The following is a 94,305-nucleotide window of genomic DNA, read 5'->3' on the forward strand; positions in this document are numbered from 1 at the left end:
GCATATCAAGGTCCTGGTGCATGGAGATGTCGCGGCCCCCCCCCCCCCGCCGCCCGCGAAGCCGAGACTATTTTACGATGGAATAGTCGACCCCGTACCATTTCTTGGACAGCGTGCCGAGCGTGCCGTCCGCCTTCATCGCTTTGACGGCGTCGGCGATCTTGGCCGAGAACTGGGGATCACCATGTTCGATGGCGACAGCCAGCGGCTCGTAAAACACCGGCTCGCCTATCTGCTTTATCGGATAGCCGGCCTTCACCGCATCGACGATACTGGGTTGCGATGAGACCACCGCATCAAGCCGAACGCCATCGCCGATCCGCAGGTCATCGAAAGCAGTGGTGGAGTTCTCGTAGGAGTGCACCTCCTTGGGATTGAGCTTGTATTCGAAGGGCGGCGCACCGGCCGCGTCCAGCGTCAGATCCTTCTTGGCATAGGCTTCGAAAGTCGATGTCGTCGTTGCGCCGACGACTTTGCCGTCGAGGTCGCTCAAAGATTTGGCTTTGCTGTCCTTGTGAACGGCAACGGCGGCTGGCGTGTAGTAATAGACCGCGGGGAAATCGAAGATCTCAGCGCGCTTCTTGGTCGGCGTCATCGAGCCGACATGCATGTCCCAGCGGCCGACCCAGTTGCCGGCGGTGATGATGTCCCAGCCCGGTGTCACGAACTCGACCTTGACGCCGATGCGCTTGCCGATTTCCTTGGCAACGTCGACATCGAAGCCGTCCAGCTCGTTATTGGCGTTGAGGAAGGACTGCGGCGCCCAGTTGGCATCGGTGGCGACCTTGAGAGTGCCGGCCGCCACGACCCGGTCCAGCACCGCGCCAGCATAGGCTGGGAGCGACGCCAATGTCAGGGCGAGCGAAGCCGCCAATGTCGTTAATTTCAGAGATGTTTTCATGTGTACCGTTCCCCTTGTTGTTGCTAATTTAGAGATGAGCCCGCTGTCGCCGTCTTCCGGCGAGGCAGAGGAGGTTTGTCGCGCCGATTGCTCGGAACGAAGGTAAGCCGACGGAGATTCCCCAAACCGTTGTCATGGCGTGTCGGCCTTTGTTTCGTCGCGCATCGATCGCGCGACCCGAAAGGCCTCGACGCCGGCCGGAATGCCGCAATAGACCGCGATCTGGATCAACGCCGCCCGCAACTCGTCGTCGCTCAGGCCATTGCGCATCGCACCACGGAAATGCAAGCCGAATTCATGCATCCGCCCCAGGGCGGCAAGCATGCCGAGATTGAGCAGGCTGCGCTGCTTGAGGTCGAGCGCTTCATCGGTCCAACATGTGCCCCAGCAATACTCGTTCAGGATGTCCTGGAAGGGCCGAGAAAAGTCGTCGGCGTTGCCGATTGCGCGATCGACATAGTCGTCGCCCAGCACTTTGCGGCGCACCGCCCCGCCGGCTTTCTGCAATTCGCTATCCATGGCTGGTCGCCCCTGCCCGTCGTGAGTGGTCACCCAAAAAATTCGCCATCAAGCCAGCAATCGGTTCGGGCGCTTCGACCAGGATCGAATGCCGCAATCCCGGCAGGATCTGCAGCCGCGAGCCGCGGATCTGCTCATGCATATGACGCGCCATGCGCGGATTGGATCCCTGGTCGTCCTCGCCCGTCACGATCAGGGTCGGCGACCTGATCTGGTCGAGAATGCCGCCGAAATCGGTCTCGGCCAGCACCCGGTAGGCGGCGGCGTAGCAGGCCGGATCGTTCTCGGCGTCGCGGCGGCGCAGTTGGGCAATCACATCCGGATTGCGCTCCTGAAATTCCTCGGTCAGCCAACGCGACAGCGACGCGGCATGGTGCGCGCTCGGCTGACTGGCGGTCAAAGCGGCGAGACGCCCTAGAACCGCCTGGCGTTCCTCCGGCGAGCGCCCGGCGACGGTCGACAGCAGCACGAGCCGGTCGAGTCGGTCGGCATGGGTCAGTGCCAGGCGCTGGGCGATCAGGCCGCCCAGCGAGAAGCCGGCAAGATGAAAGCGCGCAAAGCCAGCATGATCGGCCAGCGCCAGCGTATCGCCGACGAAGTCGTCGATCTCGTAGCGGCCCATGATGCGCGCCGACCGGCCGTGGCCACGCAGGTCAAAAGTCAGCACCGTGAACTGATCCGGCAGCCGGGCGACGACGCCGCTCCATGCCTCCAGATAGGAGCCGACGCCATGGATGCAGACAAGCTTGTGCGGCCCGTAGCCGTCGACACGATAATTGAGCGCGATATCGCCATGGACGAAAGAGCCGGCCGCCATTGCCGTCAATGCCCTACCACGACAGCCGTGGAGCGTTCCCGCGCGGCGAAGTGCGGCATGACCTCGTCGACGAACAGCCTGATGGTCTTCTTCTGCAGTTCGAACGGCAGGTTGAAGGTGAGCCCGAGGCAATACTGATCGACGCCGGCGGCTTCATAATCCTCGAGCTTCTCGATGATCTCGTCGGGCGTGCCGAACATCAGGTTCTTGCGGATGCTCTCGGGATTATAATTGTCCTTGCCCTTGACGCTTTCGTAGGGGACGGCTTCGGGGAAACCGTTCTTCACCGTGCCGATGTTCTGGAACAGGTTTTCGAAGGCGCGCCCGTAGTCGATGGCGTGACGAACGGCGATTTCCCAGTCCTGCGCGCGATCGTAAATGCAAGTGCGGCGCTGCATCATCAGGCGTGGACGCGGCACCTCCGGATGATCGGCGACCGCCTTGCGGAATTTTTCGCCAAGCACGGCGATTTCGGCGGCGGGCGCTGAAAGCGGCGTCGACAGGATGTTGGCACCGATGCCGACGGCCCAGTCGAATGTGCCGGGGTCACGCGCTGCTACCCAGATCGGCGGATGCGGCGTCTGCAATGGCTTGGGCACGCCGGCAGCGAGCGGAAATTTCCAGTAGTGGCCGTCATGCGCATAGTCCTGCGCCCACAGTTTCTTCACCGCCGGCACCAGCTCCTTCAGGTAGGCAACGCCCTCCTGCTGCTGCATGCCGCCGGCCATGCGGTCGAACTCATACTGATAGGAGCCGCGGGCGATGCCGAACTCCAGCCGGCCGCCGGTCAGATGATCGCAAAGCGCGGCTTCGCCAGCCAGTCGGATCGGACTCCAGTACGGCGCTACCAGCGTCGAGGTACCAAGCCTGATCTGTTGCGTGTGCTGCGCCAGCCAGGTCAGCGTCATCAGCGGATTGGGCGAGATGGTGCATTCGATGGTGTGATGCTCGGCGGTCCACAGCGTCTCGAAACCGCCCTCGTCGGCCATCTCTGCCAATTCGAGCAGATTGCTCTTCACCTTCGACATCGGCATGTCGGGCGAGAAGCGTTCCATGGTCAGCGACACTGCAAACTTCATTTTTCCTGTCCCGTACTTTGTGGCCGGCGTGGATGAGGCTCAGCGCAGACGAATGACGAACGGGTCCTGCATGGCCCCGGAATAATCGATCATGATGTTCTTCAGGCGCGAGAACTCCTCCATCACGTCGAGGCCGCCGCGGCGGCCATAACCGCTCGCCTTGAAGCCACCATTGGCCGACATGAAGGAAGAGGCGCGATAGGTGTTGATCCAGACGGTGCCAGCGTCGACATTGCGGGCAAAGCGCAGCGCGCGGTCGATATCCTTGGTCCAGATGCCGGACGACAGCCCGTAGCGCGTGTCATTGGCCAGCGCGGTCATCTCTTCTTCCGAAGAAAAGGGGATGACACCGACAACCGGGCCGAAGATCTCTTCCTGCATGAAATCCATGTCGTTGCGGGCGTCGACCATGACCGTCGGCTCGAAATACCAGCCTTCCGCGAGCTCGGCGGATTGCGGCCTGCGGCCACCGGCCGCGATCCTGGCCCCCTGGTGGACGCCCGAGGCGACGTAGCTTTCGACCTTGGCAAGCTGCGCCGACAGCGCCAGCGGTCCCATGTCGGTATCGTCGTTCAAGGGATGGCCGACCTTGACTCGCCTGGCGCGCTCGACCAGCGCATCGACGAACCGGTCGTAAACACTGGCCTCGACGAAGCAGCGCGATCCGGCAACACAGCTCTGGCCGGCGGCGGCGAAAATGCCTGACACGACGCCATTGACGGCATGGTCCATGTCGACATCGGCAAAGACGACATGGGGTGATTTCCCGCCGAGCTCCATCTGGCATGAAACCAGGTTGGCCGCCGCGTTGGCGGCGATGCGCCGGCCGGTGGCCGTGCTGCCGGTGAAGACGATCTTGGCGATGCCGGGATGGCGCGTCAGCGCATCGCCGGCACTGGCGCCGGTGCCGGTCACGACATTGACGACGCCGGCCGGGAAGCCTGCCTCAATGATCAATTCGGCCAGTGCCAGCGTCGAGGCGGTGGCATGCTCGGACGGCTTGATGACGACGGTGTTGCCGATGGCAAGGCAAGGCGCCAACGTGCCGGTGAGCAGCATCAGCGGCGAATTCCAGGGCGTGATCATGCCGACGACGCCAAGCGGCTCGCGCATGTTGAAGTTCAGCATATCGAGCTTGTTGACGGGGATGGTGTCACCCAGCAGCTTGTCGGCCATGCCCGCGAAATAGCTGTAGGAATCCGGCATGGCGCGCATTTGCGCCCGCATCTCCTTGATCAGCTTGCCATTGTCGCGGGTCTCGATCAGCGCCAACTCGTCGGCATGGTCGAGCACCAGCTGCGCCAGGCGATAGACGAGCTTGCCACGATCCGTCTGGGTCATCCGGCGCCATGCCGGATTGGCAAACGCCGCCCGCGCGGAGGCCACGGCGGCATCGACATCGGATGCGTCAGCCTCGGCCAGCTCATACCACGGCTTGGCAGTCGTCGGATCGTAGCTTGGAATGTACTGGCCGGCTTTCGGGGCGACGTAGCGGCCGCCGATGAAAAGCTGCTGGCGGGAGTTCTCGAGCGATTTGACTGACGTCTTCATGGCTTTTCCTGGTCAGTGTCCTGCGGGCTTTGCGCCCATGGCTGCGAGCCGCCATCGATGCGGGCGAGACGCCCGCCATCGCCCGAATCCATGTAGATGCTGAAGCGCTCGTCGTGCCGTTCGCGGCTGTAGCGGCGCAGCAGCGCGCGGATCTCACGCGCCGGAATGTCCTCGTAGGGAAGATCGGCGAGTGGAAAGAACTTGAACCCAGCAGGCACGGTAAAGGCGGCGGAAGCGCCGGAGAGGCGGGCGCGATAGATGAGATAGCCCGGGTCGCTGTCGGCGACGTCGAAGACCGAGTAAAGAAACGTCTCGTCTGGCAGCAGCGTCAGCGCATCGCCGCCCTCGAGCTTGAGCTCGTTTTCGGCCTTGCGGCTCTTAGCGCTGGGCAGCACCCAGCCGCCCTTGCCATCGGAGCGCAACAGGATGTTTCCGTCCGCTTCGATGAGGTAGCCGACGATCATCGAGTGCGAGGCAAGCCAGCCCGGCGGCAGCGGATCCTTCACCGAGGCATAGCGGCCCCGGCAAAAGCCGAGCGGCGCCGAGGGACTGGTGCCGAAAGCCTGCACGGCGCCGATCAGCACGACGTGATCGCCGGCGTCGACCCGGTTGTGCACGGTGCAGTCGAACCAGGTCAGGCATTCGTTGAGGATCGGCGCGCCGGTATGGACACGGTCATGGCTGACGGAGCCGAACTTGTCGTGTGCCTTCGAGGCAAAGACCGCCGAGACGTCGGTCTGTCCTTCATGCAGGAGGTTGACCGCGAAGGAATCGGACGCACTGAAGGCGGCATAGCTCGCCGCCGCCTTGCCGACGCAAACCAGAAGCAGCGGCGGATCGAGCGAGACGGATGTGAAGGAGTTGGCCGTCATGCCACGCGGCGTGCCATCGGCATCGCGTGTGGTGATGACCGTGACGCCGGTCACGAAGGTTCCGAACGCCCTTCTGAGCGCAATCGGATCTATCGTCGGCTGTGGGGTCGTCAGCATCTGGCCTCGTGTTCCCTCTTCGGATTGCACGGGACGTTAGCTGCTGACCTGCAGCCGTTCTTCCTCCTGTTGATAGGAACAGTCGGGAGAGACGCTGCTGTGTTTGCGAGCAAAGATGGCGGCTTAGCAACGTGAACGGCAGGGAACGTTCCCAGATTGGAAACGGCCTGCATGGCGGAGGCTAAAGTGATGCTATTTTTCGGCCGAAGCGCTGTTGTCGATGACCTCGCGCAAGCGGATGGCGAGCTCGAAAGCAAAGCGCCGCTCGGGCGTATCGAGATCGATGCCGAACAGTTCCTGGATGCGCGCCAGCCGGTACCGCAAGGTGGTCACATGCAGGCCCATGGCATCGGCGCAGGCCTGGCTGCGGCAGCCTTCGCGCAGATAGGAGAACAGCGTCTCCATATAGGGCGTGCCGTGCTGGCGATCATGGTCGGCGATGGCGCCGACACTGTCCTGCACGAAGCCGCGCACGTCCTCGACGGCGGCGGCGGCGACCAGCATCGGCAGCGGGCCGAAATCCTGGCTGGCAAAGACGCCGGTGCGGCCGAACGAACGGCCAATGCGGATCATGCGCCGGCAGCGATCCCATGCGGCGGGATAGTCCGCGAGTTTCGTGCAGAGACCGGACAGAACAACGAACGGTTCCTGGCCGAAATAGCGGCCCAGTTCTTCGGCGATCTTGCGCAGCAGCTTGGCGACACGCTCCTTGTCGTCGCCCAGTTCAGCCGGGATCAGGCAGACGAGGCCATTGTCGACGACGATGATGCCGGCCGCGACCGAGTTCTGCTGCAGCAGCCGGATCACCGCATGATGCGGATCGACAGACCGTCCACTGCCTTGCGCCGCTTCAGGCAGGTCGATGACGATCATCTGCTGCGGCGATGCCAGCCCGATGCCGAGCCGTTGCGCTCGCTGCATCACATCGGCGGCGTCGTGCCAACGATGCTCGACGACCTCCATGAACAAATCCGTCAGCGTGCGCGTCTCGAAACGGAAGCGGATGAAGCTGCGCATCATCTGGACGCTGAGCGCGAATTTGGCGCTGTCGAGCAGCAGCAAATCCAACTGGCTGAACGGCTCCTGCATGGTGAAAATGACCAGCGCGCCAACGGCCTCGGCATCGACGCTCAGCGGTTCGATCTTCGCGGTCAGGCGCAGGCGGCGCGTGCCGTCGTCGAGGAAGAACGTATGGGCTTCGCTCTGCGGCCGATCCACCGCGGACCGCGCAGCCTTCATGATCTGCCGATGCAGGCTGGTGTTGGCTGCAAGCTGCCAGGCCGCGTCGTCGAAATGCTTTTCGCTCGGTGAGCGGCTGGCGACGATCAGGTTGGCGGTGAAATCGACCACGACGACAGGATTGGGCACAAGCGCTGCGATCCTGCCGGCAAGCGAAGGCACCGAACTTTCCGCCAGGGCCTGCTGCAGAAGCGACGTGTGCGCCTGGAGGGCTTTCTGCAGCCGTTCCGCCGCACGCTTTTCCTCGCGCAATTTGTGCTGTTTCTCGACCGCGATCTCGCCCAGATGGACGATCATGCCGATGAAGGCGAGGTCATCGGTCGTGACCTCCATGATCTCGCGGGAGACGACGCTGAGCACCATTGGCCGCCCGGCCTCGTCGACGCAATTCATCGGCATCACCAGAACGCTGCGGTAGTCGCGTTCGAACGCCTCCTTGCGGTAGCCGGAGAATTCCTCCGAAGCCCGGGCATCCCTGATGTAGACCGGCTCGTTGCGTTGCAGGGCGATGATAGACGGGCTGGTGGCGAGTTCCCAGCGATCGGGCAGCGGGCGCTGGATCAAGGTTGGGTCATGGCGCACGATGACATAGGCATGGCCGTGCGGCGCATCGATGCTCATGATCGAGCCCATCGTCCACTTGGCGTGCCGGCAGGCGGCCAGCACCAGGTCGCGCAGCACGGTGCTCAAGTCACCGCCTGAATTGATCAGGCTGGCGGCGTCGCGCAACGACAGGATTTGCGACTGGTGGTTCACTGGTGCGATCTGTTTCTGCTGACCGATCTGATCCTGTCGGCACTTCGAGCGCCGATATAAGCAATTCGCGGCCATGTGAAGCTACACGTCTTCCGAGAGCGAGACATCCGGTTTTTCCTCCGAAGCAGAGGAAGACGCATGGCCGGCCACTCCCCTAGCCTGACCCGAATTCTGCTTGAGGAAAGGCCGTCGGAGCGAATGGAAATCAGGAAAATCTGCACCTTCATCGACGAGGTTCTGATCGAGGGCGGCAAGGCAGCTGACAAGCCGGTCACATCAATCGTCGTAGCCGCGGTGCTGAAGAACCCGTGGGCGGGGCGAGGCTTTGTCGAAAACCTCCGGCCCGAAATCATCGCGGTTGCGCCCAGGCTCGGCGCCGAGCTCACACAGCGCCTGATCGCCCTGATGCCGGCAGCCGAGATTGAATCCTACGGCAAGGCGGCCGCGGTTGGCCTCAACGGCGAGATCGAACATGCCTCGGCGCTGATCCACACGCTGCGCTTCGGCAATCTGTTCCGCGATGCCGTCGGCGGCACCACCTATCTCGAATTCTGCAACACCAGAAACGCCGCCGGGGCGCTGATGTCGCTGCCGATGATGCACAAGAGCGAGAACGGCAGGCGCTCGCATTTCATCACCGCGAATTTCCAGATCGCCGACGCGCCGGGCGCCGACGAGGTGCTGGTTGCCATCGGTGCGGCCAACGGCGGGCGGGTCCATGCACGGATTGCCGATCGCTTTCAGGACATGGCGGAGATGGGAGTGGAGAACGCCGCCTTGCGATGAGTCGTCGACGAAAAGCGGACGCTGATGGCTGCACCCGAAACTCGACCGATCGACCTGAAGTCCTCGATGTCATCCAGCGCGACGGTCGCATCACCAAGCTGGCGCTGGCCGAGCAGGTCGGCTGTCGCCGACGCCGTGCTGGATGCGGCTGCGCAGGCTGGAAAAGGCCGGCATCATCTCGGGTTATCGCGCAAGGATCGCCATGCGTGTCGTCTCGCCGGTCGCGACCGTACTGATGGAAGTGACGTCAGCCAACCACCGCCAGGCCGATTTCGACCGCTTCGAGCGTTATCCGCGACATTCCCGAGATCTTCGCCTGCTGGTCTGTCGGTGGTGGCGTCGACTATGTGCTGAAGGTGATGGCGCGCGACATCGACCCCTTTCAGCGGCCGGCCGATTAGCTTGCTGGAGCGCGAGATCGGCATCGACCGCTACTTCACCTACATCGTCATCAAGGCGGCGAAGGATGACATTGCGTTGCCGATAGCCGACCTGTTGCCGGCGACGTCGTAACGCCGGAGAGATCGTATGCCCGATCGGCGCAATTAGGCAATTAGAGAGACTCCATATCGGCGGTCGTCCAAACAGCCTCTCTGTCTGGCCAGCAAGGATAGTCTCCCCGCATCAGACCGAACCGGGAGGCTTCGACCATGTCCGCGCCTGGCGACTACCTTTCCGCCGAAGCGGCCCACGGATCAACGTCGTACTCGCGCCTAAGTGTCGATCTCGGCCAGTTCGGCATCGCTGGAATCGAGCACCTTCAGTGCCCCGACGCAGTCCTCGACCTGTTCCGGCTGGCTGGCGCCGATCAGCGCCGAAGTGACCCGGCCCTTGCGCAGCACCCAGGCCAGCGCCCGGTCACCATATGTCCCCATGACAACCCCAGCCCCTGATGACCGCGCCGCCATGCGACTCAGGTCTTGGTATAACGCCCAACTGTCCTGGCCTCTCCGCGCCTCCCGCAGGAGTGCCACGGCGGGGAAGACACACTAAGGCCGTGTTGGGAGGAAGAGGTGCCCGGACTGCGGAGGCCGCTCTTGGCCCCACCACTTCTGCGACTCTACGTGGCTCGTAGCGGCGGCACGCGTTTGCGCTTACTGCACTTTGTGGGACGCGTCATGCACCCCGGCTGCCCCAACTGAGATAAAGGCACTGCTTGTTGCGTCCGCGATTACCGCGTGGGCTGGAAGATCACCGCCGAGGGTTGAGTTGCGCAAGATGCCGCCTCCGGCCATCACAGATCCAATGCTTGCGGCAAGATGACGAGATCGCGGATGGTGACGTTCGGCGGACGAGTCAGCATGAACACCGCCGCCTCGGCAACATCCTCGGAACGAAGTCCCGAATGGTCTGCGACTTTCTTGTCGATCTCTGCTGGATCGTGAAAGCCCCAAAGTTCATTGAGCACCGTTCCAGGCGCGATCGAGCCAACACGGATGTTGTCCGGGATCAACTGGCGTCTGAGGCCATGCACGAAGGCGTTGATGGCATGCTTGGAAGCGCTGTAGACCGGCTCGAAATGCAGCGCCTGATGCGCCGAAATCGAGCTCGTCACCAATATGTCACCGCTTTTTCGCGCCTGCATGTGCGGCAGGGCGGCGCGAATGGCGCGAAACACAGAGTTCACATTGAGCATCAAAAGGCGGTCCCAGTCGTCCGGATCGCCGTCTGCCACCTGACCTGCGACGTAGACACCGGCATTGGCGAACAGCACGTCGATGCCGTCCAGCCGGCGAATGCTTTCCGCGACCAGGCGGTCGACCTCGGTGGGCTCTATCAAATCGGCCGCGATGACGATGGCGTTGCCGCCGAGCTCGGCCGCCAGCGCGCCGAGCTTTTCCTGCGAGCGGGCACTCAACACCACGCGCATGCCTTCGCGGGCGAATGCGCGCGCGGCCGCGCGGCCGATGCCCGAGCTCGCGCCGGTCACCAGGACTGATTTTCCCTGCAGCGATTGCACCAATTCTTCTCTCCTCGTGTATCATCAATACGCAAATAATGCCGGCGGCAAGATATGCCGCCGGCATGCCTTGGGAGGCTGCTATTTGTATTTCCGCGCCCAGTAGTCGGTCATGCTCTTGACGTTCGCGGGGGTCGCGATCGAACCTTTGGCAAGGCAGCCTTGCTTCGGACAACCCGGATCCTTGCCCTGTGCGATCAGCAGCAGCACCCGCACGGCCTCCTTGGCATGCGCGGCCGCGTCCCACGTCACCGCGACATCGATATAGCCATTCTCCATCGCGCCGACGGCGCTGGTCAGAAGGTCGTTCGAGGCGATCCACACATGCTTGGGATCACCCGTCGGATGCCATTTGTTGAACTTCTCGAGGGCTGCCTGGACCGCATCGATGGCCCAATCAGAAGCTGCCAGGATGCAGTTCGCCTCCGGGTGCGCGCGCAAGGCATCGGTGAGCCCGGACAGCACGATCTCCGGGTTCCACTCAGTTGGAACTCGCGCGACGATGTCGATGATGTCGCTGCTCTCGTCGAGCTTCTTGAATTCGTTGGTCCGGTTTATGGCATTGATGTCGGCGAGCGATCCCTGCAGCTCGACGCATTTGGCGTGGACCTTGTTTGCGTTGAGTATCTTCAGGAATTCCTCGCCCAGCACCTTTGCCTGGTCGGCGGAATCGCCACCCACATGGGCCGTTGGCTGCTCTCCGCTCGACGCACGGTCGAAGGTGACGAACGGCACGCCTGCTTCCTTGGCACGTCGAATCGAGGCTCCGATCGCAGCCGCATCGAGCGCGCGCGCAATCACGATGTCGACGCCGCTGTTCAACAGATCCTCGATGTTGGCGGCCTGGCGGCTGCTGTCGTTGTTCGCCATGTTGACGATCCACTCGACGTTGATCCCGGCCGCCGCGCCTTGGGTCTTGGCCTCGGCCTTCATGTAATCTTCCCAGGCCTGGTTGAGCGCGCTTTCGCGCGCATCCCAGGAAAGTCCGATCTTGACGTCCTTGGCTTCGGCAACGCCTGCACCTGCAAGAACTGCCAGCGCCAGCATAATGAAACGTTTCATTCTCTCCTCCTGTTGCTACTCATTGTGAGTTCTCCCTGCTCGTCACACGCTCTTGTGTTTTGTCTGACGGCGGAAACTTCCGCCGTCCTTGGCCTTCAGCGCATCCGCGTACATTGCGACAAAGATGACGACGCCCTCGACGAGCCGGTAGGAATACGGATTGGCGCCGACATGCTGGAGCCCGCTTCGGATCATCTGAAAGGTCAGCGAGCCTAGAATGACGGATGTAAGGATGTTTCCACGTCCGCCGAAAAGCGAAATGCCGCCGACCACGACCGCGGCGACCGCAGTGAACTCCATGCCCTCCCCGATCTTGGCGGTGCTGACGGCGACCTGCATGGTGTACATGACACCGGCCACAGCGGCGAGCAGCCCTGACAGAAGCAAGGCAGCGAAAGTGCGGCGCTCGACCGGAATGCCGATGCGTCGGGCGACGTCTTCGTCATTGCCCATGGCCGTGAGTTGGCGCCCGAACGGAGTGCAGCGGTGCAGGAGATGCACTGCCAGCAAAACGATGAGCGCAATCGCTGTGTCAACGAAGATCGGCCCGAGCATGGTGTTGCCGAGTGGCTTGATCGCGTTCGGCATCTCGATCAATCCGCCATCGGTCAGCGACAGGCCAAAGCCGCGGAAGGCGATCATCGTGCCGAGCGTGGCGATCAGCGGGTTCACCTTGAGACCGACAACGATCAGTCCATTGATCGCACCGAGCCCAAGCCCGGCGCCGATTGCGGCAACGAGACCGACAGCGAACGGCACGTTACCGTCGCGCATCAGCAGCGCGAAGATCGCCGAAGCGACATAGGCGATCGAGCCTACGGAGATGTCGAGCTTGCCGCTGATCACGACCAGCGCCATGCCCGACGCGACGATGATCATCGGCGCCACGACATGCAGGATGTCGATGAGGTTGGCGAGTCCGAAGAAGCTCGGCGCTGCCACCGAGAACGCGACGTAGACAAGCGCCAGCACGATGACGAAGCCGTAGCCGCGGGCGAATTGAAGGACGCCGCTCATGCCGCTGCCTGTCTTTCCGGCAGCCCCGAGACCGCTGCCAGCAATTCGCTCCCGCTTGCCGAGCCGGGCAGCTCGGCAATGATGCGACCACGCGCCATCACGAGGTAGCGGTCGCAGACACGGGTCAGCTCCTCGATTTCCGACGAGACCATGAGCACGGCGGTGCCGGCATCCGCGAGTTCGCTGACCAGTTTCAGGATCTCCGTCTTGGCGCCGACATCGAGGCCGCGAGTCGGCTCATCGAGCAGGAACAGTTTCGGCGCGGTGGCGAGCCAGCGCGCGAACACGACCTTTTGCTGGTTGCCGCCGGAAAGCGTCGCCGTCCGCTGATCCTCGCTCGTGACCTTGATGCCTAGCCGCCGGATCATTTCGGTCGCAATTCGTTTCTGCTCCCGGCGGATGATGAAACCCAGCCGCGCAATCATGTTCAGACTGGGCAGCACGATGTTGTCGCCAGCCGACAGCGGCAGCAGCAGGCCTTCGCCGCGGCGGTCCTCGGTGACGAAGCCGGCGCGCTGCTGCAATTGCTGCGGGTTGATCGCGATGAGGTCTCGACCCTCGCGCCAGCGGAGCGTGCCGCCATCGATCGGGTCCAGCCCGGCCAGCGCCCGCAGCAATTCGGTCCGCCCGGCGCCGAGCAGCCCCCAGAGACCGACGATCTCGCCGGCTCTGAGCGACAGGTTGATTTCTTCGAGCACACCCGCCCGCGTCAAGCCTTCGACCTCGAGCAGCGTTTCGGTGCGTTGCGGGCGGTTGGCCACCAGCGGCCGTTCATTCTCGGCCGTGTCCATCATATGATGCACGATCTCGCGTGGCATCACCTTGGAAATCGCGCCGGTGAAAACGGTGGCGCCGTTGCGCATCACCGAGACGCTGTCGCACACCGCAAAGATTTCATCGACGAAATGGGTGATGTAGATGATGGCGACGCCATCGGACTTCAGCGCACGCACGACGTCGAATAGCCGCTCACGCTCGCGCAGCGATAGCGACGATGTCGGCTCGTCGAAGATCAGGATCTTCGGATTGCGTCGCAACGCACGGGCGATTTCGACGAGTTGGCGGTCGCCGATGCTCAGTTCCGCCACTAGCTGGCGTGGATCGAGATCCGACCCGAGACGGGCCAGGATCTCCCCGGTGCGGCGCCGACATTCGGTAAAGTCGATCCGGCCGAACCGCAGCGGGAAGGCATCGATGAAAACATTCTCGGCGATCGGCATCGTCGGCAGCGAATTCAGTTCCTGATGCACGAAGGCGATGCCGTGCCGGATCGAGTCGATCGGCGACCTCAGCGCAATCGGCGCATCGCCGATCAGGATTTCGCCCTCGTCCATGGCGACCACGCCGCCAAGAACGTTCATCAGCGTGGATTTGCCGGCGCCGTTGGCACCCATCAGCGCCACCGCCTCTCCTGCGCGCACGTCGAGCTCGGCGCGGTTGAGCGCGACGACCCCGGGGAAGCGCTTGCTGACGCCGCGCAGCCTGAGGTAGGGCGCATCCACGTCAGCCTCCCCTCGCCCCGAAGCGGTCGAGCGCCACGAAGCCGACAATGATGGCGCCGCGGATCATCTGATTGACGTAGAGGCTGATCTCGGCAGCGTTGAGCGCATTGTTGAGCAACGTGATGAACAGCGCGCCCAACACCGCGCCCCAAACCCTGCCCGAACCGCCATAGATACTGATGCCGCCGATGACGCAGGCGCTGACGACATCGAGCACCATCGACGGGCTCGCCAGGTTGGACGAGGCCGAGGCGAGGCGCCCGGTCAGCATGATCGCCGCGATTCCCGCCATCAGCCCGGCTAGCACGTAGCTCAACGCAATGACCTTTGGTCCGGGGATGCGCGCCACGGTCGCAGCACGCGCATTGATGCCAACGGAGTAGAGCCAGCGACCATAGACGGTGCCGGACATCAGGACGATACCGAGGCCGGCAGTGGCGAACGCGATAATCACCGACAGTGGCAAACCAAAGTATCGAGCAAAGAACGGATCGACGAACACGTCCGGGACATCGGCGATGCTGATCGACCCGGTCAGCCACACGGCGGCGCCATTGGTCACCGTCATCATGGCCAGCGTCACGACGAACGGGATCATGCCCAGATAGCCGACCGCGATTCCATTGCAGGCGCCGATTACCATGGCTGACGCGACCATGATCAGCGGACCGCCAACGGCATCGCCGGTCGCCCGCATATACATGGCGCCGAGCACAGCACTGAGCGCTGCATTGAACGGCAGCGACAGGTCAATGCCACCGCCGATCATCACTGTCGACATACCAACCGCGAGCACGGCAAGCGTCGATGCCTGCACTAAAATGTTGACCAGATTGTTCAGCTTGAAGAACGTGGGCGCGTAGAGCCACAGCACCGCCAGCACCAACGCGCACAGCAACGAGGCTGCAACCGGGCGCATCGTCCAGGCGAACGACCTCACGCTGTGCGGATAGGCGGCGGCGGCGCTCATCTTGCCGACGCCTTTGCTACTGCGGTTCGGGGTACCGTCGAGCCACGTATGATCAGCTGGGCCGGCAGCCGGACGTGCTGCTCGCGCAAGGACGTGCCGGCAATCAGCGCCTGCAGCATGCGCCAGCCTGTTTCGGCGATTGCCCTGCTCGGCTGCGCCACGACGCTGATCCCTGGGCTGAGCAGTGTCAGCGCCTCGAAATCGTCCATCACCAGCAGCGCAATGTCGTCTGGAATATTCAACCCCATTGCCTGGATGGCCGGAATCGCACCTTTCGCGGCGATGTTGCTGGCCGCATAGATCGCCTGCGGCCGGTTCTTGCCTGCCAGGATCTTCAGCGAAGCCGCCTTGATCTCCTCAGGGTCGAGGCTGAGCTCGTAAGACTGGCAGAGCGACGCAGTCCCTGCCTCGCGCGCCGCTTCGAGGAAGCCCTCATGGCGCTGGTCTAGGATCCAGAAGCGGTGGCCGTGGCCGAAGAACGCAACATGCTTGTAGCCGGCCTCGAACAGATGGCGGCCGCCGAGATAGCCGGCCTGGAAATTGTCGACGGCGACCGACGGAAACGGGTTCTCGGCTTCAACACGATCGACCAACACGACCGGCACGCCGTAAGTTTCTAGTTCCGGGATCATCGGCTGGAAATCGAAGGACGGCACCATGATCAACCCGTCGATGCGCCGCGAGATCAGATTGTGGATTTGCCTTTGCGCCCGCTCCTGATCCTCGCTGGTGGTGAGGAACATGACGCCCTTGCGCTCGGCGATGCCGAGATGCTCGATCGACGAGACGATCTCGGAGAAAAAAGCGTTCTCGATGTTGGGGACCGCCACTGCGATCATGTCGGTCTGGTTGCTGCGCAGGCTGGCCGCGTTGGAGTTGCGGCGGTAGCCAAGCTTTGCCGCGGCCTCGTTGACCCGAAGGACATGCTCCTCTTTGACCGTCGACCGCCCGTTGAGCACGTTGGACACCGTCCCGAGTGACACGCGGGCAAGCTGGGCGATGTCCTGGACCGTAGGTTCACGCATCAAGACACTCAACTGAATGAAACGTTTCATCGAAGCTATGCCACGCCGCATAAGGTGTCAACCGGCGTTTTGGCCGTGCAGCCAGCAGCCGCGACTGGAGTTCGGCGACAATCGATCTGCACCTACCTTGGCGCACATCTCGGCCTACGTCGGGCGGCTGGGCCTTGCTCGCCGGCATGCCGACGCGCAGACCGGCGGCGCGCGCCGCTGCGTCGGCGGCCAGCACGAGCCGCCGGTTTCCCTGCCGGCCGATCATGACGATCGGGGTCTCAGCCGATGGCGCGGACTGGCCCTGTGCGCGCCGCAGGCGATCGGTCGGCCAAGCCGGAAAAAAGAGCGAGACGACCCTTGGCATCGCAGGCTTCCACTTCAAAATCGGCACTTTCTCCAGCCCGGACCCGGATCAACTCAAGCTGCCAGCGAGCGCGGCCGACGCCGGGGACCGGCAAGGGTTGGGAGGGAAGGGCGGTGACCCGCCAGCGGGTGACCGCGGCGGTCGGTTGTCCAAAATCGGTCGTTGGTTTGCCGCCGCCAGCGGCGGATGGCGATGCCGATGGCGCCCGAGGTTTCGGCGGCCAGCTGCAGGCGGCGGTCATGGAGAGACGGGCCAGTTCGGCGACGACGGCCCCTAAGCCGCCATGACGAAGCCCCTCCTCGAAGCAGGCAAGCACGGCGGCTTCATCACCGGCCTCGACATAGACGACGCGACCGGGCAGCAGGCCGGCTTGGGCGAGCGCGGGCGCAAGGAGATCTTGCCGGGTGCCGCCGCAGAGCACCTTGCCCTTGGCCCGCGCTGCAATGCCGGCGGCAAAAAGCGCCGCCGCCCCGTCAATCGCCCCATTCCGTCCACCCGCAACCTCATGCAGCGCCCCGAGCGCCAGCCCTCCCCCCGGTAGCACCTTGTCGATTGCCGGCACGCCGAAAGGAAGCGTTGCGCGGTTGCGCGTCGGCCCGCCTTCGAGGCGCGCGACTTGTTCGCGAAGCGCAGCGATAGCAAGGCTCGCGGCCGCCTGACCCTTGGACAAATCACTCTCAAACAGTCTTCCCAATGGATTTCGGGGCTGGTATGTTCCTTATTTGTTCTCGGCACTCGTGAGTCAATCCGACTCCTTGCGTCACTTCGAGAGTTGATCGCAGACTGCGCTCGATCGAGTTGGGTCTGACCAGTGTTCGGAGTGGGCGCAGTGAATGCGATAGGGGGCGATGATCGGGATTTGGAGGCGCCGACTGGCCCGGCCGGTTTGCGCAAGATCATTCACGTGGATATGGATGCGTTTTACGCTTCGGTCGAGCAGCGCGACAATCCGGAGCTCAGAGGCAAGCCGGTCGCGGTCGGTGGTTCGGCCGCTCGCGGCGTCGTAGCGGCGGCAAGCTACGAAGCGCGCGCCTTTGGCGTGCGGTCTGCACTGCCGTCTGTCACCGCCAAACGCCGCTGCCCCGAGTTGATCTTTGTCACACCCCGGTTCGACGTCTATCGGTCGGTCTCGGCACAGATCCACCAGATCTTCGCCGAGCATACGGACCTGATTGAGCCACTGTCGTTGGACGAGGCTTATCTCGACGTAACGCAAAACAAGCAGCACATCCCCTTTGCAACCGAAATAGCAACGCTGATCCGCGCGCGGATCAAGGACGTGACCGGGCTCAACGCCTCGGCGGGAATCTCCTATTGCAAATTCCTGGCTAAGATTGCGAGCGACCTCAACAAGCCCAACGGCCAGGCGATCATCACGCCGACGATGGGGCCTGACTTCGTGGCGAGGCTCAGCGTCCCGATCGCAGATCAGCTAGGACTGTTTTGATGCGATCCGGACTGAACTGGTCAGCTACTGAACCGCTTTGCGCATACGGTCCGTAAGCGTCTGCTCGACCTCGAAATACCCATGCCAGGCATCTGGCTCTTGAGCCAGCGCCGCAGCGGCAAAAACGTCAAAGGCATTGGCGCGTGTGAGCTTCGGCAACTCTTCCCAGGTTACGGGGACAGCGCAGGAGGCACCGGCCCGCGCACGGGTCGACCATGGGCAGATGGCCGTGGAGCCTTGTCCATTGCGCAGATAGTCCAGAAACATGCGGCCCTTGCGCTTGGCCTTGCTCATGTTGGCGACGAACCGCGAAGGGTCTGTGCGGGCCAGCAGTTCCGCGAAGTCTTGGCAGAAGCTTTTAACCTCCTCCCAGTCCGCTTCGGGAACGAGCGGAACGACGACATGCACGCCCTTGCCGCCGGACAGCAGCGGCCAGGATTGCAAACCAAGCGCTTCGAGTACGCCGCGAATGTCGAGCGCCGCCTGCTTGACGTCGCCGAAGCCCAGGCCCTCGTCGGGATCGATGTCGAAAATCATGCGGTGCGGCAGGTCAGGCTGCTGGCGCCGGCTGCCCCAGACGTGGAATTCGAGCACGTTCATTTGGACACCGGCGATCAACCCCGCCAAGTCGTCGACCCACAGGATGCGGCTTTCCTTGCCCGACATCTTCTCCACTTGGCCGTCATGGATCGCCTTGGGCATGCCGGGCAGTTTGTGCTTCTGGAAAAAGGTCTGCCGCAGGTCGCCGTCGGTGTCGCGCACCAGCGATAGCGGCCGATCCTGGATATGCGGCAACATCTTCTCGGCGACGGCGGCGTAGTATGCGGCGAGCGTCGCCTTCGTCACCTCTGTGCCTGGATACATAAGCTTATTGGGATGGGTCAGGGTCACGCCAACCGCACGGGCGATCTCCTTGCCCATAGCGGGATCGAGGTTGGCCGTCGCGGTGGTCACGACTGTCTTCGGCATTTCCATCACCACCTGGTCGGCTTGCTTGTCTTCGCGCATGCCTTCGAAGCTCGGATGGCGCAGGCTCCCGTCGGGCGTCACCTCGGAATATGTGACCTCGGCGACGAGTTCGGGCTTCACCCACCTGGCACGACGCGCGATGTCGCGCGGCACGGATACGAACGCAGGCTTGTCCAGAAGCCGCTTCTCCAACTGCGTGAGAATGGACCTGCGCATCGCTTCGGTGAACCCGGTGCCGACGCGACCGCGGTAAATCAGCTTGCCGTTCTCGTAGGTGCCAAGGATCAGCGAGGCCATGCCCCGGCCGGTGTCGCTTGGCCGGTAGCCTCCGACCACGAACTCCTGTCGTTTCGTGCACTTGATCTTCAGCCAGCTCGCGGTGCGGTCTCCGACATAGCGACCGTCCGCGCGCTTGGCGATAATGCCCTCATGGCCGCCGGCGCACATCGTATCGAAGACCTTCCTGCCATTGTCGGCTATGTGGCTGGAAAACTGCAGGCTGTCGTCCGGCTCCCTCTCGCCCAAAAGTTCCGCAAGCCGTTTCTTGCGCTCGAGCAGGGGCAGAGTGGAGAGGTCTTGGCCATTCAATTCCAGCAGGTCGAAGGCGTAGAATTTGAGGGGCATGCCCGCGGCAATGCCGGTTTTTAGCATTGAGAAGTTCGTGCGGCCCTGGCTATCGATGGCCACAATCTCGCCGTCGATTAGCGCCGAGCCCCTGGTCAGTGCCTGAAGCGGCGGCAGGATAACCTTGAACTGGCGGGTCCAGTCGTGGCCGTTGCGGGTGTAGACGACGACGTCCGCTCCCGACATCGCGGCCTGCGCACGATAGCCATCGAACTTCATCTCGAAGAGCCAATCGGCGCCAACCGGTATGTCGTCGGTCAGCGTGCAAAGTTGGAACGGACGAAACTGAGGCAGGGTGTATTTCGGGTTAGATTCTGAGTCCCTGCGCCGCGTGCGCTTTTTGCTTAGGGCGATCTCTACGGCCGACATGGGGAATTCGAATACATGGTCGGATTCAATAAACTGCCTGGGATTCGGTTCCAAGCCCTGCGTCAAAGGATTGAACCAGAAGGGTCCGGCCGCGTTGTTGGGGACTGAAACGCAATCCACGGAGGAAGAAATGGCTACTACTCAAACAACTCGCGGGCGCAGCCAGGACCGCGCAAAGGTCGCTGGCGGGCAGGACTATGAGGTGAAGTACGCTGCGGGCAAGACAGGGTCGAGCAAGGCCGACGTCAAGTCGGCCGTAAAATCGGTCGGCAATAGTCGCAAGAAGGTCGAGGACAAGCTCGGCAAGAAGTGAGCCGCGGCCGCGAGGGCAGATGGTCCGCATCGCCACCTTCAATGTGAACGGCGTCAATGGTCGGCTGCCCGTGCTCCTCAAATGGCTCACGGCTACCAACTACGACATTGTCTGCCTCCAGGAACTGAAAACGTCCGACGAGAAATTTCCGGCCGAGGCCATCCGGGAGGCAGGGTATGGCGCTATCTGGCACGGCCAGAAATCCTACAACGGAGTGGCCATTCTTTCTCGAGGGGCAGACCCGGTAGAACGCCGGCGCGGCCTACCGGGCGATCCCGATGACACTCACAGCCGCTACATCGAAGCCGAGGTGAACGGACTCGTTGTCGGCTGTCTCTACCTGCCGAATGGGAATCCGGCGCCTGGTCCCAAGTTCGACTACAAGCTGCGCTGGTTCGACCGTCTGATCGGTTACGGCCAAGAGCTGCTCGAAGCGGGAGCGCCGACTGTGCTGTGTGGAGACTACAATGTCGTTCCAACTCCGATTGATGCCGTGGTGCCGCGACGCTGGCTGGGCGACGCGGTTTACTTCCCCGAGAGCCGGCGAGCCTATGCCGCAATGCTCGAGGACGGCTGGATCGACGCGGTCAGGCGCATCCATCCCGAAAAGGGGGTCTACACGTATTGGAATCACTCTTACGGCGGCGGCTACGACAAAAGTTCTGGCCTGCGAATGGACCATCTGCTGGTCAGTCCCTCGGTGTCGCCCAAGCTTCGCGGTGCCGGGGTGGATGTTGAGACGCGAGGGTGGGAGAAGCCGAGCGATCATGCGCCGGCTTGGATAGAGCTCGATTAGCGCGATTTTGACGGGCAAATTCAGATTGCTTCCAGCAGGCTCACCCGTGCCATGCTTGTCCGAAATTTTCCGTATTCGGACGGTCCTCGTCTGGAAGCGCACCAACCGGGCCAAGTCCGTTCGACATTTCGTTGAGGTTGCCAAGAACCTGCCAGCTCGCGGCTGAAGAAGCACAGTACCTAAGTTCGTCAACCGTCTCACGTCCCGCTCAACACTCGGGTAGATTGACAGCGAGCCCGCCAAGGCTGGTTTCCTTGAATTTCATGCTCATTTCTACGCCGGTCTGCCGCATCGCCTCAATGCAATTGTCGAGCGGCATGAAATGCGAACCGTCGCCGCGCAGCGCCAGAGAAGCGGCCGCGACTGCCTTGGTCGCCCCGATACCGTTGCGCTCGATGCATGGCACCTGGACCAGCCCAGCGACCGGATCGCAAGTCATGCCGAGATGGTGTTCAAGCGCGATTTCGGCTGCGTTCTCCACCTGCTCCGGTGTGCCGCCGAGAACCGCGCAGAGTCCTGCGGCGGCCATCGCTGCGGCCGAGCCTACCTCGCCCTGGCAACCGGCTTCCGCGCCCGAGATCGAGGCGTTGTGCTTGATAAGGCCGCCGATCGCGGCCGCGGTCAACAGGAACTCCGAAACGCGGGCCGGGTCGGCACCGACGCAGTGGCCAAGATAGTAGCGCAGCACCGCTGGCACGACCCCGGCCGCGCCATTGGTCGGCGCGGTGACCACTTTGCCGCCGGCCGCGTTCTCCTCGTTCACCGCCATGGCATAGACGCTGAGCCAATCGGAAGCGACATGCGGTTGAGCGCGGTTCGAGCCGCGTTCCTGCTCAAGTTGCTGAAGGATTTTCTTGGCACGCCGTTTGACGCGAAGGCCGCCCGGCAGTTCGCCGTCAAGCGCAAGCCCTCGGTCGATGCAGTTGCTCATCGTCGCCCAGATCCGCGCCACGCCCTCATTGAGGTCGCGCGGCTGGCGCACCACGAGCTCGTTGGCCCGCTTCATCGCCGCGATCGAAAGGCCAGTGTCCCTGGCCATGCGCAGCATCGACGCCGCTGTGTCGAACGGATAAGGCCAGCGCGCAACCTCGCCGGCAGGTGTCGCCTGAGGTGCCCCCCGCTCTGCCGCCGTGACGACGAAGCCGCCGCCTATCGAGTAGAAGGTTTCAGCGAAGTAAAGTCTGGTATCGGCGTCGAACGCTTCGAAATGAAGCCCGTTGGCATGGCCGGGCAACGCAGGCCCGTAGTCGAACACGATGTCAGTGCTCGGATCGAAGGCAAGTGGCGGCAGATCGACAGGCCGCAGCGTCTTGGTGCCTTGCAAATCCATGAGCCGCGGTTCCGCCTCATCCGGGTCGAGATCGGCTGGCGTGTAACCAAGCAGTCCGGTCGCCACGGCACGATCCGTCCCATGGCCCTTGCCGGTGAAGGCCAATGAGCCATAGAGCGTAACGCGCAAGCTGGCCGGCTTGGAAGTTTCGCCAGCCGTTGATGCATGCTTCTTCAGCGATTGCAGGAAGCGGACCGCTGCGGTCATCGGGCCCATCGTGTGCGAGGACGACGGACCAATGCCGATCTTGAACATGTCGAATACACTGAGAAACATCTGACTGCTCCGGCCCATCAGGCTGGCGAAATTAGGCGCGCCGGGTGGACACGGCACATTCGCGAAAGATTTGGCCATCGAACTGGCGCTACTGGTAAATAGGAAAACGGCGGCAGAGGTCGCGGACTTCGGCCAGAACCTTTTCTTCGACTGCGCGATTGCCCTCCGGCCCAGCCTCGGCGAGTGCATCGATCACCGACAGGATCAATGCACCGATCCGCCGGAATTCCTTATCGCCGAAGCCGCGTGTCGTGCCGGCCGAGGTGCCGAGCCGCACGCCGGAGGTGACAGCCGGCTTTTCCGGATCGAAGGGGATCGAGTTCTTGTTGCAGGTCAGTCCGGCACGCTCCAATGCCTGCTCGGCATCGCGGCCCTTGACGCCCTTCGGCCTCAACTCGACCAGCACCATGTGGCAGTCCGTGCCGCCCGAAACAATGTCGAGGCCGCCCGAAATCAGCGTCTCACACAGCGCCCGGGCATTGGCGACCACCTGTCCGGCATAGGCCTTGAAGTCGGGTCGCAAGGCTTCGCCGAAGGCCACCGCCTTGGCGGCGATGACGTGCATCAGCGGGCCGCCCTGAATGCCCGGAAACACTGCCGAATTGAACTTCTTCGCCAGCGTCTCGTCATTGGTCAGGATCATGCCGCCGCGCGGGCCACGCAGCGTCTTGTGCGTCGTGGTGGTGACCACATGGGCATGCGGCAGCGGGTCTGGATAGAGGCCGGCAGCGACCAATCCGGCATAGTGCGCCATGTCGACCATAAGATAGGCGCTGACCTCGTCGGAGATTCTGCGGAAAGCCGCAAAGTCGATGGCGCGTGGATAGGCCGATGCGCCGGCGATGATGAGCTTCGGCCTGGTTTCCAGTGCTTTGTGCCTGAGCATATCGTAGTCAATCTGCTGGTCGGAGAGGCGCACCTCGTAGCTGACGACGTCGAACCATTTACCCGACATTGTCACTGGCGAGCCGTGGGTGAGATGCCCCCCATGCGCCAACGACATGCCCATAATGCGGTCGCCCGGGTTGAGCAGCGCCAGGAACACCGCTTGGTTGGCCTGCGCGCCCGAATGCGGTTGGACATTGGCAAAACCAGCGCCGAACAGCTTCTTCGCGCGGTCGATGGCAATCGTCTCGACCTCGTCGACGAATTCGCAGCCGCCATAATAGCGGCGGCCCGGATAGCCCTCGGCATATTTGTTGGTCAGCACCGACCCTTGCGCCAGAAGCACGTCGTTCGAGACGATGTTTTCGGACGCAATCAGTTCGATCTGGTTCATCTGTCGATCCAACTCGCGGCCGATGGAGGCCGCGATCTCAGCGTCACCGAGCGTTGCATTCAACTCTGTTTGGTGGACGGTCATTTGCTTGTCCTTTGTTCTCAGATGCCGAGCGCGATTTCGCGGCTGGCTGCCCGCAGCAGTCCCCAGACGTGATCGGCGAAAGAGCGCCAGACCTCAATGCGGAACCGGTTTTCGTCGTGGCGGATCAAGATGATCTGCGCCTTGTCGAAAATGGTGCGCGTTCCGGTGCCCGAAGGCATGGTGTCGAAGTCGAAAGCGCAGGCCGATCGCAGCGCCAGCACAGCGTCAGCACCTTCGACGGCGATGCCGATCTCGCGATGGCCGACATCGACCAGGCTGTGCGGGCAGCTGGCATAGAGCGCGGCGAAGGTGGCTTCGATGGCGCGGCTTTCGTCGACAGGTGCGTAGAACTGCCACTCGTCCGGACCAAGGCAAAGCGCCAGCCTGCCACCCGAAGTCGCGGTCGCGCCGATCGTCGCCGGCAGTGCGCAGCCAAAGGCTTTCGAGGCAGCTCCCAGGTTTTCCGGCGCGATGCGGAGATTGAAGCGCGAAGAATCCTCGGCGTCGTGGATGACGAGGGAGGATCGCTCGGCCAGTGAGATGCGGTGACCCATCAGCGAGTGGCGTTCTTGCAGCATGATGGTTCTCCTAGGCGTTGAGGCGCTTGTTTTCCGGATCGACGAACACCATGCCGACGATCTCGGCTTGGTGGGTGATGTCCGGCATCGGAACGTGAATGGTCTGACCTTCCTTCGCCCGTCCGCCCTCGACGATGGCAAGCGCGATGGAGCGTCCGAGCGTCTCGCTCCAGTAGGACGAGGTGACATGACCGACCATTTTCATCGGCACCCGCTGCCTTGGGTCGAGGACGATCTGAGCCCCCTCCTCCAGTACGGTTTTGGGATCGCTCGTCAGCAGCCCGACCAATTGCTTGCGGTCGGTCTGGAGCATATCCGGCCGGGTCAGCGAGCGCTTGCCGACGAAGTCCGGCTTGGTCTTGCCGATGGCCCAGGCAAGGCTCGCATCGTCTGGCGTCACCGTACCGTCGGTGTCCTGGCCGACGATGATGTAGCCCTTCTCGGCGCGCAGCACGTGCATGGTCTCCGTACCATAGGGTGTGAGGCCGTATTTGCGGCCGGCGTCATAAAGCGCTTCCCAGACGGCCCGGCCGTACCGCGCCGGCACGTTGACCTCGAAGCCGAGTTCCCCGGTGAAGGAGACGCGGAACAGTCTTGTCGGTACGCCGCAGATCTTGCCCTCGGCGACCGACATATGCGGGAATGCCTCGTTGGTGAGGTCGATGCCTTCGACCAGCGGCTCAAGCAGCTTGCGGGCGTTCGGACCGTTCAGCGCGATAACCGCCCACTGCTCTGTCGTCGAGGTCAGCCACACCTTCAGCTCGGGCCATTCGGTCTGGAGATAGTCCTCCATCATGTTGAGCACCCGCGCCGCGCCGCCCGTCGTGGTGGTGACATGGAAGCGGTCCGTCGAAAGCCGGCCGATGACGCCGTCGTCGCGGATGAAGCCGTCCTCGCCGAGCAGCAGGCCATAGCGCAGCCGTCCCGGCGCCAGCTTGGTCCAGGCGTTGGTATACATGCGGTTCATGAACTCGGCCGCATCCGGACCGACGATTTCGATCTTGCCGAGCGTCGAAGCGTCGAACATGCCGACCGACTGGCGCGTCGCCCGGCATTCCCGCGCCACCGCCTGGTGCATATCCTCGCCCTGCTTGGGGAAATACCAGGCGCGCCGCCAGAGCGACACCGGCTCGTAGGCCGCGCCATTCTCTTCGGCCCAACTGTCGATCGACGTTTTGCGAGTCACCTCGAACAGGTCGCCGCGATTGTAGCCGGCGAAGGCGCCAAAGGTGGTCGGCGTGTAGGGCGGGCGGAACGTGGTCAGCCCGACCGACGGCGATGGTCGCTTAACCGCGTCCGACGCGATAGACAGGCCGTTCATATTTGACGTCTTGCCCTGGTCGGTCGCCATGCCGGTGGTGGTGTAGCGCTTGATGTGCTCGATCGACTTGAACCCTTCGCGGACGGCAAGGCGGATGTCCTTGGCGGTCACATCGTTCTGGAAGTCGACAAAGGCCTTGGCAAAGGATGCGTTCTTGTCCGACGGCAGTTCGCGGTTGCTAGCACCAGCGCAAAGCACCTCGCCTTCCACCGCGTAGGACCCGGCGATGGCGCCAAAGCCGGCATCCGTAGCAGCCGCGGCTCCCGCCGAAGCGCCTTCCACCAGGGACTCTTCCAGACCGAAGTTGCCATTGCCGGCGCCGGCGCAGCGGCTGTCTTCGGTGCGCGCACCCGGCAGGAACATCTGCCGCTCCTCATTCCAGTCGAGCTTGCCTTTGGTGTGGGAAAACAGATGGACACTCGGCGTCCAGCCGCCCGACATCAGCAGCGCGTCGCAGGCGATCGTCCGGGCCGGTCCGACCTGGCCGCCGACAGCGACCGGATTGACCCGAACAGAGCTGACGCGAAGACGCCCTTTGGTTCCAGTCACAGTCCAGCCACACAGGGTTTCGATGCCCAAAGCCTTGGCGCGCTTGACAAAGTCGTCTGGAACCTTTGCGCGGACGTCGACGATCGCCGCAACCTTTGCGCCGGCCTGCGCCATATCGAAAGCGGCGAGCCAAGCCGAGTCGTGCGAGGTGACGATCACAAGCCGGTTGCCAACCTTGACGCCGTAACGGTTGAGAAAGGTCCGCGCCGAGCCGGCCAGCATGACGCCCGGCCGGTCGTTACCGTCGAACACGAGCGGCTTTTCGATCGAGCCCTGCGCCAATACGACCTGCTTTGCGCGCACCTTCCATAGCCGTTCGCGCGGCGCGCCTTCTGGGGGGTCGGAAAGGTGGTCAGTCAGGCGCTGGCATAGGCCGACGAAATTCTGGTGGTAGTATCCGATCGCCGTGGTGCGGTTGAGTAATATGACGTTCTTCATCGCAGCGAGCGCCGCGTTGGTTTGTTTTAGCCAATCCCAGGCCGGAAGACCGTTGATCTGAGCATCCGGCTCGCTGAGCAACGAGCCGCCGAATTCAGAATTCTCGTCGACAAGGATGATCTTGCCGCCGCTCCTTCCCGCTTCTAGAGCTGCCGCAAGACCAGCAGGACCTGAGCCGACCACCAGCACGTCGCAATGCGCATAGCGGCTGGCATAGGTGTCGGGATCGGGAACCGCGGGCGACTTGCCGAGGCCAGCGGCACCGCGGATGAACGGTTCGTAGACCTTGTTCCAGAAGGACTTCGGCCACATGAAGGTCTTGTAGTAGAAGCCCGCCGAAAACAGCATATAGAGCGGATCGTTGATGGCACCGACATCGCGTTTCAGCGAAGGCCAGTGGTTCTGGCTGACCGTGTTCAGCCCGTCGAAGATTTCAAGCACCGTCGCGCGTGTATTGGGCTCGGCGCGGCCAACACCGCGATTGACCCCAACCAGCGCGTTCGGCTCTTCTGATCCAGCCGAGAGAAAACCGCGCGGGCGATGATACTTGAAAGATCGGCCGATGAGATGCACGCCATTGGCTAACAACGCTGAGGCAAGCGTGTCGCCCTGGCGGCCCTCGAAAGTCTCGCCGTTGAACGTGAACCGGACCGGCCGATTGTGATCGACGCGACCCTTGCCGGATACGCGATAGCTGTTCATGAACGCGCTTCCTTAATCTCGGTTTCAGTCGGGCGCGGCAGCCCGGCCTTGTAGGTCATGGCGAACCGATCGCTGACCGTATCGCGCACGGCATTGAAGAAGCGGCCGCAGCCATGCACGTGACGCCAGCGTTCGAAATGCGTGCCGCGCGCATTCGAACGGACAAACAGGAAATTCTTCCACTCGTCATCGGTCAGCGCGGACGGATCGGCCGGGCGGGCAACATGTGCCTCACCGGCATAGGCGAATTCGACCTCGGGTCGTTCGGTCTCGCAATAGGGGCAGCGGATAAGAAGCATCGTTTTCTCCTCAATGCGCCACGGCGGCGGCGGCGGCCTCGTCGATCAGCCGACCGTTGGTGAAGCGTTCGAGCGTATAGGGCGCGTTGATCGGGTGCGGCTCGTCGCGGGCGATGGTGTGGGCGAAGATGTGGGCCGCGCCCGGCGTCGCCTTGAAGCCGCCGGTGCCCCAGCCGCAATTGACGTAGAGCCTAGGAACCGGCGTCTTGCCGATGATCGGGGAACGATCCGGCGTGACATCGACGATGCCGGCCCATTTGCGCAGCATGCGCATGCGCGTGAAGATCGGAAACACCTCGCAGATCGCCGCGACCGTGTGTTCGATCAGCGGCAGGCCGCCGCGCTGGCTGTAGGACACGTATTGGTCGGTACCCGAACCGATGACCAGTTCACCCTTGTCGGACTGGCTCATATAGGCATGCACCGTGTTCGACATGACGACGCACGGGAAGATTGGCTTGACTGGTTCTGACACCAGCGCCTGCAGCGGAAAGCTCTCCAGCGGCAGGCGGACACCGGCGGTGTCCATCACCACCGAAGTGTGACCAGCAGCTGACACGGCCACCTTCTTTGCCTTGATAAAGCCGCGCGGCGTGTCGACGCCGATGACCTTGCCCAAGACGTCGCGACGGATCGCCGTCACCGGGCAGTTCTGAATTATGTCAACACCGCGCGCGGCCGCACCCCTAGCATAGCCCCAGGCGACCGCGTCGTGGCGGGCAACACCGCCGCGCCGCTGCAGCGCCGCCCCCATCACCGGATAGCGCGCGTCTTTTGCGATGTTGAGGGGCGGGCAATAGGCCTTCGCCTGTTCGGGCGTCAGCCATTCGTTGTCAACGCCGTTCAGCCGGTTGGAATGGATATGGCGCTTGAAGCTCTGCACGTCATGGACCGAATGCGCCAGCATCATCACCCCGCGCTGCGAGAACATGACGTTGTAATTGAGTTCCTGGCTCAAGCCTTCCCACAGGTCGAGTGCGTGGTCGTACAGCCTGGCGCTCTCGTCATATAGGTAGTTGGAGCGGATGATGGTGGTGTTGCGGCCGGTGTTGCCGCCACCGAGCCAGCCCTTGTCGATGACCGCGACATTGGTGATGCCGTGCTCCTTGGCGAGATAGTAGGCCGCGCCCAATCCATGGCCGCCGGCGCCAACGATGACGACGTCGTACTCGGCCTTCGGCTCGGCGTCTGGCCATTGCGGCTGCCAATTCTTGTTGCCGGTCGCGGCGTTGCGCAGCAGTGCGGAAAACGAAAAGCGGGTCATGACTTACCCCGGGTTCAACATGCCGCGACTATCCGCCCAATTTCCGGTCTTGGACAGAACAGCTGCGTCATAGTAGTATTACCCGTGCGACAGATGGGATGGTGTTGGATCGGGGGCTGGGAAATACGGATGAAATCGAGACATGCGCCAAGACGCGGCGGCCCACGGCGTCTATCAGTCGGCTTCATCCTGGCCCGGCGCTTCACGCTTTGCGCCTTCGCCAATTTCGTCGACGTGCTCCGCCTCTCCGCCGACGAGGGCGACCGCAGCAGGCCGATCCTGTGCGGCTGGCGCGTGCTTTCCGCCACGATGGATCCCATCGTCTCCAGTTCGGGCATCGCGGTCCAGCCCGAGGAGCGCCTGGGCGACCCGGCCCGCTTCGACTATGTCGTGGTGGTTGGCGGATTGATCGACGAGATCGAAAACCTGCATCCGGACTATGTGCGGTTCCTGCACCGGGCGGCAGAAGCCGGGGTGCCGCTGGTCGGTGTGTGCACCGGCGCATTCGCGCTTCACCGCGCCCGGCTGATGGACGGCTACAAATGCTGCGTCAGCTGGTTCCACCACGACGATTTCCTGGAGCAGTTCGACGGACTGAAGCCAGTTTCCGACCAGATCTTCGTGGCCGACCGCGACAGGCTGACTTGTTCGGGCGGCGTCAGTTCTGCGCATCTGGCGGCCTATCTTGTCGACAAGCATGTCGGCCGCGCGCAGGCCAGCAAGAGCTTGCACATCATGATCATCGATGAGGCCGAGCGCGCGGAGACGCCTCAGCCAGGGATGCCGCTCGACCTGCACACTGACGATCCGATGGTGAAGAAGGCACTACTCCTGATGCAGCAGACCATCGACACGCCGGTCTCGGTTAGTGAACTCGCCCGGCGGCTTGGCGCCAATCGGCGCCAGATCGAGCGTCATTTCCAGCGGACGATCGGCATTGCGCCAATGCTGGCCTACAAGATCATGCGTCTTGAACATGCCGAGTTCCTACTCAAAAACTCGCAGGGTTCGGTAACGGAAATCGCCAACTCGACCGGCTTCTGCGATTCGTCTCACTTTATCCGCGCCTTCCGCGAGCGCCGCGGCGTGACGCCTGCTGTATTTCGAAGCCACGCTTAGGGAAAGGAGCTTCGGGCCTACTCGCCTGGCAGGATGTGGCTCGACTCGGTGCGCCAGGACATCCAGATTTTCGCGCCCGGCGTCAGGTTCAGCCGTTCCAGCTCGTCATGGCTCTTCTGCGCCTTGAGTTCCAGGCCGTCGGCGCCTTCGAGGTGGATGACCGCTGTGGCGCCGACGAACTCCTCGCCGACCACCGAGGCCTGCATGCCGTTGACGGCCTCCGTGGGCTTCTCGTTGGTCAACTGCACGCGGTCGCCGGAGACGACGAAGGTCGCCTTATCGCCTTTGGCCAATGTCTTGGCAGGATTGCGGGCGACGCCGAACTCGCCCGAGGGCGTGACGATCCTGATGGCATCGCCGTCCGCTGCTGAAACCTTGCCGGCGAACACATTCGAAGAGCCAAGAAACTCGGCGACGAACTTCGTCCGCGGCGCGCGATAGATCTCCTGAGGGTTGCCGATTTGCTCGATGCGGCCGCGGCTCATGATGACGACGCGGTCGGCCATCGAAAAGGCCTCAGACTGGCTGTGCGTGACATAGACGAAGGTGATGCCGAGCTCTTTTTGCAGATTGGACAACACGGTCTGCATGCGCACCTTGAGATGCGCGTCGAGCGCCGACAACGGCTCGTCGAGAAGCAGGATTTCGGGCTCCGTCACCAGCGAGCGCGCCAACGCCCCGCGTTGGCGCTGTCCGCCCGAAAGATGAGCGACGTTGCGATCGGCGAATTCGGTGATCTGCATGCGCTCGAGCCACTTGTCGACGCGTCGCCTGCGCTCGGCTTTTTCGGTGCCGCGCATGCGCAGGCTGAACTCGACATTCTCGCGCACCGTCAGGAACGGGAACAGCGCCAGGCTCTGCCACACCATCGGTGTGTCGCGACGCCAAGTCGGCAAGTCGTTGATGCGCTTGCCGGCAAGGCGGATCTCGCCTTCTGTCGGCGCTTCGAGCCCCGCCAGCATTCTGAGCGTGGTGGTCTTGCCGCAGCCGCTCGACCCCATGATGGCGAGAAATTCTCCTTTGCGGATTTCGAGGTCCATGCGCTCGACGGCGTTGAAGTTGCCGAAACTTTTGGCGACGCCGTCAAAGACGACGAGAGCTTGATCGATCATGACACCAACTCCGGCGCGTTGCCGCCGGCCTTGGGCGCGGCGCTGCGTTTCATCAGAAGAATCTGGGCGAGGATCACCAGCGTCATCGAGGCGAGGAAGACGAATGTGCCGATGACGTTGATGCGTGGGCTGACCTGGCCTTGCAGAAAGCCGAGAACCTTGACCGGCAGTGTTTCGTGCAGACCCGACACGAACCACGACACCGCGAATTCGTCGAACGACACCGCCATGGTGATGAACAGCGCGGCGAAGATGGCAGGTCGGCAGAACGGCACGATGACGTGACGCATCGCCATCCATTCCGACGCGCCGAGGTTCCAGGCAGCGGCTTCCAGCGAAGGGTCCATCTGCGAGAGGCGCAACCGGCAGATCGCCATGGCGAAGGGTGCGCACATGACCACATGGGCGATGATGACGGAATTGACCTCGCCGGACAGGTGGACGTTGGACAGGAAGGCCAACATCGCCAAGCCCAGAATGACCACGGGAATGGTCGGCGGCAACAGTGCAAGCGCCAGGTAGAACGGCTTGCCGAAGAATTTATAGCGGAAGTCGGTATAGGCGGCGCCGAAGCCAAGTGCCGTGGCGACGACCGAGACGGTCGCGCCAACGATCAGCGTGTTGCGCAAGCCCTCCCAGACGAGCGGATCGGCATAGACGGCTTCGTACCAGATGGTCGAGAAACCACCCAGTGGCAGCGAGGGAAATCGGTCTATGTTGAGCGAGAAGACGAAGCTCGCGGCGATCGGCGCGAAGATGAAGGCGAAGGCGAGTACGATGTAGAGTTTCAGCGCCCAGTCGATCAACGGATTGCGGTTGAAATCGTTCATCGACCGCGCTCCTTGTAGGCAAAGCTCACCGCCGCGAATGCCACCGCGAGCAGCGTCGCGATCATGGTCAGCGCGATGACGGCAGCACGCGGCCATTGCTGGCCCGATTTGGTGGTGTCGGTGATCAGGATGGACAGCGTCGGCGGGTCGCCGCCGCCGAGATAGAGCGGGCTGACGAAATCGCCGAAGGTGAGGATGAAGCAGAACAGCGCCGCGATCACCAGCCCGACCTTGGCCGCCGGCACCACCACCTCGAACACCGTGCGCAAACGCCCGCAGCGCAGATTGTGTGCCGCTTCGATCAGCGTGCGGTCGACGAACATGAGGCTGAACAATTGCAACAGCACGACAAGCGGGAAGCTCAGCGTCAGATAACCGACCATCGTTCCGAAGACCGAATTCAGCATGCCGAACGGGCCGATGCCCGTCTTTGCCAGCAGCGCATTGATGATGCCGTTGTCGGACAGGAAAATCTGCCATGAATAGACGCGCACCAGATAGCTGGTGAAGAAGGGGATGACCATCAGGAACACGGCCCAGCGCCGCGCCGTTTCCGACAGCTTGAAGGCGATGCCGTAGGCGCAGGGGAATGCCAGCGCGCTGGTGATGGCGGCGGCCGCCGTCGACAGCACTAACGTGCGAAAATAGGCTTCCCAGAAGACGCCTCGGCCAAGCATCCTGGCCCAGTTGTCGGGATTGAAATCCGGCTCCATGCGGAAATTCCGGACCGTCCAGAAACTCAGCGCGATCAGGAAGACCAGCGGCGCCAGAAAGAACAGCACCTGCCAGATCAGCATCGGCAGGGAGAATGTCAGTCCGTAAAGGGTGATCGATTTCCGCATCGATGCAGGTTCCGTCCGTTGAGGCACGGCTCGCCCGTCTGCATGACGCACGACCATTCTCCAAGAAATGCCGGGCGGGCTTGGTGCCCACCCGGCGATGATGACTGTTACGATCCCTTGTATTCGGACCAGAAGTCATTCCAGTCTTCAAGACTCTGCTGAACCGGCAACTGGCGGTATTTGATACGCCCATTGCGGATCATATCCATGACATTGCTCTGGTTGAGCAGCATGCCCTGGCGCTTGGCCTCCGCGGGAGTTTCAGTGGCCAAAAGCTCCCAGCCCTTCTTGTTCGGGATGAGGCAGGGATAGGCTACCATGTTGGCCGACTTCACCTGGCCCTTGGCCGAGGTAATGTACTGGATCCATTTCTTCGCCAGATCGGCCTTCTGCGAGCCTTTGCCGATCGAGAAGGATTCGGTGAACTGCAGGCCGCCCTCTTCCGGAATGACGGTCCGCACCTTCGCGCCGCCCTTTTCCAGCGCCCCGGTGATCCAGTCGCCGATGCCGGCCATGGCCAGCATCTGGCCGTTCTGAAGCGACGAGAAGGTGCCGCCGTAGTCGAAGAAGCCGCCGATCTGCGGGCGCAGCGACTTCGTTTTATCCTGCACCGCGCTCCACGCTGCGGCGTCAATATCGTAGGGCGAGGCGTTGCCGGTGAGCAGGCTGATCTGACCGAGATTGGGCAGATGCCAATCGAAATGCCCGACCTTGCCCTTCAGCTTCTCGGCCCAATAGACATTGTAGGTGGAGGCCTCCTTCTCGGTGATCGCTTCGGTGTTGTAGGCCACGCCGAGGAAGCCGAAACGGGTAATGACGGAATAGAGGTCGTTGCCCTGCCAGTGTCCTGGAAAATGCTGGAATTCGGGGAAGAATTCGTCGAACGGATAATCAGCGGGATCGAGCTTCTCGATATAGCCGGCCGCGTTGAGCTGCTGCACGTATTCGGCATCCGACAGGATGATGTCAAAGGTTCCGGGAGGCGATTGGGCGATCAGCCCGAGCATGTTGTCGCCGCCGGTATAGTATTTCGGCTTGAACTTGACGTTGTTCACCGCCTCGAACTCGGCCACCACGTCAGGTTCGGCATGGCCATACCATGCGAGCATATTGAGCTCGACCGGCTCGGCGAAAGCCAGGCGGCTGAGGAACGGCATCGCCAGCGCGCCGCCGCCCAGAATACTTGCACCCTTTAGAAGATCGCGGCGCGTGTGCACGCCGGACAAGCTTTTCTTGATTGTCATGGTTGTTCCCCTTGGCTTGTGGTTCCAGCAAGCCTACGAACGGTCCAACTATTTGGAAAATTAATTCTCATAATAAATGCATTTACACCCCTTATTGACGGTCCAGTTCGATCGGCCGCCGTACCGGGTCGCCGGAGACACCGGCTTCATCCAGGCGCGCGACGATGTGATTGACCAGCCTGATTCCGGCATCGGACAGGCGGGGATGCTTGTAGAACAAGCCGACCCGGATTTCAGCCAGCGCTGGGAACCCGTCGCTGTCGTCCAGGACCCGCATACCGGGCAGCATTGTGTAACGGGTCAGCGCGCTGACGCCGAGGCCGTTCACCACGGCATTCTGCAGCCCCGCGATGCCAGACCCGGTATAGGCCACGCGCCAGCGGATCTGTGCGGTATCCAGGGACTGGATCATCCGCGCCCGGTAGGCGCACCCTTCGGGGTGGGCTGCCAGCGGTACGCCGCTTCCCAGGTCAAAACGGGCGGCATCGGCGGCAGCCCAGATCGGCCGCTCAATCCATGAACGCGACAGATATTGGGAGCGCTCATTGTTGACCATCGCCACCGCCAGATCGAGTTCGTCGGCGCGCAGTCGATCGAGAATGTCGGCGCTCCAGCCGCAGTGGATTTCCAGCGAAATGCCCGGATGCTGGCTGGTGTATTCGGTGATGACGCCCTGCAGGAAGGCGACCGCATAGTCGTTCGGCAGGCCGATGCGTAGCACGCCGGCTATCTTCGACCGATTGAAATAGGAAGCCGCCTCATCGTTGAGCCGCAGCATTTCGCGGGCATAACTTAGCAGCATCTCGCCTTCGCTCGTCAGCGTGAGCGTGCGTCCGACTTGTTTGATGAGCGGCGCCCCGACCAATTCCTCGAGCCGGCGGATCTGCAGCGAGATGGCCGGCTGGGTGCGCCCCAGCGCGTCTCCGGCCTTTGTATAGGCGCCAAGATCGATGACCGAAACAAAGGTCCGCAGCAGATCGGTTTGAAAGTTGATGAAATTTCGCATGGATTTGGATTTCTCATACCAGGATCATGAATATAAATTTTTCATATCACCAGTACCACCACTAATCATCAGCCTCAACAGCCGAAGCTGGGAGGAACTCATGCCCGATATCACTGTTTTTGCCGCCGAACTGCCTTGGCAGGACTACGATGCGAAGGTTCGGGACGGCTCCGTGCCCATCCTCCTGCCGGTCGGGTCGATGGAGCAGCATGGCCACCACATGCCTATGCATGTCGACGTGCTATTGCCGGTCGAATTCTCCCGCCGTGTCGCTGGCGAGATCGGCGCACTTGTAGCTCCTCCCTTCACCTACGGCTACAAGTCGCATCAGAAATCGGGTGGCGGCAATCACCTGCCAGGCACGACCAGTCTGGACGGCGCGACACTGGTCGCGGCGCTCCGCGATGTCATCAAGGAATTCGCCCGCCATGGCGTACGCAATATCTGCTTGATGAATGGCCACTTCGAGAACTCGTGGTTCATCGTCGAAGGCATCGATCTGGCGCTGCGCGAGCTTCGCTGGGGCGGTATTAACGACATGAAGATTGTGGTGCTGTCTTATTGGGATTTCGTCGACAAGCCGACCATCGCGCGGCTCTATCCCGACGGGTTCACCGGCTGGGATCTGGAACATGGCGGCGTGCTTGAGACATCGCTGATGCTGTCGCTTTACCCGAACTTCGTGCACCTCGAGCGAGCCGTCGATCATGAACCGGCCAGCTTTCCGCCATACGATGTCTACCCCCCCAAGCCTGAATGGACACCGGCGAGCGGCACATTGTCGTCGCCCAGGGAAGCTTCGAAAGCGAAGGGTGACATCTTGCTGGATGTCTGCGTGGGGGGCATCGTCAAAGCCCTGCGCGTCGAGTTTCCGCGCTGAGCCCTGCTCTTACGCCGATCGTTTCCGGATCTGCGATCGGGGCCTTGAGCTCCAATGCGAGGCAGCGCGCGAAGGCCACCCCGTCAAGCGATTCTCGATCCGGCACGCATTATCAGTATGGAAAAGGCCAATTCGGTGGCGCCTGCCCTCTCGTGTCGGCATTTTCGTCGGGTGGGCAATCACCGCGTTCCACGAGAGTGTCGGCCGTGAAAACTCTTATCAGGAAAATGAGGCAGCCGCGGGCGAGGCCACAGACCGGCGACGCTGCGTAAGGGTTGTGTCGGTTTGTTCGGCTGTCCCCCCGCTGATGCAAATCATGAGGGATGTAGAACACGTCCGTCAGTTCCCGACGATGTTGTGGTCCGGACCGAAGGGGAAGCCGGTGATGTTTTCCGCTCCGTCGTCCTTAATGATCAGAATGTCGTGTTCCCGGTACCCCCCGGCGCCTGGCAAGCCCTCCGGCAGCATCACCATCGGTTCCATCGAGACCACCATGCCGGGTTGCAGCACCGTATCGATGTCCTCGCGTAGCTCCACGCCGGCTTCGCGGCCATAATAATGACAGAGCACGCCGAAGGAATGGCCGTAGCCGAAGGAGCGGTATTTCAGCAGGTCCCATTCCCGATACATCTCGTTGAGCTCGATCGCGATGTCCTTGCACCGCGCGCCGGGCTTGATCAGTTCGAGACCGCGACGGTGGACCGCGACGTTCTTCTGCCAGATGTCAAGGCTGGCGTCGTCGACATGATCGCAGAACAGCGTGCGTTCGAGTGCGGTGTAATAGCCAAAAATCATCGGAAAAGTGTTGAGCGACAGGATGTCGCCTGACCGAACGACGCGGTTGGTGACAGGGTTGTGGGCACCGTCGGTGTTGATGCCTGACTGAAACCAGGTCCAGGTGTCCATCAGTTCGACGTAAGGATGCGATTTCGCGATCTCCCGGATCATGGCGTTGGTCGTTGCAATAGCCACCTCGTGCTCTGGCACGCCGGCTTTCACGGCCGCCACGCAGGCGGCACCGCCGACGTCGCAGACGCGCGCCCCCTCGCGGATCAGTTTTTGCTCCTCCAGCGACTTGATCGAGCGCATCCACATCGATGGTTTGGCGACATCGACGAATTCGACACCCGGCAGCGCCTCCTCAAGCTGACGGCGGAAGTCGACGTTGACGTGGTCAAACTCGATACCGATGCGCTTGGCGCCCGCGGTGAGTTGGCGCACTGCGCGGTAGAAATTGTCGCGGCGCCAGTCAGTATAGGTGATGTTGTCGCCAAAGCTGCGACGGTAGGGCTGGCCGCCATCGATCCCGGCCGAAATGGTCGTGGCTTTATTGTGGTCGATAACCATCCCGTATTTCCGGCCGAAGTAGCAGTAGAGCCAGCCGGAGTAGTAGTTGATGCAATGATAGGAGGTGAACAGCACCGCATCCACCTTGTTCTCCGCCATCCAGCGGCGAACATCGGCCTGGCGGCGCTTCATCTCGGTATCCGAGAATGGCGAATACTCCTTTTCACCATTGTGCCACGCCATCACATGCAACATGTCGTCGGTCATCGCGTGCTCCCCTGCACTGCACTGTTGATGCAGGGATGCTACGATCGGCGCGCGCATCAGGACAATTTATTCACCTGATGCCTGTATTTCCATAAATTATGGCAATTGCCGACGCCGTTGGCGGCACCGACCGATTAGCAACACTAATCCTCCGATATCGACTTCTAATTTCCTGCGGCCGGATCGACTTTTTATAGTCCGCTTCCAACCAGAAACCTCAATTTGGATGCGGAGGAAAGAAATGAACGTCTACGCCAAGGGCATGCCCAACGAATTGCTGCGGCTACAGAAGATGCATAATGGCGAGAAGGCTGTCGCCACCTTCAGCCCCGCCGAGATGACGCGCCGTCAGGATGCGCTGCGCAGCATTCTGGCCGAGCTGAAGCTCGACGCGGCGGTGCTGACCTCCTACCACAATATCTGCTATTTCTCCGACTTTATGTTCTGCTATTTCGGCCGTCGCTATGCCTTTGTGGTCACCCCGGAGAAGGCCGTGTCTGTTTCGGCCGGCATCGATGCCGGCCAGCCATGGCGCCGTACCTTCGGCGATAACATCACCTACACCGACTGGCAGCGCGACAACTATTTCTATGCCCTGCAGCAGACGCTGCCCAACGTGAAGCGTATCGGCATCGAGTTCGATCACGTCAACCTCGAGTTCAGGAAACTGCTGCAAGACGCCTTCCCGAACGTCGAGTTTGTCGACGTCGGTGCGCCGACCATGTGGCTGCGCACGATCAAATCGGCCGAGGAAATAGTCCTGATCAAGGAAGGCGCGCACACCGCCGATATCGGCGGTGAAGCCATTCGCAACGCGATCCGCGAGAACGTTCCCGAATATGAAGTCGCGCTGGCCGGCACACAATCCATGGTACGGCACATCGCCAAGACCTTTCCACATGCCGAACTGATGGACACCTGGGTCTGGTTCCAGTCGGGCATCAACACCGACGGCGCCCACAATCCGGTCACCTCGCGCAAGGTTCAGAAAGGCGACATCCTCTCGCTCAATTGCTTCCCAATGATTTCGGGCTACTACACCGCGCTCGAGCGCACGCTGTTCCTCGATCATGCCAGCGATGAGCACCTGCGCATCTGGGAGATCAACTGCGACGTCCACCGTCGCGGGTTGGAACTCCTTAAGCCTGGCGCACGCTGCGGCGATGTGGCGACAGAGTTGAACGAAATCTACCGCAGCCACAATCTGCTCGGCTACCGCTCGTTCGGCTACGGCCACTCCTTCGGCGTGCTGTCGCACTATTATGGCCGCGAAGCCGGCGTCGAACTGCGCGAAGACATCAATACCGTGCTGCAACCCGGCATGGTTGTCTCCATGGAACCCATGCTGACCATCCCCGAGGGGCTGCCAGGTTCCGGTGGCTACCGCGAGCACGACATTCTTGTGATGACCGAAGACGGCGCCGAAAACATCACCAAGTTCCCGTTCGGCCCGGAGCACAACATCGTCAAGGCGTGATCGCTACTACTCGACTTCTGGCGGGCCTTCCTGGAAAGGAAGGCCCGCTTGCGTTTGTTTGGAACGGCGTGATCTAATCGGTCAATGTGGAGCTAACCATGCGCAGCATCCCAACCGACCTTCTCCGCGCCTTCGTCACCGTTATCGACCTGCGTGGCTATACGCGAGCGGGAGAAAAGCTCGGCCGCACGCAGCCAGCGATCAGTCTGCAAATGAAGCGACTTCAAGAACTGCTCGGCGTCTCGCTCTTCGCCAAGGAAGGTGGCGCGCAGATCACCGAACAGGGTGAACTTGTCGCCGGCTATGCGCGCCAGATCCTGGCGCTCAACGACGACATGATGCTGAAGCTCTCCAAGCGCGACAGCAAGGGCCGGCTGCGACTCGGCATTCCCAACGACTACGCCGATCATTTCCTGCCCAAGCTGATGGCCAGCCTGGCGCGCGACGGCGGCGACCTGACCTTCGACGTCGTCTGCGATCTGTCGCACAATCTGCTGCAGGGCCTGCGCAACGGCCTGTTCGACATTGTCGTGGCGATGACCCCGGACGGGCCTTCCGAAGGCGCTTTCATGACCTGGAAGGAGACGCTGGCCTGGGTCTGCGGAGCGCAGTCCCCGAACCTGGCGGATGATGTCGCAAGGCAAGGAGAACTGCGCATTGTCTGTTATCCTGAAGGCTGCCTCTACCGTCGCAACATGCTAACCGCGTTGCAACGCGACGGCCGCAATTTCGAGATCGTCTACACGAGCCCAAGTCTTGCCGGCCTCGAGGCCGCCGTGGGCGCCGACTTCGGCGTCACGGTCCTGGCGCGCCGGATTATTCCAGCGAACCTCAGGATCATCGAGCCGTCGGTCCACCTGCCCCGGCTCGCCGATGTCGTGGTCGGCATCTATGTCAGTCCCGACCGCAAGCGGTCGACCGTGGCGCAGAGTTTTGCCGCCCGGTTTGCCGATATGTTCGTCGCCGGCGAAGGCACCACCAGGGTCGGCTGAGAACGGCTTCGGGTCCCAGCCCGACGAAAGGCCGTGGCCGGCCGCCTATTTCACCCGACGCCGGGTCAGCAGGGCGAGCATCGCGAACAGGATGATCGACAGCGCGAGCAACAGCGTCGCGGCGGCCATGATGGTCGGATTGATCTGGTCGCGGATGCCGGAAAACATCTGCACCGGAAGCGTGCGCTGTTCGGCCGCCGTCATGAACAGCGCGACGACCACCTCGTCGAACGAGGTCGCGAAGGCGAAGATCGCGCCGGACACCACGCCCGGCATGATGCTCGGCAACGTCACCCGAAAGAACGCCGACGACGGCGATGCGCCGAGGCTCAATGCCGCGCGCGTCAGATTTGTGTCATAGGTGGAAAGCGTCGCCGTCACCGTGATGACCACGAAAGGCGTCGCCAGCGCGGTGTGTGCCAGGACGAGTCCAGTGCGCGTGTTCGTCAGGCCGAACTGGCCGAAGAAGAGATAGCTGCCGACAGCCACGATGACGATCGGCACGATCATCGGCGAGATCAGCAATGCCATGATCAACCGCCGCGCCGGGAAATTGGGGCGCGAGATGCCGAGTGCCGCCAACGTGCCGAGCGTGGTGGCCAGGATCGTGGTCATCACCGCCGCGACGGCACTGTTGAAGATGGCATTCATCCAGCGCGCATTGCCGAAGAAATCCGCATACCAGCGCAGGGAATACTCCTTCACGGGCAAGGTGAAGAACGGGTCCTTGGAGAAGGATAGCGGCACGATGATGAACAGCGGCGCGATCAGGAACAGGAGCACGGCAACGGCGAACGCCGCCACCAGCGTGCGCATCAGGCGTTCGGACGGCGTCGCGTAAGAAGGCAGCCACATAGCGTCACCCCAGCTTGATCTTGTCGGCGCCAACGAGGCGCAGGAACAACAGGTAGATGGCAAGCGTCACGACAAGCAGGACCACGCCGAGGGCGGCGGCCAGGCCCCAGTTGAGATCGCGGTTGATGTAGACCGAGATGAAATTGGACACCATCTGGTCGCGTGGCCCACCAACAAGAGCCGGCGTGATGTAGTAGCCAAGCGACAGGATGAAAGTCATCAGGCACCCGGCAACGACGCCAGGCAGCGTCTGCGGCGCATAGATGCGCCAGAAGGCGGAAGATGGCGGGGCACCGAGCGAGCGCGCCGCCCTGAGCTGCGTGGCGGGAATCGAGCGCATGACGCTGTAGATCGGCAGGATGGTGAAGGGCAACTGGATGTGCGTCATCGCGATGACCGTTCCGGTGCGCGTGAAGATGAGCTGAAGCCGCTCGCTGGCCAGATGCAAGGTCATCAGCACGTCGTTGACGATGCCGTCGGACTGCAGCAGCACGACCCAGGCGGTGGTGCGCACGAGCAGCGACGTCCACAAGGGAAGCAGCACCATCAGCATCATGATGCCGGCGATTGCCTTGGGCGCGATGGTCAGCACATAGGCGACTGGATAGCCCAGGATAAGGGTGAACAGTGTCACCAGCCCCGCGACGAACAACGTACGCGCCAGCACGTCGAGGAAGATCGCCTGGTCGCCCTGGACGCGTTCGACCGACCCGTTCGGGGCCTGCTGGAGGTCGAGCGCGGTCAGCAGATAGTAAGGCGTGAAAGAAGCACCGTTGCGCTTGATGATCGCCCAGGTTTCCGGCGAGCCCCAATCCTTGTTCTGCTCGAGGAACTTCTCCTTGTAGGGACCCGTATTCAGCTTCTCGACTATCCGCGCCGCCGCCAGCACGCGGCTGCGCATGCTGGAAATCTCGTAGTTGAGACGCTTGCCGAGCAAGGCGGCCGTGCTGTTGTCCTTGGCGATTTTCAAGTCGGCGGCGAGCGCGGCGTAGACCGGCTCGTCCGGCGTTGAAACGCCATCCCAGCTTTGCAGCGCCGCCAACGTGCGCGGCAGCACCTCGCGCGTCTCCGGATTGCCCACCGCCGTGACCAGCAGGTAGAGGATCGGAGCGACGAAGGCGACCAATAGGAAAACGATCAGCGGCAGGGCCAGCGAAAGTGCTGCACGCCGGGCGGGTTTTTCGGCCCGACGGACGGCCATGAAGACGTTGATCCGGTCGATATCCACGACGGTCATGGCTCACACCTCCAGCAGACGGCATTCCGAAATGCCGCATTCGAGGACGACATCCGTGCCGGACGCGAAATGCAATGCCTGCCGCGCCGGGATGCGCGCGGTGACAAGCTGGCCACCAAAGGCCTCGATCGACAGCCGCATATGGTCGCCGAGGAAAAAGACGTCGCGGGTCTTGCCAGTGAAGCGGTTGAAATCGGCGCGGACACCCTCCCCGGCCAGCGAAATATTCTCCGGCCGCATGGATAGACTTATGTCCGTGCCCGCGCCGGACACATTGGCGCCCGCGGCCTTCAACGTCGTGCCATCGGCCATGCGCACGACGGCCAGGCCACCTTCTCGTCCAAGCAAGGTGCATGGCAGCGAGTTGTTCTCGCCAATAAAGGAGGCAACGAAGCGGTTGGCCGGCTCGTTATACAGCGTTGCCGGATCCGCGAGTTGCTGGATCCGCCCGTCATGGAACACCGCGATGCGGTCCGACATGGTCAACGCTTCGGACTGGTCATGGGTAACGTAGACCATGGTGATGCCGAGCGAGGTCTGGAGTTGCTTGATCTCGATCTGCATGCGTTCGCGCAATTGCTTGTCGAGCGCCCCGAGGGGCTCGTCCATCAGCACCAGCGAGGGCTCGAACACCAGCGCGCGGGCCAATGCGACACGCTGCTGCTGGCCGCCGGAAAGCTGCGCCGGACGACGATCGCCCAGCGCATCGAGACTGACGCGGCCGAGCGCCTGGCGGACCTTTTCCTTCGCGGCCGCGCCGGTGATGCCGCGATAGCGCAGCGGAAACGCGACATTCTCCGCCACCGTCATGTGTGGAAACAGCGCGTAGTTCTGGAACACAAAGCCGATGTTGCGCTTCTCCGGCGGCAACCGCTCGACAGGCTTGCCGTCGAGCCGGATATGGCCGAGCGTCGGCTGCTCGAAACCGCCCAGCATCATCAGCGTCGTGGTCTTGCCCGAGCCGGACGGCCCCAGCATGGTCAGGAACTCGCCGCGCAGGACGTCGAGATTGAGGTCCTTCACGACGAAGTTGATGCCGTCGTAGGATTTCTTCACCTCCTCGAACCGAACGAGGGCATCGACTTGGTTGTCCGTCGCAAGTGACATTCGCTGGGAAAAATTCATCGATGCTCTCCTCCGGAAGCCCGCGCTACTGCGCGAGCCAGGTCGTGAACCGCTTGCGTATTTCGTCCCCGTTGTCAGCCCAGAAGCCATTGTCAAGCGTCAGCGAAATCGTCAGATTCTGCGGGCTGGTCGGTAGATTCTTGGCATCCCCCGGCGCCACGAACTCGGCCGCCGATTTCCGTACAGGGCCGTAGGGAATGTATTTCGTGATCCCCGCGAGTACCTTGGGCTCGACCGCGTATTTGATAAAGGCAAGCGATCCCTCGGCATTCTTAGCGCCCTTGGGGATTACCCAGTAATTTGAGTCAAGGATCTGGTTGTCCCAGACGATCCGAAAATCCTTGCCTTCCTTGTTGGCGTTGTAGATGCGGCCGTTCCACGCGGTCGTCATCGTTACCTCGCCCGAAGCGAGCAACTGCGGTGCCTGGGCGCCCGCTTCCCACCACACAATGCTGTCCTTGATCGTGTCGAGCTTGGCGAAGGCACGATCCACGCCCGCCGGGGTCGACAGCGTTTCGTAGACCTGGTCAGGCGCAACGCCATCGGCGAGCAACGCGAATTCCAGGTTGGTTGCGGGGTTCTTCCAGAGGCCGCGCTTTCCGGGGAATTTCTTGGTGTCGAACAAGTCTTTGATCGTCTTAGGCCCATCCGGCAGCTTGGTGCCGTCATAGGCAAGGATCGTCGCGTAGACGATCGTGCCGACGCCGCATTCCGAGGTCGTGCCCTTGATCCAGTCGTTCTCTGGTCCGATTTTCGACCAGTCGATCTTTTCGAAAATGCCCTCGTCGCATCCTTGCAGCAACGTCGGCGCATCGACGTCAACGACATCTATGGTGGTATTGCCGGATTCGATCATCGCCTTGATCTTGGCGATTTCGCCGCCGTACTCCTGCTCGTCAATCTTGGCCCCGGTCTTGGCGGTGTAGGTTTCAAACACCGCCTTCCGCTGCGCTTCCTGGTAAGCGCCACCGAAACTCATGACCGAGAGCGTGTCTTGCGCCCGCGCTGCATTCGAACAAAGCGGCGCAAGCCCCAGCAGCGACAAACCCAGCACACGACCTGTTGAGCGATATCTCATTTCCGCCACTCCCATTGGTTGAAACTCGGCGTCGACTTCCTTTGAGCGAGCCTTGGCCGATGCAAAACGCTAATTTGGTGGAAGCACTACGGCAAATAAGTACATCGCATGGGTCCATGAGGAACCGTTATCGCGACAAGGCGTCTCAGACCAATAGCCGCGTTCGCAGCACTGGACGGCCAGCGTGGTGCGGCTGGCCCGCCACAGCTGCAAAGTGTTCAGGGACCTGCCGCTCTCTCAAAGCCTAATAACGAAAAAATCAGAAACGACACGTCTGGCCTTCAGCCCGCGTTCCACTCTGCCATTTATGCGACTTTCGAGGCGCAAACCATGAACACTGCGGTCGAGTGATTATTGATTTCCAATCGCTACTTAGTCGGCTTGCATGTTCCGAAATGGCCGCATTTGGGCCGGAAGCGGTCTGGCTGCTTTGGAGGTGATACGGGCGATGTCGGTCGGCAAGTCGGCATGTATGACGTGCCGTGTGGTCATTCGAACCGACTGTCGCGATCGCGATCCATTTCATCCCATTGTCTGATACTTTCCTCAAGCCGAGGCCCGGCCTCGCGCGCCCAGGCCTGCGCGCGTGGATGGCTGCTTTGTAGCATGGCAGCGACCAGCGGCCGACGGCGCACAAATCGGAGCGAGAATGGTCCCCATCCGGCGCCGGTGAAGAACCTACGCTCGAACGCCCGTAGGATTGGACCCGGATCGGTGGCGATGTTGATCAGGGCCAAAGCAACCGCCGACCAGCGAAGCGCCCCGCTCACATGGTCCTTGACCATGTATCTAACGACATGGGCTACTTTGAGCGCTCGCGCCTGCGGGTCCTGCACAACCCATTCCAGCAACGTTTCGACACCGGCCTCGGGTTCGAGCATGTCGTCATCATCTTGGTCCCCAAGCTGGCCGAAGAAGCGCTGGATGAGATGCTCATTTGCTGATTTCTCGACAATCTCCTCGCAGACGATTAACGGGTATTGCGCCATGATCAGTGTCGCCAACTCTCTAAAATCGCGATGACTGACGTAGTTGTTGCCGGCGTTCTCGCGCATCGCGATGCAGATCGTGCGGGCGAGCACCGGATTTTCGCATGCGCTGAACACGACCTTGGCGATTCCAGTGATATCGTGATCCTGCTGGCGAAACTCATGCGTGTAGATGCGCGCATCGCCCAGCATCTCGCGGCCGACTTCGATTAGGGCCGGATCGATCGGCACCTTATCGCCGCGATCCCCGAATATGCGCATATGCAGGATCTGTAGTGCGGGGACGAGCCCAGCATCATCTGCGAACAATTCCCGCAAGAATCGCGCAAGGACGGCGCCCGGCAACGGTTTGGTCACACTGCCCATCATGAGCTGCGAGAAACGATCGACGGAGATCACGCCTCGTGAAAGCGCGGTGCTAAACCGCTCGACCGCAGACGCGTCGAGCGGCACAGCATTGTGCAAGGTTACGAGATACCCGCTCAGCGCCGGATCGGTAACGATTGCATCAAGCTTGCGCTCAACCCAGTCGCGATGCCGAACCCCTGCACCCTCCAGCAGGCCGCCCAACAGTCCTGGATGGCCTCGATCATTAAGAACGAATCGCGCGTAAGCCATGTCCCAAAGCGCGTCGAGGTCAGTTGCTGATCGCGCAAGGCCGACCATGAACGACCACACGCTGTTGGTGCCGCTCGCAGCGGCCGCACGGTCGAGATAGGGTGCCAGTGCCACACCCCGTCGCATGATCGCACGCCCGACAGCCCTAGAAAGGGCGCTCGCATGTCGCACCATCTTGCGATCGTTTCCATTTGGGTGCCAGTGTCGCCAAGGTTCGCCTAAGACGAACGTTTCGAAAAATTCGTCGATCGACTTCGGACGAAAATCACGCTCCAGCGCGATCAGTTTCTGAAGTTTTGTCGTGGCCGAGGTATCCTGGGGCGCAGGGCGCGGCATGAGAGAGAGCGTCTCATTGATCGCCCGCCAGCCGAGCTCCCAATAACCGGCACCGCGAACTGCGCACATAATGTCCAGCGTCTTGTCATCGATCGAGCTGTCATAATGTTCGCGAAAATGCTCAGCGATCACGTCCCGGGTTCGCCCGGCTTCAGCGCGTCCACTCTCGGCGATCATTATTAACCGGTCATAAGCTGCATCGAACCAAGTCTGATATGCTACGCCATTGTTCGGCCGCCATTCCTCGAGCCGAGCTTTGGCGCCGAACTCGAGATTGAGCGACGAGCTAAAATGACTGGCATCGAGCATATGATCGAGCGCTTCAACCCCAAGCGCTCGGATGCGGTCGTCGGGGTCGCTCAGCATTTGATCTATTCTGCTCAGCCGGGTAGCCTGATCGGCTAGAGTAAGGGATAGGATTGGCCAAAACCGCTCAAGTAAATGCGGGCGCGCCTTGAGTTCATCACGGGTATCACGGTCGGCAAGCGTGAAGGCGGTGAGCACATCGATCGCGCGGCCGAATAGGCGCGGTTCGTAGGCTATGTGAACAAGCAATTGGCTAAGGTCCCGGCGATGTTCGTCGGGTTCGAGCAAGCGGTCGCGGTCGCCGCTCGAAAGCACCCGTTCGATCGCGCTCAATGCTGTGCCGGGGGCTGCAGGGGCAGCATGGATAAAGGCGCGATGCCTAAGCCGATCCATCGCTACAGGATGTCCGAGCGGTCCTCCTGCCGCGAAAAAACGCTCAGCAATGGCAACTGCAGCAGGCTCATCATGCAATTGCCCAATGCGCCGTGCAAAGGAGGCGAACAACCGCACCGGGCCGCTGACAAACGTTGCGACGAGCACATCGGGATCGCTACGGCGAATACAGGGCCCCGCCAGCATATTGGCGAGCGGCGGTGGCATAACCGCGCGCTGTGGTCCGCGCTGCTGCACCACACCCCAGTCAAGGAAGGTCGCGATCGTGCGGAAAAACCGCTGGGGGGTGACGTCAGCTACATTTGCCAGCACGGGGTACTCAACGACTTGCCCATCCCCAGCGTTGGCGTAGAACGCATGGACAAGCGACGCTGCCTCTGCGCAGTCTCGAGCTTTGGAGTCGCGTTCCTGGCGACCGGTCTGAAACAGCCGTTCGAGCAACTCGCTATCCTTCAGTTTAGAGAGGTCAATGCCCTCGCCGCCGGCTTCCGCAATCTTAAGTGCAATCCGAGCATTGCCGCCGCAAAATTCAGCGAGGTGCCGGCGTTCCGCATCGCTCAGCTTTGGAAAGCGCTGCTTGAGCACACCGTCCAGGATTTCCTCGCTGTTGCCGCCGAGTGTCACAAGCGTCCCTGCGGGCTGCTCGCTAAGAACATCATAGTCAATCGTCAGTAAGCTCGCCCGGCTGTTCCGGCGCCGCACGATCTCGGCGAGTTGGCCATGGGTGCGTTGTGTGCAGTTGTCGACCACCACTACGGCTTCGACGCCGGCGACAGCGATCTGCTCCGCCATCAGGGCGGCGCTCACGGTGAGGTCAAGGCCAGCATCGCCATAGACCGCTCGCTCCGTTGGTAAGACCGCACCGCCGTCGAGGCGATCATCGAAAAGCGCCTCGGCAAGGCGTGTCTTGCCCATCCCCGACAGACCGATCAGACGCACAACCCCACCAGGACGGGAAAGTGTCTCGCGCATCTTTGTGACGGCGTCGCACATCGACAATTCGCGACCGTCAATCGTCGCGCGTGCCGTGTCGTCCAACAGGTAAGGCTTGCCCGGACTGTCGGGGGCTGACCAAGCGCCGTATCCACGCCATCCTGCCAATGGTCGTCCGACCTGCTCAAGCAACCATAATGCGACGCCCACGCGCTGGTTGGACCAGCGTGCGATCTTGTCGGCGCCGTAGAACTCAAGCGCGATTTGATCTGCGTCCGTAACATCGGCTATCGCATCGCGCATCGCAGCGATCCGCGCGTCGTGGCGAGACTTGGAGGGGTCATCGCTTGAGAATACGATATATGCACCTCCGACGGCCGCCAGTTCGGCGAAGATTGGGCGCGCAACACCGTCGGGGCGCATTTCGTGGATGAGCTTTGCCGGTCCCATCACCTCGGCCTTGGACTGGAAGTAAATCGTGCTCCGGGGGAGCCAGCCCTCAGGGTTGGGGGCTCCATTCCAAGCGATGGAACCGTCAACACCACCATCGCCAGCTGTTTGGTTTCCTGCTACTCCAATAGCTGACAGCGGAATATTGCCGCCTCGCGCCTCCGCCTCCAGCAATCGACGGAGCAGTTGACGTAACTGCTCATCCTCAACGCTTGCGATCATCTCCTTGGTGATCTCGAATACGGCCATATGTCGTTGCTCGGTTGAGAATCAGCTGTTTACAGGACAATCATTGTAGTGGATTTGCCTCAGGCCCATTGGTTCTAACAAGAACCCCGTTAGCCATCGAGCAGTGGCGCTAGAGGACGCGACGGAGGCCGGCGAGATGTTGATGCGCATCGTTGAGGCAAGAAGGATCATGCGTCTACGCCGGCAGGCTGAAGCTGCCGACGCATGAAGCCGAGGGTTTGACCGGCCAAGAAATCGCTGCGCACCAATGCGTGCGTCGGGACAATGGCGCGGCTCGGTGGCGGTCGGCAGCTGCTAGAACTAACACTAGAAGACTTGAACGTCAGCCATGAGAAGCATACGGTCCGGCAGCATTGGGGCCGGATTCGGAAGGTCGGCTTATGGCGCCCGAAGTACGATAGCGGACGTTCGGCGCGGTGCGACGAAGGTCTGAACCCACCCAATAGCAGCCAAAGGGCGCGATAGACTCCACGCCTGAGGGCCCATACAATCCACACGATTTCCTTCGCTCTAGGTCAGCGTATTGCTAATGGCCGAAGAACGCAATCAGCGTCGCCTAGCCGCCATCCTCGCGGCCGATGTGGTTGGCTACTCCAAGCTCATGGGTCTCGACGAGAGCGGGACCCTGTCGGCGTTCAAGGCGCATCGCCACGAACTGGTGGACGCTAAGATCGCTGAGCATCAGGGCAGGATCGTCAAGCTGACCGGCGACGGCTTGCTGGTAGAGTTCCCCAGTGTGGTAAATGCGGTGGCCTGCGCCGCCGACATCCAGCATAAGATGCGCGAGCGTAATGCCGACGTGCCGGCGGACAGGCGCATCGAGTTCCGCATCGGGATCAACCTCGGAGATATCATCATCGACGATGACGACATTTTCGGCGATGGCGTCAACATTGCGGCTCGGATCGAGAGCATCGCCAGGCCGGGCGGCGTTGCCGTATCCGGCTCTGTCCGGGACAGTCTCGGCAACAGGCTCGCCCTTACCTTTGAAGACACGGGCGAGCAGACGCTCAAGAACATCGAGCGGCCGGTGCGCGTCTACAATGTCAACCTCTTTCCCGACGCGCCGTTCCTGCAACCGGTCGGAGTGGAGTCGGTCGCCAATGAAAAACCGTCGATCGCCGTGCTACCCTTCAACAACATGAGCGGCGATCCGGAACAGGAGTATTTCTCGGACGGCATCACCGAGGACGTCATCACGGAACTGTCGCGCTTCCATTCACTGCTGGTGATCGCACGCCATTCGTCCTTTGCATTCAAGGGCCAGGCGATCGAAGTAAAGGAGTTCGGCCGCAAGATGGGCGCGCGTTACGTCGTCGAGGGGAGCGTGCGGAAATCGGGTAACAGAATCCGCGTCACGTCACAGCTGGTGGACGCGGTCACCGGCAGTCACGTTTGGGCCGAGCGTTATGACCGCGACCTGCTAGATCTGTTTGGCATCCAGGACGAGTTGGCTAGCGCGGTCGCCTCCACGGTTGGCGGTCGGGTCGAGGCGGCTTGGCGTGAACGCGCGGTCAGACTCAGTCCGAGTGCGCTCAAGGCCTATGACCTTGTCTTGCGCGCCAGGGCATTCGTCATGAAGTTCACCAGAAGTGACACCGAAGAGGCCCGGATGCTGACGCGCCATGCGATTGAAATCGACCCCACCAGCTCTCAGGCCCACGCCTACTACGCATATTGTTGTTTTGTGACCCAAATGGCCCACTGGTCGGAGGATCGCGATCGACTGCGTAATGAGGCCATTGAATTTGCGAAGCGGGCGGTCACGCTCGATGACGCCGACAATAACGCTCGCTGGATCCTTGGAATGGTGCACAACGCCAGGGGAGAATACGAGGAGGCGCGGTTTCATCTCGAAAAGGCCGTTCAAAATAATCCGAATGACACGGAAGCGAGGGCTTACTACGCGTATTTCCTTCACACCGTCGGACAGCCCGAGGCCGCAATCGAACAGTTCGAACTGTCGAAGCGGCAGAACCCGTACGATATCACCTGGTTCCCATGGGGCAAAGGCTGGGCATATTTCACCGCCCGCCGGTATGGTGACGCCATTGCTTCATTGAAGTCGATTCCGGAACCGATCAATGAAGTTCGAGGGATTTTGGCGGCAAGCTATGCCTATGCCGGACGTTTGGCCGAAGCGAAAGCGATGCTGGAAGAATTTCTACGCGTTGCGGAGGACGACATGGCGGCATTCCCGGGCCGCCGGCTCAAGGATTGGGATGAGTTCTGGCGGGGTGCGGCTTGGTACCAGCATCAGGAAGATCACGACCATCTGATGGACGGCCTTGGCAAGGCGGGGTTGCTCGAAAGACGAACAAAACACGGCCAGATGCCTCGACGAAATGGTCAAGTGTCGTAGCGTCGCGGCTGCGTCGTCGTCCTCGAGCATGTTGGTGGACTTGGGATCCTTGTGGTGCTGGCGCGGCAACCGGAAGAAAGTCAGCGTCTGCTCTATGGCTTCTTCCGCCCAGGTGGTCAGGCGCGGATAGCGAGTCGACCATTTGGCGAGCCATGCGGCGAGATCGGCCCTGACCTCAGCGAGATCGCACTGGTCGTAGAGCCAGCGCAACTTCTGCAGTCAGTCGTCGCCGTGCTTGCGCGGCAGGTGATCGAGCGCGTTCCTGAGGAAGTGCACGTAGCAGCGTTGCCAGGCTGCTTCCGGGATCACCTCGCCGATCGCCGCGACCAGGCCGGCGTGATCGTCGGACACGACCAATTCGACGCCCTTGAGGCCGCGTGCCTTCAGTGAGACGAGGAAGTCCCTCCAGGCCGAACGGTTCTCGCGATTTGCCATCTCCACGGCCAGGATCTGGCGCCGGCGTCCCAGTCGATGCCAACCGCGATCAGCACCGCCTGGCTCGTGACGACGCCGGCTTCACGCACCTTCTCATAGCGCGCGTCGAGGATGAGGTAAGGAAACGGCTCTTGAAGGGGGCGTTCGGCAAACGCCTTCAAGCTCTCGTCCAAGCGCTTGTTGATGGCCGAGATCGACGAGGCCGAGAACGCATGACCGCACAGCTCTTCCGTGATCGCCTTGACCTTGCGGGTCGACACGCCCTGTACATACATCTCCGCAAGCGTCGCAACCAAGGCCCCCTCCGAACGCTGGTACCGCTCGAACAGCTCGGTGGAGAAGTGACCCGCCCGGTCCTGTGGAACCCGCAGCTCAAGCTTGCCGACGCGCGTCACAAGGGTGCGGCCGTAGTAATCCGAGCGATACCCAAGGCGCTCAGGCGTGCGTTTCGCCCTTCGAAGCACCCAGCGCCTCCTCCATCTCCGCCTCGAGAACCTCCTGCATTACCGCACGGATCACTTCGTGCAGCCCCTCCGGGTTCGAAAGCAGAATGTCTTTGACGGCAGTGCTGGCGGATTTATCTTCAGTCTTGGTCATGGTGGCGTTCCTTCCAAGGAATCGGTGACGTTGAACATCACCAGCCTGCCATGACCGCCCTCTCTCAGCGAATTTGCAGAACTCTCAGCACACTACCCGCCACCGTGTCTGGCGCCGGCCCGATTCCCTGGCGAATGGACTTCTCAGAGGAGCGCAAATACGATCATTAAAGCCGGTTGTCAGAGGTCTGCCCAAATTGGTCGAAGAAAGCTTCACCCGCCGATTGGCCGCCATTGTCGTCGCCGACGTGGTCGGATACTCGCGGCTGATGGAGTCCGATGAAGCAGGCACGCTTGCCACGCTCAAAGACCGACGGACCTTGATCCTGCAGCCCACGGTGCGCGCAAGGGGTGGCCGCATCGTCAAGTTCATGGGCGACGGCGTGCTCATCGAATTCGCCAGCGCGGTAAACGCGGTGAGCGCGGCGATTGAGCTGCAACGAAAGATGTCGGAAGCCAATACGGACTTGCCAGATCAGAGCCGCATTGTGCTCCGCATAGGCATCAATCTCGGCGACGTCATCGGCGAAGGTGCCGACATCTATGGGGAAGGCGTCAACATCGCCGCGCGGCTCGAGACGCTGGCGGAGCCCAGTGGCATATGCATTTCCGGCAAGGTTCACGAAGAGGTCCGAGGCAAGGTCGACGCCGCCTTCGAGGACGCGGGCGAACGACAGCTCAAGAATATCAGCACGCGCGTCCGCGTCTATCATTGCGGACCTACCGTCGTGCCAATGGCACCCCAGACGATCTCACCCATTTCCAACAAGCCTTCGATAGCCATCCTGCCGCTGGACAACCTCAGCGGCGATCCCGGCCAGAAATACCTGTCAGACGGCATCACCGAGGACATTATTACCGAGCTGTCCCGGTTCAAGAACCTTTCCGTAGCCGCTCGTCATGCCTCGTTTCAGCTTGGCGGCAAAGGCGTTAACCCCGTGCTGGCTGCGCGCGATCTCGGTGTGAACTTTGTTGTTGAAGGTAGCGTGCAGAAAAAGGGCGAGCGGATACGCATTACCGTGCAGCTGATCGACGCCGACACTGGCAACCACGTCTGGGCTGAACGATTTGACCGCGAAACACACGATATTTTCGCGGTGCAGGATGAGGTCGTCTCGGCGATAGTTGCGACGCTCGAAGGGCACATGATGAGCACCGCCGTAGCGCTACTGCGCAAGAAGCCAACGTCGAGCTGGACCGCCTACGACTTCTTCATGCAAGGTAGAGAAGTCGCCCGCCGGGCCAGCGACAGGGAAGCTGCACCCTTCTTCGCTCGTGCAATTTCCATCGATCCGGGATTCGCCCAGGCCCATGCCTGGCTCGCAATCGGGCACCTCGGCAGCTACTGGGCCGATGCCGATTCATTGACTCTGGAAGAGGCCCGCCTTGCCGCGCAAAGGGCCTTGGAACTGGACAGCAACGATGCAGCCGTCCAGCAGGCCAACGCGATGGTCGCGCTCTGGCTAAGACAGCACGAACGTGCGAGCATGCATTTCAACCGCGCTGTCGATCTCAATCCCGCTGACGCGGAGATTCGCGCCGACCGGGCGGAAGGGATGCGATTTGCCGGCCAGCCAGAAGAGGCGCTGATCGAGATCGACGACGCGCTGCAGAGGAGCAAATTTCCACCGCATTGGTTCTGGTGGATTCGCGGCGGGATCTTGATCGACCTGGAGAGATACGACGAAGCGATCGCCGCCCTCGGCAATATCCCACAGAAGGAATACGGCGCCTGGCTTCAGCTTGCCGCCGCTCACGCCCAACTTGGCCATGCATCCGAGGCTGCCCAGGCCTTAGCGATAGGACGGAAACTCAAGCCGAACCTCTCTTTGCGGGATGTCGTCGCGATGAGCCCGTACGCGCACAGGGAAGCGGGTGATCAGCTGTTCAACGGATTGCGGAGGGCCGGTCTGTCGGAGTGAAACGGGCGACCGCCGTTCGAACGGCTGTCTCGGCGCCCCCGCACCTGGGAGCAGCAGCTTTTTCAGCGGCCATGGGCCTCCGGTCAAAGACCCTGAGAGGTCATGGCGACTCGTGCCCAGACAGATTTTGCCTCTAAGGCGCGCGCGCATTGTGCGATTGCCGATCGGCCGTTACCGGCATGCTCGCCAGGCGCATGGTGGCGGGCGACCAGGGGTGGGAAATTGTCCGGTGCTGGAGCCCACCTGCCAACGGCGGTCTGTCCGTCCGGCCACTTCTTGTATTTCTAAGCGAGTAGACCAAAGACGTCGAAGGGCTGGCAGCGAGAAGTAGTAGAGGAAAGAATCGTTGCGACCCTGGACCGGCTGGACCGATCGGAACAGCGGCTTTCAGGGATGAACCGGTCGATAGTGCACAATCGCAGGCCTCGCTCAGGTGATGCCCGTCGGCCTTAATCTGGCAGGCCCGCCAGACGCCAGCCATCAACAAACGGCTGCGCATCGCTCGGGCTCTTGAAAGGTGAGGCCGCCACCAAATCACTAACCCTCCAATTTGGATTGCCCGCAAGAAATAGCCGGGCTTCCTCCTGCGCCTCAGGAACGCGACCGGCAAGGGCAAGCGCGGGAACCAGGTGCTCCCTCGAACCCGTCCCGTACGTTTCTTCCCGGCTCAAGGACGCCACAGCTTCTTCATAGTGACCGGAGGAAATCTGCGCCATTCCCAGGATCCAGAAATACCAACCGGGTGGGCGGGGATTTATACGGAGCGCCGCGCCACAAGCTATCAGCGCTGCTTGCGGATCGCCTAAGTAGATTTGCAGCTCACCCGTCCAGGCAACCGCATCTGCATTGTTGGAATTAAGTCGAACGGCAGCATCGAATTGGGATTTTGCTTCATCCCAATTGCGCTCGTAGAGCTGGACGCAGCCCAGGATCCTGCGAGCGTGGGAATCGTCGGGATCGATTTTCACTGCCCTTTGCGCGTGTATCAGAGCATTTGCGCGGCCGGGCTCCTGTGGCTCTCCCCAGATAATCCAGCCAAATAGCAGTGAGATGGCAAGATTGCTGTGCGCCTCGCAGTAGTTTGGATCGATCTGAATGGCACGTTCCAGGTCAGCACACGCCTCCCTGTTGTCGGACCTGGAATTGTTGCACTTGCCTCGCGACCTAACACAAAGATCATAGGCTTCGAGATTTGACGGTCGGGTACGGGCAACAAGTTTCTTTTCACCAAGCTTACCAGAGATCGCTTCAACAACGCGTCGCGTCACCTCGTCCTGAACGTCGAAGATGTCGGCAATTTCGCGGTCGAAGCGCTCGGCCCACACGTGGTTGCCGCCTTCTCCGGCATCAATAAGCTGCACGTTGACGCGCAACCGCTTGTTGGATCGCCGGGCGCTGCCCTCGAGAACATATTTGACGCCCAGATCGCGAGCGATCTGACGTACGTCGGTTGGTTTGCCTTTATAGGCAAAAGTGGAGTTGCGGGCGATGACGAAGAAGCCGGACACATTCGACAGATCGGTGATGATGTCCTCCGTCAGCCCGTCGGTAAAGAACTCCTGTTCAGGGTCACCACTCATGTTGATAAAAGGCAGCACAGCAATCGAAGGCTTGTCGGGAGGTGCGAGCGGTTGTGAAAGCTTCTCTAGAACAAGGGACGGTCCAGTTGGTGCCGCGGGCTTTGCCTTGGAGGGAACGCCGACCTGTAGCGAATAAACCCGGATCGGCTCGGTGATGTTCTTGAGCTGAACCGCACCGCGATCGTTGATCGCGATGTCGAGCCTTGACTTGACCTGCCAATAGGCCTGCTCGGAAAGACAGATATTGCCGGGTTCGCAGATGCCTTCCAGGCGTGCGGCGATGTTGACGCCATCACCCATCAGGTCACCATCGCCTTCTTGCACGACGTCGCCCAAATGAATGCCGATCCGGAACTCGATGCGGCGTTCATCCGGCACCCCGGCATTGCGTTCAAGCATGGCGTTCTGCACTTCGATCGCGCAGCGCACTGCTTCCACCACGCTGCCGAACTCGACGAGGCTCCCGTCGCCGGTGCGCTTGACGACGCGACCACGATGAACGGCGATGGTGGGATCGATGAGATCGCTGCGCAGCGCCCGCAGCCGTGCCAAGATGCGATCTTCATCTGCGCCGGCTAGCCGGCTGTAGCCGACCACATCCGAGACGAGGATCGCTGCTATTTTGCGCGTCTCCCTCATGTCATGCTCCCTCCATCCAGTCTGGCACTACTGGTGAGGCAAAGGAAGATAGCTCCGAGCCATTGGGTTCCAGTCGTTCCAGACCCTTGGGCAGACAACAGCCTGAGGCCCGGCCATTGGCGATGTCCGCTTTTGGTCAATGGACTGGGCCGTGCGAATGACTGCAATTGGGCGCGAAGCGGTCATCCGCGCCGCGAATTCTATTGACGTGTCCTTAGCCGTGACTTTCCCTCCCCTGTGCGTCGCCAGTATTCTCTCGGTCTAACCTCTTTTCCTGATGGCCCAGCCGATGCCTCCCGCAAGCACGATGCCAAGCAGCGGCCATTTCGCCCAGAACTCTCCCTGCCAGGACAGCAGGTTTACTGCGACGACCGCCAACGCTACGGCACCCAAGATCGCGATGCCCCGATTGATGTGGCTCGTCGTGCTTGCCAAGCGCAGCCCCGCCAGCAAGGAGACGGCTAATATCGGCCACTGTGCCCAGAAAATCCCATTCCAGGAAAGCAGATTAATGGCCGCCAACCCCAGCGCGATGAAACCAAGCAGAAGGAATTTCCGGCTGATCCTGCGCTCGAGGGATGCGCCAGCCCCGGCCGCGTCGCGCGTCGGCGCGTCACTGGCAAGAGGCGTTGCGGCGGGTTCGGCGCGCGGCGGTGCCGGCGCTGCCTTGCTCTCCTGTCCGCCAATCCGGACAGCATAGCTCGGCACACCTTCTTCGAGGTTCTTGACCACGAGGTCGCCCAGGAACTCAAACCCAACCGCCATCTTGTTTCGGACCTGATCGTACACTGTATTCGAGATCACAATCCCGCCCGCCGGGGCAGAAGTCTGAAGCCGGGCGGCAATGTTGACGCCGTCTCCATAAATGTCACTGCCCTCGACCATGACGTCGCCAAGGTTGATGCCGATCCGAAAGCGCATCTGCGTTGCGGCCGGACGTACGGCATTGTGCCCGGCCAACTCGTTCTGAACGTCGATTGCCGTGCGCACGGACTCGACCACGCTCGGGAATTCGGCAATCAACCCGTCGCCCCAGGTGTTGACGACACGCCCGCCATGGGAATCGATCAGTCGCGCTATGGCGTCCCTGTACTGTTTCAGAGTTGCCAACGTTCCTTCTTCGTCGGCTTCCATGAGGCGCGTATACCCCTGAACATCCGCCGAGAAGATGGTCGTCAGTTTGCGGCGTGTGGCCGACATTGCAATGACCCCTGCCCGATGTGAACAGCCGAAGTTTGCCGTCCTTCGGTGGCCGAGTCTACGGCGCATGCCCGTGGGTACTGAAAACACTCTTTCTGCGGGATGGCGGTTCTGGCCGCAGCCCCAAGCTCACGCCCCTTTCCAACAACATCCCCTCCGTTTCCCGGAGCTGGGCCGAGCGCCGTGTCGACAGGGCAGGCGAGCGTCGCCCCGTGGTACCCGATTCAGATGACCTATTTCTCAGACGTATTGTGCGGTGGCCGCTAAGCCATCCTCTCCGAACTTCCAGCGTTTCGGACAGTCTACTGTTGGCGCAATCACAACCTAAGTCATCGACAGCGGCGATGGCTGCTTTCCGTCGCGATTAGGTCGGCCGGAATGACCGAGGTTGGGCGCAAAGCGGAATGTGGGCATCGCGCCGCGACGGTTGAGATTCAATCGCGGCTCAGAGCTCGCCGGAGGGCGCCGAAGCGAATGCGATATTGCGCCGGCGTCAGCCCGACCTTGCGGCGGAAGAGCCGCCCGAAAAAACTCGCGTCCTCGTAGCCGACTTCATTCGCCACCGCTTCGACAGGGAGATCGCCCGTCTCCAGCATCTGCTTGGCCTGCTCGAGCCTGAGCGCGTGGATGTAGTCGATCGCCTTCATGTCCGTAGCCCTGGCGAAGCGGCGCACGAAGGAGCGCTCGGACAAGCCTGACAACCTTGTCATGGCGGCGACGGGGGACGGAGTCCGATAGTTGAGTTCCGCCCATTTCTGGCACCGGTTGATCACCGCGTCGCTGGTCTGGCGAAAGCGCAGCAGGGCGGCGAAGGGCTGCTGGCCCATGTCGTGCCACTGCAGCATGTAAACCTTGCCGACCTCCATCGCCTCCTTGAGGCCGACAAAGCGCGCGATGAGATAGAGGGCGAGATCCTGCCAGCTCGAGCCGCCCCCGGCCATGACGATGCGCTGGGCCTCGCCGCTCAGCACGAGCGACTGGCCCGGCTTCACCTTAACGCCAGGATAGTTGTTCGTGAGCGTCTCGACATAGCCCCAGTGAATGGTGGCCTCGCGATTGTCGAGCAGCCCGGCCTCGCCGAGCAGCACCGCGCCCGAGCATGCGCTGGCCAGCATGGCGCCGTCGTCATGCGCTCGCTTCAGCCACGCGGCTTCGGCGTCATACTGCCCGGCAACGCTTTCTCCCGGATTGACGAAGAAATCTGGAATACAGACGATGTCGGGTGGCGGGCAATCGGCAAGGCTGTGATCTGGGCGCACCCAGATGCCGTTTGCAGCGCGAAACGGGCTGCCGTCCCCAGCAACCACATAGGGCCGCATGCGCGGCATGCCCGCCACACCGCTGGTGATGAACAGGAAATCCCTGCCGGGCGAGGAAAACAGGTCGAACATGCCGTAGATCGTGGAGGCGGTAGCCTCCGGAACGGCAAGGATCGCCACATTCAATGGGCCGATCTGTTCAACCATGGCAGAAATGACCGCCTTTCAGCATTTTCGACTTTAGTGGCCGTGCCCGCGCCGCGCTAGCGTGTGTGAAACGAGGAGACCGCCACATGGCCGCCACCGCTACCCTTGCACCATCGAGCATCGAAAGCTTCCGTTCCGTCATGCGCGGCGAGGTGCTGGAGCCGTCGAGCCCATCCTATGACACGACGCGGATCGTCTGGAACGGCATGATCGACCGACGTCCCGCTCTCATCGCGCGCTGCCGGAGTTCTGCCGATGTCGAGGCGTCGGTGAATTTCGCGCGCGAAGAGCGGCTGGCGATCGCGATCCGCTCAGGAGGCCACAATGTTGCAGGCTACGCCGTCTGCGACGGCGGGCTGATGATCGACATGTCGCTGATGCAGGGCGTGCGGGTCGCGCCCGGCCTCGATCGCGCCTTCGTCGAGGGGCGGCGCCACCTGGGCCAATGTCGATGCGGCCACCACCCCGCATGATCGCGCCACGCCAGGCGGCCTCATCTCGGCGACGGGCGTTGCCGGCCTGACGCTTTCCGGTGGCATAGGCTGGCTGCGCGGCAGCCACGGCCTCAGCGTCGACAATCTGCTGGGGGCCGATCTGGTGACCGCCGATGGCCGCCTCATCCGTGCCGACGCGACGCAGAACCCGGGTCTCTTCTGGGCGCTGCGCGGCGGCGGCGGCAATTTCGGCGTGGTGACGAGCTTCGAGTTCAAGCTGCACCCGATCGAGCCGGAGCTGATGTTATGCGGTCCGGCCTATCCCGAAGAGCGCGCCAACGAGATCATTCCACTCTGGCGCGACTTCATGCAGACCGCACCCGATCGCCTAAGCGGCCTGGCGGAATTCTCCACGCTGCCGGACGATCCCTCGATCCCCGAGCATGCAAGGGGCCGGCGCGTCCTGGCGCTCGCGCATGTCTATGACGGACCGGCCGACGAGGGCGAGCGGGTCATGGCGCCGTTGCGCAGCTTTGGGGAACCGCTCGTCGATTTCAGCGGCCGCATGCCATATCGCACCATCCAGTCGCTCTATGACGGGCTGTTCCCGAAAGGCCGCGACCGCTGCTACTGGAAATCCACCTACCTCTCGCGCCTCGACGACGAGGTCATCGGGGAGATCACCGCGCGGATGGCGAAGCGACCCTCCGAAATGACCTTCGCCTCGATCTGGAAGTTCGGCGGTTTCGTCCAGCGCGTCCCAGCCGATGCGACCGCCTTCGGCGACCGCTCCATGCCCTTCATGCTCAGCCTCGACGCCATCTGGCCAGGCGCTGACGAGGACGATGCGAACATCGGCTGGGTTCGCAGCTTCTGGCAGGAGATGCAGCGCTACTCGACCGGGCGCCTCTATCTGAACTTCCCCGGCCATGGCGAAGGAGCGGATCTCGTGCGCGACGCCCTGGGAGCCGAGGCCTACGCGCGGCTCGCCAAGATCAAGCAGATATACGATCCGGACAATCTGTTCCGCCTCAACCAGAACATCCTGCCAATGCACTGACGCGCAACTTCAAGTCGGGCGTACGGTAGCGACTCTTGCCTGGGTCGTAGTGGCTTTGAACGCGCTGAGCCGCGAGGGACGCCCAGCGTCATCGCCACGATGTCGGCTTTCAATCAGTGACAGATCTGTCCGCAACGACCGAGATTGAGGCGCGAAGCAGTCGATGGTCACTGACCTTTGGTGGCCGCTCTCCACCCTATGTCAGACGGCGACTTTTGCGTTTACCGCTGAGCACGGACGATGCGAGCACTATCGGAAGTCCCGTGTCTTCACCTTGATTGGCTCGACCTTCAGCGTTGGATCGACGAGGTCCCGTGGCCGCAGAACCTTCGGCAAGCTGCGAGGATCGATTCCAGGCCCACCATGATGGGCTCGTGACGGCATGGCGGTGTTCGGAGAGTGGGCGCAGTGAATGCTATAGGGGACCGCCAGTCTGAGAACGCGGCTATCCGCAAGTGTGGAGGAACTCGAGCGGGTGACGACAAAAATTGCCTCGGTCGATGTGGACGAGACTGAGCATTGAGTCTGAGCAGAAGCGTCTTCAATAACTGAGAACGGAACACGACGCTCACACGTCTACGCCTGCTTTGCGAAACCCCTCGAGCCACAATTCATGGTCTTCGGCCAGTGCGCACATGCCTGCACAATTGCAGGCGAATGCTGGAATATCGAAACCTGTCGGTGCCTCGCCTAGAATTGCTTTTGCCTCATCGATCCTCCCCAGTTGGGAAAGGCACATCGACTGAAGCAATCTTACATAGAAAGGTGCGCCGTTAATTGTTCTGTAGGTATTAAGGGCTCCTTCAAAGTCACGCATTAGATACTGTACGTCTGCCAAGATAACGGTCCATCCCGGCGGTACGCGTGGCTCAGCCCGACATACACGTTCAATTATTTCCCGTGCGCGATTGCGTTCGCCTATGAACGCGAGAACTAGTGCCCGTGTGGCGGCCGTGGAGATGTCACGCGGATTGAGTAAACTTGCACTATCAGAATATCGTCTTGCATTGTCTCCATCCCCGAGCATTAGGTACGCAGCTGCTACCTGTTCAAGCACGTAGGCGTCTGTCTTGTCGGCAGCGATAGCTCTTTCAGCGTATCCGCGAGATAGTTCGGCGATTTTCATATGAGTGTCACGTGCGGATCCGGTAAATCGTCTATAGCCATATAGGCCACTCAACATGGCCAACGCTCTCGCATATTGAGGATCAATTTTGATCGCCTGATTCAGGCAGCTTATAGCATCCTCCTCATCGCCATTTCTAGAAGCCTGCCTGCTGCGCAACCACAAACTATAAGCGGTGGTGCTTGTCGTCGGATTTCGCTGACGAGCTTTGCTTGCTGCTTCATCCAAATTATAAAAAAGCCGGCCAAGAATAGCATCAACGATCTCGTCCTGAACTTGAAATATGTCTTCAATTCTCCGATCGAATTTTTCTGCGAACGCATGAGTCCCAGTTTGAACGTCAATGAGTTGAACTGTAGCACGCACCCTGTTGCCGGCCTGGCGGATGCTTCCCTCGATCACAAAATCAGCCCGAAGCTTGCGGCCTATCTCCGCCACGTTTACGGACCGATCCTTAAACAGAGCTGTCGTATTACGTGCAATCACTGACAGATGTTGATAGCGGGAAAGCTCCGTGATTATGTCTTCGGTAATTCCATCGGAGAAATAGTCTTGTGCTGGGTCGCCAGACATATTTGCGAATGGCAATACCGCCACTGTCGTACGCTCGTTGACCCTTAAAAATTGGGCTTCTTGGACTCCTTCTGCATCTTTGGGCCTGATGCGATAGACGCGAATTGTCCGGGATATATTCTTGAGGGAGCTTTCCCCAATGTCCTCGATTGAAATCTCGAGCTTTCCTTGAATCGCGTCGTACATTTGGCCCGAAATGCAAATACCTCCCGGCTCGGACAGGGTTTCAAGCCGAGCGGCGATGTTAACACCGTCACCGTAGACATCCGACTCGTCCTCTATGATGTCTCCCAGGTTAATGCCTATCCGCAATCTGATCCGATTAGCATCTGCTAGCGTTTCATTTGCCTTGGCCATGCGGAGCTGAAGTTCAAGCGCACAACTCACCGCATTTACTGCGCTGGCAAATTCGGCCAGGATTCCGTCGCCCATGAACTTGACAATTCGACCGGCGTGCTCTCGAACGGCCGGCACCACGATCTCCCTTCGCCGTTCCTTGATCACCTCAAAAGTGCCGAGCTCATCCGCCTCCATGAGGCGGGAGTAACCAACCACGTCGGCCACTAGGATGGCAGCCAAACGGCGCTGCGCAGCGTTTCCGACCACTGCCGACCAACCTCTTCGTTCCCATCGCCCCAACCAATCTACAACAAGGCGCAAATGTCTGCCAGAAACTTGCCTCAGCCGGTCGAGCAGGTTTTTGGCGAGCGTGGTTCGCCCTTCACGCCGGAGACAGCGCCCTGGCGTGCGATCAGCTAACAATTGCCGTTGTCGCCCCGATAAACGCCCGACAGCGGCGTTGGGATTGTGCCTGGTGCCAGATCGCTCGTATCGACAGCAAGTACCTTCATCGTGGAAGCTTGCTGACCTGGTCATTACGACCCGGCTGCGCCGTATCCTGTTTCCGTCGCTGCGCCATGGCGGCGGCACCAACCTGGTGACCTTGTCGAAGCGACAGGGTCGCGACGATCCCGGTCACCGGCTGCCGAACGATCAGTCAGGCCTTGAGTTGCTAGCTGGGGTCGGAACAAGAGCAGTGCGAAATCGTACGCTAAGGTCGAACGGAGCAGGAACGTTATGCGGCGCGCCTTAGCCCGGCCGGGAGCCGAAGCGACCTGAAGCCTTCCAGGAGATGTTGCTCGCTGTCCCAGGTGTAGATGCCCGTCGTTTGATGTGCTCCCAACTCAGCGGCGAGATATGCTTCAACAGTGTATCTGGGATGTTCCTTCCCGCTCGTTTGAGCTCTGTGACTGCGCGGTCGAGATAGACAGTGTTCCAGTGTACGATCGCGCTGACGACTAGATTGAGGCCCGATGCGCGGAATGCCCGACTTTCGAACGACCGGTCGCGGAGTTCGCCACGCTCATGGAAGAAGACTCCGCGTTTGAGTTTGTGCGCTGCCTCGCCCTTGTTGAGGCCGGCTTGGCAGCGTCGCTGAAGTGGTCACGCTCATCGCCTCCAGCTGGAAGCGCTCGCGCATGCCTTCCTCGTTGTTCGCCCTTTGGTTCATTGTAAAGGATCAAGTGGTCTAATGCTAATCGACGAGGCGGCTTTGGGGCCGCAAGGCGGCGGGCAGCTTTTTGCCACCGAACTGCGACAGCGGCCACGAAGCCTTTCACCTCCTGGCGCGCCGCGTCGATCCAACTGGCGACGGCCGGGAGAAAGGTCGGGCAATCGTCATAGATCACCGGCTGGAGCTCGAAATAGACCTGGCGGCGCTTTGCCCGGATCGGCGAGCGAGCGCGAAGACCAATTTGTGCGCCCGGCAGGGCGTCCTCCGGATTGCCCCCCGCTCGGCCGATGGGTCGGCTGCGCTGCCCGACACCTGCGACGCACGTCAGAGGCTGTTGGAGACGCGAAAGGCCGTCGGGACTGCCATGTGATCTCGCTCTCTATGTGCCTTTCTAAATATTGACTGGAAGCACCAAGATTCGATTAAGTGCGCTCCAGTATGCTGCGCCAACAGGAAGTTGCTCTGACCGAGACTCCACGTTGGCAAATGCTATTCATCAGCGCTTCCGCACCTTGATGACCTGGACCAGTCTTCCGGCAGTGATTGCCCTTATCGTGCTGTTGCTCGCTGGAATTTTTGCCGACCATCAAAACAGCATTGTTGCCGATCAGGCATTGCGCGTTGACGTCGCGAAGGAGATGAACCTCATCCGCGCCAATCTTGAGGGCAACGTCAATGGAGACCTTCAACTCGTGCGCGGTCTGGTCGCGACGATCGTCACCGAACCGAATATGAGCCAAGACCGCTTTGCCCAGCTGGCAGAGAGCCTCTTTCGCGAGAAGATACACCTCAGAAACATCGCCGCTGCCCCAGGCCTGGTCATTTCGTTGATGTATCCGATGCAAGGCAATGAGAAGGCCATTGGACTGGACTTTCGCAAGGATGAAGAACAGCGTGAAGCGGTTCTTCGGGCGCGCGATACCAAACAACTGGTGTTGGCCGGACCGGTAGAACTCAAGCAAGGGGGTCAGGCATTCATCGGGCGATTCCCTGTCTTCCTTGACCGTGACCGCCCTACCGAGACGTTCTGGGGCATAGTGGCTGCGGCAATCGACATTCAGAAGCTGTACGAGGACAGCGGTCTTTTAGACAAGAAACTGCCGATCGAGATCGCGCTGACAGGCAAGGACGCTCTCGGCCAAAGCGGCGCGCGATTTTACGGTCCCGCGCATGTGATCGAAAGCAATCCCGTTATGGCCGAGGTGCGTCTGCCGACAGGATCATGGCAGATTGCCGCTATTCCCAAGGGTGGTTGGAATGCCACGCCCCGCAACGTCTGGATTTTGCGACTGGCAATGCTCATCGGCGGCGCTCTGGTCGTGGTTCCCATAGTCATTGCGGGGCGACTTCTCGAGCAACGGCGCAAGCACTACGCCGATTTGCGCCTCAGCGAACGACGGCTTGCACAGCTTTCGGAGAGGCTGGAGCTTGCGCTTGACGCCTCTCAAATTGGCGTCTGGGAGCAGGATCTCGACTCGGACATCATATACTGGGACGACCGTCTGAACGAAATCTATGGCAAGCCGGCAGATGGCAAACCGAAGACCTTCGAAGAGTGGTCAAGATCGATCCACGCCGACGATCTTGAGCAGGCTAAGCTGGATTTCGCCAAAGGAATCGCGACGGGCCTGTACTCCTCGGAATATCGTGTAGTGCTTCCCAATGGAGTTGTTCGACATCTTCGCGCGCGTGCCAAAAGTTACAGGGATGGTACCAACCACAAAATGGTCGGCGCAGAATGGGACGTGACGGCGGATGTCAACCAGACGCAGGAGTTGGAACGGGCAAAGAACCTCGCCGAAACGAAGAATGCTGAGTTAGAGGCAGCGACAGCGCGCAATGAGCATACGGCGCTTCACGATTCCCTGACCGGCCTTCCGAATCGCCGTCACCTAGACACGATGCTCGATAGCCACGCCGCCACAGGTTCAACGACTGGCAGCGGTGCCGCTCTTCTGCATCTTGATCTCGATCGTTTCAAACAGATCAATGACACACTCGGCCATGCTGTCGGGGACGCCGTGCTGATCCATACCGCGAAGGTGCTGACATCGACTGTTCGGTCAGCAGACTTCGTTGCTCGAGTCGGAGGCGATGAGTTTGTCGTACTCTGCAGCCGCGATATCTCCACTGACCGACTCAGCCAGCTGGCCGACCGCATCGTCCAGAGATTGCGACAGCCGGTGCCCTATAAAGACCACCAATGTCGTATTGGGGTCAGCATCGGCATCGCGGTCGAAGCGGACGGTCCCGTCGACGGCCCACGCTTGATGGTCAACGCGGACATAGCCCTCTACCGGGCCAAGAGCCGGGGACGCAATCGATATGAGTTCTTCACCGAAGATCTCCAGTCCGAGATCGTTCGGACCAAACGGGTCGCCGATGAGATCCTCGCGGGGTTGGAACGCAACGAATTTGTTCCGCACTACCAGCTGCAGTTCCACGCGAAAACGTTAGAGGTTGCGGGCGTCGAGGCACTGGCGCGCTGGAACCATCCGATCGCCGGGCTTCAGACGCCAGCCGGGTTCCTGAAGATTGCGGAAGAGTTGAATGTCGTTTCGATCATCGACCGGCTGGTGCTCGAACAAACTCTCCAAGACTTCGATCGGTGGCAAAGAGCCGGCCTGTCGATGCCGCGCGCTTCGGTGAACGTCTCCGCGACGCGGTTGCAGGACGGGGAGCTGATCAATAGCCTGAATTCGCTTTCAATAAAACCCGGGACCGTTTCGTTCGAGCTTCTAGAGTCGATCTTCCTCGACGACAATGATGAGCTTGTGGTCTGGAACGTCAACCAGATCAAGGAACTCGGAATCGATATAGAAATTGACGATTTCGGCACCGGCCACGCCTCGATTGTCAGCTTGATGAAACTTCAGCCGCGACGGCTGAAAATTGCACGCCAGCTAATTGGTCCAATCGCCGAGTCAGCCCAGCAGCGAGAGGTCGTACAATCGATTTTGCAGATTGGCAGGTCCTTAGGGGTGGAAATCATCGCCGAAGGTGTCGAGACGATGCGGCAGGCCGAGATCCTTAAGGACCTGGGCTGCGACATCCTGCAAGGCTATGCGCTGAGCCGGCCGATGAACGCACACGGCATCGTGGAGTTCTTAAGCAGCCGTCGAAGGCGCCCAGCATCCTAATACCTGAAATGGGCGATTTTCAACCGAAAGGTACAAGCTTGCCAGCCGTCTCGGCCCAGCCACGTCCGCTTGGTCAACGGATCGGATGGCTGGAATGACTGACGTGGGCCGGTGGGTTCAACCGGTCACTGCAACACCTTTAATCTGAGAGGATTGGGAGGTGTCGCATGGTGACGTCACGGATCTGGTTTACCCCGGAGCAGAAGGCCGAGCTTTGGGAGCGGTGGAAACAGGGTCAGAGCATTTCATCGATCTCGCGGGCACTAGACCGCCGGACCAAGGGCGGCGTTCAGCGGATCGTATCCTTACACGGCGGCATTGCTCCGTCAGCAAGGCGTAGAGCGGCCTCGGCGCTCGAGCTGGGGGAGCGCGAAGAGATCTCTCGCGGGATTGCGGCAGGTCTTGCCATCCGCGCTATTGCACGAAGTCTGGGGCGATCCCCATCAACGATCAGTCGCGAGATCTCGCGCAATGGCGGTGCCCAAGCGTATCGCGCAACCCGAGCCGACAAGCAGGCTTGGCAGCGCGCGCTTCGCCCGAAGCAATGTCGCCTGGCATGCTCTGGACGGCTAAAGTGGCGGGTGGCGCAAAAGCTGGCACTGCAATGGTCGCCGGAGCAGATTGCGGGTTGGCTGAAGCGAGCGTACCCAGGCGATCCAAGCATGCGGATATCTCATGAAGCGATCTATCGCAGCCTGTTCATCCAGTTGCGAGGGGTGCTCAAGAAGGAGCTGACAGCCCATCTGCGCACCAAACGACAGATGCGCCTCGGCAAAGGTGCACAGAGCAACCGAACGGGGCAAGGTCAAATCCTCGATATGGTCTCCATCCGCGAGCGTCCCGCCGAGGCAGAGGATCGTGCCATCCCAGGTCATTGGGAGGGTGATCTGCTCACCGGAGCAAACGACACGAACATCGTCACCCTGGTCGAGCGACACAGCCGGTTCACGATGCTTGTGAAGTTGGCCAGAAGGGACTCAGCGACTGTCGTGGCGGCCCTCGCCGAGAAAATCGGCACATTGCCCCAAGAGCTGCGGCGCTCGTTGACATGGGACCAAGGCAAGGAGATGGCTCGTCATAAGAGCTTCACCGTCGCAACCGATCTCCAGGTCTACTTCTGCGACCCGCGCAGTCCCTGGCAACGAGGCAGCAACGAAAATACCAACGGCCTGCTCAGGCAGTACTTCCCCAGAACAACCAACTTCTCGCAGGTCCCGCAGGCCCAACTCGACAGCGTCGCCCTGCGGCTCAATCAGCGCCCCCGAAAAACCCTGGACTTCGAAACACCCGCCGATAGGCTACACAAGGTGTTGCAGTGACCGGTTGAACCCACCGCCCGAAACTTGCCCTTCCGGTTTCGGAACCAAGTTACCAAAATGCAGCCCTTCAGCCCTTGACGGCGTTCATCGCTGTTGATCCCCCTGCTCTGTTGACTGTCGGCAGTAATGCGCGAAGCCATTCCGTTGCTGGCACCTCATTGCCGAGCGTTATCGGCCTGGCAACTGACCGATGATGTTGCAATCGACCGTGCGGTCGGAACGCTCGGTGTAAGCGGCGTAGCTCACTTGATGCATGTTCATGGAGATTTCACGAACCAGCTTTCGACGGACCGCCGTGGCGAACATCGCAGCGTGGGTGACGCCGATTGCAAATGCGTCCGGTCCGCCGATGACGCAGCGCTCGAAATAGGATTGCAGCCTGGAGGGGTCGTACGGCGCAAACCCGTCGGCCTCGCCAATGCGGGGTAGTGTAATAGGCAGCCCGTTGATCGTCACACCTTCCGCGAGAAGAAACTGCCGAATGGGGTCAATGAGTGCTCCGGCATTGTTCGGTCCGTCGCCGGATACGTCAACAACACGGCGCGGGCTGCGCAAGCCGCTCTTCGCGAACAGCCCATTCGCGGCCTGCAACGCGCCGGAAATCGACGTTCCCCGGCCTTCAGTCAACGACAGAGCAGCGAGCCCGTCCGCCAAAGTCAGAGTATCCTCTCGGCTTTCGACAATTGTCCACGGCACGATGACGGTTTGCTGATTTGGTCCCGCCCACTCCAGATAGAGCACTGCGATTCTTCCCAGTTCTCCCGCCTTGATTGCCATCGCGATGTCTGCGTGGCGGAAAGCATCAACATAGCCGTCGCGCTGCACTTTTTGCTCGATTCTGCTCATCGACGGCGAGACGTCCACGGCAAGGATCAATTGCAAATCGACTTCGGCCAGGCCGTCCGCGGGACGATCCGTCGAGTGGGCCTGTGGCGCTGTCGCGAAGAACAGGGTGAGCAGGAAGGCGGCCGTGAGCCGCAGCACTGGTCTTGCACCCATGCTTCCAGCAATCCATACTAAGCAGTCCATGGCGAACCCCTCTCACCGACAATGGAATGTGGAATTGTCGGTCCGGGGCGTTTGCCAAGTCACGAACGGCTTACGATCATTCGCCGAAATCCGCGCTCCCCGCACGGTCTGGATGATGATCAGTCGTCGCAGCGCGAAACCGTGCTAGTATGGGACTGCGGCTTCGTGCTTAGGGGAACCGGCTTGAATAGCTCGCCGCCCACGACGTTCGTGCTCAACGGCGTGACCGCCGACGTGAGCAGGGAGACCTTGCGCGACCAGTTCAATAGGACAATCGCAGTTCGCCACCAGACCTTCGCGGTACTTCGCCACCTTCTGGAGAATGCTGATCGCGTCATCACCAAGGACGAGCTGATGAAGGTGGTCTGGAATGGGCTAGCCGTCACCGATGACAGCCTGGTCCAATGCATTCACGAGATCCGTGCGGCGCTCAACGACAGTCGCCAGGCCGTCGTGCAGACAGTGCCGAGGCGCGGTTACAGGTTGGTCCTTCCCTCAAATGCCGGACCAAGATTGGTTACAATTCTGGCGGCAGAATTGGCCGGCGAAGTCCGGCCGGCAGGCAAGGATGAGCGGAGCATTGCTGCACTTACCCCGGCGTACAGGCAGGTCCTTGATGGGCTGCTGATAAAACATGCCGGTCGTGTCTTCGCGAGCGTCGAAGAGACAGTCCTTGCGGAGTTTGCTGGCCCTGTCGAGGCGTTGCGGTGTGCGAGCGAGATCCAGCATGAGGTCGATAGGCGGAACTGCGAGGTTCCCGAGACAAAGCGGCTGCGCTTCCGCATCGGCGTTGACCTAGGTTACGTCGTCGCCGAGGGCGACCACCTCAGGGGCGAGGCCGTCGAGGTTGCAGCTCATCTTCAAACCTTGTCACGCCCCGGCGGGATTTGCATCACGGAAGCGGTCCGCGTCCAGGCTCAGGCCCACCTCTCGCTGGAATTCATCGATCTCGGCGAGCACAAACTGAAGGATGTCGCCCGTGCCTTGCGCATCTACCGCGTATGCCTTGCGTCCGAGGAACCGGTCAAATCGCCATTTCGCGGTCTCGATGCCTTCGAATTCGAAGATGCCGATCTATTCTTCGGCCGAGCGCGGGCGATTGCCGCCTGCACTGCCAGACTGGAGCAGCAGGCAGCAAGCGGCACGGCATTCCTGCTCATCTACGGAATGAGCGGTTGTGGCAAGTCGTCCCTCCTGCGCGCTGGCCTGCTGCCGTCATTGACGCGACCTGGAGCCGTGGCAGGCATATCCTTGTGGCGCCGCTGCCTGATCCGCCTCTCCGAAGGACCGGATGCATTCGCTGTGTTGGCTGCGGCGCTGCTTCACGACGCTGCTGTGCCGGAGCTGTCCTCAGAAGTAACAGCTGCGGAACTCGCTCTGCTTTGCAGGAGCACGCCGGATCGAGCCCTGGCGATGGTCCGACAGGCACTTCGCAAGGCCGCCGGGCCGGCCCGCTCACAGATCAGACTGCTTGTGGTCATCGATCAGCTGGAGGAGCTGTTCACGACGGAGAGGCAGCCGGCGACGCGCGAGGCCCTTGTGCGGTTCATGGCGGTGCTGGCGGCGAGCGGACTGGTCTGGGTGATAGCGGCGATCCGTTCGGATTTCTTCCACCGCTGCGGCGAGGTTCAGGGCTTCTCGGCTCTCAAGGACGGCCTCGCCAGCTACGAACTCCTGCCGCCGACTGGCACAGAGATTGGGCAGATCATCCGCGAACCCGCCCGCGTTGCCGGCCTCCGCTTCGAGGAGAACCCCGAGCGGGGTCGACTCGATGATGTCCTGCAGGAGGCAGCGGCTGCAGATCCCGGATCATTGCCGCTTCTCGAGTTTGTCCTCGACGCGTCGTACCAGGCCAGTGGCGACCGACGCGTTCTGACCTTTGCACATTATCGTGCGCTGGGCGGCCTCGAAGGCGCAATCGCGCGCCGCGCCGACGAAGTCCTGGACTTGCTGGCGCCCGGGATCCAGGACGCCTTGCCCGCGGTGCTGCGCGCCCTCACCACGGCGAGCCTGGCCGATGAAACAGTCACGGCACGTCCAGCCCTGTATACCGAAGTTGCGGGCACTCCCGCGCGATCGGCCCTCGTCAGTGCCCTCATCGACGCACGGCTCCTCGTCAGCGACGAGGACGCCGCAGGGCATGTTTTCGTTCGTCTTGCACATGAAGCACTGTTGAGCCGTTGGCCGCGCGCCGGTGACATTGTGAATGCAAACCGGAACTTTCTCGCGACGCGCGAACGCCTGAGGGCCGACGCCCACCGATGGCACCTGGAAAACAGGAATCGAGAGCTTCTCCTCCCGTCCGGCAAACGTCTGGCGGAGGGCGAAGAGTTGATGCTTACAAGGCGGCAGGAGGTCGACGATGCCGTCCTTGAATACATCGAGGAGTCCTTGCGTGCCCATCGGCAGAAGGAGGAGAAGGACCGTCACGCAGAGCTAGCACTGGTCGCGGCTGCCGAAGAGGCAAAACGCGAGCGCCTCGAGCGCGAGGCCGATCGCCGGAGCCTAGCGGCTGCCGCGGCAAACCGGCTTGCCCGACGGACACGGAACGCCGCTATCGTCGCAATAATGCTCGCTGTCATGGCGGGTGCAGGCGCATTGGTCGCCCTCAAAGCGCGGGAGGAAGCAAGGGGGCAACGCGATCAGGCGCTGCGCAATCAGTTCCTTTCGCTCTCGTTCCTTTCCGAGCGGTCCGCCGCGGCAGGCAATACCGAGGCTGCGATCCGGCTGGCGCTTGAGGCGCTACCCTCGAAAGAGCAACCCGAGCGGCCATATCTATTTGAGGCGGAGGCAGCTCTCTACAAGGCTCTGCTGGCGCACCGGCAGATCAAAATCCTCCGCCCTGGCGCCGCTGTGGCGCATGCGGCATTCAATCCTACAGGTGATCGCATCGTCACCGGATCCTATGACAAAACTGCAGCCGTCTGGGACGTCTCCACCGGTGCCGAAACTGCAATTCTAAAAGGTCATGAAGGGGCCGTGGAAAGGGCCGAATTCAGCCCCGACGGGAGCCGTATCCTGACGGCCGCGAGTACGGCACTGCACGTCTCTGGGACGCCGTCTCGGGAGAGCAGCTCCACATCCTGCGGCCGGTAGGCAATTTCCCGACGGCAATCTTCAGCCCGGATGGCACTCTGGTGCTGACGGCGGGGGAGAACAGCGATGCAACGCTCTGGGATGCTCGGACCGGAAAGAAAGTCCTGGGTGTAAGCAGCGACGCATATACGCGTGCTGCTTTCAGTTCAGACGGCCGCAGCTTCGCGACGGCAGGCAAGCGTTTGGTTTCGATCTGGAATACCGCGGACGGCGCGCTGACGCGGTCGATCCGAGTGATCTCCTGGCCATTCACCCTTGCGTTCAGCCCGGACGGAAGCCGGTTGCTGGCCGGCCCGTGGGGTTGGCATTCAGATCGCGACACTTCCAGCCTTTTCGATTTGTCGAAAGGAACGGAGATCGCAAAGTTCGCCGGCAGCAAGAGCGACACGCAATTGAACGGCGTGATTTTCAGCCACGGGGGTCAACGGATCGCAACGGTATCACTGGATGGCACTGCCCGGATTTGGAATGGAGCGTTGGGAACGCTGGATGATGTGCTCGGCCAGGAGGTTTCGGGGTTGAAGCCTGACATCGATACAGATGAACGCGATGTGGAGATGAACGGTGCCTTCTCCCATGACGACCGCTTCCTTGCGACCGCGTCGATCAATGGGCCGATCCGCATCTGGGACGCTGAACGCGCCTCGATAGTGACGACGATCGCCGGTCATGAATCCTTGGTCGAGCATCTGGAATTCAGCCCGATCGACAGCAACATTCTACTGACTGCTTCACACGATGGCACCGCTCGGCTTTGGGATGTCGACGGCGCCCTGACGACGGCGCTTTCACATGAATATCGGCCGACTTTCGCGGTCTTCAGCCCCGACAGCGTCCACCTGCTTACCGGCGGGGGCGACAGCGCGGCGCACCTGTGGGATGTCGTCAGTGGGCGCGAGATAATCCGCCTCGATACGCATGAGATAATTCAAAACGCTACGTTCAGCCCAGATGGGAGGCGCGTCGCCACGGCATCGCTTGAGGGCGTGGTCCGTATCTTTGATGTGGCCACGGGGCACGAGACCGCCCAGTTCCGATCACATGCCGGACTGATCAAGATCCAGTTTGGTCGCGATGGCAAATCGCTTGTTTGCGCATGGATCAACGGTACCGCCCAACTGTGGGACGCGACGACCAGCATAGAGCTAGCCGACATCAATACAAGCAGCAATCTGCCGCAAGCGGTTCTTAGCCCTGACGGACGTCTGATCTTTTCGGCCAGGGAAGACAATGTGGGACGCCTCCTCACGACCAGCGGAGCCGAACTCCGTGCTCTGGTGGGGCATCAGGATCGCATCACGGCAGCGGCCTTCAACCCCGACGGTCAACTGGTCGCCACGGGCTCACTCGACCACACGGCCCGAATTTGGTCGATCACGGAGGGGAAAAACGCCCGAACCCTTGAGGGACATACCGGCGCGGTGACGGCGGTCGCCTTCAGTCCCGACGGCCGGTCGTTGCTGACTGCTTCACGCGATGGAACCGCCCGGATCTGGAGCGTCGCCGGCGGTCTGGAAAGGGTTCTCAGGGGCCACAGCGGCGCGCTGGACAGCGCCGAGTTCAGTCCCAATGGGTTGTATGTCGTGACCGCGTCGACCGAAGATCGAACGGTCCGATTATGGGCGGCGCAATCGGGGCGACAGATTGCCGTCCTTAGCAGCCAGGACGATGCAACCGTTCGACGGGGCTTTACACGCGCGGCTTTCAGCGCCGACGGCACCCATGTCGCGATTGTTTCCGGCGAAAAGAGAGTCAGCATCGTTCGCCTCTTCCAAACACCCAAGGAGCTTATTGAATTCGCCCGCCGTACTGTGCCTCGCGAACTGACCCCTTGCGAGCGGCGAAGCTTCTTCCTTCCTGAAGACCCCGCACACGGCACCTGTCCGGATTGAGGTCGACAACGATCGGATGTTGCCCATTAGGCCGGCTACTCGAACCGCCCAACCGTGTGACCCAAAGTGATGATCGCCCTGGATCCGGATGGCGTGGCGCATAACCGTGGGATTTCGCTTGCCCTACCGGTTGGCGTTCGGGTCCGACCAGAGCGTTTACCTGTGACGTCTGCTTTTGGAAAGCGTCGGAGGCGACCTTGACGGCTCCAATTGTGAAGGGTTTCGGGTGCCGTCAGGCGTACGAAAGCCTCCCATGCAGGAACCCGCGGGCCGCATGCTGTGCGCTATGGGGATTTGTGTGGCGGGTGTGCCAGCGTCTGTCGCGAACGCTCACATTTCGTGCTGCGAGCGTGTCGAGGAAGTAACGTCCGGCTTGGTCGGGGAGCTTGTTACGGTGATTCTGACTGGGTTCGCGCGCCTGATGACCGGCGCAACAGCAAAGCGCACATGCGTTTCCGTTGACCTGCGCCGGCGTAGCGCGGTCGTGGGGGCAAGCGGGCCATGCCGGGTCATGGAGAGTTCTCCCGGCTCGCTGCGGTCGCGTTGGGCGGTCCGCGCGGTTGCCTCCACCGTTCGAACACCTCGATGACGACCATGCGTCCGCCGCAGCACGGGCATGAGGGGCGGAAGTCTTCCGGCGCGTGCGGGGTGTCGTCATCGGGAGGTGTGGCAACGCTCAGCAGGTCGCGGGCGAGCGCCAGGCTGGCCTTGCGGGAGCCGCCGGCAAGCAGGCCGTAATGCCGGATGCGATGGAAGCCGTGCGGGAGGACATGGGACAGGAAGCGGCGGACGAACTCATCAATCGCGAGCACCATGACCTGCTGGCTGTTGGCGCCGTCACGGCGGTAATCCTTGTAGCGGAAGGTGACGCTGTTCTTGTCGAAGGCGATCAGGCGGCTGTTCGAGATGGCGACCCGGTGGGTGTAGCGCGACAGGTAGGCGAGCACGGCTTCCGGCCCGGCGAAGGGCGCCTTGGCATAGACCACCCAGCGCTTCTTCCGGACCGGCGACAGGTGCCGCAGGAATGCCCGGCGGTCGCCCAGGTGCGCCATCGATCCGAAGAAGCTGAGCCGTCCGGCCTCGTGCAGCGTAACCAGCCGGGTGAGGAAGAGCCGGCGGAACAGTTTGCCGAGCACGCGCACTGGCAGGAGAAAAGCCGGACGCGACGATATCCACCGGCTTCCGTCCGGCGCGATGCCGCCGCCTGGTACGATCATGTGGACATGCGGATGCTGCGTCATTGCCGAGCCCCAGGTGTGGAGGACGGCGGTGATGCCGATGCGCGCGCCGAGGTGCTTGGGATCCGCCGCGATCGTCAGCATCGTCTCCGATGCCGCCTTGAACAACAGATCGTACACCTGCGCCTTGTTGTGGAACGCGATGTCGGCGACCTCGATCGAGGCGCGCACGGATCAGCCGGGCAGCGACTTGCCTTCCATCAGCGCCATCAGCCGGTCGAGCGGCCCGGCGACCGCGTGGATCGTCCGGGTCGAGACACTTGGTGTAAAGCGCGGTCGTATCGAGCTTGCTGTGGCCTAGCAGCACTTGGATGACGCGGATGTCGACATCCTGCTTGAGCAGATGGGTGGCAAAGCTGTGCCGCAGCGTATGCGGGCTGACGCGCTTGCGGATGCCTGCGACTTCAGCAGCCTCCTGGACGGCGCGGTGCAGTTGCCGCGACGAGATCGGATCGGTGCAACTGCGCCCCGGGAACAGCCAGCCATGCGGAAGCATCACCCCGCGCCGCTTGCCTTCGCGCCACCACAGCCGCCAGAAGCTGCGGCGAGAGCATGGCGTTGCGGTCCCTGCGTCCCTTGCCCTGTTCGACGCGGATCAACATGCGTGTGGAGTCGATATCATCGACCTTCAGGTGCGCGACCTCGGACACGCGCAGGCCCGCGCTATAGGCGACGCCGAGCGCAGCCTTGTACTTGATGCCTGGTGCTGCCTCGAGCAGCCGCGCCGCTTCCTCCACGCTCAGCACATAGGGCAGCTTGCGCGGATAGCGCATGATCACCAGCGCACGCGCCAGTTCCCGCCGCATCAGTGTCACCATGAAAAGGAAGCGCAACGCCGAGACCGCACCGTTGATCGTCGCGGGGCCGACACCGTTCTCATGCTGGTGCAACTGGAAGCGCCGGATATCCTGGGGCGTCGCAGTGTCGGGAGCGCGCCCAAGGAATGCGGTAAAGCGCCGGACGTGACGTACGTTATCCTGCTGTGTATGCGGTCCCAGACCTCGCATCAGCATGTCTTGCTGCATGCGCTGACGAAGCGGTGATATCGGTGCATTGGTCGGCAGGGTAGCCATGGCGAGTTCCTCTCGTTGAAGGGAACTCCATGGTCTGGTCAGGCCGTAGGCACTCAAAGCCGAAGATTACCATACCGAATTGCCAACCGCGCCTTCGCGAAGCGGGTTCGTGCACTGGGCGCGAAGCGGTCGTTGGCGATGCGACTTACCTCAAGAACGCGCCGCCAACAACAATGCCGTTCGAATTACCCGAGTTCGTGGATCATCACGTCGGGAATGACCGCCTTGGCGATGTCGCATAAGTGCTGATGATGGGTCAGGTACATTACCTGGCCTACGCTGGCCATCTCGCCGAACAGGCGGAAAACTTCCTCCGACCGGAGATGGTCGAAGGTTTCCATGATGTCGTCGGCGATGAAAGGAACAGAGGGCTTGAGCTTGGCAAACTCATAATATCCGGCGAGCCGCAGAGCCAGGTAGAGCTGGAAACGCGCGCCTTTCGAAAGAGCGTCTGCGATCTTCGATTGGCCAGGCGCTCGGACAGGACTGCTTTGTCTCTTTGGATATGCGCTTCGGTGTGATCATCCTCTTTGGCCATTTGTTTGGATCTGCCTCGATTTATCGGCCATGTTACCTGAGTCCTGGCAACCCGCGAACTTCGGCCAAAGGATCGGCCAAATGTTCCCGCCGCTTGCGGATTCGTGCATGAATACAGCACGCTAGGCGTGCCGGTTATCGGCCATCTGATCCTGGTCATCGTCGACATCCTGCTGGGATCATCGTCGGCGGCATCAATGGTGTCCAGGTTTGGCAGCGGTGACGGTGCCAGGGCCCGCGAAGTCGGCAAGATGCCGGAGATCGGCCAGAAGATCGGCCAAATATCCTGGCAAATTCAAAATATATATTATAATTACGCATTTAGCAGAAACCAAGATCGGCCAATTATGGAAGAGAGTGTACAGCGCATCGAACCGGCACGCCTAACCGATGTATCCGAAACTATCTCCGATGCGCTGGCGGAGCTATCGGCGACGTCGGCGGTTTTGGGCAAAAGCCTTCACCCGCGTACCGCTGCCAATCTCGCCGATCTCGTGCGCATCATGAACACTTACTACAGCAACCTGATCGAAGGCCATGATACGCGCCCGCGCGACATCGAACGGGCGCTGGCCGGAAACCTCGATCGAGACGAGAACCGTCGCAACCTGCAGCTCGAGGCGGCCGCGCATGTTCGCCTGCAAGCCGAGATCGACCGTATGGAGGCCGAGGGCCGGTTGCCAGAGCCGGCATCGGTAGATTTTCTGCGATGGCTGCACGCGGAATTCTATCGCGATGCCGAAGCGCCCATGCTGACCATCAAGGGTGCCGGCCGTGAATTTGTCATGGCGCCAGGCGAGTGGCGATCGAAGCCAGAGCATGACGTCGCCGTCGGTCGGCATGAACCGCCTTCGAGCGACCGGGTCGACGATTTCATGCAGTACTTTGCCATGCGTTATCGCTTCGACAAGCTGGGCAAGGCCGGACGGATCCTGGCCATCCCTGCAGCGCATCATCGGTTTAACTACATTCACCCCTTCCCCGACGGCAATGGCCGCGTCAGCCGATTGATGAGCCACGCCATGGCGCACGAGGCCGGGATCGCCGCGCACGGGCTGTGGTCGATCTCGCGCGGCCTGGCACGCGGCGTGAAAAGCCGCACGGACTACAAGCGCATGATGGATCATGCCGATATGCCCCGCCAAGGTGATCTCGACGGGCGGGGCAACCTCTCCGAGCGTGCACTCGGCGACTTTACCTCGTGGTTCCTGCAGGTGTGCACCGACCAGGTGAGCTTCATGAGCGGATTGTTTGATCTCGATACGCTCGCCAAGCGACTGCATCGCTATGTCGAGCGTAGCGGCTTGAAACCAGAAGCCGGTCGTCTTCTGGAAGAAGCGCTCATGCGCGGTGAGTTTGACCGCGGCGAGGCATCCCGCATTAGCGGACTGCCTGAGCGCACGGCGCGTCGCGTGTTCAACGATGTGATCGCGCTCGGTCTGTTGGCGTCGAAAACGCCCAAGGGCCCAGTGTCGCTGCGCTTTCCGGCGGACGCTCTGGACGCGCTGTTTCCGAAGCTGTTTCCGGAAATGTAAGATCATAGAGCGCTCACGATCTTACGGCGCTTCTCCTCGACGTCCTCGAAGATTTTCACCAGATCACCCGGAAGCGGGTTTTCCGGTTCAGGCAAATGCGCGAGATGGCGCCACCTCCTGTCCAAGGCCTTCAAGGAAACCTCATCGGTCATCCCTCGTTTGGCCTGCGACCAGAACAATGCACGAAGTTCGGGAGAAATCGGCTTTTTCTCCTCCAGCCGCTTTGTCAACCAAAGGGTGACATCAACCAGCTCAAGACCGGCACTCTCATCTCCTGGCATGAATACGGGCGGCGTTTCCGGCATGTGCGAGTAATCGGCCTTGGGCATGCCGGGACCCATATCAGACTTATGGCCTCGCAATCTCCGGTACCATTCGGACAATTCGGCTTGGGCGCCGTTGAACTCCGTTTGCCGATCGACCGTGATGCGGTTGACCCGGCTCTTTTGTGCATTGGATTGTATAGCAATTGCCTGCAGGACCTGCTGAAACCCGATCAGGTTCGGCGATATCTGCAGTGTCGATTCATAATTGCTGGAGCCGAAGCTGATCTCTTTGGGGTTTGCCGCAGCCCATTTGATAGCACCCGCCACAAGCTCCCTTGATCGCGCATCCGGCAATCGACCCACGCGCTCGAGCAGACCTGCGTAAAGCTTCTTGAGCCTTTCCTCGCAACGTGCGGGGTTCTGTTCGCGCCTAGCGCTCCATGCCTCTTTCGCAAGGTCTTCGTCGAAAAGGAACGACACTTTAAACAGCAGGACATATCGCATGGGCGTCCAGTAATGGTGCCATGGAACAGCATCATTCAAGCCGGAATCAAAAACCTGATCGAAGAAGGTGATGATCGCATGGTCCGGCTTCGAGACCTTATAAAGAGAAAACCGCAGATCGTTCTTTTTGCTGAACCGGGCTATTTTTTCAGCGATTGGCGTCAGTCGTCCGACACCGAGTTCATTGGCGTGGAGGCGTTTCACCCCGAGATCTCGCCGCAACTCTTTCAGCAGCGGCTCAGCGATGACGTCAAGATTCGCGCGGCAGCCCAGCACACCGTAATAGAGCTTCGGCTGGTTCGCGTCGAACAGGTTCAGCCCTGTGTTGCCGCTTTCGTCGACGAAATAAAACACCTTGGAAGTCCTCAAAAAGCGGGGGCCGCGTTGGAGCAATAACTTGGCTGGCGATATGTCGCCGAATGTAGAGAGCGAGACAGATCGCTACAAGCAGCCCTCGCCCGCAGCGTTGCACAGCTCAGTAAAATAAAAGGGACTCCCAGAGGAGGCTGCTGAATCGGACGTTTCTTGGATTATTCCACACTTGGGTGTGAACCGGCCACCCGGCGAGGCGCCGTTGAAAGTCCGTCCCTGCGACACCTATAATATGACCCGACCGGATTGAATTGTCGAGAAGAGAGCCATTCAACGCCAAGTTGGCGTCCTCGAACTACGATGGGATGGAGGCTCTGCCGGTCCGATGGTTCCAGATGTCTTGCGGAGTTAATTCGTTTCGACACGCGATAGCGCTTCCGTCCTGGGCAGCGCCAGCTGTTCCCCTCGGGTCTACCCTGCGCTAGAAGGGGTCAGCCGCCGCTTCGTGACAGGCTTCTTGTTGCGTGGTAGGTTAGAATCTTAGCCCTCGGTCGGCTCGAATCCTCGCCCAGGTGGGCACCGTAACCTATCCACTAAGAAGTGCTATAGGAAGCAGGGCTAGTGGGTAGCAGCGGAAGCACGGGAGAGGGGTCAGCTAGAGTTATCACCTACCCCGGGTTGCCGGACCCATTGCGCTGGCACCGCAGTCCCTCTTATCTCTCGGACAAGCAACCAACCCGAGTATTCCTATGACCACATCCCCGAGAACGGGGGCGGCGCCGGGGTGAGGTTGAGGAAATGACAGAAGTTAAGGCCTTAACGCCTTATTCAATTTATCTACCTTAGAATTCGCCATGCGCTTCTCACTCCTGCTTTTTGGCTGGGCGGCATTTTGCTGTTGGGATTTCGCCGCCAATGATGGTCAAACCATTATTGGCCTTGGCGTGCGAGTTGCCAGGCTCTTCCACCGGCTAATTTGAACGTCAGGCGCTGTTGCGCTTCGCGCTTACTCACTCCAGTGAGGCGCGCCCTCTGATCAAGGGTGAACGCGGCGACGACCGCTAGCGCGGTTTTTCCGTCGTTGCGCGGGCGATCCTTGCCGGACGCTACCCAGCCGCAGGGGCCGAACCGGTCCCGTGGTATTCCACCGGATGAGCTCGACCTCCTTCCCGGTGACTTGCCGCACGGCCTTCAACAGCACCTCATGAGTTCCAGCCTGCATGGGGTCAAAGCGCTATCTCCCCTTCGGCTTCGGCGTGATCTCCTCGACCCGCACCTTGTCGCCGATCTCCGTTAGCGTCCGGAGGCAGGCTCGTCGAGAAAGGCCCCCGCCTTTTTAACAGCTCTCGACGAGCCGTGCGCCCCTTTACCCCCGGACGGCCAAACGCTGGGGCAGTCTGCCTCAATCGTCAAGCGACTGCTCCGTTCGCGTGTTCGTTCACGCAATCAGGTGGCGCTAATGTCACATTCGATGGACGCGTACGAGCGAGCGCCCTCTTGCGTTAGGCCCTATAGGCAGAATTATCATCCTCGTTGGGCGATCCTCAAACGGAGTTGCCAATGGCTAGGTCAACGATAGCTAGCGTTGCCAGATGCCTGCCGGTTTAGCGGTCGCCCAACACGGCTTATGTCTTGCCTGGTCGGTGCCTTGGGTTCAGCCAAGGATCAGTTGAGCTAGTACCATAGTGAGAGCCATCGATACGGGAACGGCTATAAGGCAACACGTCTCAATGATCTTGTTTTCTCGCTTGTCCATCTTCGCCGCCTCGCGTTTTGCGTTCTCATTTTGACGTCTACGGGCAGCCGTGGGAAGCGGTTCCAGGCGGGGGCGGTCAGAGATGCCGGCGGTGCTGCATATTAGCAACACCTTGTCGAACCCTCGAGCTGCCGAGCATTAGTCTTCCTCGCAGCGGCGAAGCGTGGCGCCCCGCAATGCCCTCATGATGGTTTCGAACAAGTTCGCCAATTTCTTCATCGATCTCGTCACCAGGAATGCCTTAGGCCTCTGCTGCCTGTTTAGCCTCCACAGCCATATCGATAACCAGCAGCACCGGGTCGTTGATCGGCCCATCCGCCAAGTGGTCAGACATCCAATGGTAGAGAAAATCACCGCCGCGCTTGCTCATTTTTCCCTGAAATCCAGCAGCTTAGCATGGCGCAGCTTCTCCTCTCCCTTCAGGAACCGCACCCGGCCGACTAGACCAGGTTTCAGCCATTCGGCCTTGTCGCTCTTGAGCCTTACAGGCGCCGGTCCGCCTATCTTGCCTTGGACGCGGTCCCAAAGGCGCTGCCGCTTGTCTGCCTTGAAGGTAACGAAGGCGGCGCCGGCATACCGACCCTTGTCGGCCATCAGCACCATCGCAGGCTTGCCGGCTTCCCGCTGCACGCCAATGATGTCCATTTCCTTTTCGGCATAGCACTTGATCTTGCGCCAGTTCATCGTCGGGCCGCTGCGGTACGGGCTGTCCTTGCGCTTCGACACCATCCCCTCCAGGCCAGCCTGGTCGACAAGGTGATAGACAGCATCCCCCGTGCCTGGCATAGCCTCGCTGAACTGAATGCGGTCGCCGGTAGGAACAAGCTCCTGAAGGATCTCGCGACGGTCCTCTGCCGGCATGTCGCGCAGATCGTGTCCGTTCAGGTGTAGAAGATCGAATGCAACCAGATACACGTCGCGCGATGGATTGCGGCTGGTGACGGCTGACTGAAGCGCGTGGAAGTCGGACAGGCCCGCCTCATTAATGGTGGTCGCCTCGCCATCGATGATGAAGTCTTCCGCCTCGATCGCCGCCGCTTCACCTGCGAGCTGGATGTAGCGGCCCGTCCAGTCGTAGCCGTTCTTGGTGATCAGCCGGATGCCGTCTTCGTCCTTGATGACCTGGGTGCGGTAGCCATCAAACTTGATCTCGTGGAGCCAGTCATCGCCCTGCGGTGGCGTATCGACCAGTTCGGGCTCCATCGGATGGATAAACTTCAAACGCATGAAACTGACTCGCGAATCGCGACTCAATTAGGATGCGCTTAATTAGTTCCGGAAAATTTTAACGAATCGTTGACCGCGCTGTCCCATTCTAGGACGGCGCGGTCAAACCCCAACCGGGCTGCGCAGGCGGCTCCGGCACTCAAGCGCCCGCCCCCATGTCGGAGCCGCCACTGCACACCAAATTACCATCGATGGTTGAATCAACCGTTACCGCACGTGCTTTCCAGTGTGCGTTCCTGATCATTAGACTTTGACGGAACGGAGGGATGGGTATCGCGCTAAAGTAGTTCCGGGAACATTTTAGATGAACTGAAAGTTCGATGGGGATGACGAAGCTATCGGACCTCGGCCCGCCGATCCCCGGAAAGTTGCACGGCGGCGCAGACATCCCGGAACATCAGCATTTCTATCCTTGCCCATATTGCGGGCAAAAGGTTGACCAGCGCGATTTGCGCCAAGTGTTTTGGCATGAAACGCCAGGGCACGAACCGCTGGAGATGACGGGGGCGCCGAGATAATCAACCTCCCGAAGCGTGCGAAATGACAGCACCTTGTGCACCGGCGACCACCAGTTCGGCCGCCAACCAGAAGCCAGCGGCTATGAAAAGCAGAACCACAAAAGCCAGGCGGGCTGACGGAATGCCCTAGCAGAACCGCTGACCCGTGTACTGCGCACCCTCCACCCACAAGGAGAGTGCAGTCGCCGGGGAACGTCCTTTCACCTCGAAATCGCGGCCCCGATGATGTCCTGCCGCGATCCAGACCGTCTTTGACCGCTGATAGATTTTAATGCCTCGTGCGCTCGCCCAAGCGCACAGGTATGCAAAGTCTCGCTTCATGATTTCCCCACACTTCGCTAAAATCTGAACGCTAATAACTGCGGAGCGTGGAGGTATGTTCCACGAGGGCGTTCACATTTTAGCATCTGCTTACAAGGCAAACTCGCCTGCTCGGAGTTTGAATCGGCGTGGCTAACGGCAGCATCAACATAGGCGATGAGGTGGCAATCATGGCGAGCGTCCGGCAGCGGGCTTTGCCCTTTATGTCACCAGCCGAAATGCAAAGCGGTTGCGGATGTGGTCGTTGAAATAGCGGCCCTTGGCAAAGGCAGATTTGAACCCGGCAAAGCTCTCCGGCGGCACGTCCAAGAACTGGTAATGCCTGCCTTGGTGGCACATCGCCGCAAAACCGCCGCTTGGCAATGGGCATCTACACGGCCTTTCTGGATGTCGCGATGGCTCTTGGAAGCCCGGCTTTGGGATGGGCTGCCGATCGAGCAGGTTTGAGCGCCGTGTTCTTTATCAGCGCCGGTGTCACCTATTGTACAACCCCATTGCTTTGCGGTTAGCGTACAATGCGCAACGAGCCGAAAGGCGCACTGCGAGCGCAAGCCTAGAGGATGCAGCCAACCGGTCATCCTGGGTTTCCGACCGGCAATCAGTTCTCCGAGGATCCGGACAAGTTCTTCCGGTTCGGTCGGCTTCATCACCACCGTCCCGAGTGAGAATGCTTCATCACTCTGCTCGGGGCCTAGGCCGGAATAAACGACGAAGGGCACTCCACGGGCAGCCAGCATTCTTGCAGCCTCGACGCTCTCGCCGTCCCACAATCTGACGTCCAGGACCGCGGCGGCGGGCATGTGGTTCGCGAGAAGCGCTCCTCGGCCTTTGCAACACGACGATCCCAAGGCTGCGGTGAAGCCCCCCTCGGAAAGAGCAGTCTCCATCTCCACGGCAATCAAAGCTTCGTCGTCGACGACCAGGACGAGAGGTTTGTCCATGTGAGGCACGATTGCACGTTCGTTGATGAAACACGTGCCAAGGTGGTTTCCGTCCGAGCTCAGATTTGCATGCCGCCACAGGCTCAATCAAGAGGAGCCTCGTGGGCAGCCGCAAGGGACGAGCTACAGGAACAATTTGGCGACACCCCGCGTTACCACCCGTTGAGCAGAAAGGGGTTTTGGATGAATGAAGTGCCGCGGGCGAATGTTGTCGCGTTCAAGAACCAAGAAACATCCGATGGGGATAGCCGGAACTTCAACTACCAGGATTTCTTCGAAAACGGTGCCGTCGCCCTCCACCTGGTAAGTGCCGACGGGGTCATTCTTCATGCCAACCAGGCCGAGCTCGACCTTCTCGGTTTTTCGGCGCAGGACTATATCGGTCGCCATATTGCCGAGTTCTATCCCGACCAGGAAGTGATCGAGGACATTTTGAACCGCGTCTCCCGTGGCGAGAAGATCGCCAGATATCCGGCGCGATTGAGAGCCCACGACGGCTCGATCAAGCACGTCGAAATTTCTTCCAGCGGGCATTTCCGCGACGGCAAGCTAATCAACACACGCTGTTTCACTGTCGATGTAACCGACCTGGAACGCACCCGCACGGAGCTCAAGCGGCAGGACAGCACCTATCACCAGGTCCTCGACAGTCTCCCGGTCGCCATCTACACGACTGACGCGGATGGGGTCATCACCTACTACAACCGAGCCGCCGCCGAAATGGCGGGCCGCGAACCCGAGATCGGCAAGGACAAGTGGTGCGTGACGTTCAAGCTGTTCACACCGGACGGCAAGGACCTTCCTCACGATGAGTGCCCCATGGCGATCGCGCTCAAGGAAAACCGCCCTGTGCGTGGCCAGCAGGCGATAGCGCAGCGCCCTGACGGATCGTTCTTTCCATTTCAGCCCTATCCGACGCCGCTCCGCGATGAGACGGGCAAGCTGATCGGTGCCGTCAACATGCTGTTTGACCTCACCGACCGCCAGAATGCCGAGGAGGCCAGGCACCATTTGTCGGCGATCGTGGAATCCTCGTTCGATGCCATCGTGAGCAAGGACCTGAACACCATCATCAAGAGCTGGAATCGGGGCGCCGAACGGCTGTTCGGCTACACCGCCGAGGAAGCGATCGGCCGCTCGGTGACGATGCTGATCCCGGATGACCATCAGGACGAGGAACCCCGCATCCTCGAACGCATCCGCCGTGGGGAAGTCGTCGACACATATGAAACGATCCGTCAGCGCAAGAATGGCAGCCTGGTTCCGGTCTCGCTGACCGTATCGCCCGTGCGCAGCGCAACCGGGCAGATCATCGGCGCATCGAAGATTGCCAGGGACATCACATCGGCAAAAGAGAACGAGCATCGCATCCGCATGCTGATGCGCGAGGTCAACCACCGGGTCAAGAACCAGTATTCCGTCATCCTTTCGATGATCAGGGAAACCAACAAGCGCGCCGAGAACCCTGCGGTGTTCGAACGGCAGGTTCGCGAGCGGATCATGGCCCTGTCACGCTCGCACGATCTGCTTGTCGCTGACGACTGGAGAGGCGTCACCCTGTTTGAACTGCTGCTGTCGCAGGCCAAACCATTCGGCAATGAGGGGCGGATTTCCATGTCGGGACCATCCATCGTGCTGAGCCCCAACGCCGTCCAGTATTTCGGCATTGCCTTCCACGAACTCGCGACCAACTCAGCCAAGTACGGCGTACTTTCGGGAGACAAGGGCACGATTTCCGTCCAATGGAACGCGACCGGTTCCGGGGATTCGAAGCTCTTCCACCTCGCCTGGGCCGAAACCGATGGGCCGAAGGTGCAGGCCATCGGTCAGGGCGGCTTCGGAACCGTGGTGCTGAAGCGGGTGGCGCCTGAGGCAGTCGGCGGGAAGGCCGATCTTGAGTGTGGCCCCCATGGGATCAATTGGACGCTGGAAGCGCCAATGGCTGCCGTGGAGGCATCTGTTGTGAGTGAGGCCTAGGAACTCGGCATTCGGTGGGTAGGTAAATGGACCGTCCCCTGTAGGGGCCTCAATTAGCGCCGCTTCCCGGATCACCACCAGCTGTTCTTCAGGATCCAGCCAGAACACCCAACCTGCGCGTCCTGCACGAGGTGCTGTTGACCACCGTGCGGCGAGCCAAGGGAAGGAATTCGAGTTCATCCGGTGGGACACTACAGGACCGGTGCTGCCGCCTGGAGGTGGGGACGCCTCGTAACAACGGGTAACGGGCGGATAATCGCCAACTAAGAAAGGGACGCTTCATCCATGTCATCAATTCGATTTGGATCTGCAATCACAAAATATTAGATTGACCCTGCTCAAGTATGGGTGTTCTCTTCTGAAGAAAACGCGAAGCATCTCGCGTCGCGCCGACAGCGAGAACGGGGATGGTGGCTGGGGAACCAAACGAGGTGCTGGTTAAACACGTCGAGAACCGGTGGATTGTCCGTGTCGTTGAGAGTGGCGAGTCAATGGTCGAAGTGTTCGCGACGCAGGCCCTTGCCGAGGACTACGCACACAATCATCGAAACAGACTTGGGCTTCCTGGGAAGCCGCCTGTAGAACCGATGGGATTTCGAACCAGTTAGGGCCAAACAATTGGACGAGACAGCCGATTTCGTCGTCAACGACGTCTTGGATCAGTCCGGACAATCCGATTCCGGGATCTTTGTTGAACTCGTTGACCCCGAAAGAGGCCGCGTTCGTCTTCACCTCACGACTGCTACTGCGGAGCTCCTTTGCGAGCGCATAGCCGATGCGCTGGAACGCCGCTACGGCGAGGGCGCCAATTGAACGGCTGTTTTGATATCCAAGGGAAAATGCCCGGATCAATTCCCGATGGTAAGAAGAAGGTCTCGAGCGAGCGGTCCTGAGCAGGTACGACAGACAGGTGAGATTTCCAACCCGGCATTTTTACTTGCTGCGGACGTTTGGTATCGTGGCCTGTCTCTAGACTGGAAAGGTACAACGTTGTGGCCGCGCTTGCGCATTTCCAGCTCGCGATAGATCAGAATCGTCATCGTCATCTCGGCGCTGCCCGCGACTGACTTTCCTGGCATCGACTCCAATAGCGTTTCGAGCGTGTGGTCATCCATCGTTGCGAGGTGGGCTTTGATTGCGTCTATCCCATCGCCAAGGTCTGCAAGCAATCCTGCAGCTGTCTGCATCCTGGAGCCTTTCATATGTCAATGCCGGAGTTCACACAGCGCATTATAGATTCTGCGCCTTAAAATGACTGCTTCTTAACCATTGCGACGCACTCCGCTTTGAGCCCGACACAGCAAGTGTAAAGTGTTGTCGAGCCTGCTGACTGACACTCTCCCAGGCTCATTGATTGGGCGATCGGCCCCTCTAAGCGCAACTCCAAGCCGCTGGTCGCCCCTTTTCCTCAAAGCGTCGACCAATCGGCCGACGAGCTGTTGAAAATGCCAAATTGGTCGATTCACCTGCCCCGAATCATGACATGGGTAGATCAGGGCCTTACGCAACGCAGTTTGCTGACTTCATGGCCTCTCGTGCTCTACCGGCCGTCGAGCCCCCGCCCCCCGTCGGTTCGACGGTCGTCCTTCTCTCCGCAGGCTCCAGCCGGTCTCCAGCTTCTTGCCGGCGGCCTTTTTCATTCGCATGATTTGTCACTTGGCCGACACGCATTGCCGGATTGCGCCGTACCACAAAGTCGAAGTTGCCGCGAAGCTGATCAGTCGGCGCGGGAACTTCCGCCGCTGATCACAGTCCCTGTTGCCGTACATCTACTCGTTGAAGCAGGGCTGGCGGAGCCAGCATACCAACCATTTCTACGACCCAGCCAAAACGCGAGATCGACAGCGATTTTGGGCCGTTTGCGGTCTAGCGCTCCTTGCGCTGCGGGATGGGGCAGCTGCCGCTCGGCTCTTCTCGGCGACCGAGATGCTGAAGGCTTTCGGGTGCCGTCAGGCGTACGAAAGCCTCTCATGCAGGAACCCGCGGCCAAGCACGACTCGCCCGCCTGACTTGAGCACGCGTCCGAGCTCCGCGGACCCAGCTTTTAGGCTTTGCTAGAAATACACTGTGTGGACGCTGAGAGGCTTGTCGAATGTTGCATCCGGCAAGGGCAGGCTCTCGACCGTGCCGACCCGAAACTCGGCTCCCCGGCATTGATCCGTTTTCAGGTTGTGCGGGCTAGAAAACGGACTGATGCGTCCAGCAGAACCGCGTCTGCTTGCGATTCGTGGCGTCCATTTCGACAAGATCAAGGATGAGACGTTGATAATGCCGAAATCGCGCCGCCGTCCTGATATTATTTCTGCCGGAAGGCAGTATGCAGCGAGGTCGACAGGGGACTGAGAATGTAATCCAACGCGGTGCGTTCCTCGGTCACGATCATCACCGAAGCCGGCATACCTGGATAGAGCTGGATCTGCGGCGCGGCGGCGAGTTCCTGCTGATCCACTGCGATGTCGGCGACATAGTAGGGAAAGCCGGTCTTGGCGTCGGTGACACGGTCCGCCGAAATGCGGGTGACGCGGCCGTGGATGACTGGTGTGGTGCGCTGCTTGTAGGAAGTGAAGCGGACCTCGGCCGTCATGTCAGCGTGCAGGCTGGAAATGTCCTCGACCTTGACCTGCGCCTGGACGATGAGCGAATTTTTGGTCGGCACGATATCGAGGATGGTCTGGCCGGGGGCGACGATCGCGCCGGTCGAGAAGACGGTGAGGTCCATCACCTGGCCGTCATAGGGCGCGTGCACCTCGGCGCGGTCCACCGTGACTTGCGCGGCGAACATCTTCGGCACCAGGTCGGCTAGGCTCGACTGGGTGTCGATCAGCATGGCCGAGAGTTTTGCGCGTCGCTCGTTGGTGAGCTGCGCAATCTGGCTTTCGAGCTCGGCCTTGCTCTGGCGGTTTCCCGCGATCTCGCCGATGGCCTGGTCGATGAGGCCCTGCAAATCGGAGGCGGAGCGGTCGAGTTCGAGGATGCGCGTGCGCGTTGTCAGCCCGGCCTTCAGCAGCTTGTTGAGGTCTATTTTTTCGTCGGTTGTCGACTTGAGCTGGGCGCGAAAAGACTCGACGCGCGCCTGCTTGCCGTCGATCTGTTCTTCAAGCTCGGCGATCCGCTTCTGCAGGATCTGCGTGGCACCCGCCATCGAGGCGCGCTGGCTCTCGAGGTCAGCAATCTGGTTGGCCATCGCGTCCTGCAGATAGGCCTGGTGTTCGGCGGTGATGTCCTTCGGAAAGGCCACCGCCTCATGGCCCTCGAGCTCGGCACGGATGCGGGCATCGGTGGCGCGTAGCAACGCATATTGTTGGGAATAGAGGTTGAACTCGGAACGGGCGCGGGTGTCGTCGAGCACCACCAGCACATCGCCTGTCTTGACGATGTCGCCGTCCTTGACCCGGATTTCCTTCACCGTGCCGCCGTCGAAATGCTGGACGCTCTTGCGGTTGCCCTCGACCTTTACAATCGCGTCGGCAAGCACCGCGCCGTTGAGCGGCGCGATCGCCGCCCAGCCGCCGAACACCCCGAAGAAGGCAACAATGATGAGCACGCCGACCCAGACCGGTCCTCGGATCGAATCCGGGTTGGCGTCCGCGCCTCCGGCGCCGGACAGGCTGCGATAGGTGGCGGCAATGTCGGTCATTGGGTTGCCACCGCCATGGGTGCCGCGCGCTGGTTCAGCAGCGCCACGATCTCGTTCCTCATGCCGAAGGCCTCGACCGCGCCATCCCGCAAGAGCAGGATCTTGTCAACATTGGCCAAGGTCGAGGGCCGGTGCGAGACAATGATGACCGTACTGCCGCGGCGCTTGAGCTCCAGCGCGCATTCGGCGAGCGCGCGGTCGCCGTCCGCATCAAGGTTGGAGCTCGGCTCGTCAAGCACGATGAGGTTCGGCATGCCGAACACGGCGCGGGCAAGCGCGATGCGCTGCCGGTAGCCGCCGGACAGCACCGCTCCGCCCTCCCCGATCTGCGTCTCGTAGCCTTGCGGCAGGCGGATGATCATCTCATGCACGCCGGCCAGCCGCGCGGCCTCGATCACCTCGCGGTCGACATCGCTCTTGAAGCGGCCGATATTGGCGGCCACGGTATCGGCAAACAGCTCGATATCCTGCGGCAGGTAGCCGATATGGTCGCCGAGCGCCTCGCGTCCCCATTGCGTCAGATCGGCGCCGTCCAGCCTGACCGTGCCGCGGCTCGGCTGCATGATGCCGGCTAGATGGCGCGCGAGAGTCGACTTGCCGGCGCCGGACGGGCCGACGATGCCAAGCGCCTCGCCGGCATCGAGCCTGAACGAGACATCGCGCAGCAGCAGCTTCTGCAGATTGGGAATGGCGAAGCTGAGCTGTTCGACGGCGATCTGGCCGGTCGGTTTGGGCAGGTTGAACGAGCGTTCGTGCTGTGCGCCACAGTCGAGCAGCTTCTCGACCCTACCAAGCGCAGCCCGCGCCAGTATCAGGCTGCGCCAAAGGCCTACGATCTGCTCGACCGGTTGCAACCCCCTGCCCAGAAGGAGGCTCGCCGCGAACATCGAGCCGCCGGTGATCTGTCGCTCGATGACCAGATAAGCGCCGAGGCCGAGGATCAGCGACTGCATGGTGAGGCGCATGAAGCGGATCAGCCCGGACATCAGTGCTGCTCGATCGCTGGCCTGTCCCTGCTGCCGCAGTGCCAAGGCGCGGTCGCGTCCCCAACGGCGCACAAGGCCGTCAATCATGCCCATGGCGCGGACGACTTCGGCGTTTCTCAGGCTCATTTCGGTGAAATTGTAATTGGCGGTGGCAAGGTCGTTGGCTTGCTTCAGCGGCACCCGGACGATGTATTCGTTGAGCACCGCCATGGTGATGAGAAGCAGCGATGAGCCGAGCGCGAAGAAGCCAAGCCAGGGATGCAGAAGGAAGATGATGCCGATGTAGATCGGCGACCATGGCAGGTCGAATAGCGCGTGGACGCCGCTGCCGGTAATCACCTGCCGGAACGTGTCGAAATCCCGGATCGGTTGGCTTTGCGCCGCGCCCAGCGACGGGGTTTCGACGGAGGCCGCGAGGATCTTGGCCGAAAGCAACCGGTCGAGCCGCGCGCTGGCCCGCGTCAGGATGGCAGCCCGTACAAGATCGAGGCCGGCAAGTGCCAGGAAAGCCGCAAGCAAAACCAGCGTCAGCATCACCAGTGTCGTCTCGCTGCCGCTGGTCACCACCCGGTCGTAGATCTGCAGCATATAGAGCGGAGACGCGAGGTAGAGCAGATTGATGGCCAAGCTGAATGCCGCCGCAAAGAGGAAATAGCGGCGGCAGGCGCGAAGCGCTTCCCTCACGATCTTGGATTTGTTGTCGAGACTCAAACTACCCAGCGGAGAACCGCCCCCTGTTTAAACCGCATACCCGAAACCGATCCTACTCCTGATCCTTCAACCGGCCACGCGATCCACCCGTAAACCTGCTGTAAACCTTAATTCGTAAGCTGAATCCGCGGCCGGCAGGGAACGAAACGAACTCCGCGTGACCGCGGGCTCGATTCCTTCTTCACACGGCGAACTCACTTGTTCCGCCATTGATGCCGGTCAGCGTGAATTCAGCCGGATTGTAGGTCACGACGGTGTGTCCCTCGCCGTCATCGGCGAGCTTGAAGCCGTTGGCGTCGTAGGATCCAAGCAGATGCAGAGTGGCGCCGTGCGTGCCGTCGGTCACAGTCAGAGTGCCGCCACTGCCGTCCTGGCTGGTCTGGTAGCTGACCGTCGTGCCGGTGCCGAACAGGATGTCGTTAAGATCCAGCTTATCGTCATTGGTGATGCCGCCGATCCGCCCGCTGAAGTCGAACGAGTCGTCGAGCTCCAGCGTGCCGGCCGTATTCTGCGCGAAGGTGACATCCGTCGACGAGGCTGCGCCGAATTCCAGCTTCGACAGGTTGCCGATCGTGGCATCGCCCTCGCCGGTGACCGCGCCGTGGATGTCGATGTTGCCGCCATTCGCCCACAGCATGCCGGAATTCGCGATCCCGCCGGCGACGACCAGGCCGCCCGAGCCGGTCGCTTCCAGCGTGCCGGAATTGGCCACGACGCTGCCGCCGGTGTCGATGACCAGGGCGTTGGTGCCCGAGGCGATGATGGTGCCCCTGTTGTCGAGGCTGAGCATGCCATCCCCCAGTTGGCCGGCGCCCGAGATCGTGTTGTCGACATTGACCAGCGTGACGTCCGGACCGGTGCCTGAGATGATGTTGAAGGAACTGTCGGACAGATCGATCTGCCCGCCGCCCTGCAGCGTCACGCCGTGCTGGATGACCTGCAGCAGGGTTTCGCTGCCGGTCGAACCCAGCGAGATGGTGCCGCTGTTGTTGACGCCGCCGCTCAGCGGCAGCAGCGCGCCGTCGCCGATCGTCATGGCGCCGGGATTGTTAAGCACGGGCGTCTGATTGAAGGCGAAATTACCGGCGCCGAGCGCTGAGGAATGCACGCCGTCGAGCGTGATCGACTGCCCATCGCCGAGCGTGATCACCGCATTGCCGTTGGCGTCGTCGGCGGTATGCCCCTGGACGTCGGCAAAGCTCTGGAAGCCGGAGTAGCCGACGAGGTCGATCTGGTCGGCGGCCGCGTCGAAGCTGTGCACGGCATCGTTGCCGATCGGCTGCGAGAAGACGAACAGATCGTTGCCGCTGGAGCCGGTGAGCACATCGTTGCCCGACCAGGCGAAGATCGGTGAGCCGAGCGCGTAGGCCTCCACGTTGTCGGTGACCAAAACATTGGCCATGCTGCCGTCGGCATTCGTCCAGTATTCAGTGATATTAAGTGTTAAGGCACCAACATAACCGTTGGGCGAGGTGATCGAGAGAGCGGCGATGTTGTTGGTCTGCACTGTCCAAGAACCGTCGCCGTTGTCGGTGCCTTCGCTGAGGGTCCAGCCCAGCGGAACGCCCGCGACCGTTACCGCAATGTTACCCTGCAGGGCCCCTGGATCTGTTAGGGCAAGATTGATCAGCTGCCCTGCGATCCCCGCGGGGGCCACTTTCTCATTCGTCGATGTGGTTTGACCCGTCGCTCCAATATTGCCGGAAATGTCAGTGTAGGTGGGCGTGACGATCAGCCTTCCATTGTCTTTCCCACTCGAACTGCTGCCTGAATAATCGAGTTGAAGCGCCCAGTGGATGTTGTCCACTGTCGTCAGGGAGATGACCTTCACGGGCGTTGAGGTGGCGCTTAGTGTCACTGGAGAGCCCGCACCATTGGTTTGCCATTGAAGGTCGCTGGCATCAAAGTTACTGATCGCCTCGGAGAACGTGATACTGACGTCGGTGAAGTCACTGGCATCCGGGTTGGGCGTTAGGAATACTATTGAACTTACGGTTGGTCCAGAAGTGTCGATGGTAGCCGCGTAGCTGGCTGACACGGCGCTGGTGTTGCCGGCCACGTCAGTCTGTGTGGCCGTGAACTGATATGTGGTGCCGTTCGCCAGAACGTTGCTGTCAACCCTGCTCCAGTTGCCGCTGCCGTCCGCCAACGCCGTGCCGATCGACACGCCGTTCTGGAACACCGTCACCGTGCTGTTGGCCTCCGCCGTACCGTTGATCGTCAGCGAGGTGTCGTTGGTGATGTGGTCGCCCACTGTGCCGCTATCGGTGGTAAAGCCTGTGATCACCGGCGTGGCGGCCGTGGTGTCGATGGTAGCCGCGTAGCTGGCTGACACGGCGCTGGTGTTGCCGGCCACGTCAGTCTGTGTGGCCGTGAACTGATATGTCGTGCCGTTCGCCAGAACGTTGCTGTCAACCCTGCTCCAGTTGCCGCTGCCGTCCGCCAACGCCGTGCCGATCGACACGCCGTTCTGGAACACCGTCACCGTGCTGTTGGCCTCCGCCGTACCGTTGATCGTCAGCGAGGTGTCGTTGGTGATGTGGTCGCCCACTGTGCCGCTATCGGTGGTAAAGCCTGTGATCACCGGCGTGGC

At 61.1% G+C, this 94,305-nt stretch carries 61 protein-coding genes and 10 pseudogenes; 21 read left to right on the forward strand and 50 right to left on the reverse strand.

Annotated elements, in window-relative coordinates:
• Nucleotides 1-67 precede the first annotated feature (67 nt).
• The 7 genes from LB577_RS20535 to LB577_RS20565 all read right to left on the reverse strand — a co-directional run bounded on the left by LB577_RS20535 (nucleotide 68) and on the right by LB577_RS20565 (nucleotide 7,851).
• Nucleotides 68-901: a transporter substrate-binding domain-containing protein gene (locus LB577_RS20535; protein WP_224688086.1), complete on the reverse strand. Its 834-nt coding sequence runs from the start codon at nucleotides 899-901 to the stop codon at nucleotides 68-70.
• Nucleotides 902-1,033: 132 nt separating this feature from the next.
• The gene (locus tag LB577_RS20540; RefSeq protein WP_224688087.1) at nucleotides 1,034-1,420 is read right to left on the reverse strand and encodes a carboxymuconolactone decarboxylase family protein; all 387 of its coding nucleotides are present in this window, start codon (nucleotides 1,418-1,420) and stop codon (nucleotides 1,034-1,036) included.
• Nucleotides 1,413-2,237 carry an alpha/beta fold hydrolase gene (locus LB577_RS20545; RefSeq protein ID WP_224688088.1) on the reverse strand — a complete coding sequence of 275 codons (825 nt, stop codon included), beginning with the start codon at nucleotides 2,235-2,237 and terminating at the stop codon, nucleotides 1,413-1,415. The genes LB577_RS20540 and LB577_RS20545 overlap by 8 nt, the downstream gene beginning before the upstream one ends.
• 5 nt (nucleotides 2,238-2,242) lie before the next feature.
• A complete protein-coding gene (locus LB577_RS20550) occupies nucleotides 2,243-3,316 on the reverse strand; it encodes an LLM class flavin-dependent oxidoreductase (RefSeq protein WP_224688089.1) in 1,074 nt (357 codons plus the stop codon).
• Between the two features lie 39 nt (nucleotides 3,317-3,355).
• The gene (locus LB577_RS20555) at nucleotides 3,356-4,867 is read right to left on the reverse strand and encodes an aldehyde dehydrogenase (protein ID WP_224688090.1); all 1,512 of its coding nucleotides are present in this window, start codon (nucleotides 4,865-4,867) and stop codon (nucleotides 3,356-3,358) included.
• Entirely contained in the window at nucleotides 4,864-5,856 is a 993-nt protein-coding gene (locus LB577_RS20560) for a flavin reductase (RefSeq protein WP_224688091.1), read from the reverse strand. Before LB577_RS20560 ends, LB577_RS20555 begins: the two co-directional genes overlap by 4 nt.
• Before the next feature lie 192 nt (nucleotides 5,857-6,048).
• Nucleotides 6,049-7,851 carry a helix-turn-helix domain-containing protein gene (locus LB577_RS20565; RefSeq protein WP_224688092.1) on the reverse strand — a complete coding sequence of 601 codons (1,803 nt, stop codon included), beginning with the start codon at nucleotides 7,849-7,851 and terminating at the stop codon, nucleotides 6,049-6,051.
• A gap of 198 nt (nucleotides 7,852-8,049) precedes the next feature.
• On the opposite strand from LB577_RS20565, the gene LB577_RS20570 reads away from it, so the two are divergent.
• Together LB577_RS20570 and LB577_RS20575 are read left to right on the forward strand one after the other, a co-directional pair.
• Entirely contained in the window at nucleotides 8,050-8,637 is a 588-nt protein-coding gene (locus LB577_RS20570) for an amino acid synthesis family protein (RefSeq protein ID WP_224688093.1), read from the forward strand.
• Nucleotides 8,638-8,661: 24 nt separating this feature from the next.
• Nucleotides 8,662-9,150, forward strand: a pseudogene (locus tag LB577_RS20575) (Lrp/AsnC family transcriptional regulator).
• Nucleotides 9,151-9,304: 154 nt separating this feature from the next.
• Here LB577_RS20575 and LB577_RS20580 read toward each other — a convergent pair.
• The 8 genes and pseudogenes from LB577_RS20580 to LB577_RS20620 all read right to left on the reverse strand — a co-directional run.
• Nucleotides 9,305-9,497: pseudogene (locus tag LB577_RS20580) on the reverse strand (aldo/keto reductase); the annotation flags it as partial.
• 374 nt (nucleotides 9,498-9,871) lie between these two features.
• Nucleotides 9,872-10,597: an SDR family oxidoreductase gene (locus LB577_RS20585; protein WP_224688094.1), complete on the reverse strand. Its 726-nt coding sequence runs from the start codon at nucleotides 10,595-10,597 to the stop codon at nucleotides 9,872-9,874.
• An 81-nt stretch (nucleotides 10,598-10,678) separates the two neighbouring features.
• Nucleotides 10,679-11,659, reverse strand: a complete 981-nt coding sequence (locus tag LB577_RS20590) for a sugar ABC transporter substrate-binding protein (protein WP_249490985.1) — start codon at nucleotides 11,657-11,659, stop codon at nucleotides 10,679-10,681.
• Between the two features lie 42 nt (nucleotides 11,660-11,701).
• Nucleotides 11,702-12,676 (reverse strand): ABC transporter permease, encoded by a 975-nt coding sequence (locus LB577_RS20595; RefSeq protein WP_224688095.1) that lies wholly within the window; start codon nucleotides 12,674-12,676, stop codon nucleotides 11,702-11,704.
• Nucleotides 12,673-14,178: a sugar ABC transporter ATP-binding protein gene (locus tag LB577_RS20600; RefSeq protein ID WP_224688096.1), complete on the reverse strand. Its 1,506-nt coding sequence runs from the start codon at nucleotides 14,176-14,178 to the stop codon at nucleotides 12,673-12,675. Before LB577_RS20600 ends, LB577_RS20595 begins: the two co-directional genes overlap by 4 nt.
• 1 nt (nucleotide 14,179) lies before the next feature.
• Nucleotides 14,180-15,148: an ABC transporter permease gene (locus LB577_RS20605; RefSeq protein WP_224688097.1), complete on the reverse strand. Its 969-nt coding sequence runs from the start codon at nucleotides 15,146-15,148 to the stop codon at nucleotides 14,180-14,182.
• On the reverse strand, nucleotides 15,145-16,173 hold the full coding sequence (locus LB577_RS20610) for a LacI family DNA-binding transcriptional regulator (protein ID WP_224688098.1): 1,029 nt from the start codon (nucleotides 16,171-16,173) through the stop codon (nucleotides 15,145-15,147). Before LB577_RS20610 ends, LB577_RS20605 begins: the two co-directional genes overlap by 4 nt.
• Before the next feature lie 269 nt (nucleotides 16,174-16,442).
• Nucleotides 16,443-17,198, reverse strand: a pseudogene (locus LB577_RS20620) (ImuA family protein).
• Nucleotides 17,199-17,357: 159 nt separating this feature from the next.
• Between LB577_RS20620 and dinB the strand changes: the two are divergent.
• A pseudogene (gene dinB, locus LB577_RS20625) lies at nucleotides 17,358-17,945 on the forward strand (DNA polymerase IV); the annotation flags it as partial.
• A 54-nt stretch (nucleotides 17,946-17,999) separates the two neighbouring features.
• On the opposite strand, the gene ligD reads toward dinB, so the two are convergent.
• The gene (gene ligD / locus LB577_RS20630) at nucleotides 18,000-19,937 is read right to left on the reverse strand and encodes a DNA ligase D (RefSeq protein ID WP_224688099.1); all 1,938 of its coding nucleotides are present in this window, start codon (nucleotides 19,935-19,937) and stop codon (nucleotides 18,000-18,002) included.
• A gap of 130 nt (nucleotides 19,938-20,067) precedes the next feature.
• Here ligD and LB577_RS20635 point away from each other — a divergent pair, with 130 nt between their 5' ends.
• Both LB577_RS20635 and xth read left to right on the forward strand, forming a co-directional pair.
• On the forward strand, nucleotides 20,068-20,250 hold the full coding sequence (locus LB577_RS20635; protein WP_224688100.1) for a DUF3606 domain-containing protein: 183 nt from the start codon (nucleotides 20,068-20,070) through the stop codon (nucleotides 20,248-20,250).
• A 19-nt stretch (nucleotides 20,251-20,269) separates the two neighbouring features.
• The gene (gene xth / locus LB577_RS20640; protein ID WP_224688101.1) at nucleotides 20,270-21,046 is read left to right on the forward strand and encodes an exodeoxyribonuclease III; all 777 of its coding nucleotides are present in this window, start codon (nucleotides 20,270-20,272) and stop codon (nucleotides 21,044-21,046) included.
• A 208-nt stretch (nucleotides 21,047-21,254) separates the two neighbouring features.
• On the opposite strand, the gene LB577_RS20645 is transcribed toward xth, so the two are convergent.
• From LB577_RS20645 to LB577_RS20670, 6 genes are all read right to left on the reverse strand, one after another.
• A complete protein-coding gene (locus LB577_RS20645) occupies nucleotides 21,255-22,652 on the reverse strand; it encodes an L-serine ammonia-lyase (protein ID WP_224688102.1) in 1,398 nt (465 codons plus the stop codon).
• Nucleotides 22,653-22,740: 88 nt separating this feature from the next.
• Nucleotides 22,741-24,015 carry a serine hydroxymethyltransferase gene (glyA, locus tag LB577_RS20650; protein WP_224688103.1) on the reverse strand — a complete coding sequence of 425 codons (1,275 nt, stop codon included), beginning with the start codon at nucleotides 24,013-24,015 and terminating at the stop codon, nucleotides 22,741-22,743.
• A 17-nt stretch (nucleotides 24,016-24,032) separates the two neighbouring features.
• A complete protein-coding gene (locus LB577_RS20655; RefSeq protein WP_224688104.1) occupies nucleotides 24,033-24,593 on the reverse strand; it encodes a sarcosine oxidase subunit gamma in 561 nt (186 codons plus the stop codon).
• A gap of 10 nt (nucleotides 24,594-24,603) precedes the next feature.
• Nucleotides 24,604-27,603, reverse strand: a complete 3,000-nt coding sequence (locus LB577_RS20660; protein WP_224688105.1) for a sarcosine oxidase subunit alpha — start codon at nucleotides 27,601-27,603, stop codon at nucleotides 24,604-24,606.
• Entirely contained in the window at nucleotides 27,600-27,902 is a 303-nt protein-coding gene (locus LB577_RS20665; protein ID WP_224688106.1) for a sarcosine oxidase subunit delta, read from the reverse strand. The genes LB577_RS20660 and LB577_RS20665 overlap by 4 nt, the downstream gene beginning before the upstream one ends.
• Nucleotides 27,903-27,912: 10 nt before the next feature.
• The gene (locus LB577_RS20670; protein WP_224688107.1) at nucleotides 27,913-29,166 is read right to left on the reverse strand and encodes a sarcosine oxidase subunit beta family protein; all 1,254 of its coding nucleotides are present in this window, start codon (nucleotides 29,164-29,166) and stop codon (nucleotides 27,913-27,915) included.
• A 129-nt stretch (nucleotides 29,167-29,295) separates the two neighbouring features.
• Between LB577_RS20670 and LB577_RS20675 the strand changes: the two genes are divergently transcribed.
• Nucleotides 29,296-30,285, forward strand: a complete 990-nt coding sequence (locus LB577_RS20675; protein WP_224688108.1) for a GlxA family transcriptional regulator — start codon at nucleotides 29,296-29,298, stop codon at nucleotides 30,283-30,285.
• 17 nt (nucleotides 30,286-30,302) lie between these two features.
• Here the strand turns inward: LB577_RS20675 and LB577_RS20680 are convergent, their stop codons facing one another.
• The 5 genes from LB577_RS20680 to LB577_RS20700 all read right to left on the reverse strand — a co-directional run bounded on the left by LB577_RS20680 (nucleotide 30,303) and on the right by LB577_RS20700 (nucleotide 35,319).
• Nucleotides 30,303-31,397 carry an ABC transporter ATP-binding protein gene (locus tag LB577_RS20680; RefSeq protein ID WP_224688109.1) on the reverse strand — a complete coding sequence of 365 codons (1,095 nt, stop codon included), beginning with the start codon at nucleotides 31,395-31,397 and terminating at the stop codon, nucleotides 30,303-30,305.
• Nucleotides 31,394-32,227 carry an ABC transporter permease gene (locus LB577_RS20685; RefSeq protein WP_224688110.1) on the reverse strand — a complete coding sequence of 278 codons (834 nt, stop codon included), beginning with the start codon at nucleotides 32,225-32,227 and terminating at the stop codon, nucleotides 31,394-31,396. The genes LB577_RS20680 and LB577_RS20685 overlap by 4 nt, the downstream gene beginning before the upstream one ends.
• Nucleotides 32,224-33,069, reverse strand: coding sequence for an ABC transporter permease (locus tag LB577_RS20690; protein WP_224688111.1), 846 nt, complete (start codon nucleotides 33,067-33,069; stop codon nucleotides 32,224-32,226). The genes LB577_RS20685 and LB577_RS20690 overlap by 4 nt, the downstream gene beginning before the upstream one ends.
• Nucleotides 33,070-33,176: 107 nt before the next feature.
• Nucleotides 33,177-34,313, reverse strand: a complete 1,137-nt coding sequence (locus LB577_RS20695; RefSeq protein ID WP_224688112.1) for an extracellular solute-binding protein — start codon at nucleotides 34,311-34,313, stop codon at nucleotides 33,177-33,179.
• 91 nt (nucleotides 34,314-34,404) lie between these two features.
• Entirely contained in the window at nucleotides 34,405-35,319 is a 915-nt protein-coding gene (locus tag LB577_RS20700; protein WP_224688113.1) for a LysR substrate-binding domain-containing protein, read from the reverse strand.
• Between the two features lie 100 nt (nucleotides 35,320-35,419).
• Here LB577_RS20700 and LB577_RS20705 point away from each other — a divergent pair, with 100 nt between their 5' ends.
• Nucleotides 35,420-36,199 (forward strand): creatininase, encoded by a 780-nt coding sequence (locus tag LB577_RS20705; RefSeq protein WP_224688114.1) that lies wholly within the window; start codon nucleotides 35,420-35,422, stop codon nucleotides 36,197-36,199.
• A 339-nt stretch (nucleotides 36,200-36,538) separates the two neighbouring features.
• Here LB577_RS20705 and LB577_RS20710 read toward each other — a convergent pair whose 3' ends face one another.
• Entirely contained in the window at nucleotides 36,539-37,753 is a 1,215-nt protein-coding gene (locus tag LB577_RS20710; RefSeq protein WP_140662114.1) for a M24 family metallopeptidase, read from the reverse strand.
• A gap of 262 nt (nucleotides 37,754-38,015) precedes the next feature.
• On the opposite strand from LB577_RS20710, the gene LB577_RS20715 reads away from it, so the two are divergent.
• Together LB577_RS20715 and LB577_RS20720 are read left to right on the forward strand one after the other, a co-directional pair.
• Nucleotides 38,016-39,230: a M24 family metallopeptidase gene (locus LB577_RS20715; protein ID WP_224688139.1), complete on the forward strand. Its 1,215-nt coding sequence runs from the start codon at nucleotides 38,016-38,018 to the stop codon at nucleotides 39,228-39,230.
• 98 nt (nucleotides 39,231-39,328) lie between these two features.
• Nucleotides 39,329-40,222 (forward strand): LysR substrate-binding domain-containing protein, encoded by an 894-nt coding sequence (locus tag LB577_RS20720; RefSeq protein ID WP_224688115.1) that lies wholly within the window; start codon nucleotides 39,329-39,331, stop codon nucleotides 40,220-40,222.
• Nucleotides 40,223-40,267: 45 nt separating this feature from the next.
• Here the strand turns inward: LB577_RS20720 and LB577_RS20725 are convergent, their stop codons facing one another.
• The 5 genes from LB577_RS20725 to LB577_RS20745 form a co-directional block, all read right to left on the reverse strand.
• Complete coding sequence (locus tag LB577_RS20725) at nucleotides 40,268-41,077, reverse strand: ABC transporter permease (protein WP_224688116.1); 810 nt, start codon at nucleotides 41,075-41,077, stop codon at nucleotides 40,268-40,270.
• 4 nt (nucleotides 41,078-41,081) lie between these two features.
• Nucleotides 41,082-42,314, reverse strand: a complete 1,233-nt coding sequence (locus LB577_RS20730) for an ABC transporter permease (RefSeq protein ID WP_224688117.1) — start codon at nucleotides 42,312-42,314, stop codon at nucleotides 41,082-41,084.
• A gap of 3 nt (nucleotides 42,315-42,317) precedes the next feature.
• Nucleotides 42,318-43,439, reverse strand: coding sequence for an ABC transporter ATP-binding protein (locus LB577_RS20735; protein ID WP_224688118.1), 1,122 nt, complete (start codon nucleotides 43,437-43,439; stop codon nucleotides 42,318-42,320).
• Nucleotides 43,440-43,464: 25 nt separating this feature from the next.
• Nucleotides 43,465-44,532 carry an ABC transporter substrate-binding protein gene (locus tag LB577_RS20740; RefSeq protein WP_224688119.1) on the reverse strand — a complete coding sequence of 356 codons (1,068 nt, stop codon included), beginning with the start codon at nucleotides 44,530-44,532 and terminating at the stop codon, nucleotides 43,465-43,467.
• A 473-nt stretch (nucleotides 44,533-45,005) separates the two neighbouring features.
• Nucleotides 45,006-48,791: a hypothetical protein gene (locus LB577_RS20745; RefSeq protein WP_224688120.1), complete on the reverse strand. Its 3,786-nt coding sequence runs from the start codon at nucleotides 48,789-48,791 to the stop codon at nucleotides 45,006-45,008.
• Between the two features lie 529 nt (nucleotides 48,792-49,320).
• Here LB577_RS20745 and LB577_RS20750 point away from each other — a divergent pair.
• The gene (locus tag LB577_RS20750; RefSeq protein ID WP_224688121.1) at nucleotides 49,321-51,153 is read left to right on the forward strand and encodes a tetratricopeptide repeat protein; all 1,833 of its coding nucleotides are present in this window, start codon (nucleotides 49,321-49,323) and stop codon (nucleotides 51,151-51,153) included.
• Between the two features lie 21 nt (nucleotides 51,154-51,174).
• On the opposite strand, the pseudogene LB577_RS20755 reads toward LB577_RS20750, so the two are convergent.
• A pseudogene (locus LB577_RS20755) lies at nucleotides 51,175-52,185 on the reverse strand (IS256 family transposase); the annotation flags it as partial.
• Nucleotides 52,186-52,381: 196 nt separating this feature from the next.
• Here LB577_RS20755 and LB577_RS20760 point away from each other — a divergent pair.
• Complete coding sequence (locus LB577_RS20760) at nucleotides 52,382-54,106, forward strand: adenylate/guanylate cyclase domain-containing protein (protein ID WP_224688122.1); 1,725 nt, start codon at nucleotides 52,382-52,384, stop codon at nucleotides 54,104-54,106.
• A gap of 449 nt (nucleotides 54,107-54,555) precedes the next feature.
• On the opposite strand, the gene LB577_RS20765 is transcribed toward LB577_RS20760, so the two are convergent.
• The 3 genes from LB577_RS20765 to LB577_RS20775 form a co-directional block, all read right to left on the reverse strand.
• Nucleotides 54,556-56,325 (reverse strand): adenylate/guanylate cyclase domain-containing protein, encoded by a 1,770-nt coding sequence (locus LB577_RS20765; protein WP_224688123.1) that lies wholly within the window; start codon nucleotides 56,323-56,325, stop codon nucleotides 54,556-54,558.
• 261 nt (nucleotides 56,326-56,586) lie between these two features.
• Nucleotides 56,587-57,525, reverse strand: a complete 939-nt coding sequence (locus tag LB577_RS20770; protein ID WP_224688124.1) for an adenylate/guanylate cyclase domain-containing protein — start codon at nucleotides 57,523-57,525, stop codon at nucleotides 56,587-56,589.
• 434 nt (nucleotides 57,526-57,959) lie between these two features.
• On the reverse strand, nucleotides 57,960-58,991 hold the full coding sequence (locus LB577_RS20775) for a GlxA family transcriptional regulator (RefSeq protein ID WP_224688125.1): 1,032 nt from the start codon (nucleotides 58,989-58,991) through the stop codon (nucleotides 57,960-57,962).
• A gap of 86 nt (nucleotides 58,992-59,077) precedes the next feature.
• On the opposite strand from LB577_RS20775, the gene LB577_RS33150 reads away from it, so the two are divergent.
• The 3 genes and pseudogenes from LB577_RS33150 to LB577_RS33325 all read left to right on the forward strand — a co-directional run bounded on the left by LB577_RS33150 (nucleotide 59,078) and on the right by LB577_RS33325 (nucleotide 60,485).
• A complete protein-coding gene (locus LB577_RS33150) occupies nucleotides 59,078-59,464 on the forward strand; it encodes an FAD-binding oxidoreductase (RefSeq protein WP_263496173.1) in 387 nt (128 codons plus the stop codon).
• Nucleotides 59,400-59,558, forward strand: a pseudogene (locus LB577_RS33530) (FAD-linked oxidase); the annotation flags it as partial. The gene LB577_RS33150 and the pseudogene LB577_RS33530, both read left to right, overlap by 65 nt.
• Nucleotides 59,559-59,588: 30 nt before the next feature.
• Entirely contained in the window at nucleotides 59,589-60,485 is an 897-nt protein-coding gene (locus LB577_RS33325) for an FAD-binding oxidoreductase (protein ID WP_249491027.1), read from the forward strand.
• Nucleotides 60,486-61,053: 568 nt separating this feature from the next.
• On the opposite strand, the gene LB577_RS20790 is transcribed toward LB577_RS33325, so the two are convergent.
• Nucleotides 61,054-63,060 carry an adenylate/guanylate cyclase domain-containing protein gene (locus LB577_RS20790; RefSeq protein ID WP_224688126.1) on the reverse strand — a complete coding sequence of 669 codons (2,007 nt, stop codon included), beginning with the start codon at nucleotides 63,058-63,060 and terminating at the stop codon, nucleotides 61,054-61,056.
• A 199-nt stretch (nucleotides 63,061-63,259) separates the two neighbouring features.
• Nucleotides 63,260-63,624 (reverse strand): annotated as a pseudogene (locus tag LB577_RS20795) (Tn3 family transposase); the annotation flags it as partial.
• A gap of 588 nt (nucleotides 63,625-64,212) precedes the next feature.
• Between LB577_RS20795 and LB577_RS20800 the strand changes: the two are divergent.
• Nucleotides 64,213-66,837: an EAL domain-containing protein gene (locus LB577_RS20800; RefSeq protein WP_224688141.1), complete on the forward strand. Its 2,625-nt coding sequence runs from the start codon at nucleotides 64,213-64,215 to the stop codon at nucleotides 66,835-66,837.
• Between the two features lie 167 nt (nucleotides 66,838-67,004).
• Nucleotides 67,005-68,156 carry an IS30 family transposase gene (locus LB577_RS20805; protein ID WP_224688127.1) on the forward strand — a complete coding sequence of 384 codons (1,152 nt, stop codon included), beginning with the start codon at nucleotides 67,005-67,007 and terminating at the stop codon, nucleotides 68,154-68,156.
• Nucleotides 68,157-68,324: 168 nt separating this feature from the next.
• Here LB577_RS20805 and LB577_RS20810 read toward each other — a convergent pair whose 3' ends face one another.
• Nucleotides 68,325-69,140 (reverse strand): DUF1194 domain-containing protein, encoded by an 816-nt coding sequence (locus LB577_RS20810; protein WP_224688128.1) that lies wholly within the window; start codon nucleotides 69,138-69,140, stop codon nucleotides 68,325-68,327.
• A 228-nt stretch (nucleotides 69,141-69,368) separates the two neighbouring features.
• Between LB577_RS20810 and LB577_RS20815 the strand changes: the two genes are divergently transcribed.
• Nucleotides 69,369-72,281 (forward strand): winged helix-turn-helix domain-containing protein, encoded by a 2,913-nt coding sequence (locus LB577_RS20815; protein WP_224688129.1) that lies wholly within the window; start codon nucleotides 69,369-69,371, stop codon nucleotides 72,279-72,281.
• Nucleotides 72,282-72,322: 41 nt separating this feature from the next.
• Nucleotides 72,323-74,173 (forward strand): WD40 repeat domain-containing protein, encoded by a 1,851-nt coding sequence (locus LB577_RS20820; RefSeq protein WP_224688130.1) that lies wholly within the window; start codon nucleotides 72,323-72,325, stop codon nucleotides 74,171-74,173.
• Between the two features lie 509 nt (nucleotides 74,174-74,682).
• Here LB577_RS20820 and LB577_RS20825 read toward each other — a convergent pair.
• The 3 pseudogenes from LB577_RS20825 to LB577_RS20840 all read right to left on the reverse strand — a co-directional run.
• A pseudogene (locus LB577_RS20825) lies at nucleotides 74,683-75,564 on the reverse strand (transposase); the annotation flags it as partial.
• Nucleotides 75,565-75,585: 21 nt separating this feature from the next.
• Nucleotides 75,586-76,484, reverse strand: a pseudogene (locus LB577_RS20835) (tyrosine-type recombinase/integrase).
• A gap of 185 nt (nucleotides 76,485-76,669) precedes the next feature.
• Nucleotides 76,670-76,966: pseudogene (locus LB577_RS20840) on the reverse strand (ATP-binding protein); the annotation flags it as partial.
• Nucleotides 76,967-77,125: 159 nt separating this feature from the next.
• Between LB577_RS20840 and LB577_RS20845 the strand changes: the two are divergent.
• On the forward strand, nucleotides 77,126-78,556 hold the full coding sequence (locus tag LB577_RS20845; protein ID WP_224688132.1) for a Fic family protein: 1,431 nt from the start codon (nucleotides 77,126-77,128) through the stop codon (nucleotides 78,554-78,556).
• Between the two features lie 2 nt (nucleotides 78,557-78,558).
• On the opposite strand, the gene LB577_RS20850 is transcribed toward LB577_RS20845, so the two are convergent.
• The 4 genes from LB577_RS20850 to LB577_RS33535 form a co-directional block, all read right to left on the reverse strand.
• Nucleotides 78,559-79,680, reverse strand: coding sequence for a DUF3800 domain-containing protein (locus LB577_RS20850; RefSeq protein ID WP_224688133.1), 1,122 nt, complete (start codon nucleotides 79,678-79,680; stop codon nucleotides 78,559-78,561).
• Between the two features lie 1,955 nt (nucleotides 79,681-81,635).
• Entirely contained in the window at nucleotides 81,636-81,764 is a 129-nt protein-coding gene (locus LB577_RS33155; protein ID WP_263496175.1) for a hypothetical protein, read from the reverse strand.
• Nucleotides 81,761-82,621 carry an RNA ligase family protein gene (locus tag LB577_RS20855; RefSeq protein WP_224688142.1) on the reverse strand — a complete coding sequence of 287 codons (861 nt, stop codon included), beginning with the start codon at nucleotides 82,619-82,621 and terminating at the stop codon, nucleotides 81,761-81,763. Before LB577_RS20855 ends, LB577_RS33155 begins: the two co-directional genes overlap by 4 nt.
• Nucleotides 82,622-83,661: 1,040 nt before the next feature.
• Complete coding sequence (locus LB577_RS33535; protein WP_023769219.1) at nucleotides 83,662-83,799, reverse strand: KTSC domain-containing protein; 138 nt, start codon at nucleotides 83,797-83,799, stop codon at nucleotides 83,662-83,664.
• A 671-nt stretch (nucleotides 83,800-84,470) separates the two neighbouring features.
• On the opposite strand from LB577_RS33535, the gene LB577_RS20865 reads away from it, so the two are divergent.
• Both LB577_RS20865 and LB577_RS20870 read left to right on the forward strand, forming a co-directional pair.
• A complete protein-coding gene (locus LB577_RS20865; RefSeq protein WP_411969309.1) occupies nucleotides 84,471-86,378 on the forward strand; it encodes a PAS domain S-box protein in 1,908 nt (635 codons plus the stop codon).
• Nucleotides 86,379-86,996: 618 nt separating this feature from the next.
• Complete coding sequence (locus tag LB577_RS20870; RefSeq protein WP_224688134.1) at nucleotides 86,997-87,191, forward strand: hypothetical protein; 195 nt, start codon at nucleotides 86,997-86,999, stop codon at nucleotides 87,189-87,191.
• A gap of 1,483 nt (nucleotides 87,192-88,674) precedes the next feature.
• On the opposite strand, the gene LB577_RS20875 is transcribed toward LB577_RS20870, so the two are convergent.
• The 3 genes from LB577_RS20875 to LB577_RS20885 all read right to left on the reverse strand — a co-directional run.
• Nucleotides 88,675-90,015 (reverse strand): HlyD family type I secretion periplasmic adaptor subunit, encoded by a 1,341-nt coding sequence (locus tag LB577_RS20875; RefSeq protein WP_224688135.1) that lies wholly within the window; start codon nucleotides 90,013-90,015, stop codon nucleotides 88,675-88,677.
• Nucleotides 90,012-91,712, reverse strand: a complete 1,701-nt coding sequence (locus LB577_RS20880; protein ID WP_224688136.1) for a type I secretion system permease/ATPase — start codon at nucleotides 91,710-91,712, stop codon at nucleotides 90,012-90,014. The genes LB577_RS20875 and LB577_RS20880 overlap by 4 nt, the downstream gene beginning before the upstream one ends.
• Before the next feature lie 181 nt (nucleotides 91,713-91,893).
• The coding region (locus tag LB577_RS20885; RefSeq protein ID WP_224688137.1) for an Ig-like domain-containing protein at nucleotides 91,894-94,305 on the reverse strand (2,412 nt) is incomplete at its 5' end.

The organism is Mesorhizobium sp. B283B1A, from assembly GCF_020165735.1.
Classification (GTDB): Bacteria; Pseudomonadota; Alphaproteobacteria; order Rhizobiales; family Rhizobiaceae; genus Mesorhizobium; species Mesorhizobium opportunistum.

What these genes read in the sequence shown, in the direction of transcription:
- LB577_RS20535 (WP_224688086.1), bottom strand. Translation starts at nt 901, where the DNA reads ATGAAAACATCTCTGAAATTAACGACATTGGCGGCTTCGCTCGCCCTG.
- LB577_RS20540 (WP_224688087.1), bottom strand. Translation starts at nt 1,420, where the DNA reads ATGGATAGCGAATTGCAGAAAGCCGGCGGGGCGGTGCGCCGCAAAGTG.
- LB577_RS20545 (WP_224688088.1), bottom strand. Translation starts at nt 2,237, where the DNA reads ATGGCGGCCGGCTCTTTCGTCCATGGCGATATCGCGCTCAATTATCGT.
- LB577_RS20550 (WP_224688089.1), bottom strand. Translation starts at nt 3,316, where the DNA reads ATGAAGTTTGCAGTGTCGCTGACCATGGAACGCTTCTCGCCCGACATG.
- LB577_RS20555 (WP_224688090.1), bottom strand. Translation starts at nt 4,867, where the DNA reads ATGAAGACGTCAGTCAAATCGCTCGAGAACTCCCGCCAGCAGCTTTTC.
- LB577_RS20560 (WP_224688091.1), bottom strand. Translation starts at nt 5,856, where the DNA reads ATGCTGACGACCCCACAGCCGACGATAGATCCGATTGCGCTCAGAAGG.
- LB577_RS20570 (WP_224688093.1), top strand. Translation starts at nt 8,050, where the DNA reads ATGGAAATCAGGAAAATCTGCACCTTCATCGACGAGGTTCTGATCGAG.
- LB577_RS20590 (WP_249490985.1), bottom strand. Translation starts at nt 11,659, where the DNA reads ATGAAACGTTTCATTATGCTGGCGCTGGCAGTTCTTGCAGGTGCAGGC.
- LB577_RS20595 (WP_224688095.1), bottom strand. Translation starts at nt 12,676, where the DNA reads ATGAGCGGCGTCCTTCAATTCGCCCGCGGCTACGGCTTCGTCATCGTG.
- LB577_RS20605 (WP_224688097.1), bottom strand. Translation starts at nt 15,148, where the DNA reads ATGAGCGCCGCCGCCGCCTATCCGCACAGCGTGAGGTCGTTCGCCTGG.
- LB577_RS20610 (WP_224688098.1), bottom strand. Translation starts at nt 16,173, where the DNA reads ATGCGTGAACCTACGGTCCAGGACATCGCCCAGCTTGCCCGCGTGTCA.
- ligD (WP_224688099.1), bottom strand. Translation starts at nt 19,937, where the DNA reads ATGTCGGCCGTAGAGATCGCCCTAAGCAAAAAGCGCACGCGGCGCAGG.
- LB577_RS20635 (WP_224688100.1), top strand. Translation starts at nt 20,068, where the DNA reads ATGGCTACTACTCAAACAACTCGCGGGCGCAGCCAGGACCGCGCAAAG.
- xth (WP_224688101.1), top strand. Translation starts at nt 20,270, where the DNA reads ATGGTCCGCATCGCCACCTTCAATGTGAACGGCGTCAATGGTCGGCTG.
- LB577_RS20645 (WP_224688102.1), bottom strand. Translation starts at nt 22,652, where the DNA reads ATGTTTCTCAGTGTATTCGACATGTTCAAGATCGGCATTGGTCCGTCG.
- glyA (WP_224688103.1), bottom strand. Translation starts at nt 24,015, where the DNA reads ATGACCGTCCACCAAACAGAGTTGAATGCAACGCTCGGTGACGCTGAG.
- LB577_RS20655 (WP_224688104.1), bottom strand. Translation starts at nt 24,593, where the DNA reads ATGCTGCAAGAACGCCACTCGCTGATGGGTCACCGCATCTCACTGGCC.
- LB577_RS20660 (WP_224688105.1), bottom strand. Translation starts at nt 27,603, where the DNA reads ATGAACAGCTATCGCGTATCCGGCAAGGGTCGCGTCGATCACAATCGG.
- LB577_RS20665 (WP_224688106.1), bottom strand. Translation starts at nt 27,902, where the DNA reads ATGCTTCTTATCCGCTGCCCCTATTGCGAGACCGAACGACCCGAGGTC.
- LB577_RS20670 (WP_224688107.1), bottom strand. Translation starts at nt 29,166, where the DNA reads ATGACCCGCTTTTCGTTTTCCGCACTGCTGCGCAACGCCGCGACCGGC.
- LB577_RS20675 (WP_224688108.1), top strand. Translation starts at nt 29,296, where the DNA reads ATGAAATCGAGACATGCGCCAAGACGCGGCGGCCCACGGCGTCTATCA.
- LB577_RS20680 (WP_224688109.1), bottom strand. Translation starts at nt 31,397, where the DNA reads ATGATCGATCAAGCTCTCGTCGTCTTTGACGGCGTCGCCAAAAGTTTC.
- LB577_RS20685 (WP_224688110.1), bottom strand. Translation starts at nt 32,227, where the DNA reads ATGAACGATTTCAACCGCAATCCGTTGATCGACTGGGCGCTGAAACTC.
- LB577_RS20690 (WP_224688111.1), bottom strand. Translation starts at nt 33,069, where the DNA reads ATGCGGAAATCGATCACCCTTTACGGACTGACATTCTCCCTGCCGATG.
- LB577_RS20695 (WP_224688112.1), bottom strand. Translation starts at nt 34,313, where the DNA reads ATGACAATCAAGAAAAGCTTGTCCGGCGTGCACACGCGCCGCGATCTT.
- LB577_RS20700 (WP_224688113.1), bottom strand. Translation starts at nt 35,319, where the DNA reads ATGCGAAATTTCATCAACTTTCAAACCGATCTGCTGCGGACCTTTGTT.
- LB577_RS20705 (WP_224688114.1), top strand. Translation starts at nt 35,420, where the DNA reads ATGCCCGATATCACTGTTTTTGCCGCCGAACTGCCTTGGCAGGACTAC.
- LB577_RS20710 (WP_140662114.1), bottom strand. Translation starts at nt 37,753, where the DNA reads ATGACCGACGACATGTTGCATGTGATGGCGTGGCACAATGGTGAAAAG.
- LB577_RS20715 (WP_224688139.1), top strand. Translation starts at nt 38,016, where the DNA reads ATGCCCAACGAATTGCTGCGGCTACAGAAGATGCATAATGGCGAGAAG.
- LB577_RS20720 (WP_224688115.1), top strand. Translation starts at nt 39,329, where the DNA reads ATGCGCAGCATCCCAACCGACCTTCTCCGCGCCTTCGTCACCGTTATC.
- LB577_RS20725 (WP_224688116.1), bottom strand. Translation starts at nt 41,077, where the DNA reads ATGTGGCTGCCTTCTTACGCGACGCCGTCCGAACGCCTGATGCGCACG.
- LB577_RS20730 (WP_224688117.1), bottom strand. Translation starts at nt 42,314, where the DNA reads ATGACCGTCGTGGATATCGACCGGATCAACGTCTTCATGGCCGTCCGT.
- LB577_RS20735 (WP_224688118.1), bottom strand. Translation starts at nt 43,439, where the DNA reads ATGAATTTTTCCCAGCGAATGTCACTTGCGACGGACAACCAAGTCGAT.
- LB577_RS20740 (WP_224688119.1), bottom strand. Translation starts at nt 44,532, where the DNA reads ATGGGAGTGGCGGAAATGAGATATCGCTCAACAGGTCGTGTGCTGGGT.
- LB577_RS20745 (WP_224688120.1), bottom strand. Translation starts at nt 48,791, where the DNA reads ATGGCCGTATTCGAGATCACCAAGGAGATGATCGCAAGCGTTGAGGAT.
- LB577_RS20750 (WP_224688121.1), top strand. Translation starts at nt 49,321, where the DNA reads ATGGCCGAAGAACGCAATCAGCGTCGCCTAGCCGCCATCCTCGCGGCC.
- LB577_RS20765 (WP_224688123.1), bottom strand. Translation starts at nt 56,325, where the DNA reads ATGAGGGAGACGCGCAAAATAGCAGCGATCCTCGTCTCGGATGTGGTC.
- LB577_RS20770 (WP_224688124.1), bottom strand. Translation starts at nt 57,525, where the DNA reads ATGTCGGCCACACGCCGCAAACTGACGACCATCTTCTCGGCGGATGTT.
- LB577_RS20775 (WP_224688125.1), bottom strand. Translation starts at nt 58,991, where the DNA reads ATGGTTGAACAGATCGGCCCATTGAATGTGGCGATCCTTGCCGTTCCG.
- LB577_RS33150 (WP_263496173.1), top strand. Translation starts at nt 59,078, where the DNA reads ATGGCCGCCACCGCTACCCTTGCACCATCGAGCATCGAAAGCTTCCGT.
- LB577_RS20790 (WP_224688126.1), bottom strand. Translation starts at nt 63,060, where the DNA reads ATGACCAGGTCAGCAAGCTTCCACGATGAAGGTACTTGCTGTCGATAC.
- LB577_RS20800 (WP_224688141.1), top strand. Translation starts at nt 64,213, where the DNA reads ATGACCTGGACCAGTCTTCCGGCAGTGATTGCCCTTATCGTGCTGTTG.
- LB577_RS20805 (WP_224688127.1), top strand. Translation starts at nt 67,005, where the DNA reads ATGGTGACGTCACGGATCTGGTTTACCCCGGAGCAGAAGGCCGAGCTT.
- LB577_RS33155 (WP_263496175.1), bottom strand. Translation starts at nt 81,764, where the DNA reads ATGAGCAAGCGCGGCGGTGATTTTCTCTACCATTGGATGTCTGACCAC.
- LB577_RS20855 (WP_224688142.1), bottom strand. Translation starts at nt 82,621, where the DNA reads ATGCGTTTGAAGTTTATCCATCCGATGGAGCCCGAACTGGTCGATACG.
- LB577_RS33535 (WP_023769219.1), bottom strand. Translation starts at nt 83,799, where the DNA reads ATGTGCCACCAAGGCAGGCATTACCAGTTCTTGGACGTGCCGCCGGAG.
- LB577_RS20865 (WP_411969309.1), top strand. Translation starts at nt 84,471, where the DNA reads ATGCCGCCACAGGCTCAATCAAGAGGAGCCTCGTGGGCAGCCGCAAGG.
- LB577_RS20875 (WP_224688135.1), bottom strand. Translation starts at nt 90,015, where the DNA reads ATGACCGACATTGCCGCCACCTATCGCAGCCTGTCCGGCGCCGGAGGC.